The 115343-nt window shown below is 42.6% G+C and carries 88 protein-coding genes and 2 pseudogenes (2 of these 90 running past the window's edge); 42 read left to right on the top strand and 48 right to left on the bottom strand.

The features are described from left to right. Positions 1–1084, top strand: partial view of a ribonuclease E gene (gene rne, locus ACSLBF_RS06665; RefSeq protein ID WP_440055825.1) — the 3' portion only. It extends 2270 nt beyond the left edge of the window; 1084 of the gene's 3354 nt are visible here — the last part of the coding sequence; its start codon lies beyond the left edge, outside the window; the stop codon is at positions 1082–1084. A gap of 310 nt (positions 1085–1394) precedes the next feature. Then, positions 1395–3053, top strand: a complete 1659-nt coding sequence (locus tag ACSLBF_RS06660) for a SulP family inorganic anion transporter (RefSeq protein ID WP_440055824.1) — start codon at positions 1395–1397, stop codon at positions 3051–3053. Here the strand turns inward: ACSLBF_RS06660 and ACSLBF_RS06655 are convergent. Then, entirely contained in the window at positions 3050–3931 is an 882-nt protein-coding gene (locus ACSLBF_RS06655; RefSeq protein ID WP_440055823.1) for a LysR family transcriptional regulator, read from the bottom strand. The genes ACSLBF_RS06660 and ACSLBF_RS06655 overlap by 4 nt on opposite strands. Positions 3932–4043: 112 nt before the next feature. Between ACSLBF_RS06655 and ACSLBF_RS06650 the strand changes: the two genes are divergently transcribed. From ACSLBF_RS06650 to ACSLBF_RS06640, 3 genes and pseudogenes are all read left to right on the top strand, one after another. Beyond that, complete coding sequence (locus ACSLBF_RS06650) at positions 4044–5165, top strand: S-(hydroxymethyl)glutathione dehydrogenase/class III alcohol dehydrogenase (protein WP_440055822.1); 1122 nt, start codon at positions 4044–4046, stop codon at positions 5163–5165. Positions 5166–5216: 51 nt separating this feature from the next. Beyond that, positions 5217–6059 (top strand): S-formylglutathione hydrolase, encoded by an 843-nt coding sequence (fghA, locus tag ACSLBF_RS06645; RefSeq protein ID WP_440055821.1) that lies wholly within the window; start codon positions 5217–5219, stop codon positions 6057–6059. Between the two features lie 128 nt (positions 6060–6187). Continuing rightward, positions 6188–7221, top strand: a pseudogene (locus ACSLBF_RS06640) (IS630 family transposase). 360 nt (positions 7222–7581) lie between these two features. Here ACSLBF_RS06640 and ACSLBF_RS06635 read toward each other — a convergent pair. Continuing rightward, positions 7582–9480: a beta-ketoacyl synthase gene (locus ACSLBF_RS06635; RefSeq protein ID WP_440055820.1), complete on the bottom strand. Its 1899-nt coding sequence runs from the start codon at positions 9478–9480 to the stop codon at positions 7582–7584. 118 nt (positions 9481–9598) lie between these two features. Here ACSLBF_RS06635 and ACSLBF_RS06630 point away from each other — a divergent pair, with 118 nt between their 5' ends. Then, positions 9599–10591 carry a GlxA family transcriptional regulator gene (locus ACSLBF_RS06630; RefSeq protein ID WP_440055819.1) on the top strand — a complete coding sequence of 331 codons (993 nt, stop codon included), beginning with the start codon at positions 9599–9601 and terminating at the stop codon, positions 10589–10591. A 2-nt stretch (positions 10592–10593) separates the two neighbouring features. Here the strand turns inward: ACSLBF_RS06630 and ACSLBF_RS06625 are convergent, their stop codons facing one another. Together ACSLBF_RS06625 and ACSLBF_RS06620 are read right to left on the bottom strand one after the other, a co-directional pair. Then, positions 10594–11070, bottom strand: a complete 477-nt coding sequence (locus ACSLBF_RS06625) for a transcription elongation factor GreAB (RefSeq protein WP_440055818.1) — start codon at positions 11068–11070, stop codon at positions 10594–10596. Further along, complete coding sequence (locus tag ACSLBF_RS06620) at positions 11063–11500, bottom strand: hypothetical protein (RefSeq protein WP_440055817.1); 438 nt, start codon at positions 11498–11500, stop codon at positions 11063–11065. The genes ACSLBF_RS06625 and ACSLBF_RS06620 overlap by 8 nt, the downstream gene beginning before the upstream one ends. A gap of 306 nt (positions 11501–11806) precedes the next feature. Between ACSLBF_RS06620 and ccoN the strand changes: the two genes are divergently transcribed. The 10 genes from ccoN (at position 11807) to uspE (ending at position 21039) form a co-directional block, all read left to right on the top strand. After that, positions 11807–13240, top strand: a complete 1434-nt coding sequence (gene ccoN, locus ACSLBF_RS06615) for a cytochrome-c oxidase, cbb3-type subunit I (protein ID WP_440055816.1) — start codon at positions 11807–11809, stop codon at positions 13238–13240. A 12-nt stretch (positions 13241–13252) separates the two neighbouring features. Beyond that, on the top strand, positions 13253–13927 hold the full coding sequence (gene ccoO, locus ACSLBF_RS06610; RefSeq protein WP_440055815.1) for a cytochrome-c oxidase, cbb3-type subunit II: 675 nt from the start codon (positions 13253–13255) through the stop codon (positions 13925–13927). Between the two features lie 5 nt (positions 13928–13932). After that, entirely contained in the window at positions 13933–14118 is a 186-nt protein-coding gene (locus ACSLBF_RS06605; protein WP_440055814.1) for a cbb3-type cytochrome oxidase subunit 3, read from the top strand. After that, positions 14115–15149, top strand: coding sequence for a cytochrome-c oxidase, cbb3-type subunit III (gene ccoP / locus ACSLBF_RS06600; RefSeq protein WP_440055813.1), 1035 nt, complete (start codon positions 14115–14117; stop codon positions 15147–15149). Before ACSLBF_RS06605 ends, ccoP begins: the two co-directional genes overlap by 4 nt. A 117-nt stretch (positions 15150–15266) precedes the next feature. After that, entirely contained in the window at positions 15267–15758 is a 492-nt protein-coding gene (locus ACSLBF_RS06595) for a FixH family protein (RefSeq protein ID WP_440055812.1), read from the top strand. Positions 15759–15767: 9 nt separating this feature from the next. After that, the gene (locus tag ACSLBF_RS06590) at positions 15768–18143 is read left to right on the top strand and encodes a heavy metal translocating P-type ATPase (RefSeq protein ID WP_440055811.1); all 2376 of its coding nucleotides are present in this window, start codon (positions 15768–15770) and stop codon (positions 18141–18143) included. Continuing rightward, positions 18140–18313, top strand: a complete 174-nt coding sequence (gene ccoS / locus ACSLBF_RS06585) for a cbb3-type cytochrome oxidase assembly protein CcoS (protein WP_440055810.1) — start codon at positions 18140–18142, stop codon at positions 18311–18313. The genes ACSLBF_RS06590 and ccoS overlap by 4 nt, the downstream gene beginning before the upstream one ends. Beyond that, positions 18300–18971 carry a sulfite exporter TauE/SafE family protein gene (locus ACSLBF_RS06580; protein ID WP_440055809.1) on the top strand — a complete coding sequence of 224 codons (672 nt, stop codon included), beginning with the start codon at positions 18300–18302 and terminating at the stop codon, positions 18969–18971. Before ccoS ends, ACSLBF_RS06580 begins: the two co-directional genes overlap by 14 nt. A 154-nt stretch (positions 18972–19125) precedes the next feature. Then, on the top strand, positions 19126–19860 hold the full coding sequence (locus ACSLBF_RS06575; protein WP_440055808.1) for an FNR family transcription factor: 735 nt from the start codon (positions 19126–19128) through the stop codon (positions 19858–19860). A gap of 255 nt (positions 19861–20115) precedes the next feature. Continuing rightward, positions 20116–21039, top strand: a complete 924-nt coding sequence (uspE, locus tag ACSLBF_RS06570; RefSeq protein WP_440055807.1) for a universal stress protein UspE — start codon at positions 20116–20118, stop codon at positions 21037–21039. A 135-nt stretch (positions 21040–21174) separates the two neighbouring features. Here the strand turns inward: uspE and ttcA are convergent, their stop codons facing one another. The 4 genes from ttcA to ACSLBF_RS06550 form a co-directional block, all read right to left on the bottom strand. Continuing rightward, a complete protein-coding gene (gene ttcA, locus ACSLBF_RS06565) occupies positions 21175–22068 on the bottom strand; it encodes a tRNA 2-thiocytidine(32) synthetase TtcA (protein WP_440055806.1) in 894 nt (297 codons plus the stop codon). 159 nt (positions 22069–22227) lie between these two features. After that, entirely contained in the window at positions 22228–23364 is a 1137-nt protein-coding gene (locus ACSLBF_RS06560; RefSeq protein ID WP_440055805.1) for an ABC transporter permease, read from the bottom strand. Beyond that, positions 23361–24095 (bottom strand): ABC transporter ATP-binding protein, encoded by a 735-nt coding sequence (locus ACSLBF_RS06555; RefSeq protein ID WP_440055804.1) that lies wholly within the window; start codon positions 24093–24095, stop codon positions 23361–23363. The genes ACSLBF_RS06560 and ACSLBF_RS06555 overlap by 4 nt, the downstream gene beginning before the upstream one ends. Positions 24096–24099: 4 nt before the next feature. Continuing rightward, positions 24100–25578, bottom strand: coding sequence for an alpha/beta hydrolase (locus ACSLBF_RS06550; RefSeq protein ID WP_440055803.1), 1479 nt, complete (start codon positions 25576–25578; stop codon positions 24100–24102). Positions 25579–25667: 89 nt separating this feature from the next. Between ACSLBF_RS06550 and ACSLBF_RS06545 the strand changes: the two genes are divergently transcribed. The 4 genes from ACSLBF_RS06545 (at position 25668) to ACSLBF_RS06530 (ending at position 28723) form a co-directional block, all read left to right on the top strand. Further along, the gene (locus ACSLBF_RS06545; RefSeq protein ID WP_440055802.1) at positions 25668–26039 is read left to right on the top strand and encodes a GntR family transcriptional regulator; all 372 of its coding nucleotides are present in this window, start codon (positions 25668–25670) and stop codon (positions 26037–26039) included. Further along, a complete protein-coding gene (locus tag ACSLBF_RS06540) occupies positions 26039–26872 on the top strand; it encodes an ABC transporter ATP-binding protein (RefSeq protein ID WP_440056200.1) in 834 nt (277 codons plus the stop codon). The genes ACSLBF_RS06545 and ACSLBF_RS06540 overlap by 1 nt, the downstream gene beginning before the upstream one ends. Beyond that, positions 26869–28137, top strand: a complete 1269-nt coding sequence (locus ACSLBF_RS06535; protein WP_440055801.1) for a hypothetical protein — start codon at positions 26869–26871, stop codon at positions 28135–28137. Before ACSLBF_RS06540 ends, ACSLBF_RS06535 begins: the two co-directional genes overlap by 4 nt. A gap of 340 nt (positions 28138–28477) precedes the next feature. Continuing rightward, on the top strand, positions 28478–28723 hold the full coding sequence (locus ACSLBF_RS06530) for a hypothetical protein (protein WP_440055800.1): 246 nt from the start codon (positions 28478–28480) through the stop codon (positions 28721–28723). A 77-nt stretch (positions 28724–28800) separates the two neighbouring features. On the opposite strand, the gene topA is transcribed toward ACSLBF_RS06530, so the two are convergent. Both topA and ACSLBF_RS06520 read right to left on the bottom strand, forming a co-directional pair. Continuing rightward, positions 28801–31443 (bottom strand): type I DNA topoisomerase, encoded by a 2643-nt coding sequence (gene topA / locus ACSLBF_RS06525; protein ID WP_440055799.1) that lies wholly within the window; start codon positions 31441–31443, stop codon positions 28801–28803. Between the two features lie 251 nt (positions 31444–31694). Continuing rightward, on the bottom strand, positions 31695–34316 hold the full coding sequence (locus ACSLBF_RS06520) for a hypothetical protein (RefSeq protein ID WP_440055798.1): 2622 nt from the start codon (positions 34314–34316) through the stop codon (positions 31695–31697). A gap of 169 nt (positions 34317–34485) precedes the next feature. Here ACSLBF_RS06520 and ACSLBF_RS06515 point away from each other — a divergent pair. After that, a pseudogene (locus tag ACSLBF_RS06515) lies at positions 34486–35814 on the top strand (dicarboxylate/amino acid:cation symporter). A gap of 66 nt (positions 35815–35880) precedes the next feature. Here the strand turns inward: ACSLBF_RS06515 and ACSLBF_RS06510 are convergent. The 3 genes from ACSLBF_RS06510 to ACSLBF_RS06500 form a co-directional block, all read right to left on the bottom strand. Next, on the bottom strand, positions 35881–38547 hold the full coding sequence (locus ACSLBF_RS06510; RefSeq protein WP_440055797.1) for a TonB-dependent receptor plug domain-containing protein: 2667 nt from the start codon (positions 38545–38547) through the stop codon (positions 35881–35883). Between the two features lie 528 nt (positions 38548–39075). Then, positions 39076–39729: a DUF2987 domain-containing protein gene (locus ACSLBF_RS06505; protein ID WP_440055796.1), complete on the bottom strand. Its 654-nt coding sequence runs from the start codon at positions 39727–39729 to the stop codon at positions 39076–39078. Next, positions 39719–40540 (bottom strand): glucosaminidase domain-containing protein, encoded by an 822-nt coding sequence (locus ACSLBF_RS06500; RefSeq protein ID WP_440055795.1) that lies wholly within the window; start codon positions 40538–40540, stop codon positions 39719–39721. The genes ACSLBF_RS06505 and ACSLBF_RS06500 overlap by 11 nt, the downstream gene beginning before the upstream one ends. Positions 40541–40918: 378 nt before the next feature. On the opposite strand from ACSLBF_RS06500, the gene ACSLBF_RS06495 reads away from it, so the two are divergent. Then, positions 40919–42214: an anti-phage deoxyguanosine triphosphatase gene (locus ACSLBF_RS06495; protein ID WP_440055794.1), complete on the top strand. Its 1296-nt coding sequence runs from the start codon at positions 40919–40921 to the stop codon at positions 42212–42214. 282 nt (positions 42215–42496) lie between these two features. Then, a complete protein-coding gene (locus ACSLBF_RS06490; RefSeq protein WP_440055793.1) occupies positions 42497–43825 on the top strand; it encodes a hemolysin family protein in 1329 nt (442 codons plus the stop codon). Between the two features lie 126 nt (positions 43826–43951). Here the strand turns inward: ACSLBF_RS06490 and ACSLBF_RS06485 are convergent, their stop codons facing one another. Together ACSLBF_RS06485 and ACSLBF_RS06480 are read right to left on the bottom strand one after the other, a co-directional pair. Next, on the bottom strand, positions 43952–44455 hold the full coding sequence (locus ACSLBF_RS06485) for a DUF2938 domain-containing protein (RefSeq protein ID WP_440055792.1): 504 nt from the start codon (positions 44453–44455) through the stop codon (positions 43952–43954). Continuing rightward, entirely contained in the window at positions 44448–44960 is a 513-nt protein-coding gene (locus ACSLBF_RS06480; RefSeq protein WP_440055791.1) for a cupin domain-containing protein, read from the bottom strand. The genes ACSLBF_RS06485 and ACSLBF_RS06480 overlap by 8 nt, the downstream gene beginning before the upstream one ends. Positions 44961–45066: 106 nt before the next feature. Here ACSLBF_RS06480 and ACSLBF_RS06475 point away from each other — a divergent pair, with 106 nt between their 5' ends. After that, on the top strand, positions 45067–45468 hold the full coding sequence (locus tag ACSLBF_RS06475) for a helix-turn-helix domain-containing protein (RefSeq protein WP_440055790.1): 402 nt from the start codon (positions 45067–45069) through the stop codon (positions 45466–45468). Between the two features lie 120 nt (positions 45469–45588). On the opposite strand, the gene ACSLBF_RS06470 is transcribed toward ACSLBF_RS06475, so the two are convergent. From ACSLBF_RS06470 to ACSLBF_RS06455, 4 genes are all read right to left on the bottom strand, one after another. Continuing rightward, on the bottom strand, positions 45589–46806 hold the full coding sequence (locus ACSLBF_RS06470) for an Nramp family divalent metal transporter (protein WP_440055789.1): 1218 nt from the start codon (positions 46804–46806) through the stop codon (positions 45589–45591). Positions 46807–46864: 58 nt separating this feature from the next. After that, positions 46865–48529: a methyl-accepting chemotaxis protein gene (locus ACSLBF_RS06465; protein ID WP_440055788.1), complete on the bottom strand. Its 1665-nt coding sequence runs from the start codon at positions 48527–48529 to the stop codon at positions 46865–46867. A gap of 36 nt (positions 48530–48565) precedes the next feature. After that, entirely contained in the window at positions 48566–49393 is an 828-nt protein-coding gene (locus tag ACSLBF_RS06460) for a substrate-binding periplasmic protein (RefSeq protein WP_440055787.1), read from the bottom strand. Positions 49394–49471: 78 nt separating this feature from the next. Beyond that, positions 49472–52096, bottom strand: a complete 2625-nt coding sequence (locus ACSLBF_RS06455) for a TonB-dependent receptor domain-containing protein (RefSeq protein ID WP_440055786.1) — start codon at positions 52094–52096, stop codon at positions 49472–49474. A gap of 243 nt (positions 52097–52339) precedes the next feature. Here ACSLBF_RS06455 and ACSLBF_RS06450 point away from each other — a divergent pair, with 243 nt between their 5' ends. Next, positions 52340–53365, top strand: coding sequence for a tetratricopeptide repeat protein (locus tag ACSLBF_RS06450; RefSeq protein WP_440055785.1), 1026 nt, complete (start codon positions 52340–52342; stop codon positions 53363–53365). Between the two features lie 159 nt (positions 53366–53524). On the opposite strand, the gene grpE is transcribed toward ACSLBF_RS06450, so the two are convergent. Both grpE and ACSLBF_RS06440 read right to left on the bottom strand, forming a co-directional pair. After that, on the bottom strand, positions 53525–54124 hold the full coding sequence (gene grpE / locus ACSLBF_RS06445; RefSeq protein ID WP_440055784.1) for a nucleotide exchange factor GrpE: 600 nt from the start codon (positions 54122–54124) through the stop codon (positions 53525–53527). Positions 54125–54190: 66 nt separating this feature from the next. Beyond that, entirely contained in the window at positions 54191–55129 is a 939-nt protein-coding gene (locus ACSLBF_RS06440) for an HrcA family transcriptional regulator (protein WP_440055783.1), read from the bottom strand. An 88-nt stretch (positions 55130–55217) separates the two neighbouring features. Between ACSLBF_RS06440 and nadK the strand changes: the two genes are divergently transcribed. From nadK to ACSLBF_RS06420, 4 genes are all read left to right on the top strand, one after another. After that, positions 55218–56102 carry an NAD(+) kinase gene (gene nadK / locus ACSLBF_RS06435; RefSeq protein ID WP_440055782.1) on the top strand — a complete coding sequence of 295 codons (885 nt, stop codon included), beginning with the start codon at positions 55218–55220 and terminating at the stop codon, positions 56100–56102. 60 nt (positions 56103–56162) lie between these two features. Then, entirely contained in the window at positions 56163–56741 is a 579-nt protein-coding gene (locus tag ACSLBF_RS06430; protein WP_440055781.1) for a hypothetical protein, read from the top strand. A gap of 168 nt (positions 56742–56909) precedes the next feature. Continuing rightward, positions 56910–58586: a DNA repair protein RecN gene (gene recN, locus ACSLBF_RS06425; protein ID WP_440055780.1), complete on the top strand. Its 1677-nt coding sequence runs from the start codon at positions 56910–56912 to the stop codon at positions 58584–58586. Between the two features lie 424 nt (positions 58587–59010). Continuing rightward, positions 59011–59982 carry an aspartyl/asparaginyl beta-hydroxylase domain-containing protein gene (locus tag ACSLBF_RS06420; RefSeq protein WP_440055779.1) on the top strand — a complete coding sequence of 324 codons (972 nt, stop codon included), beginning with the start codon at positions 59011–59013 and terminating at the stop codon, positions 59980–59982. A gap of 398 nt (positions 59983–60380) precedes the next feature. On the opposite strand, the gene ACSLBF_RS06415 is transcribed toward ACSLBF_RS06420, so the two are convergent. After that, complete coding sequence (locus ACSLBF_RS06415; RefSeq protein WP_440055778.1) at positions 60381–60668, bottom strand: YciI family protein; 288 nt, start codon at positions 60666–60668, stop codon at positions 60381–60383. 50 nt (positions 60669–60718) lie between these two features. Next, complete coding sequence (locus ACSLBF_RS06410) at positions 60719–61327, bottom strand: glutathione S-transferase family protein (protein ID WP_440055777.1); 609 nt, start codon at positions 61325–61327, stop codon at positions 60719–60721. A 107-nt stretch (positions 61328–61434) separates the two neighbouring features. Between ACSLBF_RS06410 and ACSLBF_RS06405 the strand changes: the two genes are divergently transcribed. Together ACSLBF_RS06405 and ACSLBF_RS06400 are read left to right on the top strand one after the other, a co-directional pair. Further along, a complete protein-coding gene (locus ACSLBF_RS06405) occupies positions 61435–62334 on the top strand; it encodes a LysR family transcriptional regulator (RefSeq protein ID WP_440055776.1) in 900 nt (299 codons plus the stop codon). 199 nt (positions 62335–62533) lie between these two features. Further along, the gene (locus tag ACSLBF_RS06400) at positions 62534–64561 is read left to right on the top strand and encodes a TonB-dependent receptor plug domain-containing protein (protein ID WP_440055775.1); all 2028 of its coding nucleotides are present in this window, start codon (positions 62534–62536) and stop codon (positions 64559–64561) included. 253 nt (positions 64562–64814) lie between these two features. Here the strand turns inward: ACSLBF_RS06400 and ACSLBF_RS06395 are convergent, their stop codons facing one another. From ACSLBF_RS06395 to ACSLBF_RS06385, 3 genes are all read right to left on the bottom strand, one after another. Further along, positions 64815–66230, bottom strand: coding sequence for an FAD-dependent oxidoreductase (locus tag ACSLBF_RS06395; protein WP_440055774.1), 1416 nt, complete (start codon positions 66228–66230; stop codon positions 64815–64817). 9 nt (positions 66231–66239) lie between these two features. Next, on the bottom strand, positions 66240–70697 hold the full coding sequence (gltB, locus tag ACSLBF_RS06390; RefSeq protein WP_440055773.1) for a glutamate synthase large subunit: 4458 nt from the start codon (positions 70695–70697) through the stop codon (positions 66240–66242). A 597-nt stretch (positions 70698–71294) separates the two neighbouring features. Further along, entirely contained in the window at positions 71295–71642 is a 348-nt protein-coding gene (locus tag ACSLBF_RS06385) for a Grx4 family monothiol glutaredoxin (RefSeq protein ID WP_440055772.1), read from the bottom strand. A gap of 223 nt (positions 71643–71865) precedes the next feature. Here ACSLBF_RS06385 and ACSLBF_RS06380 point away from each other — a divergent pair, with 223 nt between their 5' ends. From ACSLBF_RS06380 to ACSLBF_RS06365, 4 genes are all read left to right on the top strand, one after another. Then, positions 71866–72447 (top strand): Fe-Mn family superoxide dismutase, encoded by a 582-nt coding sequence (locus ACSLBF_RS06380; protein ID WP_440055770.1) that lies wholly within the window; start codon positions 71866–71868, stop codon positions 72445–72447. A 187-nt stretch (positions 72448–72634) separates the two neighbouring features. Then, on the top strand, positions 72635–74557 hold the full coding sequence (locus ACSLBF_RS06375; RefSeq protein ID WP_440055769.1) for a PrkA family serine protein kinase: 1923 nt from the start codon (positions 72635–72637) through the stop codon (positions 74555–74557). A 25-nt stretch (positions 74558–74582) separates the two neighbouring features. Beyond that, complete coding sequence (locus tag ACSLBF_RS06370; protein ID WP_440055768.1) at positions 74583–75869, top strand: YeaH/YhbH family protein; 1287 nt, start codon at positions 74583–74585, stop codon at positions 75867–75869. A gap of 18 nt (positions 75870–75887) precedes the next feature. Then, positions 75888–77390 carry a SpoVR family protein gene (locus ACSLBF_RS06365; RefSeq protein ID WP_440055767.1) on the top strand — a complete coding sequence of 501 codons (1503 nt, stop codon included), beginning with the start codon at positions 75888–75890 and terminating at the stop codon, positions 77388–77390. Positions 77391–77475: 85 nt separating this feature from the next. On the opposite strand, the gene ACSLBF_RS06360 is transcribed toward ACSLBF_RS06365, so the two are convergent. The 6 genes from ACSLBF_RS06360 to dapB form a co-directional block, all read right to left on the bottom strand. Further along, positions 77476–77763, bottom strand: coding sequence for a hypothetical protein (locus ACSLBF_RS06360; protein WP_440055766.1), 288 nt, complete (start codon positions 77761–77763; stop codon positions 77476–77478). A 110-nt stretch (positions 77764–77873) separates the two neighbouring features. Next, positions 77874–78437 (bottom strand): hypothetical protein, encoded by a 564-nt coding sequence (locus ACSLBF_RS06355; RefSeq protein WP_440055765.1) that lies wholly within the window; start codon positions 78435–78437, stop codon positions 77874–77876. 178 nt (positions 78438–78615) lie between these two features. Next, the gene (gene greA / locus ACSLBF_RS06350) at positions 78616–79092 is read right to left on the bottom strand and encodes a transcription elongation factor GreA (RefSeq protein ID WP_440055764.1); all 477 of its coding nucleotides are present in this window, start codon (positions 79090–79092) and stop codon (positions 78616–78618) included. Positions 79093–79138: 46 nt separating this feature from the next. Continuing rightward, positions 79139–82357 carry a carbamoyl-phosphate synthase large subunit gene (gene carB, locus ACSLBF_RS06345; RefSeq protein WP_440055763.1) on the bottom strand — a complete coding sequence of 1073 codons (3219 nt, stop codon included), beginning with the start codon at positions 82355–82357 and terminating at the stop codon, positions 79139–79141. A gap of 16 nt (positions 82358–82373) precedes the next feature. Then, complete coding sequence (gene carA, locus ACSLBF_RS06340) at positions 82374–83510, bottom strand: glutamine-hydrolyzing carbamoyl-phosphate synthase small subunit (RefSeq protein ID WP_440055762.1); 1137 nt, start codon at positions 83508–83510, stop codon at positions 82374–82376. 210 nt (positions 83511–83720) lie between these two features. Continuing rightward, complete coding sequence (gene dapB, locus ACSLBF_RS06335; protein ID WP_440055761.1) at positions 83721–84521, bottom strand: 4-hydroxy-tetrahydrodipicolinate reductase; 801 nt, start codon at positions 84519–84521, stop codon at positions 83721–83723. 290 nt (positions 84522–84811) lie between these two features. Between dapB and ACSLBF_RS06330 the strand changes: the two genes are divergently transcribed. Both ACSLBF_RS06330 and ACSLBF_RS06325 read left to right on the top strand, forming a co-directional pair. Further along, positions 84812–86125, top strand: a complete 1314-nt coding sequence (locus tag ACSLBF_RS06330; RefSeq protein WP_440055760.1) for a Na+/H+ antiporter NhaC family protein — start codon at positions 84812–84814, stop codon at positions 86123–86125. 310 nt (positions 86126–86435) lie between these two features. Next, positions 86436–87215 (top strand): nucleoside-binding protein, encoded by a 780-nt coding sequence (locus tag ACSLBF_RS06325; RefSeq protein WP_440055759.1) that lies wholly within the window; start codon positions 86436–86438, stop codon positions 87213–87215. A 5-nt stretch (positions 87216–87220) separates the two neighbouring features. Here ACSLBF_RS06325 and ACSLBF_RS06320 read toward each other — a convergent pair whose 3' ends face one another. Continuing rightward, on the bottom strand, positions 87221–88237 hold the full coding sequence (locus ACSLBF_RS06320) for a tetratricopeptide repeat protein (RefSeq protein ID WP_440055758.1): 1017 nt from the start codon (positions 88235–88237) through the stop codon (positions 87221–87223). Positions 88238–88767: 530 nt separating this feature from the next. Between ACSLBF_RS06320 and ACSLBF_RS06315 the strand changes: the two genes are divergently transcribed. After that, on the top strand, positions 88768–90558 hold the full coding sequence (locus ACSLBF_RS06315; protein ID WP_440055757.1) for a winged helix-turn-helix domain-containing protein: 1791 nt from the start codon (positions 88768–88770) through the stop codon (positions 90556–90558). Between the two features lie 77 nt (positions 90559–90635). On the opposite strand, the gene ACSLBF_RS06310 is transcribed toward ACSLBF_RS06315, so the two are convergent. Continuing rightward, positions 90636–91148, bottom strand: a complete 513-nt coding sequence (locus ACSLBF_RS06310; protein ID WP_440055756.1) for a phosphoribosyl-AMP cyclohydrolase — start codon at positions 91146–91148, stop codon at positions 90636–90638. Positions 91149–91369: 221 nt separating this feature from the next. On the opposite strand from ACSLBF_RS06310, the gene ACSLBF_RS06305 reads away from it, so the two are divergent. The 3 genes from ACSLBF_RS06305 to ACSLBF_RS06295 all read left to right on the top strand — a co-directional run bounded on the left by ACSLBF_RS06305 (position 91370) and on the right by ACSLBF_RS06295 (position 96457). After that, entirely contained in the window at positions 91370–92176 is an 807-nt protein-coding gene (locus ACSLBF_RS06305; RefSeq protein ID WP_440055755.1) for an alpha/beta fold hydrolase, read from the top strand. A gap of 474 nt (positions 92177–92650) precedes the next feature. Continuing rightward, the gene (locus ACSLBF_RS06300) at positions 92651–94609 is read left to right on the top strand and encodes an FAD-dependent L-amino acid oxidase (RefSeq protein ID WP_440055754.1); all 1959 of its coding nucleotides are present in this window, start codon (positions 92651–92653) and stop codon (positions 94607–94609) included. A gap of 54 nt (positions 94610–94663) precedes the next feature. Beyond that, positions 94664–96457, top strand: a complete 1794-nt coding sequence (locus ACSLBF_RS06295) for an alpha-keto acid decarboxylase family protein (protein ID WP_440055753.1) — start codon at positions 94664–94666, stop codon at positions 96455–96457. A gap of 50 nt (positions 96458–96507) precedes the next feature. Here ACSLBF_RS06295 and ACSLBF_RS06290 read toward each other — a convergent pair whose 3' ends face one another. Further along, on the bottom strand, positions 96508–98481 hold the full coding sequence (locus ACSLBF_RS06290) for a monovalent cation:proton antiporter-2 (CPA2) family protein (RefSeq protein WP_440055752.1): 1974 nt from the start codon (positions 98479–98481) through the stop codon (positions 96508–96510). 155 nt (positions 98482–98636) lie between these two features. On the opposite strand from ACSLBF_RS06290, the gene ACSLBF_RS06285 reads away from it, so the two are divergent. Next, positions 98637–99533 (top strand): GGDEF domain-containing protein, encoded by an 897-nt coding sequence (locus ACSLBF_RS06285; protein WP_440055751.1) that lies wholly within the window; start codon positions 98637–98639, stop codon positions 99531–99533. A gap of 42 nt (positions 99534–99575) precedes the next feature. On the opposite strand, the gene ACSLBF_RS06280 is transcribed toward ACSLBF_RS06285, so the two are convergent. The 13 genes from ACSLBF_RS06280 to ispC all read right to left on the bottom strand — a co-directional run. Continuing rightward, positions 99576–99920 (bottom strand): hypothetical protein, encoded by a 345-nt coding sequence (locus ACSLBF_RS06280; protein WP_440055750.1) that lies wholly within the window; start codon positions 99918–99920, stop codon positions 99576–99578. Continuing rightward, entirely contained in the window at positions 99913–101217 is a 1305-nt protein-coding gene (gene tilS, locus ACSLBF_RS06275) for a tRNA lysidine(34) synthetase TilS (RefSeq protein WP_440055749.1), read from the bottom strand. The genes ACSLBF_RS06280 and tilS overlap by 8 nt, the downstream gene beginning before the upstream one ends. Before the next feature lie 161 nt (positions 101218–101378). Beyond that, complete coding sequence (accA, locus tag ACSLBF_RS06270; protein ID WP_440055748.1) at positions 101379–102335, bottom strand: acetyl-CoA carboxylase carboxyl transferase subunit alpha; 957 nt, start codon at positions 102333–102335, stop codon at positions 101379–101381. Positions 102336–102351: 16 nt separating this feature from the next. Continuing rightward, positions 102352–105843, bottom strand: a complete 3492-nt coding sequence (gene dnaE, locus ACSLBF_RS06265) for a DNA polymerase III subunit alpha (protein ID WP_440055747.1) — start codon at positions 105841–105843, stop codon at positions 102352–102354. A 3-nt stretch (positions 105844–105846) separates the two neighbouring features. After that, positions 105847–106443: a ribonuclease HII gene (gene rnhB, locus ACSLBF_RS06260; RefSeq protein ID WP_440055746.1), complete on the bottom strand. Its 597-nt coding sequence runs from the start codon at positions 106441–106443 to the stop codon at positions 105847–105849. Beyond that, a complete protein-coding gene (lpxB, locus tag ACSLBF_RS06255; RefSeq protein ID WP_440055745.1) occupies positions 106433–107587 on the bottom strand; it encodes a lipid-A-disaccharide synthase in 1155 nt (384 codons plus the stop codon). The genes rnhB and lpxB overlap by 11 nt, the downstream gene beginning before the upstream one ends. Positions 107588–107670: 83 nt before the next feature. Next, positions 107671–108444 carry an acyl-ACP--UDP-N-acetylglucosamine O-acyltransferase gene (gene lpxA, locus ACSLBF_RS06250; protein WP_440055744.1) on the bottom strand — a complete coding sequence of 258 codons (774 nt, stop codon included), beginning with the start codon at positions 108442–108444 and terminating at the stop codon, positions 107671–107673. Then, positions 108444–108896, bottom strand: coding sequence for a 3-hydroxyacyl-ACP dehydratase FabZ (gene fabZ / locus ACSLBF_RS06245; RefSeq protein WP_440055743.1), 453 nt, complete (start codon positions 108894–108896; stop codon positions 108444–108446). The genes lpxA and fabZ overlap by 1 nt, the downstream gene beginning before the upstream one ends. A 13-nt stretch (positions 108897–108909) precedes the next feature. Beyond that, complete coding sequence (gene lpxD / locus ACSLBF_RS06240; protein WP_440055742.1) at positions 108910–109950, bottom strand: UDP-3-O-(3-hydroxymyristoyl)glucosamine N-acyltransferase; 1041 nt, start codon at positions 109948–109950, stop codon at positions 108910–108912. Next, entirely contained in the window at positions 109950–110468 is a 519-nt protein-coding gene (locus tag ACSLBF_RS06235) for an OmpH family outer membrane protein (protein ID WP_440055741.1), read from the bottom strand. The genes lpxD and ACSLBF_RS06235 overlap by 1 nt, the downstream gene beginning before the upstream one ends. A 10-nt stretch (positions 110469–110478) precedes the next feature. After that, positions 110479–112941, bottom strand: coding sequence for an outer membrane protein assembly factor BamA (bamA, locus tag ACSLBF_RS06230; protein WP_440055740.1), 2463 nt, complete (start codon positions 112939–112941; stop codon positions 110479–110481). 135 nt (positions 112942–113076) lie between these two features. Next, positions 113077–114429 carry a sigma E protease regulator RseP gene (gene rseP, locus ACSLBF_RS06225; protein ID WP_440055739.1) on the bottom strand — a complete coding sequence of 451 codons (1353 nt, stop codon included), beginning with the start codon at positions 114427–114429 and terminating at the stop codon, positions 113077–113079. A gap of 3 nt (positions 114430–114432) precedes the next feature. Next, positions 114433–115343, bottom strand: the 3' portion of a protein-coding gene (gene ispC / locus ACSLBF_RS06220; RefSeq protein WP_440055738.1) for a 1-deoxy-D-xylulose-5-phosphate reductoisomerase. 280 nt of this gene lie beyond the right edge of the window; 911 of the gene's 1191 nt are visible here — the last part of the coding sequence; its start codon lies beyond the right edge, outside the window; the stop codon is at positions 114433–114435.

Below are 115343 nucleotides of genomic sequence, written 5' to 3'. Positions count from 1 at the left end.
AGAGCAAAACGCGCCTGTTGAGGTTACTAAAGCAGTAGACAGCGAAAGTTCTGATAACAGTGATGAAAATACCGATGATCGTCAAGAGCAACGGACAAGAACCAGACGTTCGCCTCGTCACTTAAGAGCTGCTGGTCAACGTCGTCGACGTCAAGATAATACGGATAAAAATGAAGCTCCAGCATTTATTCCAGTGGCAGATCAAGCTGCAGCTGAGTATGAAGCTGAGCTAAAAGGCACTGGTGCGACTCAGCAAATGGATGAGTCTGGCGATGATAGTGTTGAAGTAAACACTGCTTCTGTCCCGTCATCAGAGCAAAGTGAGGTCACTACGCAAGTCGTCGAAACAAAAGAGGACCATGCTGAAGCTCCTCTGGTTAGCACTGACGCTTTGGAAGTCGAAGTGAAAGACGCTCACAGCGAAACTTCTCAACCAGAAGATACTGTTGCTGAACTGGAAGTAGACACCAGCGAAAGTATAACTTCGGAAGTAGAGACGAGCGCTCAAGCAGTAACTAGCGACGCCAACGAACAGACCGAAGAAACCAGTCAGAGCGAAGTTCATGCTGCTGTTATAGAGCACCCTGTTGACAATGAAAAGTCATCGGTAAAATCTCAGGATACGACTACTACTGCAACTGAGGCACCTCAAGTTGCCTCAGATGATCTTCCAGAAAGTGGCACTGTCGATAATCAAGCAACTGACATCGAAGAAACTGTAAATGTAGAAGCTTACGAAGAGACTAACGAAGAAACTACCGTGCCGGTAGAGGCTGTTCAGGATGATAATAAATCGTCTGCAGATCAGATTGATTCTGTTGCACCAGCAACTGACAAAGAAGTCGGTTCAAGCAATAGCAAGTTGTCTGAAATTCAGCTAGAAACTCGTACTCGTTATACTAACACTGCTAACGCGCCAATGACCAAAGCACAAAGCGTCGTTGAGTCTGAGTCAATGGAAACCCCATCTGCTATGCCTCATGAACAGCGTGATCCAGTGGTAAATAGTGGATTAGCAGTAGGTTCAAAATCTCCTGCAGGTCGTGCAAGTGCCGCTATGGCATCACCTTCACAACCAGAGTAAATCAGAAAAGCCAGTCAAATGACTGGCTTTTTCTTGTCTAAGTACTGAATCGTTAGAACCATACTAGGTACACACATTATTATATTAAAACGCAGAGAATCACATCTTAGCGACGCTAATTCGATACAATTTCATGGTTTTAGATGAAATAATTGCGTTCAGATATACAGCTGTACTCGCTTTACGTATTAAAACCAATTTCAAACTGGCTTCAATACTGTAAACAAATGGTAATACCAGTGACGCATAGCACTTAGGGTATGTTCTCGGGTAAAATAACTTTAATTCATTGATCTATTAGTAGAATAGTATGATCGCATTTGAAAGATTTAAACACGTGTCGCCTAAAGGCGACCTATTTGGTGGTGTTACTACTGCCATTATCTCACTGCCGTTAGCACTGGCTTTTGGCGTTGCTTCTGGAGCTGGCGCAGAAGCCGGCATGTGGGGGGCCATTCTAGTAGGTCTATTCGCCTCAATTTTTGGCGGTTCTAGCACGCTTATTTCAGAGCCAACAGGGCCGATGACGGTTATTATGACCGCTATTTTTACGAGTATGATGTCCTCTTACCCTGAGCATGGATTAGCAATGGGATTTACCGTCGTCATGATGGCCGGCGCTTTTCAAATCCTATTGGGTACGCTAAAGCTAGGAAAATATGTCACATTAATGCCTTATAGCGTAATCTCCGGCTTTATGTCAGGAATTGGGGTGATTCTGATCATCTTACAGCTCTCCCCTTTACTTGGTCATCAAGCCCCACCCGGCGGTGTCATTGGTACACTTAGTGCAGTCCCCGAACTACTGTCAACTCTAGATTTCGCCGAATTATTACTTGGCATTACTACTTTAGCTATTCTATTCAAGCTACCTCAGAGTTGGCGCCAATATGTTCCTGCGCAATTGGTCGCATTGGTCGCAGTTACGCTTGTTTCTATCATTTTGTTTGATAGTGAAAGTATACGTCGTATTGGCGAGATCCCCAGCGGCCTGCCTTCATTAGTCATGCCGGTCTTAACACCTGAATTACTAATGAAGATGGTCATTGATGCACTGGTTTTAGGTACTTTGGGATGTATCGACACATTACTTACCGCGGTTATAGGCGACAGTTTGACAAGAACCGAACATAACTCAGACAAAGAGTTACAAGGTCAAGGGATCGCAAACATGGTTGCTGGACTTTTTGGTGCGCTTCCAGGCGCAGGCGCAACCATGGGCACGGTAGTGAACGTCCAGGTTGGAGCTAGGTCGCCGCTTGCAGGCATTATCCGTGCATTAATTTTAATGGCCGTAGTGTTTGTCGCTGGTAGCTTAACCGAGCCAATTCCCATGGCTGTACTGGCCGGAATCGCTGTATATGTGGGCTTTAATATTCTGGATTGGAGCTTTATTCAACGCGCACACAAATTAAGTGTCAGTCAAATGGCTATTATGTACGGTGTTATGCTCTTAACCGTATTCGTAGATCTGATTGTTGCTGTTGGATTGGGAGTATTTATTTCAAATATTATGGTGATAGAACGGCTAAGTAGAGTACAAGCCAACCATGTTAAGGCAATAAGCGACAGTGATAGTGATGAAGATGTACCACTAACTGATACAGAGCGTACATTATTGGACCAAGCCGACGGAAAACTGTTGTTTTTCTATTTATCTGGACCAATGATTTTCAGTGTTTCAAAAGCGATTGCGCGCCAACACAGAAAGATCTCAGAATACAAGGCCATGGTGTTGGATTTGAGTGATGTTGCGATGCTCGATGTAACCGTAGGGTTGGCCATCGAAAACGCGATTAGTGATGCGATCGACGCGAACTGTGAAGTGTTGATTTATTCTCCAAATAACGAAACTACCGAAAAACTATGCCGTTTAGAGATCCATAATCAACTCGGTAGCAATGCATTTTGTAATTCTCGCGAAGAAGCGTTAAAAGCCGCATTAGAAGCGATGTCTAGGGCGCACTAAATGTGCGCTTTACTAAAGTAATCTGCTAAGAAGTCTAAAAGTAGCCGTAAGCTGGTTGGCATAAATTGTCTGGGGGGAAACACCGCCCAGACGCCTTCTTCTTCTGGTCTAAAAGCAGCTAACACTTCGATTAATTCTCCCCTAGCAAGTGCTGTGTGCAAATAATAATGTGGCAATTGCACCAGACCAAGACCCGCTTTGGCAGCATCTACTAACGCCCATCCACTATTACAAATCAACGGTCCTGATACACGTATATAAGTATCTTTCTTACCAGTGTTAAAACGCCAATCTGGATTATTACCGATCAAGCATTGATGGTGCGGTAACTCTGATAAACTATTCGGTTGACCAAATTGACTAAAATAACGTTCGGAACCACAGACTAAGGTTCTTCTATTCGTTAAACGCTTAGCCCGCAAAGACGAATCTCGAAGGTGTCCAAGTCGAATAGCTAAATCGATCCCCTGTTCCACTAAATCAACCTGAAAGTTTGTTAATACCATTTCTACTTCAACTTTTGGATAGCGCAGCATAAATTGGTGTACTGCTGGCATCACATAACGTTCTCCATACATGATTGGTGCCGTCAATTTAAGCTTGCCAGTCGGTTGCGTGTCTCTTTGCCTTAATGCTGATGTTGCCTCCTCAAATCCTTGTTGAAGCTGTTTTGCGTGAGATAAAAAAACACTACCTTCGGGTGTCAGAGCGAGTTTTCGAGTCGTTCGAGTTAGTAGCTGCACATTTAATTTTTGCTCCAGTCCTTTTACCCTGCGACTCACTTGTGCCACGGATGTATTAAGTTGTCTTGCGGCTTCGCTAAATGATTGATTTACAGCTACCGCAACAAATTCGTCTATACCTACCCAACGGTCCATTTCAACTTGCCTATTATTACAAATTAGTAAAAGTCTTTATTAAAAATAAAGATTATCAAATTTTTAATAACTTCTATACTAAGCCGAAATAAAAGTATGAAAGGAAAAACAAATGTCAGAGTTTATCAAGTCTAGAGCTGCTATTGCATGGGGTCCCGGAAAGCCGTTAAGCATTGAAGAAGTCGATGTTATGATGCCAAAAAAAGGCGAAGTGCTAGTCAAAATAATAGCAACAGGCATTTGCCACACTGATGCATTTACACTGTCTGGTGATGATCCAGAAGGCGTATTTCCGGCTATTTTAGGCCATGAGGGTGCAGGGGTCGTGGAAGCTGTTGGCGAAGGAGTCACCAGCGTTTCAATTGGTGATCACGTGATCCCGTTATACACCCCAGAATGTGGTGAATGTAAATTCTGTACCTCAGGGAAAACCAACCTCTGCCAAAAAATCAGAGAAACCCAAGGTAAGGGCTTAATGCCAGATGGTACTACTCGCTTCTACAAAGACGGTCAACCAATCTACCATTACATGGGCACATCTACATTTTCTGAATATACCGTTCTTCCTGAAATTTCACTCGCCAAGGTTAATAAAGACGCACCATTGGAAGAAGTTTGTTTATTAGGCTGCGGCGTTACGACAGGAATGGGAGCTGTGATGAATACAGCTAAAGTTCAAAAAGGTGACACAGTCGCAATCTTTGGACTCGGTGGCATAGGTTTGTCTGCGGTGATAGGCGCAACCATGGCCGGTGCAAGTAGAATTATCGGAATAGATATTAATGAAGATAAATTTGCATTGGCGGAAAAACTCGGTGCCACGGATGTCATTAATCCAAAACACTACGATAAACCTATTCAGGAGGTAATTGTAGAGATGACCGATGGTGGTGTTGACTTCTCATTTGAATGTATTGGCAATGTTGATGTAATGCGCAGCGCACTGGAATGTTGTCACAAAGGCTGGGGAGAGTCTGTGATCATCGGTGTTGCTGGTGCAGGTCAAGAAATCTCAACTCGTCCATTTCAGCTAGTAACGGGCCGCGTTTGGCGCGGCAGTGCATTTGGTGGCGTGAAAGGACGCACTGAGCTTCCTGAAATAGTCGAACGCTATATGGCTGGTGAATTTAAATTAAGTGATTTCATTACTCATACCATGTCTCTTGAGGAAATTAACGAAGCATTTGATTTGATGCATCAAGGTAAGAGCATTCGTTCAGTGGTTCACTATTAACCTCCATAATATTTGGCGTACTCTCGGTACGCCTGACAACAAGGATAACTGATGGAACTGATTTCAAGTAATAAAGTGTGTGGTGGTTGGCATAAACGCTACACCCACAAAAGTACTAGCACCAAATGTGATATGACGTTTGCGATATTTCTACCCGAATCTGTTAATCAGGGCCAAAATGTCCCCGTGCTTTACTGGCTGTCTGGCCTTACATGCACAGATGAAAATTTTATGCAAAAGGCAGGAGCGTTTAAAAAGGCAAACGAGCTGGGTATCGCTATTGTCGCGCCGGATACTAGCCCAAGGGGTGAAGATGTACCTGATGATGAAAATGGCGATTATGACTTTGGCATAGGCGCGGGATTCTATGTCAACGCGACGCAACCGCCCTATTCAACACATTACCAAATGTACAGCTACATCACCAATGAGCTACCTACACTTATCGCACAGTATTTTCCCGTGACAAACCGCAAGTCTATAAGTGGCCATTCTATGGGCGGACATGGTGCATTAGTTATTGGATTGCGCAACCCTGAAGAATATCAAAGTATTTCTGCATTTAGTCCGATTGTAAATCCCAGTAATTGTCCTTGGGGGAAAAAGGCATTATCTCGGTATTTAAGTAATGACTCATCTGCATGGAATGAATATGACGCTACAGCACTTATTAACAGTTATGAGCAAGTGATAAAACGGCCACTTCGTATCGATCAAGGAAGCAGTGACCAATTCCTTGATGAACAACTACAGCCTTGGGTTTTTGAACAAGCTGCAGCAGAGAATGGATATCCAATACAATTGAGTATGCGTGAAGGTTACGATCACAGCTACTTTTTCATTGCTAGCTTTATCGATGAACATTTGGAGTTCCATGCCAGCTATTTGTCTTAAAGAATTGTAAAGGCGGATACCCGCCTTAAATCAAGGTTTTGGACACAGACCAAAACCCGAGTAATACCAAATTGATTAAATTTATGATCTAATGTCAAAATCCAATTTCCATCGAAGTGATAGTGATTTTGCAGCGCTCTGAATTTATTAAGCTCTCCAAACAGACTAAAGATCCAAGAAAGAAAGTGCGCATGCTCGCACTAGCTCATTTCTTTGAAGGTAAATCTCGCTATCAGATTGCTGAATACTTAAAGGTCAGCCGTACTAGCGTGAATAAATGGGTGAAAGACTGACTATCTCGACTATGGGTTAGAAGGCTTGGAGGAATTACCTCGCTCGGGCCGCCCTTGCAAACTTGATAATTCACAGCTGAAGCAGCTTAAAGCATTTGTACTCGACTCTATAAACCGCACGGAAGGTGGTCGGCTAACATTAGAAGATATTCAGCAGTATATATCTGAGTCTTTTCACATAAAATACGAGTTGTCGGCCGTTCACAGGCTATTGAAAAGGCAAAACTTCTCATGGATTAGCAGTCGGTCAATCCACCCCAAAGGAGATCAAGCTCGCCAGAAAGCTTTTAAAAAACTTTGAGCTGGAAACGATCCTTCACATCCCGGGACACCTTCTCCCTGAACGCATTGATGTGTGGTTTCAGGATGAAGCACGATTTGGTCAGCAAACTTCGACTACAAAAGTTTGGGCTGAAAAAGGCTCACGTCCAAGAGTCGTAAAGCAGCAACAATTCGAATATGCCTATCTATTTGGCGCAGTGTGTCCGACGACTGGTGAAACAGAAGCACTCATCTCACCTTTAGTGAATAAAGAAGCCATGTATTGTCACCTGGAACAAATATCACAAAAGACTCAACCAGGAAGAATGGCTGTGGTCGTGATGGATCGCGCAGCCTGGCACTTCAAAGATGGTTTGGTAAAAGGCTTGGAGAATGTAGTGATCATCAGGCTGCCGCCTTATTCCCCAGAGTTAAACCCCATAGAACAAGTGTGGAGTTGGCTCAGACAACATAAGCTGTCAAACAGAACGTTTGCAAACTACGATGACATTTTGGAGCAGGTAAGTGATGCATGGAATGCGTTTATCTCATGTGCTGACAGGGTGAAATCATTGTGCTTTAGGGACTGGATAAATCTGACCAGTTAATTATTCAAAATGGTATGACATAGTAAAACCGCGACATCGCGGAGCACACAGCATACGCAAACTATTCTATTAAGTTAATAAACCAAAAATTCATATGACTCTGCACCAGTAAATATAAGTTTACTGGAATTACGATCGCAAAAACGCTAACAATGAAGAACAAAATCAATTTTTAATCAATACTTTACATTTAATATCAATTGAAAATTCTAAAAAAAAGAATAAATAAAAATCAAACATTCCCATTTGCTTTATTAAAATCGTGGCTGTCTTTTTTATAAGTGTTCCTTGGTTATTCAATAGAAAATAGAAACAAAAAAGGCGTACTCCCTGTACGCCTTGCTTTGCTTAACATTCTGTTTATTTTAAATCTTCGTAGGGATTATAAGAACACAGCGATATGGGCTGACTAAAACCAGGAACAGTCAGTGAATGCTCGTTGATTTCCAACGCAGATTCATCGATCATCCCTTCTCCGAAACGATAGATTAGTTTGAATTGACCACGGTTTGCAGCTTCACGGTATTTTTGTTGTTCAACCAGGGTATTTTCGAGACGCTGTTGATACTGTGAAACTTCATGCTCATCATATCTCTTATTGAGCAATTTCAACGTCATGTTTGGCGAAAAAACGGTGGCTGTCGCATTGTTACCACCAAAGCCTTTGGAGTTAATAAAGGCAATATCCATAGGTTCACATTGATAATGTTCAGTACGGATATCTAAATGCTCAGCATGAACGTCTGACGCAACCTCTTTTATTGTGGTAATCCCTGGCATAATGTTGTGCTCAAATACACCCAATGCAATCGCTAACTGATCACCTGATGCCGGCGCAATAGTGTGTCCAACATAGGCTTTTGGTGCTGCGACTTTCCATCCATCAATCTTAAAAGTTTCGGCTATCTTGTGATAAATCAATGATTCTGTCACTCGGTTCTGTGGCGTGCTTGAACCATGAGCAAGGATGAAGCTTCGCTGTTGCAATGAGTCGCGACCGGCGATTTGATCAGCCAAAGCAACTGATTTCGCCATCGTAATATAGTTTCCCGGACCTGGAGCCGTAATTGACTTTTTCACACCGTCAGCATTGGTGTATACATCGGCAACTGAGCCCATTACTTTTGCACCCAACTCAAGTGTTAACTTGTCGTCCATCAAAATTACGACTTGGGCACCTTCGCCGATCGTAAAGCCGCAATTTTCGCCGAATGGTCGACTCGTTCTGCGGTAGTCAACTTGCTCACTATCATCCAACTTCTTAAGGCCTTCTTCGTTAGCCAGTGCCCCCATCGTACCAAAGCCATCTAAAATTTCCGGCGTAATAGCACATTCGACACTTGCTACGATAGCAACTCGCGTTCTTCCAGCCTGGATGTCATTGACAGCCGCTTTTAAATTATACAAAAACGTCGCACAGGCACCTGTGGAAGTAAAAGTCGTACCGACGCTTCCCGTTACATACGCGTTAATAAAATCTGTAGACATGGTGTTTAAGCCTAGTGCCAATTGCTTAGTACTCACCCGCTCGCCTTTAAGTCGGCTACGCACCAAGCCTCCCAGACCTTCGTCGTCCATTTGCCCTGCAATAGAAGCTGAGTAAGTGCCAATTTGATCAGGACGAACACTATTCATTACACGTTGCCAATCCAAGCCTGTAGAAAAGATCGCGTCACTAGCAGCAAATATAGTTGCTTGTAATCCACGAGGTTGATATCGACTGTTGTACATTACACTGGGATCAAAACCAGTTGGAAACTGCCCTGCTGCTTTAATTGCACTTTCCCGATAACTGTCATGTTTCACATCAATAAAACCGTCAATTTCAACCTGTACGGTTTTTTTATCTAACTCGGTAATAGTCCAAGTGCTTGGCACAGGCTCTGGTAGATCACGCTTTTTACAACTAAAACTAATACGATCATCATTCAGAGGTTGCATTTTAAGCTTCTGTTGCCAGTGCATCGCATCTACATCTAAATGATTTTTTTCTATCTTACGAATTAATGTGCCAGTTAGAATTTGCTCACCAAATTGAGATTCAATTTCTTCAGGATGAACCAAGTTGCCTGCCTTATCCAACAGTTTTTCGCCGTCGTATTTCACGATGTTCATTAACGTCGCCAAGCCTAAAAAGGTTTCTTGCCTTTGTTCCGCCGACAATTTATTCAACACAATGCGCTTGTATCCTTGGTGAAATGAAGTACGCCCCGCCGCGTTAATTCCACCCATCCCAACAATTATTGGAAGTGCAGTCATGATCTACCTAACTAATATTAACTCTTAATGTCATGATTTTAGTTGCATTGAAATATTAATTTTCTCAAAATACGCCATGTAATTTACATTTTTCGCCACAACAAGGTGGTCAGAGCAGATGAATAAATCTACAAATATAGCGATTACGCTTTACAAACAAATGCTTCTAACTAGCGTAACTTTACCAATAGAAATGCTGAAAGCAGGTTATGCATTTGCCAAAGTACATAGTAAAAACAAGCCAAAACCGCTAACAATTCATTTGTGCAGTACTGGGGGAGAGGCTGTGAGGAGTAGTGAATACATTATGCTAGACGCCCAGTGTGACTTTAGTTCTCTACCAATTTACGACATTATTATTGTTCCGAGTATTTGGCGAAATCCACGTCCGGTAGTCAATCACAATACGCATCTCAGTACAGCACTCGCTGATGCATGGGAAGCTGGTTCGACGCTTCTTGGGGTGGGCACTGGTGTCTGCTTTTTAGCAGAGTCTGGATTACTCAATGGCCATTCTGCAACAACACACTGGCATTTCGCAAGACAATTCAGAGAGTTGTACCCTAGAGTCGAATTAAAACCGGATTACTTTATTACCCAGTCAGAACGCATATACACCGTCGCCAGTCTCAATGCATTAGCCGATGTTATTGTCCATCTTATCGAGTTACTCTACGGTAAATCAGCAGCTCACCATGTACAGCAGAACTTTTCTCATGAGATCCGTAAACCGTATGAAGAACAACGCTATCTAGAAGGCGCCGTAGACAGGCATACCGACGAACAAATCGCTGCAATACAATTTTGGCTCAAAACAAACGCCGCTTCAGACATTGCAATGCCCAGTGTTGCTGAGCAGTTTGATTTAAGTTATCGCACCTTTAATCGACGCTTCAAACAGGCGACCGGACAAACTGCGGTTGCCTATTTGCAATATGCGAGAGTTGAAATGAGTAAAGAGTTACTCGCCAGTAGTAATCTTTCTATACAAGATATCGCCTTGTCATGTGGATTTAATTCACAGGGGCAATTTCATCGAGCATTTAAATCACAACTCGGAAAGTCGCCAAGCCAGTATCGCAACATTGTTAGACGCAAGTTGTTTTCTTAACGCTACTTTACTTGGTTGATCAGTAGATGCTGTTGTTTGCCATTGAATAGAAACTCAATTTCCTCACCCGCGGCTAGGCCTTTTAATCTAGATCCTAATGGTGCATCGAAGGTTAGTAGTTGCACATTGCGGCCCCTGCAATCCACCTTTAGACCGCCTTCGACTGGTGAGCAATAGAACCAGTACGCGCTGTCTTGCTCATCTAAAACCTCAACAAGAGCATTATGTTGAATAGTATCTGAAACCGGATTTGCATATAACTTTGTTAATACCCCTATGGCTCTGTGAATTGTATCAACCCGCTCACTTTGTCCCTCAGCAAGATAGCCATACTCTATGCTTAACGAGTCATATTGGGTTTCTGCAGCACTTTGTTCGTGTGTCGCATCTGCTCTTGCGTTATTGGCAGCTTCCATCGTTTCAATCAGCTTTTGTTCCAACGTAAACTTCAGACATTCAATAAAAACAACTTTATCCATGATACGTCACACTTATCGGCTGAGAAATTGTGATCAGCTTGCCCTCAAGCACGACTTCAGCTTTAAATAACCAACGCATTGATTTATCAGTACAGACCCCGACCATAGCGTCGGCCTGCAGAGTTTGTGGATCGAATAACAATGGAATTTTCCCCATGTTCATGGTTTCTCCCTCAAGCCAAGCTGATTTTACTTCGACTTGTTTCGCACTTTGCAAATAAATCACGAACGGTGTTTCAGGTTCTACTGATTCACTACTAAGATAAATTGAGATACCTTCGCTGACGCTACAGGGTGAATTTTCGATACACACATTTCTTGTTACTGAACTTTCACTTTTTTCTGAACTTTCATGTATAATGGCGCCGGGGTCTGAACAGGCCACAAGGAAAATGCTAATTAAAGCAGAGGTAAGTAGCTTATCAATCATGGATGTTTGTTGAGCTTTACTAAAATCTCGCGGCAGTTTACGCAAGTTTATGCACAATTGCCAGTTGTTCGAGAAACGTGCAAAAAGCGCATGAAAACTTGATTGATGTCATAATTTTAAGTGTTTTAGGTATCTTTTGATGAACAAAAAAATTATCATTTCCTTGCAAAAATAAAGGTTTCTCGGGCTGGTTAAGTTTTACTCCACTTGTTGTATTAAAACTAAACGGGCTTGATGAAATATAACTAGGGCCTGTAATTCAGGTAATTCATTTCTAATCGCATAAATTGCAGCGGAATCCAGAAAATGAGCCAAACAGTAGCATCACAAACTGAGTACAATTATAAGGTTGTACGCCAATTCGCTATCATGACAGTGATTTGGGGCATTGTTGGCATGGGTGTAGGTGTATTTATCGCAGCGCAACTTGCTTGGCCTGCGTTAAACTTCGATATTCCATGGCTAACTTACTCTCGACTTCGTCCGTTACACACGAACGCAGTAATCTTTGCATTTGGTACAAGTGCACTATTTGCAACTTCATATTATGTAGTGCAGCGCACGTGTCAAACGCGTCTGTTCTCTGACAAACTTGCCGCATTCACCTTCTGGGGCTGGCAAGCAATTATCGTTGCAGCAGCAATCACGCTTCCTCTAGGTATCACGACTTCTAAAGAGTATGCTGAACTAGAATGGCCAATTGACATTGCTATTGCCGTGGTATGGGTAACCTACGCAGTGGTGTTCTTCGGCACACTAATCAAGCGTAAAGTTTCCCATATCTATGTTGCAAACTGGTTCTATGCTGGCTTCATTATTACCGTTGCTATTTTACACATCGTAAACAGCATGGCGGTGCCTGTGTCACTGACTAAATCATATTCTATCTACGCGGGTGCAGTAGATGCCATGGTACAGTGGTGGTACGGTCACAACGCAGTAGGTTTCCTACTTACAGCTGGTTTCCTTGGTATGATGTACTACTTCGTACCTAAGCAAGCTGGCCGCCCGGTTTATTCTTACCGTCTCTCAGTTGTTCACTTCTGGGCACTAGTTTCACTATACATTTGGGCTGGTCCTCACCACTTACATTACACAGCGCTACCTGACTGGACTCAGTCACTAGGTATGGTGATGTCTGTGATCCTATTCGTTCCTTCATGGGGTGGTATGATCAACGGTATCATGACGCTGTCTGGTGCATGGCACAAGCTACGTACTGATCCAGTACTTCGTTTCTTAGTTGTTTCATTGTCTTTCTACGGTATGTCTACGTTCGAAGGCCCAATGATGGCTATTAAGTCTGTGAACGCACTATCGCATTACACGGACTGGACAGTGGGCCACGTACACTCAGGTGCGTTAGGTTGGGTTGCGATGATTTCAATCGGTGCAATTTATCACCTTATCCCTGCACTATTTGGTCACGCCAACATGTATAGCGTTAAGTTAGTTAACACACATTTCTGGTTACACACCGTGGGGGTTGTTCTATATATCGTAGCGATGTGGATTTCAGGTGTTATGCAAGGCCTAATGTGGCGTGCAGTGAATACTGACGGTACGTTAATGTACAGCTTTGTACAATCTCTAGAAGCTTCTAAGCCTTTCTATATCATGCGATTCCTAGGCGGCGTATTCATCGTAATAGGTATGCTTGTTATGGCTTATAACGTATTCCGTACGGTTTCAGCAAAAAGTGGCGAACTAGCTACTGATGCTAACCCACAAGTAGCTTAAGGGGTGTCGAGTATGAGCAACAATAACTCTACAAACAAACATGAAATCGTCGAAAAGAACGTAGGCCTGATGGCTATCCTTACCGTTTTCGCGATTAGCTTTGGTGCACTGGTTGAAATTACACCACTGATGTTCCAAAAAGACACCACGCAACCAGTGGAAGGCTTACGCCCACTGACTGCGCTTGAGTTTGAAGGTCGTGATATCTACATTCGTGAAGGCTGTTATAACTGCCACTCACAAATGATCCGTCCTTTCCGCGACGAAGTAGAGCGCTACGGCCACTACTCAGTTGCAGGTGAATCAGTGTGGGATCATCCGTTCCAGTGGGGTTCTAAGCGTACAGGTCCAGATCTAGCACGTGTTGGTCAACGTTATTCTGACGACTGGCATTACGCGCATTTAATGGACCCTCGCTCAGTAGTACCTGAGTCGAACATGCCAGGCTACCCTTGGCTAGATACGACAACGGTGGATACCACAGATACGCTGAAAAAATTACAAGTGTTCCGTGATGCTTTCGGCATTGATAAGTCATCTGACCGCTACAATGGCCGCGGTTACGGTGACGATGCTGAATTGCAAGCCCAAATTGATGAAGTCCGAGCGATGAATGGCGGTAAGGGTGCTACAGAAATGCAAGCACTGATTGCCTACCTTCAGCAACTTGGCACTCATTTGAAGTAATTGTTATGGATTACGGCACATACAGAGGCATTTTGACTCTGGTAATTTTGGTACTTTTTATAGTGATTGTTGTTTGGGCATATAGTAAGCGCTCTAAACGCCGTTTTGATGATGCTGCTAATGCAATTTTTGAAGATGAAAAAACACACAACAAGACTATCTCAAACGAGGAAAAGGAGTCTGAAAAATGACTAGCTTTTGGAGTATATGGGTTATTGTATTAACCCTAGCGTGTCTAGCTATAATCTTCGGCTTGTTGCTTTGGAACCTGAAAAACTACACAGGTGTTAAAGAAGGCGAGAGCTGTGGACATGAGTTCGACGGTATTGAAGAGCTGAATAATCCGCTACCTAAGTGGTGGACATACATGTTCTTCGCAACTTTTGTTTGGTCTGTATATTATCTGGCTGCTTATCCAGGTTTAGGTAACTGGGAAGGTTTAGCAAAGTGGACCAGTTCTAACCAAGGTGTTACTTCTCTTGCTGAGTCAAAAGCAGCAACAGAGCAAGCCCTAGCTGAAGGCAAAGCAGTACAGCTTGATGCAGAGTACCGCGCTGCGGAAGAGCGTTTTGGCCCAATCTTCAACGAACTTGCACAAATCCCAGTTGAAGACTTACTCGCATCTAAGATTGCCGGTGATAAAGCTCAAGAAACTGCGATTGCAAATGGTGAAGACCACGAGCAGACGCAAGGTCAAATGGCGATGGAAATCGGTCAACGTCTATTTGCTCAAAACTGTGCGCAATGCCACGGTTCTGATGCGCGTGGTGGCACTGGCTTCCCTAACCTAACTGACAACGATTGGTTGTATGGTGGTTCACCAGACAAGATCAAAGAGACCCTTCTGCATGGCCGCGTTGCTGCAATGCCAGGATGGAAAGATGCTTTGGGTGAACAGGGCATTAAAGAAATGACCGCTTACGTATTAAGCTTGTCTGGACGTACCGTAAACCAAAAAGACGCTGAGGCAGGTAAAGCGAAATTCGCAATGTGTGCAGCGTGTCACGGTATGGACGGCAAAGGTTCGGTAGCGCATAACTTGCCATTTGGTGCTCCTAACCTGACTGACAATATCTGGTTGTACGGTGGCTCTCAACGTGCAGTTGAAGAAACTCTGAATAACGGTCGTGCAGGTGTAATGCCAGCATGGAAAGATATTTTAGGTGAAGACAAAGTTCACCTTCTGACTGCCTATGTTTACAGCTTGTCAAAAGAGCAATAAGTAGCTAGTTAGAACTTTATTTGAGATCAAAAAAGCCTCCGTTTGGAGGCTTTTTTTTAGGTATTTACTGTAACTTACGGTAGAATACTGGCAAGTTTTGTAGCCTTGTGAGCAACTATGAACCCTACCCCTTGGTATAAAAACTTCTGGCCATGGTTTTTAATTTTCTTCCCTCTTGTCACCATTATTGCCTGCGTTTTGCTGGTCACCCTTGCCGTTGGTAATGGACCTGATATGGTCGTGGATGATTACTATAAAAAAGGCAAAGCGATCAACCTCGAACTGAGTAAGTTTAATAAAGCAAAAGCCCTTTATTTACACGGTGATCTTACTGTTGCTGAGCAAAGAGTCGCTTTCAAATTTAGTAAAGGTGATTATTCTAAAGTGCATGCGCTAAAAGTATCCTTTTATCATCGCACTATTGAGAAGTATGATTTTTCTGTCACCCTAACGAAAAATGCCAATGAAGAATTCACCGGGCTTTTAGATGAACCGCATCAGGGTGCGTTTACCGTGTTTATCGAACCGATGGATGGCAGCTGGAAAATGAAAGAAAAAATCCAACTACCTCTTCAAGGTGTCGTTCCGATTAGTCCTGAATATAAGTAGTACTCTGTTATGGCTAGTAGCTGTTTTCACTGTTTAGAGCCGATTCCAAGAGGCTTCGATGGTCATGTTGTACTCTCAGGAGAAGACCAGCCTGTTTGTTGTATCGGTTGTAAAGCGGTCGCTGAAACAATCATTGCGCAAGGCATGAGCGATTATTACACCTATCGTACCGAGAGTGCCGGAAAAGTAACTGAACTGGTACCTGAACAACTGAAGATGCTACTCAGCTACGACAATGAGGAAATTCAAGAAGATTTTGTTGAAGCACAAGGTGACTTGAAAGAAGTGCTGTTAAGTGTTGAGGGGATCAGCTGCGCGGCATGCGCTTGGTTGATCGAAAAACAACTACTTGCACTGGCAGGAGTAAGGCGTGTCGACGTTAATACGTCCACACATCGCGCGATGATTTTATGGCAACCGGAACACGTTAAACTCAGTGAAATAATTAAAGCATTGCTTGAAATTGGCTACAAAGCCTATCCGTTTCAAGCTGATGAAGAAGCCGCACAAAAACAAGCAACAGCCAAGGCTTATATCCGTCGCTTAGGTGTTGCGGGCCTGATGACCATGCAGGTGATGATGTTTGCCTTTGCCATGTACTTTGGCATGTTTTCAGGCATGGAAGAAGACTTTGAACAATACTTCCGCTGGATTAGTTTGGTACTTGCCTCCCCGGTTATTCTTTATTCCGCAATGCCGTTTTTAACCAACGCCATCAAAGGCCTTGCGGCAAAACAACTGAATATGGATTTACCGGTATCACTGGCTATATTCGGTGCGTTTGCGGCAAGTACCTACGCGACCTTTATGGAAGTCGGTGAAGTATATTTTGAGTCGATCTGTATGTTTACCTTTTTACTGCTGCTGGGTAAATATTTAGAATTCAGAGCCAGACTCAAAGCCAGTGAGTTTACTGCTAACCTACAAAAACTATTGCCTTTAACCGCCAGATTATTCGATAACTCTAGCGAAGAACGGATGATTGCCGCGAAGAAGCTGAAACTTGACGATAAAATATTAGTAAAAGCTGGAGAAACGATTCCCGCTGACGGTATTGTGTTCGAGGGCCACACCACCGTCGATGAATCGATGATGACAGGTGAACACCTACCGGTGAAGAAATATCAAGGTCATCAAGTTTATGCTGGTACATTAAATCATGATGGTGTGATTGCCTTACAAATCAACAAAGTCGGCCAAAATACCTTACTAAATCAAATTATAAAGTTGCAACACAACGCGTTAACCAAACGACCAAAGTTAGTCGAAATCACTGATAAAGTAGCGCAGTGGTTTGTTGCCTGTTTACTTATTTTTGCCAGCTTAACCGCGTTTGGCTGGTACCAAACTTCACCAGAGCAGGCATTTTGGGTGACTATTTCGGTATTGGTCGCAACCTGTCCATGCGCTTTGAGTTTAGCCATTCCAACAGCTCTAACCTGTGCGGTAGCCTCTCTAACTAAAAAAGGGATCCTAATCAAAGAATCCCATGTACTAGAAACAGCAACCAAGTTAACCCGCGTTGCTTTTGATAAAACAGGCACTTTGACCGAAGGTCAATTTTCAATTAAACACATCGAACTGCTAGATAGCCAATATAGCGAGCAGCAAGTACTAGAGCTGGCGGCTGCATTAGAACGTTACTCAGAGCATCCAATTGCACGAGCCTTTTCGGACATTACTCCAGCCGACAATCTAGTTTCCGAGATCAGCGTTGTCGCAGGTTCAGGACTAACCGCCAAGTTTAATAACCAGCCCATTGCTATAGGTAAATCTAACTGGTTTGGCAAACATGCCTCATTTGCCCAAGCCACCCTGTTTATTAAACAACAACCAATAGCGGACTTTTACTTTGACGATAAGGTGCGCGGTAACGCGGAACGCGTAATCGAAGAGTTGCAACAAGATGGTTTAACTTGCCACATGTTAACGGGAGATAGTTCCAATGCAGGTAAAGCACTAGCCACTCAACTCGCATTAGATAGTTATGAGACCGCTTGTAGCCCTGAGAATAAACAACTACACGTTGAACAATGGTCGCAACAGCATGAAGTCGTAGCTATGGTTGGTGATGGGATCAATGACAGCCCCGTATTTAATAGCGCGCATCTATCGATTGCGATGGAAACCGGTGCAGATATTTCGAAAAACACCGCGGATGTTGTGCTGCTAAATAGTGATTTAAACGCCATTACTGCATTACGAAACGTGGCTAAACAAACAAGACGAATTGTAAAGCAAAACCTAGCTATGTCGCTGCTTTACAACGCTTCAATCTTGCCACTTGCTGCGCTTGGTATGGTGCCACCTTGGGTAGCGGTCATTGGTATGTCGGCCAGTTCTATTTTAGTAATTGGCAACTCGCTAAGGTTATTAAAACTATGAGTATCATCTATATTCTCATCCCGATCGCCATTTTATTTGTGATTATTGCCATTGGGGTGTTCTTTTGGGCCGTCAAAAGTGAGCAGTTTTCGGATTTGAATAAGCAAGGGCATAGTATTTTATTCGACGACGACAAAGAGCAGCACGACAAGAGTAATGAACGAGATTAGTCTGCTAAGCGCTTTGGTCATGGGACTCGCGGGCAGTGGTCACTGCCTCGTGATGTGTGGTGGTATTGCGAGTTCCTTACAACTAGCCAGTAATAAGCTCTCAGCTCTGCTAGTCGCTGTATTATATAGCCTTGGTCGTATTACAAGCTATGCCATCGCGGGCGCAGTTGTCGCTGCAATGGGTATTAGTTTTGCTAAGCAAAATACTCTCATCGCAAACATGTTACAGTTGTTTAGTGGTGTGTTCATGTTGTTAGTCGGTGTGTATGTCATGCGTTTAGCCAGTACCCTAAAATGGCTAGAGAGCGCAGCAAAAAGCCTAATTTGGAACCATATTGTTAAGCTAAATCAATTTATTGTTCCTGTGGATACTCGGCTAAAAGCGTATTGTTACGGCATGTTGTGGGGGTGGTTACCGTGTGGCTTAGTCTATTCAGCATTAACTTGGACACTGCAGGCCCGCTCTCCGCTGGAAGGGGCATTAATTATGCTGGCTTTTGGCTTAGGCACCTTTCCTGCTTTATTTGTCGCTGGACAATCGGCTCTGAAACTACAAAAGCTTGTCAATCACTTAGTAACTCGCATCACGATGGGAAATTTGTTTATTTGGTATGGCATTTATTTAATTATTATTGCAACCGATAAGCTAGTACATTAACCTAGCCATATCGGGTGTAATCTCATGAATTAGTTTGAATCTACAAGACGTTGAGAGTAGGAACTTCCAAGTCTTCTTCAATTCAAATTGGTAGCTCTTGCACAAAGCTAACGAGGTTGCATCGTAGCGTGCGTCATAGATTTTTGGAATTATTATGGACTTAAATAATCAGAACCGCTCAAAGAGCCAATGCACCATTAGCTGCAATAACTGTAGTATCAGCCAACTGTGTTTGCCCTACTCACTCAATGGCAGTGAAATGGATAAGCTTGATGAAATTATTGAGCGCAAAAAACCGCTTCACAAAGGTGATTTTCTGTTTGAATCTGGCAGCGCGTTAAACTCTATTTTTGCAGTGCGTTCTGGCTCGTTCAAAAGCTATACTCTATCTGAACAAGGTGACGAGCAAATCACGGGGTTTCATTTAGCCGGTGATTTGGTTGGTTTTGACGCAATTAATAAAATGCAGCACCAGAGCTTTGCTCAAGCGCTGGAAACTTCTATGGTCTGTGAGATCCCCTTCGATACGCTAGACGAACTGGCTGGCAAATTACCTAAACTTCGCCAACAAATTATGCGACTAATGAGCAGCGAAATTAATTATGATCAAGAGATGCTGTTACTGCTGAACAAGAAAACTGCGGAAGAGCGCCTGGCAACCTTTATATTTAACTTATCTAACCGCTTTGGTGAACGTGGCTTTTCGCGCAAAGAGTTTCGTTTTACCATGACTCGCGGCGAAATCGGTAACTATCTTGGGCTCACCGTTGAGACCATTAGCCGATTGCTCAGTCGTTTTCAAAAAGCCAATATCATAAAAGTAGAAGGTAAGTTTATTACTATTCTTGACACCCCTGCGCTTGCCCAGACTGCGGCAATTGCACTTTGATTTAAAACAAAGAATTTTGTACTAACGCTTTCACCCTTTGCGAGATAGGTTACACTGAATATAGAGATCAGTTGATCTAGGGTTCAATCATAGCCGTTATTAATAACGGTTGTGATTGGCAAAATCGTTCCATCGACATACTACAGACAACTCAGATTTTTTTCGCCTAGGCTCTCAAATAACAACAAATAGAGGCTAGATGATTATCAGCGTGTGTAACTGGAGATGGCTTTACTTGCACAAAAGGAGATCGTCGTGGACAAAATTAAACGTATTCTCACTGTCATTGATCCAACGAAAGAACGCCAAAACAGTCTAGAGCGGTCGATTCATTTAGCTGAACGGACCGGCGCTGAAATTACCGCGTTTATGTCTATCTACGATTTTTCGTATGAAATGACAACGATGCTCTCAAAAGAAGAACGAGAAGCAATGAGAAACGCGGTGGTTAAGGATAGGGAAGCTTGGTTAAATGAGCTACTAACCCCATACGCAGATATTAAAGTGACTCCTAAAGTAGTGTGGCATAACAGGCCATATGAAGCCATTATCAACACCGTACTAGAAAGTCAGTACGACTTGGTGGTCAAAGCCACTCACCAACACGACACCTTAAAATCTGTCATTTTTACACCCACTGACTGGCATTTGATCCGCAAGTGTCCCGCACCTGTTTTATTGGTCAAAGACCATGAATGGCCAGAAAATGGCAATATACTTGCCGCGGTAAATTCAGTCAGTGATAACGAGCAACATTTAGAACTTAATAACCGAATCATCAAAGATGCTCAATTCTTATGTGATTTAGCAAAGGCAAAACTAACACTAGTTAATACCTATCCTGCAACACCGGTCAATATTGCTATCGAAATCCCTGAGTTTAACCCTTCTCAGTACAATGAGGCGGTTAAAAAACATCATGAAGATGAAACATTGAAACTTGCTGAGCGGTTTGCAATTGATAAACAAGACTGTGTGATCAAAGAAGGTTTACCGGAAGATGTTATTCCCTATATCGCAAAGCAAAAAGACGCTGAGTTAGTGGTTATTGGTACCGTGGGTAGAACTGGATTGAGCGCAGCGTTGATTGGTAACACCGCAGAACATGTAATTGATAGCCTCGATTGTGATGTACTGGCTTTAAAACCGGATGGCTATAAATCCCCGCTTGCAGATTAGTGATATAACGTTTTTTTAGTGGTTTTACAAAAAAGTGCGACTTTTATGAAGTCGCACTTTAGTTTTGAAAAATATAATTGAACGTTGAATACTAACCATGTGATTAGCACTCAACTCAATCTTAGCTTTCAACCATTATATGTTTGTGACATCAATAAACAAAGATTCGTCGATATTGGTAGAAGACACCACTGCCTCGTTAAAATCGTAAGCTTGGCGTTCACCTTCTCTGTCTAGCGGTAACGTTTCAAAGTCAAACAACTCATTATCCGCTAATTGGCTTGGGCTGACATTTTGAATCGACTTAAAAATATTCTCTACACGGCCCGGCGTTTTCTTGTCCCACTCTACTAGCATTGCTTTGATTGCTTGGCGCTGCAAGTTTTCCTGAGAGCCACATAAGTTACATGGTATGATCGGAAAGTTTTTATGCTCAGCATACTTGATCAAGTCTTTTTCGCGGGCATAAGTTAACGGTCGAATCACGATATTTCGGCCATCATCTGAACGTAATTTGGGTGGCATGGCTTTTAAGCGCGCACCATGGAACATATTCAAAAATAGCGTTTCTACGATGTCATCAAGGTGATGACCCAACGCAATTTTTGTCGCGCCAATCTTCTCCGCAAACGAATACAAGGTACCACGACGCAGTCGAGAACACAGTCCACAGGTGGTTTTTCCCTCAGGGACTTTTTCTTTCACGACGGAGTACGTATCTTTATCGACAATATAATACGGTATATCCAAACTTTCGAAGTACTCTGGCAAAATATGCTCAGGAAAACCCGGCTGCTTTTGGTCCAAATTAACCGCGATAACGTCAAAGTTAATCGGTGCGGCCTTTTGTAGACTGAGTAAGATATCTAACATCGCAAACGAGTCTTTACCACCGCTGATACACGCCATCACCACATCACCTTCTTCGATCATGTTGTAATCTTTAATGGCGTTACCAACGTTACGACGTAGGCGCTTTTGTAGCTTATTAAACTCTAAAACTTCTTTGCGATTATCTTGCTCTGTCATGTACTTCGTGCCGTCATTTTACGCGCGATAAACAAGTTATTTGATAACTTACCCGCTCGCATTTGCGTGAATAATATGGGGCGCAGATTATACGTGATTTTATTTCTAGGTGAAATAAAAAAGGCGCCACTCGGCGCCTAGGTTGAGAACTAATTCAGTTTACAGTCCAAATACTACCTTTTCACTTTTCAGCATTTTGCTGGTCAAGTAGGTCAATATCCCAAAAATACCTAATGTAATAGAACTGGCTAGCAACACCGGTACTAACGGGATCTCATTGCCTTTCAACACTTCGATCATAGCATTTTGCTGTGCAGCAATTGGCAACCACTGCATCACTTCAGGCGCGATGTCATACGTTGTTGCCATGCTCAGCATAACAGGCAAAAACAAAGCCATTGCAACATAGGACTGTGCTTCTTTAAAAGACTTTGCCAAAAACGAAATGAATACCAATAAACTTGCTGACATTAACGCGATAGGCAACCCAATCAATACCGCAAAAATGATAAACTTTGGACCAATAGTTACCGTAAACCCGACCATTTCCCACGGCACCATATCATATGAAAACATTGATACGATGACTGTTAACACTAAGCCAAATATTGAAAAGCCTGCTATCGCACCAACTTTGGCCAAAACAATATGGGAAGTACTGATTGGATGGCTAAGCAACAACGACAGAGAGTTACGTTCACGCTCACCAGCACTAGTATCGATTGCGAGGTTCATTGCTGCGTAAAACAGCGCAATGATAATAGACAGTGTCGCTATACCTAAAGCAAATCCACCCTTTGATGTTGGTGTCGCTTGATCGTGAACTTGTAAGTCAATTGCTTGAGTTAAGCTTGGATCTATTCCTCGCGTTACTAAACGAAGCGCTGCTACTTCACTATTATACTGGCGCAGTGCTCCTTCAAGCCTCTCGATGGAAATACGTAACTTTTGCTCAGATTTATCGGCAATAAGAGTAATAGTCGCACTGCGCCCTTCAGCCATGTTCTTCTGATAATCTTCAGATATTAGAAGCTCAATGTCTTTGGTTTCGTCACTATTACCGTGCTTAATGTCTTTAACATTTAAGAACTTTACCAAATTTGGCGCGTTATCGGCATTAGTGATTGTGATTTCTAATGAATCTGGAGATGCCATTTGCTTAAACATCACAGTAAATAACAAACACATTAATATAGGTGCACCGATACAGTAGTACAGACCTGCCATCACAGAGCGTTTGTCTCTGCTTGCATCAAGCACTTCTTTTTTAAACAAAACCAAAATTGAATTGATCATGCTGCTATCCCCTCATCCGTTCCTATTAATGTAATAAATGCTTCTTCTAAAGAAGACTTTCCTGTTTGCTGACATAGCGCATCAGGCGAACCTTGAGCAACTACTTTGCCTTTTGCCATCACCACAACTTGGTCACACAGTGCTGCAACTTCTTGCATAACATGGCTTGAAAACAACACGCAATGTCCATGTTGTTTAAGCATCAAAAGGAGGTCACGCAAAATACGCGTACTCATTACATCTAAGCCTCGCGTTGGTTCATCAAGAATAATGTTGGTCGGCTTATGTACAATCGCTTGAGCAAGTGCCGTTTTCATTCTTTGACCTTGAGAAAACCCTTTACATCGACGGTCTGCAATATCTAGCATTTGTAATTTCTCTAGCACATCTTGCGTGGCAGCTTTTGCATCTGGCGCTGACATGCCACTTAGTTCCGCGTAAAACTGAGTGTATTCTCTTGGCGTCAAGCGTTCATATAAGCCACATGGATCAGGAAATAACCCTAGCTTTTGTTTTGCTTCAATGGGGGTTTTCGCCACATCTAAATCATCAATTTTAGCGATACCTGAGTCTGGCTTAAGTAAGCCAAATACCGTTCTTAGACAGGTTGTTTTACCTGCACCGTTTGGCCCTAAAAGCCCGGTGATTTGACCATCTTGTGCTGTGAATGACAGGCCATCCAAAGCATTTACTTCACCAATTTTTTTGTATAGTTCTTGTACTTGGATCATCTTCTTATTCCTCGCTTTGGCTTAATGCTGGACCGTTTATATTTAGGAAAAACTGCTTTCTTCTGTCTTCTTCTAAACAGCTGGTATCAAAACCTTCAACCGTTTGTTCATCATAAAAATGTGCGACGAGTTTGTTTGCACAGGTTTGGCTAGCGACAATATGCGTCGCGTATGGTGCGACTAAATGCGTCGAGTTAGACAGTTTTTGTTTTGCAACCTCAGCCCATGCAGCTGGTGTCGCTGGATCTAAACCACCTGATAACAATAATGTTGGAATGTCTGATTCCACTGGCTGATAATAAGACTTGTCCACTGGCTTTACATTCCATACTGGGCACGCTGCATCAAGGCCTTCAAGCATCATATTCCCAACATAGGTTTTGCCATATTCTGCGCGCTGAGCTTGCGTTAGTGACGGCCAGTCTTCACCACACACAATCGCACTGTGCATTCCCATCGCTATACCCAAGCCGCTTTCATTTCCAGACATAAGTCCAACAAACGTGTCAAAGTTATTCTGTGCCGCCTGTGATATAGCCAGAGGGACCAAAGCTCTTGATACGTGGGAGTAAAGGGCGAAACGAACTGTGCTATATAGTTTTTGCTCCGTCATCACCAAATCGATATTTTGGTTTGTTCTGGGGTGGCGAACGTTGACTTTAACCGGGTTAGCCGCAATATTGGCAAGCACTTGTTGCCACTGCGTCTTAAGATTTGGATAGACCGTTGAGCATTGTTCTTCTTGCTCGCAACGTTCAAACAATGCGTTTAATGAATCTTCAATTGCACCACCGATAGCAACTAGGTTTTGGTTACTTGGTGCTGCACCATCAAGAACCGCTGTCGCGACGCTTTGTGGAAACTGGCGCATATATTCAAGCGCAATGCGAGTACCGTACGAACCGCCATATAAATGCAACTTTTTATAGCCTAATGCTTCTCTTACCGCATCGAAGTCTTTTGCTGCGGCAACAGTCGTATAATTGGATAAGTCTTGATCCAGCTTTTGCTGACATTCTTTGGCATCTTCAACACCCAACTGAGTCGCACCCACGCTATCATCTAGTGCAAATTGACTCGCTAAGTCGTCCAATTCACACTGTAGTAAATTAGATTTGCCCGTTCCTCTTTGATCTACAAGGATGATATCCCTATTCTCTCTTGCACCTGCTAGAAACCGTTCAAAGTTCGCAGCGATTTCCACCGCTGATTGACCCGGCCCACCTGCAAAAGCGATAACGGCTTCTTCTTTGTAAAGCGGTTTAATCGCCGGAATAACCATAAAGTGGATATCGATTTTTTGATCTGGCTGTTGAGAATTAAGCGGCTGAGAAACTACGCCGCACTGAGCGCGGTCATCAAGGCCTTTGGCATAGCAAGGCGTTAATGATACACCTGTTGATTGGTTTGCATGTAGGCTTTGCACACCAGATAACGCAAATAATGCAGAGACTAATACGCTCTTTTTGAACATTTTTTTCATAGTTATTTCCTTGTTGACTCACACTCATTGTGATACTTTTAAATGAGTGTATCGGTGTATTATTGTATTAATACAGTAAGGTCAGGTTAATGCTAGAACTCATTCATGTCAACCCCAATAGTGCAGATCCTATTTATAAACAGCTGCACGATCAGATTGTGCGGTTGATTGCAGGTGGAAAAGTCCAAGAAGGTGAAGAGCTTCCGTCAGTGAGGAAACTGGCTGAGCACTTCGCAGTGAACCCAATGACAGTTTCGAGAGCAATTGGACAACTGGTAGATCAAGGCTGGCTGGAAAGGCGTCGTGGCCAACCGACTCGCGTCGCAGCTAGGCAGACTCCAGCAGAAACAGATGATTTGCTGACCAAAAGTTTACAAAGCTTGATTCATGATGCCAAACAGCTTGGTGTCACTAAGTCAAAACTGTTAAAGTTAGTCGAACAACGCTGGGAACAAGAATAATCAAAATGGCACTGTTAGAATTTAATCAAGTCTTTAAAAATTTCGATAGCAAACAAGTCCTTTCCAATATTGATCTTAAGGTCGAGCCGGGCATGGTACTGGGTCTTTTGGGTCGAAATGGGGCGGGCAAAACGACGTTGTTACGAATTGCTCTAGGCCTAGTTGAGCAAGATTACGGCACCGTAACCTGCTTAGATAGCAACAACTCATCTCTTAGTCCCCAGTGTAAATCTCAAATTGGCTATGTTCCGCAACAACCTAGCGGTTATCAAGGCTTTAAAGTTGCGGATGCGTTAGCGTTGCACCGTAGCTTTTATCCAAAGTGGGATATGGATCTTGAAAACGATTGGCTAGAAAGATTTCAACTAGACAGAAAAGCCACTGTCAGTAACCTCTCAATTGGTCAACAACAAAGTCTTTCTCTTATTTTTGCTATGGCATATCGTCCAAAGTTACTAGTGCTTGATGAGCCTGTATCAAGCCTTGACCCCATTGCTCGCCGTGAATTTATGTCTGATCTGTTTGAATTGGCTTTAGAGTCTGAATCTGGTGTGATTTTTTCTTCTCATATCACCTCAGATGTTGAGAGGGTTGCCAGTCATATTGCGCTCATAAAAGAGGGGAAGGTTGTTGTTTCTGGCGAACTAGACTTACTTAAAGAGCAGATAAGGCTATTACCTTGCAATCATGATATCGACCTACCTGACGGACAGATATTACATCAATCAGAAAATTATCTGGTCTACCAAGCACTGAATGGCACTACGTGGCCTAACAATCCAGCTATCAATAGCTTGAATTTAGAACGCTTATTCGTGGAGCTGCACGGATGATAGCAAAATCTACTCGCCCTTGGTGGCAAGGGTATATGGGACATTGGTTAAAAGAGTGTGGTGCTTCTAATTATGCGCTTCCAGGTTTATTTCTTGCCTTGTTGACCCCATTTACATCAATGCTAGAGGATGATTTATCACCGTTTATTCTCACTGCAACCGTTAGCTTGTCTTGTTTATGGATAGCGTTTTGTTGGCAGTTGGTAAAATTACAGGCGCAAGAGTGGACGGTACTACTTCCTGAGTATAAAAAGCATATTTACCTGCAAGGTAGTGCAACACTTACTTTTGGCTATCTGATGCTGCTGATTTCAGCAATAAATATCCCACTCATCGATGTATTCTTGATGGCTTTTTTTACCATTGCAATCGGTGCTGCGTTTTTTGTTAGCTGTATGCACTCTAGTCGTGTGTTTAAATACCATACTTATGCTTTTATGCTGCTTCTCACTATCCCAATATTGTTGAAAACAACGCCGTTGGAGTTGGCAACATTTATTGGTATTCCTTCGTTTGTTTTTACAGTGTGGACAGTTGCAACAAAAGAGCTTAAGAATGCTTGGCACCCAGACGCACGTCTAACGTATCTGAACAATATAAAATCGGGTTGGCTGCCAACTAGTATCCAAATACCAGAAGCGATAGGTAATCGTTTTCGGCTATGGTTTATGCCGTTGAGCTACTTTGCTGGCAATATCGTGCTGCAAATGGTTGCGATATATTTGCTGCTCTCAGCTGCCTGTATCATTGCAATCTATTTGGGGCTGCTTGCGTCTGCCGACTTTCTTGTTGGATTAACCGACATGATGGTGTTGATGGTTGCTATTCTCGTTAACTGGGTGAGATTACAATCAAAAATGAACTGGGAAATACTCTATATGCTGCCAATATATTCCAGTATCAACTCGATAAAACGTGGCTTTTTGGTCGCAGCAATAAAGTTAGGACTGCTTCTTTGTCTCTCTCAACTGCTGATCTTAATCATTGCTGGGGTTGCTTCTGAGCCTTTTAGCTTAACAGATCTTACCCTGATTTTTGTCGCGTCTTTAAGTTATTTTTTAATCGCTATAAGCTTAGGTGGGATGATCTCTAGTTCAGCGGTCTTTAGCATTTTTTGCCTTATATATCTGTTTGGAATGGGGGTCTTGAAAGGAATTTTCATGGTCGCCAAAGATCCCATGATTTTGATTAGTTATACAATAGTATTAGCGGCGCTTACCTGCATATCTTTATACATCTGCTATAAAAAAATCAGAACTAACTAGCATCTTGAATGATAGGGCTTGGTTTAAAGCCCTATCAAAAAATCATGCTCACAAGCACTTATCCTAAAGTGATCTATTTTAAGGTGTGTGAAACTGTACTGATAGCAGAAAGAGGTTTCGTCACTCAACATAATAAAGCCTTAGTTTATACTCATATAACCTACTGATATATAAATATATCTATACCTACTCTGAGCAGTGCCCGTTTTTTCAATCTACGTTCTAAAAACATATTCATTTTCAGTAGTTTTTCTACTCTTTAGGAGAAAATTAATTCATTTTCCTAATCACGATTTTTGGATTAAAACATATTCGAACTTTCAACTAACAGGTAATAACAATGAAAACCTTTAAGTCATCTTTAATCGCATTAACCTTGCTGGGTAGTGTTTCTGTTTTAGCTGACGACTCTCTGCCGGTAGCTCCAGCTGAACTTGTTGAAGACTTAACAGAAATGTGCGTAAGCTGGGCAAAAGATGATGGCATTGAGCAAGCAGAGCTTAAAAACTATGTGCTTAATTGCGTTAATGAAGAGCTTGAAGCCAACGGCTATCAAAAGGTAACGACGGTAGAGATTAAGCAGTAATAGCTTCATTCTAGAGTATAGAAGTTACGTAAATAGCAAAAGGCCGCTGTCGCGGCCTTTTATGTTTTTATGAAAAGCTAAGCTTTTTTCTTACTCGCCTTTTCTTCTTCAACCCACTTACCATTTTGGTAAGTTGCCTTCCAACCCGTCGCTTTTCCATCAACTTCGGTCATGACGTACTGAGTTTTCGTTTTACGAGAATATCTAACAATCGCTGGATTACCATCTGAATCTTGTTCTGGGGCATCCGCCAAGTAATAAAACTTAGGCGATATCCTATCTCTAAACTGCTTTAACTCAGCAACCTTTGGCGCTCTGGTTTCCCGCGACTTAGGGAAGGTATGAGCGGCTAAGAATATACCTGAAGCGCCATCGCGTAATACAAAGTAAGCGTCGGATTTCTCACACTCTAACTCTGGCAACGGAACAGGATCTTCTTTTGGCGGAGCTGCTTCGCCATTTTTTAGCAGTTTACGTGTATTTTTACACGACTCGCTGGTACAGCCGAAATACTTACCAAAACGACCTGACTTGAGCTGCATATCAGCGCCACATTTGTCGCACTCGATCACAGGGCCATCATAGCCTTTAATCTTGAAAGTCCCCTGCTCTACTACATACCCTTTACAGGCTGGGTTGTTACCACAGACATGCAACTTGCGCGTCTCGTCTATGAGATAAGAATCCATCGCAGTTTCACAAATTGGGCAACGCTTCATTTGGCGCAGTGATTCTGTCTCGGCTTCATCATCTGCATCAGCGGCTACAGCCTCATCACCAGAAACTAAGTTAATTGTCGTGGTGCAACGTTCTTTAGGCGGTAAATTGTAACCTGTACAACCTAAAAACACCCCGGTAGATGCAGTACGAATACCCATTTTTCTGCCACAGGTTGGACAATCTATATCTGTCTCAACCATGACATTTTGGCGCATGCCACCTTCTGCTTCATCACCTGCTGCAATGTTTAGTTTTGCCGAGAAGCCTTCATAAAACTTATCTAGCACCTGCGTCCAAACTCGCTCGCCTTCAGCAATATCGTCTAAACGGTCTTCCATTTTTGCGGTGAAGTCAAAGTCCATTAAATCGTCGAAGTTTTCAACCAACCTATCAGTGACAATTTCACCCATTTTTTCCGCATAGAAACGGCGGTTTTCAACTCGAACATAGCCTCTATCTTGGATTGTAGAGATAATTGATGCATAAGTTGAAGGACGGCCAATACCACGTTTTTCAAGCTCTTTAACCAAACTCGCTTCGCTGAAACGCGCTGGCGGCTTAGTGAAGTGCTGTTTTGGATCCAGAGCGATTAGAGCTAACTTGTCGCCAACGGCAACCGAAGGTAAAGCCTGTTCTTCTTCGTTCTTTTTACGAACCGAAGGCTGTACACGTGTCCAACCGTCGAACTTTAACACTCGCCCTTTGGCTTTTAGGGTGTAGTCACCAACGCCAACGGTTAAGGTCGTTAAATCATATTCTGCTGGGGTCATCTGGCAAGCAACAAACTGACGCCAAATCAGCTCATATAGCTTCTTAGCATCCGCATCAACACCTTCTACATGGCCAGATAGCACTTTTACATCTGAAGGACGAATAGCTTCGTGAGCTTCTTGAGCATTGCCTTTTGCTGAGTAACGAATTGGAGCATCTGGTAAGTATTTGTCGCCAAACTCACTACCAATATAATCGCGACACATTTCAACCGCGTCATTTGATAAGTTGGTTGAGTCAGTACGCATATACGTGATGTAACCCGCTTCATACAAACGCTGTGCCAGCATCATGGTTTTCTTCACCCCATAGCCCAAACGGGTACTCGCCGCTTGTTGCATGGTAGAAGTAATAAACGGTGCACTAGGTTTGCTTTTACTTGGCTTTTCTTCAACTTTGACAACGTTATAGTCACTGTGCTGAAGTGCATTTACCGCTTCATCTGCCTGCGCTTTATTTAACGGTTTAAATGCTTCGCCTTTAAACTTTGTCACAGCGAGGCGAATATCTTCTGACTTCGCTTTTACATCAGCATGAATATCCCAAAACTCTTCTGGAATAAACGCTTTAATTTCTCGCTCACGTTCAACTAGCAGCCTAACCGCAACGGACTGAACGCGGCCTGCTGATAGGCCTCTGGCTACTTTTGCCCATAGCAATGGTGATACCATAAAACCAACCACACGATCTAAGAAGCGACGTGCTTGCTGGGCATAGACCATGTCGGTATTTAGATCACCCGGTGATTCAAACGCTTGTTTTATCGCGTTTTTGGTGATCTCGTTAAACACCACTCGCTTATATTTGCTTTCGTCACCACCAATGATCTGTTCAAGGTGCCATGCAATGGCTTCCCCTTCTCTATCCAAATCGGTTGCGAGATAGATTTGGTCGGCTTCTTCAGCGAGTTTTTGTAATTCCTGCACCACTTTTTCTTTGCCCGGCAGGATTTCATAATGTGGTTCCCAGCCTTTTTCAGGGTCGATACCCATCCGTGCAACAAGGTTAGCGTAGTCTTTTTCACGTCTATACTGCGCTTTTTCCTCGGGTGACATTTTGCGAACTTCTGCCGGAGACTTGGTCGCAACCCCTTTGGTTTTACCAGCACCTGATGTTGGTAGATCGCGGATATGACCGACACTGGATTTTACAATGTAGTCTTTTCCAAGATATTTGTTGATTGTTTTAGCCTTTGCGGGAGACTCTACAATTACTAGCGATTTGCCCATAGCTGCCTATTTTTGACCGATTCTGTCTTCTCTGTTAGCCCTTACTTGGGCGCGAAATTATTTATAGGTATATCTACAATCACCTATTGTTACAAGCTAAATATATAAACTTTTCCTTGTTGAGTGATTTATTATGCAACTTTAGTATGCATTTTGACCAAAACAAGGGCTCTTGGTTATATATAAGGTTAAGGCTCGGGAATATAAAGGAATCACAATAAAAAAGCCAACTCGAAAGTTGGCTTTTTCTGTTATCCGGCGTCATTTATATTTAGTGGTATTGACTGCACTTTGCCATCTCCCTCACCAAAAGAAGGATAAGTGAAACTGATCGTGAGTGCGCCAGAATTGCTGTTATTAGGTTCCACTTCACCCTTTATTCGCACAGCGTAGATATGCGGTTTATCCGAATTTGTACTTTCAACGATACTTGACACTGCGCCATCTGGTAACTCTCCGTTTGAGGTACTTATCGCAACTTCCGTACCCGCTGGTAAAGGGTTGCCGTTTATATCTGAAACATAAATTTGTAGCGGAATTTCTGCATCTTTATTCATCAAATGAACTGAACCGACATCGCAATAACCCGCGGTGTCTGATGCTTCTAACCCAAGAATAGTTCGAACTACTGTCTGCGATTGTCCGCCATCTTCGGTTATTGTGACACTATGTGTTACATTTGAACAACTCTGTATTGCCGCTTTTTGTGCAGATGTTAAAGAGCCATCAACTGTGCCTGTTAGATTGCTAGCTAATGCGGCTACCTTATTAATCGCAAAACGAACATGTGCAGTATCGTCAGACATAATGATTTCAAACTGCTTGTAAACATTAATCAATTCTCGGGTACATTCACCTGCATTTAATGCAGCTTGTGAGCAAAGTAAACCGTTATATCTACCATCAGCTTTATCAAAAAAACCATTGTTGTTAGCATCCATCCACCAATCATCATGACCGCCATTTTCCGTTCCTGATGGAGAACATGGACCCGTTAACTCGCTAACATCACAATCGACTTTATCAAATTTTTGGTTTTCGTTGGTGTCTAAAAACGCTTCTGACAGGTCGAACTCTTGTCTAAACTCACCTATGTCAAACAAACCATTTCGTCGCGTTACTCCATTACTTGATTGCTCATCTCTAAAGGTCTCTTGGCCTTTCACAAAGGCTAACACACTGACTCGACCACCCATTACAACAGAATTAGGCAAGCCATTTTTTTTCCTGCGTATACCGTTGATACAAGGTGCAGGCTTACCGAAATAAAGATCGCAGTTAGGGGAGGTCTGACCATCTGGGGTGCTATTTAATTGATTTTTCCATTTTGACGCAGGAAAAGGTCTTTCCCCTTGGCTTCGCCAAACCACCGTACAAGTGGCCTTTTCGGTTTTACAGTCATAGGTATTTTCAGAATCCAGACTGCCTATCACCCCGGCTTCTGCTATAACCGTCGCAGAAACACCATTAGCATTGAAGTGATTAAACTGATCGCCAAAGTATACGGTGATGTTATTGGTCACCCCATTGTAGCTATAGGCGTTAATATTGGTGGTTTCAGGTGAAGCATCAAAAGTATCCTGATCTGTGACACCAGAACTCAGTACTAACTGTGAAGAAACGCTGAATATTTGTTCGTGCAGTGGGATCAATTGCATAACGCCTGTGGGACAACGCTCGTCATCAGATCCCGCATTACACTGTTGAGCTAGTTCAGTCCAACAGGTTAAACCGTCTCCTTGGGGCAAAGCTTGCAGCTGCTCTTCTGGAATGTAACAGGCAGAAACCACTAGCGGCCCCGGAACAACACCACTTTTAACTGTGGTTCTAACTATGCCTTCAGCGTTGGTATTAGCACTTGATTGTGTTAGTACCGCCGAGCCTTGATCGTCAGACAATTTAAAGTCTACTCTTGCCCGAGCCACTGCTAGGTTATCTTCATCCACTAATTTAAAGCTCACTACAGATTGTGTTGGTAAACCACCTTCCCCGGGAGGTAACGCGATGAATTCTCTAAAGCCATCCGCTTCAGGCAAAAACTGTAACGCTTGCGCTTGAGCGCTATCAACAAAAATAGTGGTTTCAGCATTGAGTAACTGACTGCCATTTTGGATCGTAACGGTAATGCGGTCTTCACCTTGACAACCTTTGGCGCGGTAAGTTGATTTTGCGATACCGTTGCTACTATTTACGGTCGCATCGAGTTCGGCAAGTTCTTCTGCAGCACAGTTGGAGCTAAATCCCACCTCCAGCGCGCTGTTTATCCGCTGCCCTTGTTGATCCGTTAACGTCACCGTGATAACCGTGCTGCCACCAGCGGCCAGTGATTGCTGTGTTCCAGCGGCATCGACTAAACCGTTATCGATAGTGGCATTAACTTGGGCCACACCAACAGCAAAGCTAACCGACTCACTCACTCCTGTTAAATTGGGCGCAGTTACTGTAATTGAACCTGCACCGCCTTGGTTCCCCGGCTGCAATTTTAGCAATGCGATACCAAATGCATCTGTGATCGCTGTACCAGAGGAAGGTAAGATAGTTCCAAGCGTGGTTTGAGCATTAACGAGTGTGTTATCAATAGCGTCACCCGTTTTTGCTTTGCTTAACTTAATGAAAACATCAGCGATTGTATTAGATGAGAGTGATGAAACTTCTTTGCAACCAGCTAAGATAGGATCTATTTCGACTTGATCACGGTTTGCATCCCATTCTGCCGGGCAATCCGTAACCAGCATTAGTTCCATTTTATCTATCGAGTCACTTCCTGAGTCGCCGTTATTTGAATCCGAACTATTATCGATACTTCCACCACCACCACAGCCAGCTAGCGAAATAGCGACGAGTAGAATGCCTAAAAACCGCCTGTTTAGCATCCCATTGCTCCCTTAACTTTATTGTCTATATTCTGTCAATGTTAACCCAATTTAGTGTAAAAAATCACAATTTTTTATTAGTTTTAAGAGATTTTATATCTCGAAATACTGTTCATATTTTTCAAGCCTGTTAGGCTATACGCACTTTGAGAAACATAGTGTTAGGACAATGTCTGAAAATAAAAAAATGGGCCTAACGGCACGTATCATGGTTGGTATGATTCTAGGCGTCGCACTAGGGTTTATTCTACAAGCCGCGCTAGGCGATCAAAAGGAATTATTAATTCCACTTGGTCTTTTTGATTTACCTTTAATAGGGTTTTTCGTTGATGGTTTATTCCACATCGGAGGGCAAATATTCATTGCTAGCTTAAAAATGTTGGTCGTACCACTAGTTTTTATTTCTTTAGTGTGCGGAACATGTAGTTTAAGCGATCCGAAGAAACTTTGACGTCTTGGCGGAAAATCTATTTTACTCTATTTAACTACCACCGCTATCGCTATTACTGTAGCCATTACATTGGCTTTAATCGTTGCTCCTGGCGGCGGAGTAGAGATCCCCACCAATGCGGCTTTTGATGCTAAACAAGCCCCGACTTTGGTTGAAGTAATCATTGGCATGTTCCCAACCAATCCTATTGATGCAATGGCCAACGGAAACATGCTACAAATCATTGTTTTTGCGTTACTATTTGGTATTGCAATGGCTTTAAGTGGAGAAGCTGGTAAACGTGCCGCAAAGGTTTTTGAGGACCTAAACACGGTGGTACTTAAGCTAGTCACCTTATTGATGAACATTGCACCATACGGTGTTTTCTGCCTAATGGCGAAGTTGTTTACCACCATTGAGATGGACCTTATCGTCGAATTAGGAAAATACTTCTTAGTCGTTGTTGGCGCGCTGCTGTTCCACGCCTTTATCAACTACTCTATTTTACTTAAATTACTGACTGGTTTAAGTCCTATCACTTTCTTGAAGAAAATGAAGGACGCTTGTATGTTCGCATTCAGCACCTCGAGTTCAAGTGCAACGATGCCTGTAACATTAGAAACAGCAACCAAAAAGTTGGGCGCGCATAACTCAGTTGCATCTTTTACAATTCCTTTGGGCGCTACCATTAACATGGATGGAACCGCTATCATGCAAGGGGTTGCCACGGTATTTATCGCTCAGGTTTTTGCGGTCGACCTAACGATCAGTGATTACCTTATGGTTATTCTAACCGCAACGCTTGCTTCTGTGGGGACTGCTGGTGTTCCTGGCGTAGGTTTGATCATGCTGGCAATGGTATTGAATCAAGTTGGACTTCCTGTTGAAGGTATTGCATTGATTATCGGAGTGGACCGACTGCTTGATATGACTCGAACTGCAGTTAACGTCACAGGCGACTGCATGGTGACTTGTATTGTTGCCAAGTCAGAGAAAGAATTTGATCCTTTTGTTTTCAATAACCCTAATGCAGCTAAAGAGTTAGAAGAATTTTCTATAAAACGATAACGATTCTTCTAGCCCAAAAAAACCGCGCAAATCGGCGCGGTTTTTTGTTGTTAAATTCGGCCTAAGTTAAAATTTGTAATCGAATTTCACATAGGCTTGACGACCTAAAATGCTGTGTGTCTTGTTATCAAGACCCATTGCATCAGATGGCAGTAACGGCGCCTCTTCATTAAATAAGTTTGCCGCACCTAATGTTACGGTCAGATCTTTATAACCAATATAACTGAAGCTCGCATCAACGCTCGTCCAAGAGTCCACTTCAAACTTATTACCGTCACTATCAGCTAGATCATTGTATGAGTCGATATAGTTAATTGTAGCATTTGCTAACCAATCCCCTTTTGACCAATCAATACTCGTAGTCCAACGGTATTGTGGATGCTCGTACTCACCATTGAGATCTTCAGTCACAGTACTGGTGTTACCATCTGCATCGCTTGATAATGAGCTTTCATCGAAGTTGAGTGCGTAAGTCAGGTTGTAATTAAACTTAAACTCACCCATATCTTGAGTGTTCAAAGCGTAAACAATATTGAAATCGATTCCGTCGGTATCACGTCCACCAACATTGACGAAGGTATCGTAAATGGTTTGAATACGACCAATAGTACTGCCCTGACTCGGCCCACGTACTACAAAGTTTGGATCTGAACCACAACAATCGACTAACTGTTGAGCACCAATCTTCTTGATTAGATCTGTTTGCTCGTAGTTCCAGTAATCAACAGCGATACTTAATGAGTCAGTCGCTTCCCAAACTACACCTAAGTTATAGTTTTCAGACTCTTCCGGTTGTAGATTCTTGTTACCTGCGACAATCGCCGTATATTCGTATGGGCTACAATCGTCATCTTCGCCTGTTTGTTTACAGCGCTCTTTATCGATAACCGATGGTGATTCATCAGTACGGCCCAAATGTAGCTGGACAAGTGAAGGAGCGCGGAATGCCGTTCCCCAAGAACCACGAACAACCAGTTCATCAGCTGGCGACCAACGGAACGCAAGTTTAGGATCGGTAGTGGTCCCAAAATCACTATAATCTTCGTGACGAACCGCTAACTGAAGTTCAAGAGTTTCGGTAACAGGAACGTTAAATTCGGCGAATATTGCGGTGTTGTCTCTATCACCATTTGCTTGCGTTGCTTCCGTACCGAATATTTCACCTCGTAAGTATTGGCTGTCTGGATTATCTTCAATCTTCTCATATCGATGTTCGAAACCAAACGCAGCAGCAACATAGCCCGCTCCAAACTCAAACAATTCACCTGAAATAGTACCGTCCACTGATTGCATTGTTGACGAACCATAACGTGTGGTAGTGGTTTCAAAGTAAGCTAACCCTTGTGCGGTATTCGTGCTTGGTTCAAACGGATTCCATAATCCTTTATCAATTGCTTCTTGTGCTCTGATCTTATTAGGGAAACCATCAAAGCCTCTTTCCGTTGCACTAGAGCGGATAGCTGAATAAGCTAATTCCCAGTCCCATTCTTTCCATACTCCTCGGGCACCTAAAACAGTACGATAATATTCAGAGTCGACATCTTTTTTACGGTTACCAATATCAACGGTACGGCGTCGCATTGAAATATCGACCCCATGTAGGAAATGATCTGGGTCATTAAACAAAGGATGATTTGGGTTATCACCATCCATGTTTAACTCGGTAAAGCTTGGACTTCCCGCACCTTGAATAAAGGTAGAAGCGTGTTGAGCCGAAAACTCGATAAAGCCTTCAACTCCATCAACGATTTCTTGCACACCGTTATAGTTAAAGCTGATCCGTTCAGTTGACGGAACCGCACTCATATGAGGCGCGTAGTCATAGCGACAAATGTTGCCAATGATTAACTCAGGCGAGCAAGTATCATTACCCCAAATATCTGGAAAGATGGTTTGACGTACTGGTGTGCCATCATCTTCAACTCTAAGAACAGGCAAACGATTCCACTGTTCTTCAGTTAGCATACTACGAACGACTTCAACACTGCCTGGGACACCAGAAGAACTGAACGAATTATTACCGCCTCTGAAAGTCTGATCAGCCGTCGCCGTATAGTCTCTGTCACCGTAGAATAAATCATCACGCTTAAAGTAATCTAGAGAGAAATTGTGATGACCTTTGTCTGTCGAGGCACCCCATAACAGCGTGAGGTTTTGTTCGTCCGCACCACCATCGGCAGTGTTGGATAGTTTTCCTGATACTTCAAAACCGTCTATATCGTTACGTAAGATAATGTTAATTACACCTGCAACCGCATCGGAACCGTACGTTGCTGACGCACCATCTTTAAGAATATCAATACGTTTAACGGCTGAAACGGGGATGGTGTTAAGGTCAACGAAAGAGGTTTCAATATCTTTCGCGAATGGGCTTACCGCGACACGGCGACCATTGATTAACACTAAAGTAGAGGATGCTCCAAGGCCACGTAACGCAACACTTGAACCACCATTGGCTGTGTCATCGCTAGAGTTACCCTGAGTACTAAAAGTACCTGCACCTGCAACCGGAAGTTTCTGTAACGCACCGATCAAATCGGTGGAACCTGTTGCTGCAAGATCGTCAGCTGATAGGCTACGAACTGGAGATGGTCCTTCAAGGTCATTTCTTTTAATGTGAGAGCCTGTAACTTCAATACGTTCTATTGATTGTTGCTCTTCAGCCATAACTTGGTGCGAAGTTGCAGCAAGCACCGCCACAGAGAGTGCGCTAAGCTTTTTAGAATATTTCATCCTGTATTCCCTTAAGTTGATAATTACACTGTAGTTTTTTATAGTAATTCCACTCATTATTAACACACATAACGCAATTGTACAACGCGTTAAGTTAACAATAAGTTTAACTCCCAGCTATTCTAGACCAAGTTAGAAAACAATCCACACACAGAAGGCACAAGGTTGTTACAAATGATTATCCTTAAAATGTCATCAAACAAAGAACTCGCAATTTGACTTTCTATACAGTCATTGCAAACAGAAATGGCTTCCCTGTTTTTATATTGATATAAAAACTGAAAATTTATTTCACTAAGCACAACAGGATACAAACCATCTCACTATTGATAACATTAGTTGATATGTGTCCTTTTAGGACCGATTAATGAAACAATTAATTTTTAAGAAACACCAGTTTCGGGTTATACAAACCGGCGGTTTTGGAGATGGGACGAAAGAGGTATCGGCAAGATACCTACATTTTGAAGTTCGTTTTCATTTGCTTAATAAACAATAGCATTCGGGCAGGAGCTACTAATGAAGTGACTAGTTGATGATCCGCGGAAAAATAGCCTCAACGTCAAAGGGCAAATTCAACTTGCTGTCATCGTTTTGCCATTGCGGCTTTACACTAACATGACATGTGCCATTTTGGCACCGAAAGTGCTCATTTAACCAGTTTGTTTGACTCGACACCCGCACCGTGAGACCGTCTAATTCTGGAACCAAAAACGGCATAAATACCTTAATAAACACGCCGGAAAGGTCGGCCATAAGTTGTTGAAATTCACTATGGATCAGATACAACTCCGCTTTGCTAAGTATTAGCTCTTCGATGTATTGCGCTTCGATCTGCATCTTTAATTGGCATTCTTGCGCCTCATCCACAGTATCTATAACCATCTGAGCCTTATCCGCATCAAGTGATTTATCGAAGGGCAACAACAATTTACTATCGCGAGTATAGCTAAGTGGTAACGTCAGTTTCTCTGTAACAATTTTACCGGACTTAACCACGCACTTTTTATTTGTATCTTCGCTGTCTATCAAATAAAAGCCTACGCTCGCGTATTGATAATTACCTTTGCTTTGCGCTTTCAAGCGGTCATAAAAGCCACCATACTCCAAAGTCAGGGTTTTACTGTGGCAGTGAAAACTGAACAACAAAAAAGTAGCAAAAACAATCCAGCTATTCTTCATTAAAGTAAGCCCTGTTGTGTCTGATCATATCATTTAGCTCTTCAATGTAGTCTTCACCACGTTCTGAATAACTCATAAGACCCGCGGTCAGTTTTGTTGCGGCAATCGGTTCTTTCTGCGCTCTCAGCTGAGCCCTAACATTGCGAAGCTCTAGGTAAGCATTGTGTGTGTTGATATTTCTAAAGTAAGATTTTACAGCGGCTCTGACACTTTTAAATGCTTTTACCTCATGAGCGGCTTCGTCATCTCTCAGCCTAGGAACCATGCCGCAGCCTTTGGTATAGCACCACTGACCAAAGAAATTTAAGCCTATTCGTGCGAACCGAGATGTGCCCCATGCCGACTCATTGGCGGCTTGCATCAGTGCTAGCTCTTTCGGAATAATGTCCACTCTATGCAATGCGGCTTTTAACGACATTTCATCAATATCGGTTGTTGGCATATTGTACGATTCGAAGATATCACTAATTTTCTCTAGTTGTGCCAAACTCAAAGATTCATTGTATTGTAACATCATGAGCGCAATTTCCAGCGTCGCCCGCTGCTCTAGAATGAGTTTATTCTCAGCTTCAACATGAGGTTTAATGAAATCGAAAAACATCGACTTTTTCTTTTTTACATCCGTTATTGCACCGAAATCAGGTAAATCAACATTATGTAGTGGCTTTTCTTTAATCTTCGGCAGCTTCTTAGCTGGTAACTTGTTAGATTTCGTTTCTGCTTGCGTCTGATCTTCACTTTGCATAAATGGATACAATAAGGCGATAACAGTCACCGCAAGCACAACCACTTTAAAAATTTTTGAAAACATAACTATTCTCCCAATGTGTGATCGTCGAACGTGACTCCCTAACACGCACAGCAAAACCGCTTAGATCTGAACACATTTTATCCGTAAAAATTGCTATTTAGGCATACTAACCAGCAACACTATTGCTACTAGCAACTTAAGTCGTATGCAAAAAGACGCGGCATACTAGCAAAAAAACCTTTCTATAGCGAATCAAAGAACATAAATTAATCAACACCCTAGATCATCTTGTGTCATTAACCTTACAATCATTATTATAGGTAAATGTGATAAAGTGCCAACAACGCATGGGGTAAATTCAAGTATGAGTAATGCATGACGGACGGGACAAAGGCCGCTAGACTAGTCTCATTAAAGCGTTGAAGGAAATGTAGGTTCATGAGCAGTAACGAGTGGCAAGCACGCCTATTACAACAAAACAAAAATCGCCCAAATGACAACCGTTCTCCTTGGCAAATTGACCGTTCAAGAATTATTCACGCGGCCGCCTTTCGCCGCCTACAAGCTAAAACACAAATCATGGCTATTGGCGTAAATGACTTTTACCGAACTCGGTTAACGCACTCTTTGGAAGTTTCACAAATTGGCAGTGGTTTATTACGACATTTACGAAGTCAAAATCCTGATTTTGATCACTTTCCTTCCAGCAGTTTGATTGAAACAATTTGTCTAGCTCATGATATCGGCCACCCGCCTTTTGGACATGGTGGTGAAATAGCGCTGAACTACCTAATGCGAGATCATGGTGGCTTTGAAGGCAATGCGCAAACACTCAGGATTGTTACCAAGCTTGAACCCTACAGCCAAGGGTTCGGTATGAACTTGACGAGAAGAACTTTATTAGGATTCGTAAAGTATCCAGCCATAATCGATACTCTTTGGCTACAGCAACCCGCCGTCGACAACAGTAAAAAGCATATTCTTTCTAGCGACTGGCTGCCGGCTAAAGGTATTTACCATTGTGACAAGTCTGTCTTTGACTGGATCATTGCTCCATTTTCGGAACAAGATCAGCTCATGTTGCAAACCACAGAAATCAAAGACGACTTTCGACAGCGCACAAAGTTTAAGTCGCTGGATTGTGCAATCATGGAATTTGCAGACGATATTGCTTACGCCGTACACGATCTAGAAGATGCGATAGCCACAGGTACTTTAGATCGTTCAGATTGGCAAAATTTTGCTATACCCGAGCTAGAGCAACTGGACTCTCCTTGGTTAAAACAACATTTATCTCGTATCAATCAGTCATTATTTTGCAATGATGAAGCGACCAGAAAAGACGCTATCGGCGAACTTGTTAACTTGTTTATAGTCCATTGCGAATTAAGCTGCCAAGACAAAGACTTTGAGTCTCCACTACTACACTTCAGTGTGTCTATGAAACCTGAATTTCAAGAAATCCTGCAAGTATTAAAAATGTTTGTCTATCGCCGCTTAATCCGAGAGCCAAAAATGCAGCAAATCGAATTCAGCGGCCAGAATCTACTCATTGATTTATTTGATGTATTTGCTAGTGATCCGATGCGACTGCTGCCATACACAACACAGGCTCAGTATTTAGAAGCGACAGATACCAGTCAACGAATGCGTGTCTTAGCGGATTATTTGGGCGGAATGTCTGACGAATATGCCCGCCGTACTCACGCTCGACTTTTCTCAGGTGAGTTTTAATTGATGTTTCGGCTCCTTTCCTGACTGTTTAAAATATTTCTTCTTTGCTTGCAGGTTGAGTTAGACAGTTAAATTTTGACCGGTAACAATTCAGTTTGCAAAGGACCTTTTATTACTTGATAAAACTCAGCCTAAATAAAACGCATAAAACATTGATAATAAAGAATTTAAATATTTAAAATAATGATTGCTTAAGTCACCGATTTCGAGAATAATTGCTCACTTTTTAGTTAAATTGGCTGGTAAAATAAACCGGTCAGTTGTTACTGTTATAGGACTTAAATGAGCGATCTACTCGCTATCTGTATCTTGATTTTGTTTGGCGCTTTGTTTGCTATGTCAGAAATATCTATCGCTGCCGCTCGGAAAATAAAATTACGCGTCATGGTTGATGAGGGCAGCAAAAATGCTCAATCAGTGCTTGCATTACAAGAACAGCCCGGACGTTTTTTTGCGATGATACAAATTGCTTTAAATGCGATTGCTATTCTTGGCGGTATTATTGGCGAACAAGCCCTAACGCCCTATGCATCACAACTTATCACACTGATTTATTCAGGCCCCATGCTAGATCAAATCAGCTTTTTATTGTCGTTTTTTATTATCACCTCGCTATTCATCTTATTCGCGGATCTATTACCAAAGCGCATCGCCATGATTATGCCTGAAGCGGTCGCAATACGTGTTGTAGACTTGATGAACATGGTGACTCGAGCACTGACACCACTGGTCCTAATGTTTAGCGGACTGAGTAATCTGATGCTACGCATTTTTAAGTTTCCGACTGAGCGAGAAGAAATCGTCACCACAGAAGATATTGTCGCTGTCATGGAAGCGGGTGCTCAAGATGGCACATTGCAACAACAAGAGTATCACTTAATTGGTAGTGTGTTTGAACTTGATAGTTTGACCATACCCAGCGTGATGACAACGCGTGAATCTATTATTTGTTTTGACTTGAATGATAACAGCGATGCCATCAGCGCGGGGATTTTAGCGCACCCTCACAATCAGTTTCTGGTATGTGATGGCAGTTTAGATAAGCTTAAAGGTTATGTTGAATCTAAAGATATATTGCGATTACTGCTAAATGGTGAAAATGCACAAATAAAACCAGAGATAGTAAAGACAGACATACTTTACTTGCCAGAAACTCTGACATTATCAGAAGCATTGAATGCCTTTAAAACGGCTAATCAGACGTTCGCTGTGATTGTAAATGAATATGCGCTAGTGGTTGGTTTAGTAACCATGAAAGATTTAATCGGTAGCTTTATGGGAGACTTAGTCACATTTAACTACGAAGAACAGATTATCCAGCGCGATGCTAATTCTTGGTTAGTCGCAGGAACAACTCCCATCATTGACGTCATTAAACAGCTGGATATCTCTCAGTTTCCAGACATGGACCAGTATGAAACTATCGCTGGCTTTTTGATTTACGTCATGAAACGTATTCCAAAACGAACCGACAGCTACATCCATGAAGGTTATAAGTTTGAAGCGATCGATGTGGAAGGCGTGCGCGTTGAGCAACTGCTTATTTCTCGCTTGGGAGATAGCAGTGTGGCAAACCACACTGCTGAAGAACTAAAAAAACCAAACCGATAAGCTTTCATGTAGACTTTTAAGAATGGCCACACAGCTTACCTTAGTTTGTTAGAGTATGAGTTAATTAATCTCAGCTTCGGATAACTAAATTTGCCAATAAAGCTATTTTATACACTTTAACAGGTCCTAGAAGGCGTAAACCAACCCACTCACATATAGCCCGACCCCAAAAGCGATGTGTGCTATTAGGCTTTTTGCTCGCACAATATTAGGAGTTGGCGTTTTATTTGCTGCTATGCCAAGGCCAAAACAAGGCTGCAATATAAAAAGAGGTGCAGCTAAGGTTACAAACCCCATTGCCAATGCTGGAAGTAAACTAGGTTCAAGCAACCATTGACAACCAACTAGCCAAACAAATATTCCCGCAAAAGCAGTGCCAATAAGATAATGCGCAAACCACCCCCAAATGACTTCTCCACGTATCATCTTGCTTTGAGCTATGTGATTGTGCATTACAGTTCCTTTAAACAAATGCCCGAGCCAACGCCCAACAAATGCACAGTTTAAACCAGTCATATTAAAAGCATATTTGAGCAATGCCCCCCACAGATCCATTACAAAAGTGGCGCTTAATCCAAACAATATTGAGAGTTTTATAAGTTCAGGTAATGACTTTATAGATTCACTCATTACCACTCCTAGGCTGGTACTGGGAAAGCGCGGTCTGAAATTGCGTCACGCCGTATTGTTCAGCTAACGCTGGACACTCTGAATTTTTATCTAACTGCAACATCGAAGCCTGCGTTCCAGGTTGAACTTCTTGCCCGTCAAGTACTGTCATCTGTTCAATTCCGGCGGAACTGTAAAATATAAGCATTCTCGCAATCGATTTAGTGTTGTTTTTAAACCCACGTACCTGGTTTGGACCAAATGAAATAAATCCCTCTTTTTGCACTGTGAAACATGTCTCATCAGTGTAAAATGAGACCTCTCCTTCTAGAACAAAAAATGCTTCGTCTTCATTGCTGTGAATATGTAGGGGTGCACCTTGATTAGGATCTAATATAGATTCCATTAGTGAGAAACGACCTGCTGTTTCACTTCCTTTTGCAATAATGCGGTACAAATTCCCAGCTGAAATCACATGTATTCCCTCTCCTGCATGTCTCAAAATCACCGACTTTGTTTCATTCATAATTTTTTCCTTGCTTGCTATTGGTGTAAATCAGCATACAAGTTAAAGTCGACTTTAAGTCAACAGTAAAATCGCGCTTAATTTAGGTTGAAGGAAATTGATACACATGGACATCTCTGAAGTTTCCAAAAAGTCTGGGCTACCGGCATCCACAATTCGTTACTACGAAGAAAAAGGCCTTATTCGTTCTGTTGGCCGACAAGGGTTAAAAAGAACCTTTACTAACTCCGTACTAGAGCGTTTGGCTCTAATCACGCTTGGCAGAAATGCAGGATTTAGTTTAGAAGAACTTGCATCTATGCATACCGAAAACCGGCCAACTTTGATTGACCGCCAGCGACTAATCGATAAAGCAAAAGAGTTAGATGAGTCAATACGACAAATGACAATCACCAGGGATGGATTATTAAAAGCAGCGGTATGCCCTGAGGAAAGTCACTTACAATGTAGAAAGTTTCAAACATTATTAGCCAAAAAAGGAAAAGTAAGGCCAAAGAAAGTGCTATGAAGTGCAGTGCTATATCATTACCTTGGCTTCAGGTAAGGATTCTGGTAGCACGCACTTTCACACAGCCTCGTTTACACTTTCCTAGATTAATTGTGTGTCTATGGAACTTAGAAGTTCAGGTCAATAAAGCCCTAGAGACTTCGCAATCAGCCTTAGCCCCAAAAAAGCAGTAAATAGTACTACCGCAACCCCCAAAAAATTGGACAATTTCGAATTTGCATAATCACCTAGCATCGCTTTATTGTTCATGGCATAAAGTAGGAAACCTGCGATGATAGGTAATAGCAAACCATTGGCAAATTGCGCCAGTAAAATTATCTCTATGGGCTTGACATCTGCCATAGACAGCAAAGCCCCAATCATAATAATACTCACACTTATCAGTCTGAAAGGCCGAGAATTTACGTCAGCATTGAGCTGGAGTAGCTCAGATATCACGTAGCTTGTTGCAAGCGGTGCGGTAATAACACTGCTCAATCCTGCGGCAAATAATCCAATACCCAAGAGGTATTTAGACAAACTACCGAATATAGGCTCAAATACAATCGCCATATCCACCGCGTTATTAACACTAAGACCGAGTGTAAAAATACTCGCTGCCGCAGTGGATGTTACCAATATAGCAATCAGACCACCCAAGCCAATCGACACAATGGTGTCTGAACGTGCATCAGGAATATCTTCAGGATTTGACCAATGTGACTTAGCCGTTGAAGCATGTAAAAACAGGTTATAAGGAACAACCGTGGTACCAATTAGGGCAATAACAGTTAACAAACTTCCATCAGGAATTGATGGAGACACTAGCCCTGTAAACAACTGACCCAAATCCGGTTTAACCAAAAAAAAGGTAATAACAAATGCCAATGCCATGATAGATACAAGTGCAATCAAGATACGTTCAATTTGTTTATAAGTTCCTTGCATCAAAATAGCTGCCCCGATCGCGGTCAAAGCGATGATCGAACCTCTAAAAATCCATTTCCCAGGGTTGGTAATTGCTTCGATACCAAGCGCAGCGCCAACAAGATTCCCTGCTTCATAGGCTGCATTACCTATACAAATAGCGACAATAATCAGGGCAAATAAAGGCCATTTCCAAAACGAATGATGTAAAGACTGGTTAATAACTTCTCCCAAACCTTTTTGCGTCACTATGCCCACTCGCGCTGACATTTCTTGAAGGATAATGGTTGCTACAGTTGCAAACACCAATGCCCAAAGCAGCGCATAGCCAAATTGCGCACCCGCCATCGTACAGGCAGTAATAGTACCTGGGCCAATGAACGCAGCGGTGACAATGACACCGGGGCCAAAATTTTTAAGTCGACTAAGCATGATCACTATCCTGTATTGCAAAGAGTGTTAAATTAACGGTCTGCTTTGATTAGCGACGCTAAATTTTAAAGCGATTCACTATCGCAGCCAGTTCACCGGCCTTTTCACTTAAGGTTGAGCTGATTTCTAGGTTTCTATCCCCAATCGAAGCTGATTTTTTACTTTGCTCAGAAATCGACTCTGTTCTTTCACTAATTTCTTTATCTACGATATTTTGCTCTTTTGTCGCTCCAGCAATATGTTCATTTACGTTAAGAATCTCGTGAATAAATTGAACTATATTGTTTAACGAGTCCGACGCAGAGGCCGCTTTTTCTACCGTTAACGAGCTATAGCTTTTACTCGATTCCATTGCCTGAACGGCATCTTTTGAACCGTCAGTTAGAGTATTAATCACCCCAAGTATTTGTGCTGCACTCTTCTGGGTTCGGGTAGCAAGCTCTCTCACTTCATCTGCGACCACAGCGAAACCACGCCCTTGCTCACCGGCTCTGGCAGCTTCTATTGCAGCATTTAACGCCAGTAAATTAGTTTGTTCAGCGATTTCTTGAATAATTGAGAGTGAACCTGAGATATTACGCACATCCCCTTCCAGTTTTGCAATCACACCGCTGGCTTCATCCAACTTTTGCGCCAATGTGCTTACTGACTCTGTTGCTTCATCAACGGAGTCTTGCGTTTCTTTGGCACTCTGATTAGCGTTTTGGGCGGAATTGGCAGCTTCATTGGCATTACGAGAAATTTCCTCTGCAGAAGCGGTTAACTGAGTCATTGCTGTGGCAATCAACTCTGTTTCTGATTGTTGACGGGATAAAATTGAGTTTATTTCCGATGATGCTGATGCAATTTGTTTCGTTTCATCAACAACTTCGTTGGTCAGCTTCGCGACTTTGATAATTAGCTCATGAAGTTGACCCAAGAAAATATTGAAATTACGGCTCAGACTATCAAATTCGGGCAAGGTGAAATCAGGGATTCTAGCGGTTAAATCAGCATCTCTCGCTGCAAAAATATGAATAGTATCTTCAAATTTGGACAGTGGCACCGTAATGCTTTTACTGATCATGAGACCTACAATAGCAACGACGATGGAAATAAAAAATGTAAAAATAAGAATATCTCTGATACTTTCCAAAACCTGCTTGTCATTTTTTTCACGCATTGATTTGAGCAGCGCATCAACGTCTTCCGTATAAAAACCCGTTCCGACAATCAAATCCCAAGTGGGTAGATAAATACTGTAAGCCAGCTTTGGAATCGGCTCTTTTTGTTCAGGTTTAGGAAAATAATAAACTGAGTGGCCATCGCCACTTTTGGCCGACTCAATAATATCTTTAACTAAGTAGTTTCCTCTTTTGTCCTGTAAATCAATAAAATTTTGGCCTATTCCTTGGTCGCTATTGCCTTGCATAACGCGGGTGCCATCGGGTTTAAATGCGAATAGATAGCCCGACTCGCCAAATTCAATGTTTCTAAGTAGAGCAATCACTTCAGATTCAGGTTTATTAGCATTACGAAGCGGCGTTATCACGCTGTTAGCAATTTGCAGGTAAGCTTTCAGCTCATCTCGCTTCATCCGCATCATTTCTTTACGACTTAATTCCTCTTGTGCTTCGCTTAATTTTTTGGCCTCGACGTAAGTAAGTGTAACAACCACTGAAGAAATAATTATCACCGGGATTAAAGAGAGTAATATCAGTCTTGATTTAATTTTAAGCTTCATTATTTAATTCCTCTCAACCTAAACAATGCGGAAAAACTAAGTCCGCTCTTCCACTTTCTTGCCCGGTAGCGGCGAAGTGTCGTAAATTGATTTTTCATTGTTGTAGTGTTTTAGATATTCAAGAATGATTTTTTCATACGTTCCATCTTCCTTCATTTGGCGCAACGCAGCATCTACCTGTTGTTTTAGGTTATGGGACGGCCGTTGTTTTGAAAACGCGATGTAACTTGGAATGTCATACGCGTATGACGGTACTCGGTAGACTTCATTCTCAATACCCAATTGCTTGATAATCTCCATGCCCCCTAAACGATTACTCAGCACAATATCAACTCTGTCCGCCAACAGCAGTTTAAAGCTATTCATGCCACTGTCTGTAGTCACGATGTTTTCAAACAGTCCGGTATTGATCGCTTCATCTAATTCAGCGCCATAGCTCACTTTTCTCACCACACCAATTCGATAGGATGATAAGGATTCAACTCTGCCACCAAATTCAATTTGATTAGATTTCCTAGCAAATATGGATATGGATTGCTGGATCAGCACTTCATCAGAAAACACCATGAATTCCTCGCGAGAGGGAGTTCTATAAATGGTGAAGATCCCATCTACTCGGCCAGTTTTTATCTCCCGAATGGCCCTACCCCACGGCATAAATTGAATAGTGAACGGTTGTTCAATTCTGTTGAACGCTTCTCTTACCAGCTCAACCGCTATTCCGCTAGCGTCTTGAGCACCCTGAAATTCATAGGGTGGATACTCCAATGTGACCAGCTTTACAACACGTCCATAAGTCAAAGATGAATACACTATAAATAGTAGAAAAAGTATTCGAGTCATTAACTTATCTGTTATTGCCATAAGGTACCTACACTTGGAGCTGTTTGTGGGAGCTACCGGTACGACTCCCACAAACTGCTTCAGCAGTCACTGTCCATGTTAAAAATTGAACTGAAATTTAACGTATGCACGTCTTCCTCGCGGATCCCCCGTACGAGGGTCGTAACTTCCGGCTATTGCAACGTATGGAGGATCTTCATCTGTTGCATTCACCACTCCAACAATTAGCTTGGTTTCAGAGTCTTCTTTAACTACATCGCCAACGTTTACACTATATTGCAGATCCACGGTATTAAAGGAACTAATTGAGTCACCGTTAATGTCATTGGTATAACTGGCCACGTGTCTGAAATAGATATTCGCACTATGCATGCCATTGCTCCAATTCAAACCAAGGCTACCTCTTAAACGCGGTGATGGATTACCTACCGTATTTAGGTTTAGCTTACCTTTACCGTCTGTTGTCACGCCATTGGCATCCATCAAATCATAGCTGAGTAAATAAGTGGCTTTCAGCTGCGGTGAAAAGTCACCATAATCTGTTCGATAGATTGTTGATGCACTTAAATCAATACCAGATGTATCAATCGCTTCTGCATTAATAAACTTGGTATTTACAATTGAAATAGTCCCTGCGGACGTACGGATAACCCGATCGGGATCGTTGGGGTTAGCGTTAACAACGGCTTGGTGACTCTCTCGGGTTAACACGTCTTCAAAAGAAAAATCCCAATAATCAACATCCAGGATGTATTCATCCACTGCATAGGAAAACCCTAGATTTAATGCTTCAGATGTTTCTGGTACTAAATTTGGATCGCCAATGGTTCTGTTACCACCAAATGTCGTCGAGCCATCTTCAGGATCGGTGATATTGGCGAAATTGGTCTGAACACCTTGTAACTGATGCACTGAAGGTGCACGAAATGAAGTGCTGAATGTGCCTCTAAATGACAATTCTTCTGTTGCTAACCAAAGAAATGAAAATTTGGGATTAGTGGTGTCGCCACCAAACTCGCCATAGTCTTCATACCTTACGGCTGCGCCTAACTCTAAATCTTCCGTCAACGGAACTAAAACTTCTGCAAACAAGGCTTTAACATCACGTTCGCCTTTAAAGTTTTGATTGCCTATTAAAAAGGCGAAGCTATCCTGCTGAGTAAATGAATCGTAGATGTTGTTTATCGATTCATCACGATACTGTAGGCCGATAGCAAACCCAACATCTCCTCCCTCAACTTCAAATAACGACTCTCCGGTAATTACAGCTTCGAATACTCTCATTTCAGACTCAGCATCACCGATATAATCACCTATGATGTAATCTCTTAACCGTTCATTGTCGGGATCTTGTGGGTCAAAAGGATTGAAATAGTAACATTCTCCAACGCCAGCATCCGCGAGATTAGTACTGCGGCATTTATTACCACCAAGACCATGCAGTGCTGCTTGAAAATTATCGGTGATGACATCTCTGGGGTTTAAGATGGCATCATTTGCCGCTGCCACAAATGATGCTTGCCAGTAGATCCCTTGAGTTACTTCTCCGTCTGCACCAATCGCAAAACGAGAAGTGGTATGATCATAATAGTTAATTTCAGTAGGCTTACCTTCCCCGTAAGGTCTGCCTCTAAAAAACACATCTTCGCCATACGGATTATCAGGATGACTCGCCAACACACTTGGTGCGTTTAGTACTGGAAAGCTTGGTGAGACTTCTCGGGTAATTTTGTTACGCGCATAACCAAACTCAGCCCAAACTCGAGTAGTATCATTCCAGTCCCAATTAGCTCTGGCGTAAGCCTGAAGTCGGTCTTCATTAGGTACTGCTGTTATCTGTGGACCAAAGTCAAACAAACAAAACGTATTACCATTGGCTCCATTTGAAACACTGCCACCGTTAGCAACACAGTTGGGGTCAGCAAGTGTTAGACCACTGGGATTGTTTTCATCTGCCAAAGAAGGGATAACAAAACTACCAGGATTGCCAAAACTGCTCGTGGCTGGCTTTAACCAATCAACTTCGTCAAGTAATAAGCTCGAACGCTCCAAAAAGCTGACCGCCAGTAACATGTGTCCGGTGTCGCCAACATAACCTCCATAAGCAAAGTCAACTTTCGTATCTTCTTGATCCCCATCGCTCCAACGGGTTCTGTACTCATATTGGACCTCACCACCTTCAAGGTCATCGCGGGTTATAAAGTTCACCACCCCTGCGACAGCGTCAGAACCATAGATAGCCGAAGCGCCATCTTTGAGTATTTCTACTCGTTTTATCGCAAGCGTAGGGACTAACGAGGCGGTATCAACAAAACTGGCACCCTGATCTGTGACAACTGCCGAAGTTACCTGACGAATACCATTGAGTAGCACTAAGGTTGAAGACACCCCCAAACCTCTTAAATTAACGTTGGAAGTGCCTGCAGTAAAGTTTTGCGACAGATTGTCTGAATTGTTCTGTGAACCAGCATTGAAGGGAAGTACTTCAATTAAATCACGTATATTGTTTGCACCAATATCGGTTAAGTCGCTAAGTTCTGTACTAGATATAGGTGATGAGCTTTCCGCTTGCACCGAACGTCTAATTCGGGATCCTGTAACTACTATCGTTTCAATTGCGCTTTCTGCTTTTACTTCATCAGTTTCAGCAAGTGCAGTAACTGGAATTGCCAACATGCAGTAGCATGGTAGTAATTTCAGTTTAAAGATACCTAAGTTGCTCATAGTGTGCCCCTCGTTCAATGTGAGCGTTTAGCCGAATAATCGACCGTGTTCGATGCAAAGAGTCAGTACAACTTTGATCAAGCATAGATCGTTAATAGCGAATTACATATTTCGTAATAAATAAATTGAACAAATGACATGAATTTTGGTCGTCGCCGAAAATACCAGCTCCTCTGAGAACTTTTGAATTAACTTGATGACACACCTATAGTTTAGGTAAGTAGTTATTTTTAAGGCTGGTCGGTGTATATAAAAGTTGTGACTATGGTTATTGGCACCTTGATGTTGAGCTTTTCTGGACACGCCTCAGAAACCGAAACGCTTGATGAGGCAGAGGCTTATATTCAAGTAAACCCCGCCAAAACCTTAGAGATTTTACGTACTCAACTATCTCCTGATAAGCTTGGTGACTCGGAGTTTATTCGGTGGCATCTATTAAATACTCGAGCCACATTACAAACCAATCAAATAGAGAGAATGTACGTTTCGTTAGAAGCCTTATTTACTAAAGATAACGTTCCTTACTTTAAAACAAAGCTCACCTCTATAATGAGCGCATTGGGTATCTGGCTGCGCCGAGAAAACTATTTAGAAGAGGCATTGATCAGCCTGAATTGCTCTTATAAGTACACCACATCGGAAAGACAGAGACTAACTCTCATGAATAGCATGGCATTGGTATACCGACAGTTAAACGACTACTCAACTGCCAGAGCAAGTTATGACAAAGCAAAAGAAATTGCCAATAAGCTCAATCAAGAATCCATAGTCGCAATGATTGAAAACAATTTAGGGCTGATGGACTTAGATGAAGGTAATGTGAGATCTGCTGAGCAGCATTTTCGCTTGGCGCTTGCCAGCTACCAATCAACCGACAAACGCTCAGGGCAAATATCCGCAGGCATAAACTTGTTGTTCACCTTTTTGATCCAAAATGAACTACTGAACTATCAACGTTTATATCAGCCAACTGCGACACTGACTGAGGCTTTTCCTAACATAGCAAAGCAGCATCTATTACTGTGGCTAAATAGTTATTTTGAACATTTACAGGGCAAAGTTTTAAGCGATGATCTACGCCATCAACTCATCTCGATCTACCCTGACTTGGAGAGTGATAAAATCCGCAGGTTAGTGAACAATCATCTCTCACACGGACTACATATCTCTTTACCTGAACCTGAAGAAAAGCAAAGGAAGCCATTTACACAACCTTGGTTTGACAAGGTTCGAAAATGCCAGTGGCGGGTAGATAATTCACTTTTTTGAAAAGAAGTAGGCACAAAGCAGTGTGAAGAATATGTTGGATAGAACTCTACCAACGAACTAATTTGTATGGCAGCTCACATTAATGACGCTGTGTGTTGAGTACTTAAATTGACGTTTAAAAAAAGCCGCAATGCGGCTTTTTCAATCTGTATAAGCTTATTACTCGGCTGCTTTAGACACCATCACCATTGCTGGACGTAATAACCGTCCATTGAGTGTATAGCCCTTTTGCATCACAGCAAGTACGGTATTTGGTGAGACGTCGTTACTTGGCTGTAACGACATTGCTTGATGTAGCTCAGGATTAAAAGACTCACCCTGAGGGTTCACCGCTTCAACACCAAATTTAGCCAATGCATCTGCAAAGCTTTTCAGCGTCATTTCAATACCCTCAAGCACAGGTTTCAAAGTTTCGTTTTCTTTATCCGAAAACTCAATTGCACGCTCTAGGTTATCAAGGACAGGAAGCAATTCATTTGAGAATTTCTCTAATGCAAACTTATGTGCTTTTTCAACATCTTGTGCAGCGCGACGACGGACATTTTCCACCTCTGCTGCAGCTCGCACTACGCTGTCTTTTTGCGATTCAATGGTTTGTTTTGCTGATTCAAGTTCAGCATATAAACCTGCAATTTCTTCTTCTGGACTTAACTCAGCCGCCGCCTGAGCTGCTTCTTCTTGAGTTTGCTCTTCAACAGCTGTCTCTACGATTTCTGCTTGCTCTTGTTCGTGTTCTGTCGCTTTTGTCTGCTCCGACATGAGGTAATCTCTCCAATACTTTACAACTGCGGTAATTATGGGGATTGATAAATCAGATTCAACCCCTTAAATTGGCAATTTTTTAAATTCTGCGATGATTTCTGCAATTTTCGAGTCTGCTGGGCAAATAACACAAAAACGACTTTGGTATTCATCTTTTGAGGAAAAGTAAGGAACACTCAAGACCACGACTCTTTCTAATCCCAACATACTGATCTCTTCGCCCAACAATACAGATACGCCTTCCTTGAAGGCCAATTTATGTTCTATCTGTTCAAGTAAACCGACTCCTAAGTTCACTTCTTTTTCCAGTTGCAATCGGTTATATAAGTAGCGTTCACCAACCACGATAGCATTGTCCGTACCTAACTGTTGACTGAGCTGTTTGGTCCACTGCGCTAATATAGAATGGCAACTTGGTGGAGCACTGTGTGCCATAGCGCGCATGCGATGTAACCCTTCCACCAATGTTTGCTGACTAAACACCGTATTCATCCAACCAGCAAATTGATAGCGCAACGCATCGGAGTTATCTATTGGCTTATCGATGCAAATGTTGTGGGATTGCCCAGCTCTATCAATAAGTAAAACAAGCCAATTTTTACGGTCAAAGTCTAATACTTCAACTCGGAACATTTGCCTTGAGCTCACTTGTGGTAACCCAACACAACAACACACTTGAAAGTTTTGGCTAAGTAAATGAGCAAAAGATACTATCGAGTTTTGCTCCGGCTGCCAGTGCACGCCAATATCTCGTAGCGAAAAGTACTCCTGTAGCCAAAATTTCAGACCTTTATCTGTTGGCACTCGGCCGGCCGAAGTGTGGGGAGAATACAATAGACCTTGATTTTCTAGCCGAGCCATGGCGTTACGGACTGTAGCGGAGCAAACCGCTAAACCATCTTGTTTGGCTATTTTGCTTGAGGCAACAGGTTGCCCTTCACCGTTGCAATAGTGACGCATAACAGCACACAGTATTTGTTCATCTCTGCTAGTGAGTTTCATATTTATTTTTATAAGGGTGCATTTGCCAGTTTCAAGCGCTAAATTTTTAATATAACCTTGCACTAAAATACTAGGGACAAATGACTGAATGACAACACCGTTTAAAACCATAGGTTTAATCGGCAAACCCAACCATGAAGGCGCGGGGTTGACGATACAACGACTCTACACATTTTTGCAAGCACTAGGCTACGATGTGCTGGTAGAAAACAATGTTGCTGACCAAATATCGAAACTAACAGCGGAAGCTAGCGTCGATTTAGTCGAGCTTGGTAAACGAAGTGACCTTGCCATCGTTGTTGGTGGTGATGGAAATATGCTCGGTGCAGCGAGAGTATTGGCACGTTTTGATGTTGCAGTGATCGGAGTCAACCGAGGTAACCTAGGTTTTTTAACTGACCTCAATCCGGATGGATTTGAAGCCCAACTTGAGGCAGTTCTAAGTGGTCAGTTTATCGAGGAAGCGCGTTTCCTATTAGAAGTCGAGGTATTTCGCCACGACCAGCTTAAAAGTGCCAATTTGGCTATGAACGAAGCGGTACTGCATGCCGATAAAGTGGCCCACATGATAGAATTTGAGGCGTTTATAGACGACGCTTTTGTGTTTTCACAACGCTCAGACGGACTCATCGTATCAACACCCACAGGGTCCACTGCCTACTCACTTTCTGGAGGTGGTCCAATCTTAACACCTGAGCTCAATGCCTTGGCGTTAGTTCCTATGTTTCCCCATACCTTATCCAGCCGGCCATTAGTGGTAGACGCAGATAAAGTCGTTAAGCTCAAGCTAAGCGCTGAAAATACAGACAGCTTGCAAGTTAGCTGTGATAGTCACGTGGTGTTAGCCGTGTTGCCGGGAGACGAAGTTTTAATTAGAAAAGCAGATAAAAAGCTAAGACTTATTCACCCAAAATGTTACTCTTACTATAATGTTCTTAGGCAAAAATTGAATTGGGGTAGTAGGCTTTACTAACAAGTAAAAGTTGAGCAAAATACTCCTGTAAATTTTCTCTTTTAGGTAATTATCGTCATCATGGGTTATGTAGTTTTTTTCACATTGGCGCTACTCATTACATTACTTGCGGTCTACCTTGTGATTGAAAGTAATAGAAGAAAAGCGATTGAAGCAGAAAAAAAAGCCTTCAACAAAAGGCTTAAAGAAATCACTTCGCATTTTAAAGTAAAAGTGGCAGAGTTCGTTGATGCTAAGATTCTTCGCCCTAAATATGCACCACAAATTAATGCTATTGTCAGTAATTTTTTTGTTGTACAAGCACACAATCAAGAGAACCTAGATCAACTTGAAAGAGTGAGTGAGCAGTTTTTACATAAAGTGAGCGCTGAACTAAACAAATGTCGGGCCTTAAAGACCACAGACTTGCTTGCAGAGCAATTACAATATTTTGTGGCTGAGCTGCCTAGCTCTGGGATTGCATACAATCGTGATTTCTATCGTGAAATTTTACCTGCGCTAATTGCTCGAATTCAAACACCGGATCTCGAGCTTCCAGTTGAAGACGAAATAGAGAGTGAAGATGAAGACAATCCAAAGCGTAAACCCGCATCTCCGTCATCTGGTAGCAACATGAAATTACAAGCAGCAGAACAATAACACATAAAAAGAGGAGCCCAGATGCTCCTCTTTTTATGCTTGCCGTACCTTCATTAATTACCCTAAACGTCCATCTATCATCTTCACCTGCATTAAATTAACTTTTAGGTTGCGAAATCAAAAAATACTGTATAAATTAACAGTTATATGGGTTAGGGTTTTGAAGCTATGTTAATTGCACTTAATGTTAAAAATTTTGCTATTGTCAGCACCTTAAATATTGATTGGCGTTCAGGAATGACCGCAATAACCGGAGAAACCGGTGCCGGAAAATCGATTGCAATTGATGCTTTATCACTATGTTTGGGTGAGCGTGCGGATGCACAAGCAATTAGACCGGGTGCAGACAAGGCCGATATCACTGCGCATTTTGATGTTACCAATCTGCCTGCAGCTAAAAGGTTCCTTGCTGAACATATGCTAGAGAACGATGATAACGACTGTATATTACGCCGGGTTATCAGCAAAAGTGGCCGCAGTAAAAGCTATATAAATGGCGCTTCTGTTACAGCAAGTCAACTTAAAGAGCTAGGCCAATTTTTAATTGCGATACACGGTCAACATGCCCATCAACTGTTATTAAAACCGGATTATCAGCTTCACATCCTCGACGCCTACGCGGGCCATCATAATTTGTTATATGCCGTCAAAGACCAGCATCGACACTTTCATAAACTGCAAAAAGAGTATGCTGAGCTACAGCGTCAACAACAACACCAAGAGGCTCGTAAACAGCTTTTAGAATATCAAGTCGCCGAGTTAGATGAATTTGCATTACAACCGGGTGAATTTGCTGAAATTGAAGCCGAACATGCAAGGCTGAGTCACGCTCAAACCATACTACATCAGTGTCATGGTGAGCTGAGCAGGTTGTATGATAATGATGAACAGACTGTACTTTCTCACCTGCAACATAGTGCACAGGTCTTTGCAGAATTAACAGGCTATGACAAAGGGCTGGAAAATATTGCACAAATGTTGGAAGACGCGGCTGTTCAAGTGGAAGAAGCAAGTCGTGAAATAAGGCAATATGTAGATTCTGTAGAACAAGATCCCGAGCGTCTGCAAGAGCTCGAAAGCCGCTTATCCAAAACGATGGAGTTAAGCCGAAAACACCATGTTCAGCCAGAGCATCTGCATGAGCATCATCAGTCTCTACATGATGAGCTAGCTAGTATTTGCTCTGATTATGCACGTATGGATAACCTTGAAGAAGAGATAGCAGAGTCTGTAAACGCCTACAATCAAAGTGCTCAGGCCCTAAGTCAGAGCCGTCAAGCAGCAAGCCTCGAGTTAAACGAAAAGATATCCTCTAGTATGGCTGAACTTGCCATGGCTGATGGACAGTTTTTAATTAAGCTGACCAGCATAGCAAATGGAAAACCGTCTGCATACGGTAACGATCAGGTAGAGTTTCAGGTTTCGACGAACCCTGGACAACCGTTACAGGCAATGGGCAAAGTGGCCTCAGGAGGTGAATTATCAAGGATCAGCCTTGCAATTCAGGTTATCATTGCAGCCAAAGTCACTACCCCAACATTAATTTTTGATGAAGTCGACGTTGGAATTTCTGGCCCTACTGCTGCAACAGTTGGCAAACTGCTGCGTCAACTAGGAGAATCAACACAGGTAATTTGTGTTACGCACCTGCCGCAAGTCGCATGTAGCGGACACAATCAGTTTTTTGTTGCCAAGCAAGTTGAAAATGGGGAGACTTTCACATCAATGATACCCTTGTGTGAACAACAACGGATTGACGAAGTCGCTCGATTAATTGGCGGAGATAAAATAAGCGACACCACAAGAGCCAGTGCTAAGGAGCTGCTGCTGGTACAAAGTGCTTAAACTCCCCGCGCAGCCTATTAATTTTCCAGCTGAGCCATTTATACATGATTGTCAGTTATAGTGGCTCCTAGACTTTAATTTCGCGGCGACGTTTTATCAAAAGGCACTTAAATACACCAATTTAGCAGAGCATATTTGTCGCTAATAAAACTGTTGCCTGAATACCAAAGTTTTTCCACAAACTGCACTTTCAATTAGCATGATTGGTATTAAAAGAACCTTTGCTCACAGCATTTATGGATATATATCTTCCAAATAACTAATCTATATTTCTGCAACACAATACTAGTTACTGCTCATGTAAACTTATTACTGCAAGCCCATCGCTGCCCCCATAACAGTAACAAAACTGACACCTCAAACACATAATATTGACATTTAGTTACGTATAATTAGGGTTTTGCATTGATTGGCTTTTACCCTGATGTTTAGTGAATTGTTTACTTTATCGTTTTTAATATTTTGCTTCCTGTCTGTTTTGTACGTATACAAATTTCGTGGTCAATCAAGATTTTCTAACGGTGTTGAATACTTAAGAAAAGGCTGGCCTATTTTTGCTCCCCTTAACGTACTTTTGTACCTGTCAACCAAGCCATGGGCAAGAAAGCCATTTGTCCAAGTATCTGCATTCAATAAATTAGAAATATTAGAAGAAAACTGGCAAGTAATTGCTGAAGAAGCCATTGGACTTTATAAAGCGGGTTACTTCAATGAAACAACTAATCGCGCTAATAAAAGTTATTATGATGTTGGCTTTAGGACATTTTATAAATACGGGTGGAGCAAGTTTTACTGCACTTGGTATGGCACAACCCTCAATTCAGCCTTAGCGCACTGCCCTAAAACAGTCGCATTGCTAGAGCAAATACCCAGTGTAAACGGCGCCATGTTCACCTTGTTGCCAGCAAATTCAAAACTCACTAGACACCTAGATCCGGTAGCGTGTTCACTTCGGTATCATTTGGGCCTTGCCACACCAAATAGTGACCAATGCTATATCAATATCGATGGTCAAAGTAAAACTTGGTATGACGGGAAAGCATTCGTATTTGATGAAACCTATTTGCATTTTGTCGAAAACCACACTAGTGAAATGCGGTTGATTCTTATGTGTGATCTTGAAAGGCCAATGGGTTTTTCAGGTAAAGTCGTTAACTGGTTCTACAAAAAACTTGTAAGAATGATGCAGGTGCCGAATTTGCCCGGTGACCAAGCTGGGCCAATAAATGCTATTTTTGGCCAAGTAACGCCTTTTTTGAACAAGGCTAAACAATTAAAACAAACTAAACCATCTGTATATTATCCATTGAAATGGACTTTTAACACTGGCTTACTGATCGGGCTATTTTCGGTATTTTACTTTTTACTCTCGTTAATGGCTTTGCTAACTGTTTAGTGAATACGACGGTATACATGAGTTGTGACCCCCTGTGTACAGAAATACCACTACCGATTCAGGACATACCGCGAAATAGAACCTAAAAAGCTATTTGGCATAGTTTTAGATTCTATTTAACCTGAACTCAGGATAATGGACATGACAGAGTCAATTAAATCAATATATTGCCTGGTTGAATTATACCGTGCTGCTATTTTTATGTAGTTCAAGGCGAGTTCGCGTATGTGATAGCGAGCTATTGCTCGCGAGCTCAACGCTGAAATACGTAAAAGCGTCGCGCTGTAGCATGCCGCTTATCCCGAGTTCAGGTTAGCTAAGCTATACGTAGGATTGAGGTAGTATTACCTGAATCCTACATTTTTGCTTAAGTCGTTCTGATAGCATTTGCTTGCTTATTAACTAACCAAAAACATCTGCTGTACCTGAGCGAGACTAACAGCCACGGCAACAAAGTCGAACGTCACAACGTTCTCGATCACAAAGGGATCTTCGTGTAAACGTTTAAGTAACTCACTTTCAGTAATATTGTGAGTAACAATACAACCTCCACTGCCATCCAAAAGACCGCCTGCGAGCAAAAAAGCATTGTCATTGATCCCAGACTTAATCCAGTCTAGGTGACTTTGCATAAACTGAGGTGCCATGTGCTTGTTGTTCGTGAATCTCAAAAAGACGATAAACATTGATACTTCCTTATAATTTGTAACTAACTACTGAATGTTCGAGTCTTGAGTCAAAGAACTCTCAGAGATTCTGAGCCTGGACAGGCCGATTTTAAACGTGTTTTAAACTGCATAAATATTGGGTAGCGACTAAACAAGTCAAAGCTCAACATCTTACTCCACCCTAACATTACTACGAAGTAATAGTCCGCTAACGTAGGAACGTTACCAGCTAAAAAATCACTGTTTTTCAGCTGCTCTTCGATTTGATTTAACTGTTTTATGATTGCATCTTCAGCATTGGCTTTGACAATATTTATATCATTCGCAATACGCTCTGGGTGAATAACTTTATCAAAGTTTCCGTGCAGACTAGTGGCAACAAAGTCAAGCCATTTCAGTGCTGCCATTCCCTCTTTGGACGCTAAATCCGGCATTAAAGCCGACTTCGGAAACTTTTGTGATAGATGAATTAAAATAGCAGTTCCTTGCGTCATAATTTGGCTTCCAGTGACTAGAACTGGCACCTTTCCAGTCGGATTAAGTGCTAAGAATTCTGGCTGATATTGTTCCCCTTTAAGTAAATCGACAATGACAACCTGATGTTCAACATTGACAATCTCTAGCACGATTTTTACGGCATTAGAGCAACTAATTGGAAAGTGATATAGAGTGTACATTTATGCTCCTTATTTTGTGTCTTGGTCTGTGGTAAATGTACAGAATATCGTTACAGAAAAAATTAGTGATGTTTGCAGTGTAACTGTGCAATAATGCACAGATGAGCATGGAAGATGACTATCAATACATATTGGCATTAAGTGAGACAGGGAGCTTGTCTGCCGCCGCTCGCTTGTTAAACGTCAACCACACGACTGTAGCTCGACGCATTCAAGCTTTTGAAACACACTTCAACGTTAGGCTTTTCGAGCGTATACCCAAAGGTTACCAACTGACATCGGCTGGTATTAGTATCTTACCCGATATTCGCTCATTGAGAGAACAGCAGCTTAACATTGAACGTAAACTGGTTGGCCAAGACAAATTGCTCAGCGGTGAGGTGAATTTGACGCTGACCCCTGAATTAGCAAATGATTATGTGGTCCCAGCACTCAGTGATTTTTATCTACGCTATCCCAACATCCAACTTAACTTGATTATTGGCTCTCACCATAAAGATCTTTATGCAAGAGAAGCGGATATCGCACTGCGATTTACGCCCGAGCCTACCCAAGGTGAGCTCATTGGCAAAAAACTATTTGCTTCTGATTGGGGAGTGTATGCCAGTGTAGACTATCTGGAGCAGCTACCAAAAAAACACCGTTTACTATTGTGGCAATTGGAATTTGATCCTAACTGGTATTTAGAACAGCTTCCTGCCGCAAGAATTGTCGCCAAGTTTGACCAATTAGGTCCTTTAATTACAGCAACAAAAAATGGCTTAGGTATCGCCAAATTGCCATGCGGACTGATTGATAACGATAAAACGTCCAGACTTTACCGCATAGATATGACGCTCAAACCCTCTATATGGAATTTATGGTTACTCTATCACTCAGATATGAAGTCAGCTGCAAAAGTTACTGCTGTTAAAGACTTTTTGATTATGCATTTGACTAAATATTCCAATGTCTTTTCTGGAACATCCTCCATGTATTGGCAAGGTCAGATTGAAGCTAACCGCTAACTTCCTCAGCCTTGCTCATTACACCTTTTGAGATAGAAGGAGTGATTTACCGTATGCTGCCTTAGTTGAGAAGGAAAGACCAATTTGTATAAAAACGCTTTCGACTAGAAAACTCCCTTCATTATGTTTTTGAATTGTTAACAACTTAAAAGCGTCTACACTAATAGAATTAGCGATCTCCAATAGCGCAATAAGGACAATGAAGAAACAACTACTGCTGTTTACGTTGCTCACATCAAACACCCTGCTCACCGAAGTAAGCGCAAGCGGTGACAACCCGTTATATTCTCTAGAAATAGAACAACTAATGTCGGTTCCGGTGCAAATCGCAACCAAAACAGATACACCATTAAAGTACACGCCTTCAACGGTATCTTACTTTACTATGCAAGATTTAAAACAACTTGGGGTGAAAAATCTCGTGGAGCTGTTTACCCATATTCCCGGTTTTTACTCTATGTACAACTCTGTAGAAGGCAACCAGTCTTATTTAATCGCCAGAGGTCATCCCCAAAAATATGCAAATACGTTACTGGTGTTACTTAATGGACAACGTTTAAATGACGATTACACTGGGGGTGTTAACTACATCACTCGGTTTTTAAGTTTACATAATGTCGAACGCATCGAAGTTAACAGAGGTCCGGGTTCAGCCTTGTATGGTTCAAACGCTTTCAATGGCGTGATCAACATCATTACTAAACTCGATAACACGATTTCTGCTGCGATTGGCGATATTGGCCAACGAGAACTGAACTTGGGTGTTACTACTGATATAGATGGCTTTACGCTTGGTGCGGGCTTTCATTATTATCAAGATGATGGAGATACTCTTAAACCGATTTTTGATAGATTTGCATTGCAAAACTCAACGTCAGATCCACATAGTGCCACTCAGCTAGAGCTAAACCTGCAATACGACAAGATTATATGGCGTAACCGTTATCACCGGTCACAAAGAGACAAACACTATCTTTTCCGTCGTGTAAGAGACAGCGTAAATACTATTAAAACCGAAAACTGGCTGTCTAGATTAGAATACCAAACCGGTAACGAGAATCGCTGGCAACTCTCAACTGCCTTGGAGTACAACAAAGCCAAGCGAGTGTCACTTGGCACATTAGAAGTCGAGGGAACAGGACCATTTACCAACGCTGATTTTCTATTTGGCGAAAACTTTAACTACGAATCATATCGGGCAAGTGTGGACTATAACTATAAAATATCAGCGGTTCATAGTTTAACTTCTGGCTTGGAGTTTGTATCAAGCTCAGTGCCTGGGGGGTTTTTACGGAGTAATTACGATATTTTTTCGGACCTAAGCTATCTCGCTCAAGTGCAAAATTTTACCCGTACAGAGCAGCGTGTTATTGACGACACGAAAAGACGTATCAGCATGGGCTATATGCAACTAGAATCTCAGTGGAATGAAAATTGGAGGTCAACCATAGGCGTCAGACGGGACAACTACAATGATGTCAGTGATAAAACTAATCCAAGATTGAGCTTAATATACGAGCTAAATGAATACCACCTCTTCAAACTTATTTACGGTCAAGCCTACCGGGTTCCATCATTAGGTGATTTGTATGATGATGAGAGCGGCTTAACTCTAGGAAACCAAACACTTAAGCCCACCACAATAACGTCATATGAGGCCGTTTATCAATATACTGGGGAACAGCTGTTCCTTGTCACTAGCCTTTATAATAACAGCATCAGTGATCTGATAGACTTTGGCACCGATGGAGAGAATGTCTTTTTAGATAATGTTGCACATAATGATACGACTGGTATTGAGCTGGAGTGGAACTACAAACTCGCATCTTGGTTAAATATCAAAGGCCATTTAACACATTTACTTAAAAATGATACTACCGTTGAACCACAACAAGCAGCAACAGCTTCAGCTCAGCTTGTTCCAAAAACCTATGGAACATTAGCACTACAAGGTTCTATAAGTGATGCTTGGTCTGCCGCTTTGGTCATGAATAGTCGAAGCAACGTGCCTGTTCTAACCCAGCAAGGCTCGCTGAATACTTTTAACTCAACGATAACTTACGCTTTTGATAGTGTCACAACCGCAACATTTAGCATTCGTAATTTATTAAACAAGCGCTATGCAACCGCTGCCGTCATACCACTCGGACAGCTAAACGATAAACTCTTTGGTGAATACCCTGCTCGGGGACGTACTTTGCAACTTTCCGTCGAGTATAGGTTTTAATTCACTAGAGTATCTCATTGAGATGCGCCCTGAAACATAGCAAGGCGCTTAATTAACCTCAGCTGCGTATAAGGGTATTGGTAATCCAAAACTAAGATGCCGCTTAGTTTTTAACATCCAATGATGATATTTTGCTCAATATCAAGGCGTTTTCACTCGTAATAGCCGGCTATTACGAGTGAAAACAACGAAGAGAGTGTGGCAAAATAGCTTTATTGGGCAAATTCGCTTATGCGCTAGCTGAGGTTAATTACTAAACGCCTAGATACTCCATTATCCCTTCAGCTGCATTTCGACCTTCAAAAATGGCGGTGACAACCAGATCAGATCCCCTAACAGCATCTCCCCCAGCAAAGATCTTAGGATTACTCGTTTGATGAGTGTACGCTCCTTTCTCTGGCGCAACGATACCACCCCAGTGATTGATATCAACATCATAGTCGCTTAACCACTGTAAGTTATGTGGCTTAAAACCAAACGCCATGATCACTGCATCCGCTTCTAATGTATGCTCAGAACCAGCGACAATTTGCGCTTGGCGTCGACCGTTTTTGTCGGGTTCACCCAACTCCGTTTTAACCATCTTGACACCAGTTACTCGCCCATCACCGTTAACTTCGATGCCAACTGGTTGCAAATTAAATCGAAACTCCACGCCTTCTTCTTTGGCATTTTTTACTTCTCGCACCGAGCCAGGCATATTTTCTTCGTCTCGACGATAAGCACAGATCACCGATTGAGCCTGCTGACGAACCGATGTACGAACACAGTCCATCGCTGTATCACCACCGCCCAGTACAACAACTTTTTTGCCTGCCATGTCAACAAAAGGAAATTCAGTTTCATCGTATGACATCACGCGATTGGTATTACCGATCAAAAATGGCAGAGCTTCATACACACCGTCAGCATCTTCGTTCTCTAAATTACCACGCATACTTTGATAGGTTCCTACACCAACAAACACTGCATCGTAACCCGCTAATAGTTCATCCATGGAAATATCTTTTCCGACCTCGGTATTAAGTTTAAATTCAACACCCATCTCGGTGAATATCTGACGACGATTTTCCATCACCGACTTTTCCAACTTAAAGGACGGGATGCCAAAGGTCAGCAAACCGCCTATTTCTGGATTGCGGTCAAATACCACTGGCTTAACACCGTTGCGCACCAAAATATCAGCACAACCCAATCCAGCAGGACCTGCACCGATGATTGCAACTTTTTTATCGGTCCAGCTGACATAAGACAGATCGGGTTTCCATCCCTGCGCAAAAGCCGTATCGGTAATATATTTTTCAATATTTCCTATGGTTACCGCGCCAAACTCGTCATTCAACGTACAAGCGCCTTCACAAAGTCGGTCTTGCGGGCATACCCGCCCACACACTTCTGGCAAGCTATTTGTGCGATGCGAAAGTTCTGCGGCTTCAATAATTCGCCCGGTGCGAATTAACTTTAGCCACTGAGGTATGTAGTTGTGAACTGGACATTTCCACTCACAGTAAGGGTTGCCACAATCAAGGCAGCGATCCGATTGCGAATTCACTTGCTGTTCAGAAAACGGCTCATAAATCTCTACAAAGGATTGTTTGCGAGTAGAGATTGGTTTTTTACGCGGATCTACACGCTGCACATCAATAAACTGATAAACATTTTCACTCATAATTCTTCCCTACTGCGCTTGAATTCTAAGTTCTGCACTACTACGTGCGCGGTGACCGAGCAAACTGGCTACATCACTCGACTTTGGCTTTACCAGCCTGAACATTGGTAGGTATAATTCAAAGTTCGCCAATATTTGTTCAGCTCTACCTGATCCCGTTGCATCTAAATGATCAGCAACTAATCCACGTAAATGCTCTTGATGAGATGGCAAAGATTCAAGCGTTAACAGTTCAACCAATTCAGCGTTAATGCGCTTGTCAAAATCCCCCTCTTCGTCCAGCACGTAGGCAAAACCGCCGGTCATGCCGGCACCAAAGTTAACCCCTACTTGTCCAAGTACACAAACCACACCACCGGTCATGTACTCGCAGCCATTGTCACCTAGCCCTTCGACCACGGCCTGAGTACCAGAGTTACGCACTGCAAAACGCTCCCCAGCTCGACCCGCAGCAAATAGCTTCCCACCAGTGGCGCCATACAAGCAGGTATTACCAATTATTGAAGCTTGATGTGAAGCGAAACTAGAACCAATCGGTGGACAAATGACTAACTTGCCTCCAGCCATGCCCTTACCAACATAATCATTGGCGTCTCCTACCAACGTCATCTCAAGGCCACCCGCATTCCAGACACCAAACGATTGACCAGCAGTTCCATGTAGCTCAATAGACACAGGATCAGCTGCCATTCCTTGATTACCATGTTTACTGGCGATGTAACCAGAAATCATTGCACCAATAGAGCGATCGGTATTCGCAATACGATTTACTAAAGAGATACCCGTTTTATTATCAATTGCCGCTTTCGCTTTATCCAACAATAATTCATTTAACTCCCCCGTATAATGAGATGGGTTGGTAGCGGTACAGAACAACGCTTCGTTAGAAGGGTTGCTAGGTTTTGCTAATATTGGGCTTAAGTCTAACTTTTTCTGCTTTGCCGTATTACCTTCAATGACCTCCAAGAGCTCAGTTCGGCCAATCAAGTCGGTTAGTTTAGTCACCCCTAACTGAGCCATAATTTCTCTGGCTTCTTGAGCAATAAACTTAAAGTAATTCATCGCCATTTCTGGTAAGCCATGGTAGTGCTTTTGGCGTAACGTATCGTCTTGTGTCGCAACGCCGGTAGCACAGTTATTTAAATGGCAAATACGTAGATATTTACAACCCAGTGCGACCATCGGGCCAGTACCAAAACCAAAGCTTTCAGCACCCAAAATCGCTGCTTTTATGATATCCAGTCCGGTTTTTAATCCACCATCGGTTTGCAATCTGATGCGGTGACGAAGGCCATTTTCGACCAATGCCTGCTGAGTTTCCGCAAGACCTAGCTCCCACGGGCAGCCAGCATATTTGACCGAACTCAGTGGGCTTGCACCAGTACCACCGTCATAACCTGCGATAGTGATTAAATCTGCGTAGGCTTTTGCAACACCCGTAGCAATCGTACCGACACCTGGTTCAGAAACTAATTTCACTGAGATCATAGCCTCAGGATTAACCTGTTTAAGGTCAAAAATAAGCTGTGCTAAATCTTCAATTGAATAAATGTCATGATGTGGAGGAGGAGAAATCAGCGTTACTCCCGGCACCGAATAGCGGAGCTTGGCGATATATGGCGTGACCTTTTCACCGGGTAACTGCCCGCCTTCTCCTGGTTTTGCGCCCTGCGCCACTTTAATTTGAATAACATCTGCACTTCTTAAATAGTGCGGTGTGACACCAAAACGACCTGAAGCAACTTGCTTTATGCGGGAGTTTTTCTCAGTGCCAAAACGCAGCTTGTCCTCACCACCTTCACCTGAGTTGGAACATCCTCCCAAGCGATTCATCGCTATAGCCAACGCTTCATGGGCTTCTGGAGATAACGCACCGATACTCATCGCAGCTGAATCAAAGCGTTTGTACAACTCAGTTGCGGGCTCTACTTCGTCAACCGAAATACTCTGCGAGGCTTCCTTGAGCTTCATCATGTCACGCAAGTTAGTGACTGGTCGATTGTTAACCAACGCTGCATATTTTAAGTAATCTTGGTAGTTACCTGAGCGCACAGCAACTTGTAATGATTGCACAACATCAGGGTTATAGGCGTGATATTCTCCACCATGCACATATTTTAGTAGGCCACCGTGAGATAGTAATTTGCGTTTGCTATAAGCCAGTTTATTTAATAGCTGTTGCTCTTGCTCGAAGTCCTCGAAGCAAGCGCCTTTGATACGACTCACTACACCTTTAAAGCATAAGTCGACAATAGGTTCAGACAAACCCACAGCTTCAAATAACATAGAGCAGCGGTATGAGGCCACGGTACTAATGCCCATTTTTGACATTATTTTATAAAGGCCTTTGTTGATTGCGCCGCGATAAGCAAGGGTTACTTCTCGATAAGTTTTCCTTATTATCTTCTTGTCACTCATGGCAACTAAGGTTTCGTATGCCAAGAATGGATATATCGCCGTCGCTCCAAACCCTAGTAACACAGCAAATTGGTGAGGATCTCTGGCTGAGCCGGTTTCGACGATGATGTTTGCGTCACAACGAAGGTTATCGTTAACTAATCGCTGCTGTACTGCTCCGACGGCCATTGCGGCGGGAATAACGCCTTTGTTCTGTTCTATTTCACGGTCGCTTAACACCAACATCACACATCCAGCTTTTGCTTTTGCTACTGCCTCATCAGCGACTCTTAAAATAGCCGTTTGTAAGTCTTCATCGGCATCGTAAATAAGAGAGATTTTACAAGCGCTGTAATGCGCATCGTCAGCGTTAAGCAACTGCTGCATATCAGAAAACGTCAATATTGGCGACTCGAATTGCAAACGCTTAGCATGTCCGGTCGTTTCATTAAAGACATTTTGTTCTCTACCAATACAAGTCGCCAATGACATAACGTGATTTTCACGCAGCGGATCAATGGGTGGATTGGTAACTTGAGCAAATTTTTGACGGAAATAGTCGTAGATTGAACGATGCCCCTCGGACAACACCGCAAATGGAGTATCATCTCCCATAGAGCCTGTTGCTTCTTGACCATTTTGACCCATTACGCGGATAACTTGGTCTAACTCTTCATTGGTATAGCCAAACTGTTTTTGATAAACCAGTAAAGCTTCATCGCTCAGATCTCGTTGCCCTGCGGCTTTTTCATCTAATGCTTCAAATGGTGTTAATCGTTTAACATTTTGTTCCAGCCATGTTTTATAAGGATGGCGAGATTTTAGATCTTGGTCGATTTCGTCAGACTGCCAAATTTTACCATGCAAAGTGTCTACGACTAGCAGTTCTCCCGGACCCACACGACCTTTTTCAATGACCTCATCGGCTTCATAATCCCAAATACCAACCTCAGACGCGAGCGTAATAAAGCCGTCTTGGGTGATGACATAACGCGCAGGACGCAGCCCATTACGATCCAAGTTACACGCTGCAAAGCGCCCATCGGACATGACAATCCCAGCTGGACCATCCCACGGTTCCATATGCATGGAATTGAAGTCATAGAATGCGCGAAGATCTTCGTCCATCGCTCTATTTTTTTGCCATGCTGGTGGTACAAGCATTCTCATGGCTCTAAATAAGTCCATGCCACCAGCTAAAAACAACTCTAAAATATTATCTAGGCTTGATGAGTCAGAGCCTTGCTCATTAACAAAAGGTGCCGCTGTTTGTAGATCTGGTAATAGCGGTGAAGCAAATTTGTATGCTCTAGCCCTTGCCCATTGCCGATTACCTTGAATCGTGTTTATTTCCCCATTATGCGCCAAATATCTAAACGGCTGCGCTAACGGCCAACGTGGCTGAGTATTGGTAGAAAACCGTTGATGGAATACACAAATTGCACTGGTCATACGAATGTCAGCCAAGTCTTTAAAAAATGTTGGCAGATCCGCAGGCATCATCAAGCCTTTGTAAACGGTAACTAACCCTGACAGACTACAAACGTAAAATTGCTCGTCTTGCTCTAAGCGTTTTTCAATTCTTCTTCGTGCAATATATAATCTACGCTCTAAATCTTTTGGCCGCCAACCTTCGGGAGCGCCGACAAAAATTTGTTTGAAAATAGGCAATTGTGCTTTGGCGATTGGGCCAAGCATCGAGGGATCAGTTGGTACTTCTCGCCAACCAATAGATGTCAGTGTTTCTTTTTCTAATTCTTCACTTATCACCTGCATGGCGCTTTTCGCAAGCTCCGCTTCAGGATTCAGAAAAATCATTCCTACAGCGTAATTTTTGCCAATATGCCAACCGTTTTCAGCTGCTACCGCGCGAAAAAAGCTATCCGGCTTTTGTAGAAGTAATCCACATCCATCACCAGTCTTACCGTCAGCTGAAATACCGCCTCGATGTTGCATCCGATCAAGGCCAGTTATCGCAGTACGTATTAATTTATGGCTCGCTTGGCCACTGATATGTGCTATCAGACCAAACCCGCAGTTATCTTTTTCTAATTTTGAGTCGTATAACATGGACTCCTCCCCTTGCTACAACTACCAGATTGTAATAGTCACGGACAGACTGCTGGCAGATATTCAAAATTAGCTCCCTTTAGATTCTGAGTCAACACAAAAATGAATAGCTATTCACGCTCTTGAATATTTCTCAATACTCATAAAAACACTTCCTTTATAACTAAACATCATTTTTATGAAAATTTTTTGTCAAAAAAACCGATTGATACCGGTGTCAACAGCGATCAATTCTAAAAACCACAGGTGTAACGTTAACGTAAGCGTAAAATCCAAATCGGAAAATATGAATAATTATTCACAGATTGCATCTATTAATCGCCGGCGTCAGTTCTGTAAATGCAAAAAGTGAATAAACATGAACTTTGATCAGCGCAAGAGGATAACCACGAGCGTGTTGAAGTTTACGCCCACGTAAACATAGGAATAGGTTGGTTTTGATTAAGTCCATATCGGCAAAGCGATACATAGAATTGTGCCATTGACTAGGCAGGAAAGTTACTACTCTGCTGCACTAAATGAGAAATTTGACAATCGTACGGATGGAAAGTGTTGAAATGAAAAAATGCAGCAACCTAACGTTGCTGCAACATAGCGTTATTCAGCTGTTTGCTCTTCAGCTTTTTTGTACTTTGCCGCTGTTTCAGTAATCAGCGGTTGCAACTCACCACGCTGGAACATTTCAATAATAATGTCACAGCCACCGATTAGCTCTCCTTCAACCCATAGTTGAGGAAAAGTCGGCCAATTTGCATAGTGAGGTAACTCAGCACGAATATCAGGGTTCAATAAAATGTCTACGTAAGCAAATTGCTCACCACATGACATAAGTGCTTGTGAAGCTTGAGCTGAAAATCCACAATTTGGAAGTTTTGGAGACCCCTTCATATAAAGCAGGATCGGGTTTTCGGCTATCTGTTGTTTAATCTTGTCAATCGTTTCCATTAATTACCTCTCAATGACGATAGCAGTCAAAATCTTTAAGTTCATATTGAACACGCAATTAACACCAATAAGTTACTGGCATCCATTGCTGTTTGCTAAAACTTGAGTAAAATAGTCGGGAATTATAGTATCACTATATCAGCACAACGTATAGAAAAGTATCCTCTGATAGGCTACCTTTCGGTGCGTTGAGTGCAAACTAACCTAAAAAATGGAGATTAACATGGCATTTGAACTACCGTCACTACCATACGCAATTGATGCTCTAGAGCCACACATCTCAAAAGAGACACTAGAATTCCACCATGGCAAGCATCACAACACTTACGTAGTTAAGCTTAATGGCCTAATCGAAGGTACTGACTTTGCAGGTAAGTCATTGGAAGAGATCGTATGTAGCTCTGAAGGTGGCGTTTTCAACAATGCTGCACAAATTTGGAACCACACTTTCTATTGGCACAGCCTGTCACCAAATGGTGGCGGTGAACCTACTGGTAAAGTAGCAGAACTAATCAATGCTAAATGGGGTTCTTTTGCAGCATTTAAAGAAGCGTTTAATGACAAAGCTGTTAACAACTTTGGCTCTAGCTGGACTTGGTTAGTGCAATTAGCTGATGGATCTTTAGACATCGTTAATACTTCAAATGCAGCCACTCCGCTTACAGAAGAAGGCGTTACACCTCTTATGACTGTGGACCTTTGGGAACACGCATACTACATTGATTACCGTAACGTTCGTCCAGACTACCTAAATGGCTTCTGGGCACTAGTAAACTGGGATTTTGCTAACAGCAATGTAGCATAAGTCAGACTATCTGCATCAATGCAATAATGGGGCGCAACAGCGCCCTTTTTTGTGCCTCACATTTATCATTAATCTATAAATTATCTAGTTTTTTTTGGGAAATATTCGATATCGCTACTAAGCTTTAAATAACCCTTTCTTTTCCGGTGATCCGCTGTCCAAGCACTTAAGCTTATTGGAGGTCGTTATGACGATATTTGAACATTATCAGGCCAGATATGAAGCCGCACAAGAAGAAGAATACACCATTGCGGAATTCCTAGAGATTTGTAAAGAAGACAAATCTGCCTACGCCAGTGCTCCCGAAAGGCTGTTGATGGCAATTGGTGAACCAGAAATGGTAGATACTTCTAAAGATGCAAGATTAAGTCGAATTTTCTCAAATAGAGTAATTGCTCGATACCCTGCATTCAACGACTTCTATGGTATGGAAGATGCGATTGAGCAAATCGTTTCTTATCTTAAACATGCAGCGCAAGGACTCGAAGAATGCAAACAAGTACTCTATTTATTGGGTCCTGTTGGTGGTGGTAAGTCATCCATTGCCGAAAAGCTAAAATACTTAATGCAAAAAGTACCCATCTATTCCATTAAAGGCTCACCTGTAAACGATCACCCGCTAAGTCTATTTAATCAACAGGAAGATGGGGATTTATTAGAAAAAGAATACGGCATTCCGAAACGTTATCTAAAAACCATTGTTTCTCCCTGGGTAACCAAACGGCTTCATGAATATAACGGAGACATCACCAAGTTCACTGTTGTAAAGCGTTACCCATCAATACTCGATCAAGTCGCTATTGCCAAAACAGAGCCTGGCGATGAGAATAACCAAGATATCTCAGCATTAGTCGGTAAGGTAGACATCAGAAAGCTGGAACACTTTGCTCAAAATGATCCAGATGCGTATGCTTATTCTGGCGCACTTTGCCTTGCAAATCAGGGCTTAATGGAATTTGTCGAGATGTTTAAAGCACCAATAAAGGTGTTGCACCCTCTGCTCACTGCAACCCAAGAAGGTAATTACAACGGAACTGAAGGGATTTCTGCGTTGCCATTTAGTGGGATTATTTTAGCGCACTCAAATGAATCAGAGTGGCAAACGTTCAAAAACAACAAAAATAACGAAGCTTTCTTGGACCGAGTTTATATCGTTAAAGTACCATACTGTTTGAGGGTCTCTGAAGAAGTCAGAATATACAATAAGTTAATTCAAAACAGTGAGTTAAGAGATGCACCTTGTGCACCTGGTACGTTAGAAACTCTTGCTAAGTTCACTACCCTTTCTCGAATTAAAGAGCCTGAAAATTCAAGTATTTATTCGAAGATGCGAGTGTACAACGGTGAAAGCCTCAAAGACACAGATCCCAAAGCAAAATCGTACCAAGAATATCGAGATTATGCAGGTGTAGACGAAGGGATGAACGGGCTTTCTACTCGTTTTGCCTTCAAAATATTGTCTCGTGTATTTAACTTCGATCACAGTGAAGTAGCCGCAAACCCAGTACACCTGTTCTATGTGCTTGAACAACAAATTGAACGTGAACAATTCAACGCCGAAGTACAAGAACGCTATTTAAGTCATTTGAAAGGCTATTTGATACCACAGTACGTCGAGTTTATCGGTAAAGAGCTACAAACTGCATATCTTGAGTCTTACTCCGAATATGGACAAAATATTTTTGATCGCTATGTAACTTACGCAGATTTTTGGATTCAAGACCAAGAGTATCGCGACCCAGATACTGGCCAACTATTCGATAGATCAGCTCTTAATGCAGAGCTAGAAAAAATTGAAAAACCGGCGGGTATCTCGAACCCCAAAGATTTCCGTAATGAGATTGTTAACTTTGTACTAAGAGCGAGAGCACACCACAACGGCGACAACCCAGTTTGGACTAGCTATGAAAAGCTGAGAACCGTAATCGAGAAAAAAATGTTCTCCAACACAGAAGACCTTCTGCCAGTGATTTCATTTAATGCAAAAACTTCTGCTGAAGACCAGAAAAAACACGAAGACTTTGTCAATCGCATGGTTGAGAAAGGTTATACCCAGAAACAAGTTCGCCTACTCTCTGAATGGTATCTAAGGGTAAGAAAGTCGCAGTAAAGGTTGGCATTTAGAGGGGTGATGTATGGCGCATTTCATTGATCGACGCCTCAATGGCAAAAATAAGAGTACCTTGAACAGGCAGCGTTTTATTAGACGTTATAAAAAACAGATAAAAAAAGCTGTCTCCGAGGCCATCAATAAAAGAAGCGTAACTGATGTTTCAAGTGGCGAAAGTATTTCTATCCCGCAAAGAGATATAACCGAGCCTAATTTTAGACAAGGTAAAGGGGGCAACAGAGAAACCGTTCATCCAGGCAATGATCAGTTTACTACTGGGGATAAAATTCAAAGACCACCTTCTGGACAAGGCGGTGGAGGTTCTGGTGAAGGCGAAGCCAGTAATCAGGGTGAGGGCCAAGATGACTTCGTATTCTCGATATCTAAGGACGAGTATCTTGACTTGCTGTTCGAGGACCTTGAACTACCAAATTTACAGCAAAGTCAGCTAGATAAATTGGTACAAATGAAATCACATCGTGCGGGTTTTTGTAACGATGGTATGCCAAGTAACCTTGATATTGTTCGTTCACTAAAGGGCTCGATGGCCAGAAGGATAGCAATGACGTCGAGTAAACGCAGAGAACTTCGAGAGCTTGAAGCTGAGTTAGCCATGTTACTCGCTGAGCCGGTTCCTCCTCAACAAAAAATCAATGACATAGAGCAACGCATCGAATTGCTCAAGCAACAAATATCAGCAGTTCCGTTTATTGATAACTATGATTTACGGTTCAGAAATTATGAAAAGCGGCCCCACCCTACAAGTAAAGCAGTCATGTTCTGCTTGATGGACGTGTCCGGTTCCATGGATCAGGCAACCAAAGATATGGCTAAACGCTTCTATATCTTGCTTTATCAATTCTTAACAAGAACCTACAAGGATATAGAAGTAGTATACATTCGTCATCACACTCAGGCTAAAGAAGTGGATGAGCAAGAATTCTTCTATTCCCAAGAGACTGGCGGCACCATTGTTTCCAGTGCACTCAAACTAATGGATGAGATCATCCAAGATAGATATGCCCAAGGCGATTGGAACATTTATGCAGCCCAAGCGTCTGACGGTGACAACTGGGCAGACGACTCGCCACAATGTACGCAAATTTTATCGTCTAAGTTACTTAATATTGTTCGCTATTATGCCTACATAGAAATAACAACTCGTGCCCACCAAAGCTTGTGGAGAGAATATCAATCACTTGCAGATAACTATGATAATTTCGCCATGCAACACATAAGAGGCGTGGAAGACATTTATCCAATATTCCGTGAACTCTTTAAGAAAAACAAAGACAAGCAAAATGCGGCATAACTTTTGGGAGGTTGCGCTATGACATATCAACCTATCGATGATGGTCCTGATTGGACATTTGACCTACTAGATACTTACCATCAAGAGATTGCTCGAGTTGCTGAGATCTATAAGCTGGATACCTATCCAAATCAAATTGAAGTGATCACGGCAGAACAAATGATGGATGCGTACTCCAGTGTGGGTATGCCTATTGGTTATGCGCACTGGTCATTTGGAAAAAAGTTTATCCAGACGGAACAGACATACAAACGCGGTCAAATGGGTCTGGCTTACGAGATTGTTATCAACTCCAATCCATGCATCGCTTATTTAATGGAAGAAAACACATTACCGATGCAAGCGTTGGTTATGGCCCATGCTTGTTATGGTCATAACTCGTTTTTTAAAGGAAACTATTTATTTAAAACTTGGACCGATGCTTCTTCCATTATTGATTACCTGGTTTTTGCCAAAAATTATGTTGCACAATGCGAAGAAAAATACGGCATCGATGAGGTAGAAAACCTTATTGATTCATGCCATGCGTTGATGAATTACGGTGTTGACCGTTATAAGCGTCCTCAGCGTATTTCTATGTTTGAAGAACAAAAAAGACAAAAAGAACGGGAAGATTACTTACAATCTCAAGTTAATGAACTTTGGAAAACCATTCCCAAAAGCGAAGACGAAAAGCTCTTTAAACACAAGCGGTTCCCTTCTGAGCCACAAGAAAATATTCTGTATTTTATCGAAAAAAATGCGCCTCTTCTGGAGTCATGGCAGCGTGAAATAATTAGGATAGTCAGAAAAGTATCACAATATTTCTATCCTCAGCGTCAGACGCAAGTTATGAATGAGGGTTGGGCTACATTTTGGCATTACACTATTTTGAACCACCTATATGATGAGGGGAAAATCAGTGATTCCTTTATGCTAGAGTTCTTGCAAAGTCACACCAACGTGGTGTACCAGCCGCCATACAACAGCAAATTTTATTCCGGTATAAATCCCTATGCGCTTGGTTTTAACATGATGGTGGATATACGCCGCATATGTGAAAACCCAACGGATGAAGATAAAAAGTGGTTCCCCGAATTTGCCGGTAGTGATTGGCTAGAAACGCTGCATTTCGCTATGGAAAATTTTAAAGATGAAAGCTTTATCAGTCAGTTTTTATCACCAAAAATGATGCGTGACTTTAAGCTTTTTACAATTATTGACCATGAAAGAAACCCTCACCTTGAAGTCGGCCCCATACACGATGATTTTGGTTACCAGCAGCTCCGCTCCTCTTTGTCAGCTCAATATAACTTGAGTAATCATGAACCAAATATACAAGTATATGATGTTGACGTTCGGGGAGATCGTTCGCTCACTTTACGTTATGTTCCACAAAGTGGTATTCCTCTTGCGGATTCTAAGTCTGAGGTACTTAAACATTTGTATCGGCTATGGGGATTTACAGTCAAACTTGAGCAAGTAGACGAACAAGGGGAAGTCGAAGTGATTGCTCAATGTCCTGAAAAAGAGACTGAGTAAATTAACATGCCTAGACACTTTATAAATTCAAATTATTAGTGTCTAGGCATGAGGTGACTGAAACAGCTTGATTTTAAAAAGTTGACTAAGCTATTTTATCCAAGTGTACGATAGCGCCATTTTGAATACGGACACGGACTCTACAGTTATCTATGTTCACAGAATATACACCGTCAGAAGGTTTACTTGCCAATATATGCTGTAATGAGAGAAGTAGTTCATCTGCCGAGTTGATAGCTTGAGAATCGGCTTCTTTGCGCGACTCCAAATAGGCTTTTCCATGTTGCACCGCTTTCTCAATCACAACATTTGCAGCTTGCTTCGTTGCATTATTTTTCAGCGATTTAATTACTAAGGTTTTAATAAGACTCATGGTATTTCCCTCTTATTCCATTGTTGCAAAATATTAGCAGTCCTGTCCCTATAAGGTAAGCATTCAATCGTTTCAAAATGTGGCAAGTATTACATTGAGCGTAGGTTACATTAGGTTGTGCAACGATACAAAAGCTTCAAAAACCCACGCTGAGCTATCAGTTGCTGCTCAGAAAACAGGGTTGGAACAGATTCAAGTTTAGTCAACTTTTCGCCACTTTGATGGTTTAACTCACCTATAGCGCGTTGGTTGAAGCAAACATGGTTACTATCATCTGAGAGTAGAACGACTTTCTGCTCTATGTTAAGAGAGTTTAATAACTCCGAATTGAGTATTTGACTAGCTCGACTGTCTGGATCCGTAAATAGTTCTGGTGGGATGTTAAAACCGAAAATTAAATCGTTTGGCCTGAATAGCTTATGGACGTACAACAAAGAAGTTAATATCAAAAAAACATCGTATCTAACAATGCTAGTCTGTTGAAAAATTGGACTCTTGCGACCTAAGTCTACGCAAAATGTTGACATCATATCAGTCCATTTAAGGTCGCGAGCAGCCTCTATATCATCCACTTCAAGCTGTTCTATCCATCGGTCAATAAGTACGTTAGACAAACTGATAGGTTGTTCTTCTCCGCGTGGGATGTTTGTTACTAAATAAGAATCGTCAATCATTATGCTAAGCCTGCTTTATTTTCAGCAGTATTAAGAAACTCTGCATAACTTTAGAACAGATTTGCCGAAGAGATATTACAGCATATTACAGCAATAACAGTTGATGCCTTTATGCGCTATTCCACAATAAAAAAGCCCACATTATTGTGGGCTTTTAAAATACTATACAGAGTGGTGATTACTTATATTCAACTGCTATGATTTCGTACTCTACCATTCCATTTGGAGTTTGGATGCTCACTGTATCATCAAGCTCTTTACCAATTAAGCCACGTGCAATGGGCGAGTTAACAGAGATAAGGTTACTCTTAATATCTGCTTCATCATCACCAACAATGCGATACGTCACTTCAGCATCGGTATCAACATTCAAAATCGTCACAGTGCTACCAAAAATAACTTTGCCGTTATTCTGCATCTTAGTTACATCAATAACTTGTGCAGTTGATAACTTAGCTTCGATTTCTTGAATACGTCCTTCACAAAAGCCTTGTTGCTCTCTCGCTGCGTGATATTCGGCGTTTTCTTTCAAATCACCATGTTCACGAGCTTCAGCAATATCAGCCACGATTTTTGGACGAACAACTTTTTTAAGATGATTCAGTTCTTCACGAAGCAATTCTTCGCCTCGTACAGTCATCGGAATTGATTGCATAAGTTTCTCACTCAACGCCAAGGCGTTGAGCCTTGGCATAGATTTCTTAGTTCAAACGCTGGTGTAATTCCTGAACAGAGTTTACTGAGTTTCTGTCATCCGCTTCATAGGCAGTACAGTTCGCAAACGCTGCATTTAGCGTAGTGGTGTAGTTAGTCTTATGCTGCAATGCACCACGACGTAACACCTTCGAGTCTTCAATAGCTTGGCGACCTTCAGTGGTATTTACGATATAGCTGTACTCACCATTTTTGATTCGGTCAAGAATGTGAGGACGGCCTTCGAATACTTTATTTACACGGCGTACTTCAATACCTGCTTCTTCAAGCGCTTTTGCAGTACCGTTAGTAGCGTCTAGCTCGAAGCCTATCTGCTTCATAGTTTTAGCCAGTTCTACAACTCGTGCCTTGTCACCGTTACGCACAGATAGTAACGCGCGACCACCTCTTGGTAAAGCGTTTGCTGCACCTAATTGGGCTTTTGCAAACGCTTCGGCGAAGTTTTCACCAACACCCATTACTTCACCCGTTGAGCGCATTTCAGGACCTCGCATTGGGTCTACACCTGGGAACTTAGCGAATGGCAGTACGACTTCTTTTACACTGTAATAAGGAGGGATCACTTCTTTAGTCACACCTTGACTCGCCAAAGATTGACCAACCATACAACGCGCAGCCACTTTAGCTAAGGCAACACCTGTTGCTTTAGAAACAAATGGAACTGTACGCGCTGCACGCGGGTTAACTTCAATTAAGTAAACTTCTCCATCTTTCACAGCAAACTGGGTATTCATTAGACCAACAACACCTAGTTCAAGCGCCATATCACGCACTTGCTTACGCATTACGTCTTGGATTTCTTGAGAAAGTGTGTGAGCTGGTAGCGAACATGCTGAGTCACCAGAGTGAACACCCGCTTGCTCGATGTGTTCCATAATACCACCGATAATCACATCTTCACCGTCGCAAATTGCGTCAACGTCAACTTCGATTGCGTCATCCAAGAATCTATCTAGTAGTACTGGCGCTTCATTTGAAACTGAAACCGCTTCTGTCATATAACGACGAAGATCATCTTCATCGTACACAATTTCCATTGCGCGGCCACCAAGTACATATGATGGACGAACAACAAGCGGGAAGCCTATTTCTTGTGATCTTGCTACTGCTTCTTCTAAAGAAGTTACCGTCGCATTTTCAGGTTGTAATAGGTTCAGTCTCTCAACAAGCTGCTGGAAACGTTCACGGTCTTCAGCTCGGTCGATTGCATCTGGAGACGTACCAATAACAGGAACACCATTAGCTTCCAAATCACGTGCTAGTTTCAACGGTGTTTGACCACCATACTGAACAATCACACCCTTTGGTTTTTCAACACGAACAATCTCCAGAACATCCTCAAGCGTGATTGGCTCAAAGAACAATCTGTCTGATGTATCATAGTCGGTTGAAACGGTCTCTGGGTTACAGTTAACCATGATTGTTTCATAGCCATCTTCACGCATTGCAAGTGCCGCGTGAACACAACAATAATCAAATTCGATACCTTGACCGATACGGTTAGGGCCACCGCCGATAACCATAATTTTATCTTTGTCAGAAGGCTGCGCTTCACACTCTTCATCGTAAGTTGAATACATGTAAGCTGTGTCTGAGCTGAATTCTGCTGCACAGGTATCAACACGCTTATAGACTGGTAAAATTTGTAGCTGATGACGCTTCTTACGGATTTCTTTTTCTGATACACCGGCAATTTCTGCAATACGTGCATCAGAGAACCCCTTACGCTTCAAGCTGCGTAAGAATGCCTTATTCAAACCTGCCATACCGACTTCAGCAATTTTCGCTTCGTCTTTGATGATGTCTTCAATTTGCACCAAATACCAACGGTCGACTTTAGTCAGTTCATAAACATCGTCCACGCTCATACCATGGCGCATTGCATCTGCGATGTACCAGATACGCTCTGCACCAGGTTCACGCAGTTCGCGAATAATGGTTTCTTTGGCTTTTGGTGCATCTAACGCGATGATTGGATTAAAACCTGTTGCCCCTACTTCCAAACCACGAAGCGCTTTTTGCAATGACTCTTGCTGGTTACGACCAATTGCCATTACTTCACCGACAGACTTCATCTGAGTAGTAAGACGGTCGTTAGAACCAGCAAATTTTTCGAAGTTAAAGCGTGGGATCTTAGTGACTACATAGTCAATTGACGGCTCAAACGATGCTGGTGTCGCGCCGCCTGTAATATCATTTTGAAGCTCATCAAGCGTGTAACCCACGGCTAGCTTTGCAGCAATTTTGGCAATTGGGAAGCCAGTCGCTTTTGATGCAAGCGCTGATGAACGTGATACACGCGGGTTCATTTCTATAATAACCATACGGCCATCATGTGGGTTTACACCAAACTGTACGTTTGAGCCACCTGTTTCAACCCCAATTTCACGAAGTACCGCCATCGATGCATTACGCATGATTTGGTATTCTTTGTCTGTTAGCGTTTGTGCAGGAGCTACAGTGATAGAGTCACCAGTATGCACACCCATCGGGTCAAAGTTTTCGATAGAGCACACGATAATACAGTTGTCGTTTTTATCACGAACCACTTCCATCTCATACTCTTTCCAACCTAACAGGCTCTCATCGATAAGTAGCTCTTTGGTTGGTGAAAGGTCTAGACCTCGCTCACAGATCTCTTCAAACTCTTCCATGTTGTATGCAACACCACCACCGGTGCCGCCCATGGTAAATGAAGGACGAATAATACATGGAAAGCCAATGCGAGAAAGCACGTCATGTGCTTCTTCCATTGAATGTGCTATTTCTGCACGTGGACACTCAAGGCCGATATTTTTCATCGCTGCATCAAAGCGTTCACGGTTTTCTGCTTTGTCTATAGCATCTGCAGTTGCGCCGATTAGCTCTACATTATGCTTAGCAAGTACGCCGTGTTTGTCTAAATCCAGCGCACAATTCAATGCAGTTTGACCACCCATTGTTGGTAACACTGCATCTGGCTTTTCTTTCTCAATAATTTTTTCAACCACTTCCCAGTGAATAGGCTCGATATATGTCGCATCAGCCATTTCTGGGTCGGTCATAATAGTTGCAGGATTTGAGTTAACTAGAATAACTCTATAACCCTCTTCTCTTAGCGCTTTACAGGCCTGAGCACCAGAGTAATCGAATTCGCACGCTTGGCCGATAACGATTGGGCCCGCGCCCAAAATCAGAATGCTTTTTATGTCGGTACGTTTTGGCATTGTTACTCCGGTCTAGTTAAGCTTTACGAGATTGCATTAATTCAATGAAATGATCGAACAGTGGCGCTGCATCATGAGGTCCTGGGCTCGCCTCTGGGTGGCCTTGGAAGCTAAACGCTGGTTTATCTGTACGGTGAATACCTTGCAACGTACCATCAAACAACGATTTGTGTGTTGCGCGTAAGTTGTCAGGTAAACTGGCTTCATCTGCAGCAAAACCATGGTTTTGAGCGGTGATCATCACCACATCGCGATCCAGATCTTTAACGGGGTGGTTACCACCGTGGTGGCCGAACTTCATTTTTACCGTTTTTGCACCTGATGCCAGAGCAAGTAGCTGATGACCAAGGCAAATACCAAAAATTGGTGTATCCGTCTCTAGGAAAGTCTTAATTGCTTCGATAGCGTAAGTACAAGGCTCTGGATCACCAGGGCCATTTGACAAGAAGATGCCATCCGGATTCAAGGCTAGTACTTCAGCAGCGGAGGTTTCTGCTGGTACCACAGTCAGTTTACATCCTCTGTCCACTAACATGCGTAAAATATTTTTCTTCACACCAAAATCGTAGGCTACAACATGGAACTTTTCTTCTTCTGTTGCCAATGTCTTAAAGCCTTGGCCTAGAGTCCAGCTTGATTCACGCCATTCAAACTGAGTTTCGGTGGTTACAACTTTTGCTAAATCCATCCCTTTCAAGCCAGGGAACGCTTGCGCTGCTGCAAGTGCTTTTTGCTCGTCTACTTCATCACCCGCAATAATACAACCGTTCTGCGCACCTTTATCACGTAAAATGCGAGTTAGTTTACGAGTATCAATATCTGCGATCCCTAAGATATTGCGTTGTTTTAAGTATTCACTTAATGATTGCTCATTACGGAAATTACTTGCAAGCAGTGGTAAGTCACGGATCACTAGGCCTTTTGCCCAGATCTTGTCCGCTTCCTCATCTTCGCTGTTAGTACCGGTATTACCGATATGTGGGTACGTAAGAGTAACGATTTGTTCCGCATAAGATGGATCAGTCAGAATTTCCTGATATCCAGTCATTGACGTATTGAATACTACTTCACCTACTGACATACCGTCAGCACCAATAGCAGTACCGCGAAACACCGTGCCGTCTTCAAGGACTAACAGAGCGGATTTAGTCAATTTAACCTCCTAGATAGTAAAAAACGGGCGAAAGCAAAACGCTCAACATCCCGTCTACAAAGCGCTTGGTAACACGCAGTTATTAAAATTTTGGCAAATTCGTTATAGTCTACAGCAAGAACTTATTTTCGTCTAATACATTTAGTGAAAAATTGAAAAACAAGGGGTTTAATTGATTTTCCTCTTTAAACCCCTAAAAACTCATAATAACTACTTCAAATTCAACACATCTTGCATATCATAAAAGCCTTCAGGCTTATCTTTTAACCATTCTGCAGCCCTTACAGCTCCTGCTGCAAAGGTAAGTCTTGATGCAGATCTATGTGTTAATTCCAGCCTTTCGCCCATAGTTGCAAAGTAAGCTGTGTGTTCACCAACTATATCGCCCGCTCTAAGGACTGAATAGCCAATCTCATTTTGAGATTTAGCATGGTGGTGCTGACTACGGTCATAAACTGCAACATCATCATGTTGCCACCCTTTTGCCGAAGCAATGGCTTCACCGATAGCTAAAGCGGTGCCTGAAGGTGCATCGATTTTATTTCGGTGATGCGATTCGAAAATCTCTATGTCCATTTCGTCTGCAAGCTTAGTTGCAGCCACTTGCACTAAGTTTAATAGCAAGTTTATACCAACACTGTAATTGCGAGAAAAAACAATCGGAATATGTTTAGCGGCTTCATACAAGCGCTGCATCTCTTCTGCGTTTAGGCCCGTTGTACCTATCACCATCGCCTTCTTTTGCTCAATGGCTTTTGCTAAATGTGCTTGCATTCCCTCTGGTAAGGTGAAGTCAATCCAGACATCAACGCTATCACGCGGCAACGATTCAGAGCTAAAACTGATATCAGAATTTGCAACGGGTTGAACCAACTTCACGGGCTGGTCCAAAAGTGCCGAAGTGCTTCTTACGCAAGCTTGCTCAAGTTCAGCGCCTTTCGCTTGGGCACACGCCTCAATAAGTGCTAATCCCATTCTACCGTTTGCGCCATATATACCAACTCGAGTCATTGTTGTTTTCCTTTTTTGTTATTTAGAGGAATTGGGGTTATCACCAAGTGCGTAGCAAGACCAGTTTTATGCCTACCGCAAGTTACACCACACTCGAATGATACTCGATAAAAGTCACCGCTAGAGTTTAACGCATCTCTATGTCATAGTCAGTCAGGTTCAATGATAACAAAAAAATAGACTTTAGACGTCTAAACACATAAACTTCCGCGCTCGCCGATTTTATTATTGCGGGCGACAGAAGTACAACAGCTAATAATATTCGGCTGTGATCAATTTTGGGGAGTGCTATGCAGCCACATTTCGACCAACTTAAAGCAAAGTTATCTTTGCTTCCTTTGCTAACCTTTGTAGCTTTATTCTTAGGTACAGGCTTGTACCTGCAATCTCAAGGTGTGGATTACGCCTTTTACCAGCTTCCAGCGCCAGTAGCGATACTGCCGGCCATTGTCGTGGCTTTTATAGTCAACAAGGCTACCATTAATCAGAGCGTTGCTACTTTTATCCAGGGCGCTGGACACAGTAATATCATCACTATGTGCCTAATCTATTTACTTGCAGGTGCATTTTCCGCCGTTGCAAGTGCAACAGGTGGTGTAGATGCAGTTGTCAACGCTGGTTTGTCGCTTATTCCTCCTGCTTTTTTACTGCCCGGATTGTTTTTAATTGCAGCCGTTGTTTCTACAGCAATGGGGACTTCGATGGGTACCATCGGCGCCATCGCCCCAATAGCGGTTGCCGTAGCAAGCAAAACTGGTATAGACCCTGCACTAATGGCCGGAACAATTGTTTCTGGTGCTATGTTTGGTGATAACTTATCGATTATTTCTGACACAACTATCGCTGCAACGCGTACGCAAGGTTGTGAAATGAAAGACAAATTCAAAGAAAACTTAAAAATTGCCCTGCCAGCGGCGGTTTTGACGGTATTACTTTTGGTGTTTCTGACCCCAGAGCCTGAAGTCGTTGAAACTAAAACCTTCGATTGGTTACTTGTTTTACCTTATGCATTTATTTTAGTGCTAGCGGTCATAGGTATTAACGTATTTGTAGTGTTATTCAGTGGCATTATTTTTGCCGCGTTAATGGGCTTTACCGGTGATTATCAGGGCGCTGCTTTTGTTAAGGATGTCTATAAGGGCTTTAGTGATATGCAAGAAATTTTCTTGCTCTCTATGTTTATCGGTGGTTTGTCAGAGTTTATCCGTTTAAACGGTGGTTTAGACTTTTTGGCGCACAAAATCCAAAAGCTCACAGCGATTATTGCTAAATGGCACCGCAAAGTGGCAGATCAGCTTGGTATTGCTGCGTTAGTGTTAACCAGTAACCTGTGTATCGCCAATAACACCGTAAGTATCATCGTGGCTGGGCCAGTTGCCAAAAAATTAGCAGAAGATGGGAGCATTTCTGCAAAACGTTCAGCCAGCTTGTTGGATATTTTTGCTTGCGTTATGCAAGGCTCTTTACCCTATGGAGCTCAAGCACTCCTGCTTGGGGCAACGTTTAAAATCAGTCCTTGGGATGTCTCAACCTCATCTTTCTACTGTTTTATTCTTGCATTTACGGCTGTTGCTGTCATTTGCCTGAAAAGAAACGAAGCCTAGTGCCTGTTGAACTTTGCGGTTTGATTTTTGTGCCCCTCAGTGGGTTTTGAGCGCGGCGCTTGATTGGCGTTTCTACTGGGTTACCCCACATGGAAGTGGGGTAAGGTGACGTTGCAGGAGCACAAATCCTTTAGCATCTGACTCACATAGAATAATTAAGCTACGTACGCTCTGCCTTGTATAAATGCCAATCCAACGGCTGCAAAAATAAACTCAAAAGATCAACAGACCCTAATAGCATTACGCTATTTAGCACTCAACTCTGAGCGCCTTTGTTATACTGAGGTTTTTAGCCTTTGAATAACACACGATGAAACTACCTTACCTACTTCTTTTTCTTTGCTTCATGCTCTCTTGCTCTGCCTCCGCTGCAACGTGGAGCAATACCCAGCTCCATATTAATCACGGTCGGTTCGAGAATCCATTTTCACAGCAACAAGCAAGCACGACCGTTTACTCGCTACAGCACGCTTCAGGCTACCAATATGGTGATAATTTCTTTTTTGTTGATTACAGCAAAGATAATGTACATGACGGCTATCAAGATGGAGACTTTTATGCTGAGTGGTATTCCAGCTTTTCATTAGCAAAAATCGCAAAGTATCAATCTTCTTATGCTGGTTTGAGCGATATCAGCTTGGTGTTTGGTATTAATGCGGCTGGCGATGCCAAGGTAGTTAAATATTTACCTGGTGTGAAATTCAACTGGAACATAACAGGGTTCGATTTTTTCTCATCAACATTCACCCTTTATCAGGATGACAGCCAAGGTTTTAATAACGGCGGAGCACCAAAGCAGAGCAACAGTTGGATGTTAGACTTCGCTTGGGGTTATCCGTTTGTGTTGGGAGATCAGAAGTTTTATTTAACGGGACATGTCGAATACATCGCTGACAGAAAAAATGAATTCAATGCGCAAGTTAATAACTGGATTTTAGCGCAACCAATATTGCAGTGGGACTTAGGCCGAAACCTATCCATGCCCGATGGCCAATTGATGTTGGGAATTGAATGGCAATATTGGCGTCATAAACTAGGTACCAAAAATAGCGAATCGGTTCTTCAGCTGCACCTCGCATGGCGTTTTTAAACTTCCTAATCGCACCATATTTGCACATCGATTTCAGGTAACTCCTCTGCCGTAACTTGCTCTGCAGCCTGCTCCAATTGTTGCAACTCAATGAGCACGCGACTTTGGAGCTGTTTGTCTGCCAGTAGCGCAGCATAAGGTGAGATATTCGTTTTAAATTCACTTTGCAGTACAGCCGGCAAGGAGCCGATAAGTAGCTGCCGCTGTTTATCTGACAAAGCTTGCTGCTTAGCCGAGCTTTCATAGGTCACCACCTGCCACCTAAGTACGTCTAGAGCCAATTCGTCTTCCACAGCTTTAAGTTGAGCTTTGACTGTAATTAAGTACCGCTCAAATTCAGACCACTGTTTTGCCATAATTGTCACATGCAATAAATTCAAGCCCACATATGCGGCTTCCCAGTCATTTCCCACTTGCTGGTAATGACTAAACGCTTGACGATAAAAAGTCAGCGCTTTGTCATAACTTTGTTGGTCAGAGTACACATTAGCGAGATTGTTTGCTAACGCAGCGATGACCTCTGGACGTGATTCTTGCTCAATAGTCTCACTTAACAAGTGCTCTGCCTTGGCAAGCTGCCCTGATACTCGATAAACCACTGCAATGTTATTTTGTAGGCTAGATTTCGACTTGTCCTTGGCATACCCCAAAGCGCATTGATATAAGTCTAGCGCTTTATCAAAATGAGCATTTCTTCTGTTATAAATTGCAACATAGCTAACCAACAAAGCCTTTTCATGATTCAGGTATGTATTCCAATCGGGGGCAGAATAGAACAATGTCGCGATATCTCTAATCATTGCAACATCGCTGGCTCTCACAGCAGCTTCCAAACCTGCACGATGGATCTCAAACACCCCTTTTGAAGGCTCAGTGGGTATATCCGGGCGGATGGTTTTGTATAATTCAAGGGCTTGTCTTGGATGCTCAGCACTCAACTGCTGTAAATTTTGTAAATTCTTATAAAGTTCGGCGGGCGACATGGTTGCAGCGACAATGAGTAAATAGGCAAGCAGGTTCACTTTATCTCTCTTTTCGGTTCAGCGGCTGTACTTTATACCACCCTCATTAATTATTAATCATTTCGAGGAACTAAACCTGACGTTAGCCGCGTTAAAAATTTTTATTTAAAACAACTAAATAGCAAAATTTTTCCCTTGCCTACACGGATGTAGGTACCTTAGCGATAGCAGGACGCGATAGCGGTGCCTACACGGATGTAGGTACCTTAGCGGTAGCAGGACGCGATAGCGGTGCCTACTCGGATGTAGGTACCTTAGCGGTAGCAGGACACGAGAGCGGTGCTATCGACAACCTTTTCTTTCCTCAAAATGGCTCACTTCATTAAATGAATTGGTATTAGTCCCTCATGACATAAAATGCCAAAAGATGTATTAATAGCAATAATATAGTCGATTATACTCAAACAGCACGATTCTGAATGCACTAACAGCACTTTTTACACTCACTAACCCAAGAAGTCTTTTCGAGTCTATTACTTAGTGTTAGTCTTTTCCTGCCTGTATCCGTTTAAAAATGTCGAACAACAATAATGATACTCAGTTTTAAGACTTTTCGATTTGATACCAACCAACAGTTGTTAACCGAAGCGGGCGAAGCAGTGGCGTTAAATGATAAAGCGACTCAACTCCTTAGCTTTTTTTTGCAAAATGCCGGAAGTATTGTTTCTAAAAACGACATTCTTGACAAGGTATGGTCAGAGCGTGTTGTATCCGATCAGGTGGTATTTCAAAACATCAGTCTGTTGCGCTCGTTGTTTGGGGCTGATGCTATCAAAACTTTTCCCAAAAAAGGTTATCTTTGGCAGTTAAAAATTACCCCATTACCGCTAGAAGAAAGTACCATACAAAGTGATGCGTCCTTACACCTTCAAAAACTTAAACCAGCTATCGTAACTGAGAACAAAAGTCCGCTATTTAAACCGATATATATCACACTTTTAGCCTGTATGATTTGCGTTGTTGGCACCCTAATATTGCTTAATCAAAGATCGCTCCTCGAAGAAAACAGTGTCTCGACCACACACTTTCAGCAGATTTATCTTTTCAATCCAAAAAGCTCTGAAATCACTTTGCTAAACGGTCTTAATTCAGACCAAAAGCTTCAATCCACAACTGATGTGAAGCAATACCTAAATCTGAATCCATCACAATGGTTTGTGGCCAGCCAAGCTTATCCAGTCAATGGAGGTATGGCGCTGAGGTTTTCTATTTCTACTACTAAGCGCGACTGGAATGACTATATATTTTCAAAAGACACTTCGGGAGCACAATCACAATTAGCCGCATTACTTAAACTGCTTGCAAGGTCGGGTTATTTTGAAGTGGCAACCGATGCTCAGGCGTTGGCTATTCTTAAGGTGCTCAATGGACCCAAACACCTTCAAGCCGTAATTTTACAACAACAAGCGCTACTGCAATTTAGGTTTCATGAGTTTGATATGGCGGATGCTTTGTTGGCTCAACAGCTTAAAGCTAAAAATAGCTTGTTGCGAACTGGACTATTGTCCTTATTAAAAACTGACGTCAATCAATGGAATCAGCAATGGGAAAGTGCCAAGCTTGATGCAGAACGCGCTATCTCGGCTTTTCAACAACTATCACTTGAGCACCTTGAAGCCAAAGCGTTAATACAATCCTCTTGGCTTTATCTTGTAGAACAGGATTTTCGTCAAGCGATACTCGTTTTAAATCGGGCAATCGCAAAAGCCAGAAGCAGCGGTGACTCATTGTTAGAAGTCACAGCCCATGTTACTCAATCTTTTATGGCCTCTAAATCTGGTCAAACCGAATTGATGTACGCGCAAATCGACCTTGCTACTGAGCTTTTACAACTCCACCAGCTAGACCCAATTCACCATATATTGATATACAAAACTCTTGGCTGGATAGCAAATTCCCCCTTGGAGGCACAACCCCACTACGAAAAAATTTTAGCGCTTCCTTATTCACCACTTTACATGCATGAGTTTTATCATGCTGCCGCTCAGCTCAGAGATATAGCCCTGCTGCAACAAGACTGGTCACTAGCCATCACTACCATAAAAGACTGGCAAAGGCCCTCGTTCCAAGCATTAGCTAAAGCTCAAATAGCGTTAGCTCAAAATCAATGGCAACAGAGTAAACGTCACGCAACAGAAGCATTTCAGCTTGCGCAGATTAATCAAAATAAAGTGGATGCGCTGGACGCTGCACTACTATTAATCCAATTGAGTGATCATACCCAAGCGCCACACGACAAACAAACCTACCAACGCTTCATAGATCAAAATGCAACTAGGCGATGGATAAGCCAAAACAGGAAATCACTAAGGCAGCAATAAAAGCAATGTGGTCACATGATTATTTAAAACACCAAACCTTTTCATGTGACCAAGCGCATTTTAGTTAACGTTAAGCGCTATTGACGACTGAATGGCAAAGATGAATGGTGTAAATTAATCTTCAAATCACCCGCTTGGTTTTTTATGTAGCCAAAAGAATATTCGACTTTAATTTCCTCTCCATCTTTCTTAGTAAAAAAATAATTACCCATTGCCAACGCTGAGTTGCCCAAAGTGATGATCCCCTCGTTTTCCCAACGCACTTTTATATAGGGAGCCAATGCGAAACCCTTATCTTCGGCTAAGCCTTGTCCAACAAAATATGACAAGGCTTCTTTTTTGGTACCGCGGAATTGATCGACCGAAGCTAACGTAGGTTTAAATAGCACCGGACCGTCATCAAAAGCGTAGAAAGTCTCAATATGCTCTATTGCTGCCTTTGTCGGATTTTCGGCTTGTCCAATATGTACTATTCCTTGCCCCCAACTTCGCTGAGCGGCTTCAACTTCGGCTTTAGAAATAACCTTTGCATGTGTGTTGAAGGTGATAAGTACCGCCAACACAACAAGATATGGCATGGCTTTTTTCATGATTTCTCCTTAAGTGATTAAAAGCACATGGTCATACGAATAAAATGTAGGGTTAGTTCAAACCTCACTTTCATATGTTTGGATGTTTTCGCCCAAGTTGATATTGAATTTGCGGGCTAACTCGGGGGTTTGGAAATGAGCAACAAGTTGTTAAAATTGGAGAAGTTTCTCATCGACTGAGCAACTGCACAGATTGATTCACGGTTAATAGGGAGAAGTGCTTGAAATTATTTTGGTTGCTAATTGGGATCTGTTTAACGGGTAGCGCTCACGCAGCGTCTACATTTATTAAAATTAAAAACTATCGCGTAGAGTATCAAATTGCAGGAAGTGGGAAACACACTATTTTGCTTGAAGCCGGAGGCTCCGCCGGTTTATCTGATTGGGACCCCATCTTTGACAGCTTGCTAAAACATGCCCGAGTTATCCGTTACTCGCGCATTGGCAACGGCAATTCAGCGCCAATCAAGAAAAACTACAGTTCTGAAGAATACGCTGAAGAAGCAAACATGCTGCTTGACCTATTGCACATCGTAAAGCCTGTCGTTTATATCGCCCATTCCTATGGGGCAAATATTGCCAGGCATTTTGCAGCCAACTACCCAGAGAAAGTGTCCGCTTTGATGCTTATTGAGCCTGCTTCGGAGCATGATGTCGAGATTATGCGTCAAATTGATTTAGCCAAAGCCGAAGCAGAAATTGCGCGAATAAAGCTGGATGATCTTGCCAACGGCATGTCAAATCAATATCTGGATTTTTGGTCTAAGCGCCCTCTGCCTGATTACCCTCAAATCGCCGATATTCCTGTCACCGTTATTGCGTCCGTTAAGCAATATAGCAATCCACCGGTGCTGTTTTTTACTGATCAAGGCAGAGCCCTGTGGGGAGAGCTGCACACTAAATGGGCTGAGTCGTTTCCACAAGGAAAAGTGGTACTGACCAAACAAAGCTATCATTTCCCACAACGAGATGAACCTGAAATGGTGGTCAAGGAAATTATCGCTCTATTGAACAGAACTAAAGGTTAGGTAATTCTGACTTCAAACAAGCGAACTTGCCGTTTAAAAACGCTTAGCAAAACCAACGCTAAGCGTTTGCATCTATGTGTATTACTGGCTCAAATACTACCATAACAAATTCATGCTTTATGCTAAGCATTATAAAGTTCCTAACATCGTAATCTTGACCAACCTTTCAATCTCTCAACAAAAAAATCGTTTAACTTCCAAAAACATAACTACAGTAAACCGTTACTGTAAAGGCAAATTCACAGAGGCATCATCTCTAACGAACACTAGCTTTACATAAACTTAACAATATGTACTACAGTTGGAGAGGCGCCGCTTTGGGCGTACTTAGTCAAAACAGCAGACTGTCGTCATCGTCAACACAGTTTTTCTGTTACAACCAAATTTAAAATAACTATCACGCTAATTCTCACACTTGATTTAGGAAGTAGAAGCGGTCTATTGCATATGTGAGCAAAGGAAAAAGGAAGCGATATGACTCATTATAAACTCGGAAAAGACATTCAATGTTCACAAGTACCCAATGTCGTTAAGGTCGCCATCGTCGGGGCGGGTATGTCAGGCCTTTATAGCGCTTGGCGTCTCCAAAACGAAAAAGACATTTCAGACATCGCTATTTTAGAACGCAGCGATCGTACCGGTGGTCGACTGGATTCTGATTTAATTCACTTCAAGCCTCAAGCAAATGACCCGTCCAACCAACCGATTACGGTAAAAGAAGAACAAGGTGGTATGCGTTTTTTGTTTGACGGTATGGACGACTTGATGGCGCTATTTTTAGATTTGGGGTTACAAGATGAAATCGTCCCCTTCCCCATGAATAGCGGTGGTAACAACCGGTTGTATTTCCGTGGCACCAGTTTTTCAGTCGATGAAGCACAGCAAGATAACTATGCAATTTGGTCAGCGCTATACAACTTAGACCCTAGTGAGCAAGGGATCAACCCTAAGGACATCATTAATGTGGTGTTCAACCGTATTTTACAAGCCAACCCCCAATTTGACTCAAGACCTGAGGTCAGAGGCCCAGAGTTTTGGCAAGGATTCAGGTTAGACTGCCAATGGCAAGGTGTTCCACTGTATAAATGGTCACTGTGGGATTTACTGTCTGAAATGGGTTATAGCCAAGAATGTATCACTATGCTCTATCGCGTATTAGGCTTTAATGGAACATTTTTATCAAAAATGAACGCGGGTGTGGCTTATCAGCTGCTTGAAGATTTCCCTGCCGATGTGCAATTTAAAACCTTTAAAGACGGCTTCAGCACGCTGCCAAACGCTCTGGTTGATCAAATTGGTAAAGACAAAATTTTCTTACAAACATCAGTAGACAGCATCGATATCAAAAACGGCCATTATATTCTTAATTACACACAAACTTCCCTTGATGGCAAGGTCACGCAAAACACCGTCGAAGCAGAAAAAGTGATTCTTGGCTTACCACGCCTTGCGCTTGAAAAACTATTTGTTCGCTCTAATGCCATCAATAGTCTTCCTAAATTAGAAGCGGATAGACTATGGAATACCTTGCAAAGTACCAGTAACCAACCACTGTTAAAAATTAACCTCTATTATGAAGATGCATGGTGGGGTAATGGCATCTCTGGCAGACCTTCTGTCTCTTTTGGCCCTAACTTTGCTGACCTACCAACAGGTTCTGTTTATCCATTCTATGCGGTGGACGACGAGCTCGCAGCAGCCTTAATGTATCAAGAGCGTGACACTAAGCCTGATGAAGAAATACAAGCGAAAGTTGATAAGATTGATGAACAAAAATATACCAAACCAGCAGCGCTAACTATTTACTGCGATTACTTAAACATCAACTTTTGGAGTGCTCTGCAAAACAAGGGTGAGCTCTACCACAACCCCAGACAATCAGATGTTATCGAGTCCGTACCTAGTGATGTTTTCCCAGCGTCTGAGGCAGTGGTTCATCAAGCCACACAGTTCTTTAAAGATATTTTCGACACACACTATGTGCCTGCGCCAATTCTTACCAGCGCCCGCATTTGGGAAGGTAATGTGTTAACAGACGTACAGCCAGCCCAACAGTTTGGTTTTGGTGTTCACCAGTGGGCATTAGATGCCGACGATAGAGAAGTGATGCGTGAGTTAATCGAACCTTTACCAAATCTATTCACCTGCGGTGAAGCATTCTCTGACTACCAAGGTTGGGTTGAAGGTGCACTACGCTCTACCGATTTAGCTTTAGAAAAAGGTTTTGGTCTGCAAGCCCTTAGCGACGTTTACGAGCAAAATAACCATATCTCTCCTTCAGTCGCTATCAAGGCTGTGTATAACGAAAACTCGGCGAAGTATATTCAGGAATACATTGACCCTAATTTCTCCTCTGGCAGCGCAGCTATCCGCGCTACTTATGATCCTCACGGTGTTCTTGGCGTGAATCTGACTTACTTTGATAAAAAATAATTAAAGGAGGCGCAAGCCTCCTTGTCATAGATCTAGATTTTAAGGAGAAAATAAATGTTAGATAATCAACCGACCTGCACTGTCGCCGAATATCTCAAACTAAGACTGGAAGAACTCAAAGTACAACAGATGTTTGGCGTCGCTGGTAACTATACTGCTGCATTACTGGATACCATATTAGCCGATCCAAGCACACCAATTAAAATTTCAGGTAATGCCAATGAAATTTGTGCAGGATTTGCTGCTGATGCGTATGCAAGACTAAATGGCCCATGCGCACTTTATGTCACCTACAGTGTTGGCGCATTTACGATGCTAAATACCATTGCGGGGTCATACGTTGAGCAAGTGCCGGTGATCTTAGTTAATGGTGCACCGACAAATAAAGAAGACCAGACATCAAAACATGCCGGACTACTTTACTCACATACAACTGGCTATGAGTTTGTAGATATCCATATGTTCAAACCCATTACCGTCGCTTCTGAGCGGATCACTAATGCAACTCAAGCACCTTATCAAATCGACTCGGTATTAACTGCAATGCTCACAGAACAACGTCCTGTTTATCTTGAAGTCACCGAGGATGTATGGAGAAGTCACTGTGCTGTGCCATCACGCGCATTGGCCAGCGGAAAAGGCGCAAACTTGACAGTGAGTGAAGCCCAAAGTGCCGCTAAAGCGACCGTAAAATTAATGCTTGAGAGACCAAAAAGTATATTTTGGGCTGGGGTTGAGCTACAACGCTTTGGTTTACAAGAGCAATTTTTGTCTTTGCTTGAAGAGATAAACTCACACCACATTTTACCCGATAAACACGTGAATTTTGTGACCTCAGCCATGAGTAAGTCAGTGATCAGTGAAGAACATAAATGGTTTAAAGGCTGTTTTACTATGTCACCGTCAGAGATCGACAGCCTAATCGGTGAGGACGGGGTGCTTGTTGGAATGGGTACCTGGACCACAGGCAAAGACACCAGCAACCAAGATATTAAAAGTGATCGCACTATTATCGCTGCACAAAATGGCGTTTATGTCGGTGCCTATTTTTATCCATCTGTCACGCTTGATGATTACATACAATGTCTGGCTGACGAATTTTCAAAAATCAGAGACAAAGGCCACCGCTTACAGGGCTTAGTTCCTTATCTGCCAAGTTTGAAAAACACGGTCGCCCAGTCAGCTAGTAATCTAGGTTATGATAGTTTCTATCACACACTTGAGCAGTTTATTACCGAGGACGATGTAGTTATTGTCGACGCTGGCTTTCCACTAATTGGCGCCCAGAGCATGAAGGTGCCAGCTCAAAACGGCTTTGTTGCTCAAGCATCATGGCTATCCATCGGCTACTCAGTCCCTGCCGCTTTAGGAGTCAAATGTGCATTTCCAGACAAAAGAGCCATGGTTGTAGTTGGCGACGGTGCATTTCACGAAACCTGTCAAGCTGTCGCGGATCAACATGCATACGGCCACAATACGGTGGTCTTTGTGATCGCCAATGGTATTTATGGGATCGAACAATATTTGGTTAACCCAAATCCATTCAGAGATCCCAAAGTGGACTACGAAGATCCTTTATTGGACAACGTTTACGCTTATAACGATTTACCCAGTTGGAACATTTCGAAAATTACTGAAGCATTTGGTGGTGAAGGTAGAAAGGTGTCCAACATTCACGAGTTGCTAGCCGTTATGGAAGAAATTCGTTCACAGGAGCAAACTAACTTTGTTGTTGAAGTTTGTATTCCTAAAACTGACACCCCAAGAACGATTACACTTGAAGCAGACACAGCCGTAGGTGAAGATGAAATAGAAAACCCTAATTGGCCACCAGCTAACAAATTTTAAAGCGTATCGCTTCAATTAAACAGTGCTTACAATACGTAAGCACTCCTTCGTTATGGTAGTCCATCCAGTAAATACTGTTCTGCGCGCTCCACTCTGCGAGGCTTACCACGTAACAGCAACACATCGTTTGCTCTTAATATGATGCTCTCATCAGGCTGAGAGATCTCTTCTCCATCTCGACGTAATGCAGTGACATCAACACGCTTTCCCAATAAAGCCAGATCCGAAATAGACTTATCGACAGCATACGCATTCTCAGGCAATGCGATGGCATGTAAATATTCTAGTCGCTCACCTGAATGATCTTGATATTCACCACTGTCTCCGGCAAAAAATCCATGCAAATAAGGATAGCGATTTTCTCGCTCTTTACTGACCCGTTTAAATATTCTCCGCATCGGAACACCAGACATATAAAGAACATGTGACACCAACATAAGACTGGCTTCTAGAGACTCTGGTACCACTTCCGTAACACCCATAGCTTTGAGTTGTTCCATATGGCTATCATCCTGCATTCTCACCAAAATCTTCACCTCTGGCGCCCTTCTTCTAACCGCATCGACGACTGCTTGAGTCTGTTCAAAATCATCAAAGGTAATTATCACCAATCGTGATTTTCTAAGCCGAGCCGTTTTTAGTAGGGCCTTTTGTGCAGCTAAGCCAAAAATAACCGGTTCTCCAGCCAGTTGAGCTTCTTGCACTATCTGCGGATTACGTTCAATGGCAATATAAGGGATCGCTTCGGGTTTCAAAAAACGTGCAATGGTTTGACCAATTCGTGCATAGCCAAAAATAACAACATGATCCTTCAAATCACTACTTCCTAGCCCGGAACTAAAATCATCGGCCTGCTTGCTTTTATCTATGCCCAGTAGATTTAAAATGTTGCTGGTTTGCGTAATTAAATAAGGTGTCAGTGCCATAGACAAAACCCCCAGGGCAATAAGAAATGACGCTGTATTTTGGTCTAACAAATTGTGTTTGCTCGCCAATGCCACCAAGACGAAGCCAAACTCACCCATTTGCCAAACCAAAATTCCTGCCCCAACAGCATCTTTGCTTCGTTCACCAATTAACTGCGCCATCGAAGCGATAATCAGCACTTTAAAGACTAACACCGTGGCGAGCGCCAAAACGATATTAAAAAACTGGCTAGTCACATAAGGTAAATTGAGCTGCATGCCGACCGTGACAAAAAACAGTCCCATTAAGATATCTCTAAAAGGCCTTATTTCAGCTTCAAGTTGATGACGATATTGGCTTTCTCCTAACATCATGCCGGCCAAAAATGCACCCAATGCCATCGACAGGCCAAAAGCATAAGTTAGCGAAGCTGCACACAGTGCAACAACCAAGGTTGATAACACAAATAATTCATCTGTTCGAACTGACGCTATTTCGTTAAATACTCGGGGCAATAACCACTTGCCAATTGCCCACAACAATATACAAATCAATGCTCCTTTAGCAAAAGCATATAACAATGCACTGGCGAGCTCATGGTTACTTGCGGTTGAAATAAGTGGAAATGCTATAAGTAGTGGTACCACTGCAATATCTTGGAAAAGCAACATGCCAATTGCCAATTGTCCTTGTCTGCTATTTAGCATTCCCCATTCTTTTAATAATTTTACTACAACAGCAGTGGAAGAAAGTGCAACAAGACTGGCGATTAAGAATGCCTCAACCCAACCATACTGCATCAATCTCAGTATCAACATCCCGATAAGAGTTGTCACAGTAACTTGCAAGCTTCCCAAACCGAAAACCACATTGCGCATTGCCATTAGCTTTGGAACCGAGAACTCGAGACCCAAACTGAATAACAAAAATACAATTCCTAGCTCGGCCATAAAGTGGATTTCATAGCTATCGCTCATCCACCCCACGCCGTGACTACCAGCAATGATCCCAGTTAATAAGTAAGCCAAGATTGGTGGCAAGCCAATCCGCTTAAAGGACCAGACGGATATCACAGCACAGAGTAAAAGGGCAAAAACTTGCACGAATATACTTTGCAATCGGCCTCCTAGGGGCAATAAAGTGACGCTTGTGGGAGTTCAACGAATTTTTGTTTCATTTAAATATAGCAACCGACTGTTTTTAAGCCAGTTTAAAATACTGGCACACATTTCGCTTTCTTAGTTACGAATTGTTGTATTTAGGGGGATTAAGAATGGAAAATGTCCATATCTTGACGCAAAACTTACCAACCAGAGGCGATTTTTTGCCGTTCAGTGCTAACAGCTATCAAATAAATGGGCACGAGGCATTTATTCGTTTGGCTGAAAAACTCCAAACCACACTTGAAGTAGAAAAGATCCTGACAATATTTGCCGAGCATGTGGCTCGTATTATCAAGTTTTCAGGACTCGAGCTGCACTCAAGTCTTGGCGTGCATGAGATGAGCAGTAGCGATAATCAGCATACTGCACATCGTTTTGACCTCGAAATTGACAACGAACATCTCGGGCAATTAGTGTATTTTAGTGATTATCCGTTTTGTGACACTATAAAACGCAAGTTAGAAAAGTCTCATAGCTGTTTGATTTACCCACTTCGCAATGCATTAATGTATAGTCGAGTATTGAAACTCGCTACCCGAGATTCTTTGACTGGACTGTATAATCGTAGCCAGTTCAATCAAAGTATTGAAGAAAGAATCGAGTCTTGTCGCAGACAACAGCGCAGATTCAGCCTGATGCTATTAGATTTAGATAACTTTAAACAAGTCAATGACGTGCACGGGCACAAGTCGGGCGATGATGTATTGAGAGAGTTTGCCAATATTTTGCAATCGTCAACGCGTACTACTGATGGCGTTTTCCGCTTCGGAGGGGATGAGTTTGCAGTGCTAATCGATGATCCAGCTTTTACCACCAACAAAGTGATCGCCGAGCGCATTATGGTTCTGGTCAGAAATTCACCCATGCTCACTCAATACCATGTTACAACGAGTATTGGTTTTACCCTCGCATCGAGCAACGACAACATTGATAACTTGTTTGCTCGTGCTGATGGCGGCTTATATCGTGCTAAAGCCGCTGGTCGAAACTGTGCTAGAGCGGTTTAATCTATTTTAATGAGTTTGATAACCAAAGTCAGCCTGCGTCCCCTAACGCTGTGCTGACTTTTGATATATTTGATGCACGATTAACACGATACAAAAGCCCAAGAAAAACCCGCTAATTACCCACCCCAAAGAAACAAAAGTTGGTAATTCCGAGTACATCACCGCAAGTAAAGGCGCTAATAAGCCCAAAATAAAGTACACACCACCTCTACCATGCCAATACAGAAGCAGCAACACAGACGATGCAATGCCGGAAACACAGGCTAAGCCTAAATTTTCAATACTAATTGGCTCAAACACCGACAACACAATAGATAAGGCTAATATTGCGATTAATCCAAACGGCGCTTTTTGCGCCAAAGAAACACCTATATTTTTCTCAGTCATTAACTTCTACAACCCAGTTAATACCACAATCAGCTGAAAAATCTGCATCTACCGTTATACCAACGATTTGTACAGGTTTGTCATCATAATATACTACGGGGATCCGATCACGCGCCCAGCTAGGGATCCCCGCATCTTTTAACCAGTGTTTAATCGTATTAGAACCCGGTTTATGCAGTGGACGGATCTTGTCATTCAAACAATTAAAACGGATCGTGACATGTTCATGTGGCAACGGCAATCGACATCCTTTACCGCTAATAACAGCGACGGGTTTGGTCATCGTGTTCAACGCAGAAAAATCTGTCACGGTAATATTTTCAAGAATGGGCTGCGGAATCACCCAATATAACAAGTCCTGAAATTGTCGAATTTGACCGCCTGAAAAGGACACTTTAATTTGTTTATCGGCTCTATTGGATTGCAGTTGGCAAATCAGATCGGCAAGCTGCTTTTGACTAGGTGAATAGTGTGTTTTTTCTGCCAACCAAGCGCGCAATACATTGTCCCGACGCGATTCAGACAAACCTAACAGACGTTCGATTGAAAGCTCTTTTCCCTGCTGACAGACGGCTAAATCTTCTGCTGTAAATTCATCAATAAGCGCCTGTTGAGCCTGTAAAATACTGATAGTTCTGAGCACGCTCGGTACAAAACCACTAAATCGACTCTTTAATAACGGGATCACTTGATTACGAAGAAAGTTGCGATCAAATCGGTCATTTTGATTTGATTCATCTTCAATATGGCGCAAATTATATTCATCGCGATAAGCTTCTATTTGCTCACGACCAACCGTCAGCAGCGGCCGTAAACAGCGTCTGCCGGACTTTAACTTTCTACTCGCTTTCATTGCCCCGAGACCAGCTAAACCAGAACCTCGTTTCAGTCGCAATAAAAACGTTTCTATTTGATCGTCACCATGCTGGCCCAGCAGCAATGAGAATCCAGGGTGAGCATGACTATCCAAAGCTTGGTAGCGCGCTTCTCGCGCCTGAGCCTCAAGACTCGTTCTAGGCTTATGTTCGATAGTAACGCAGATTGCCTGAAAATCGATTTGCATTTGATCACATAATTGCTGGCAAAATGCCTGCCACTGGAGCGCATTTTTAGACAATCCATGATTAACATATATCGCTTGCAAAGGTAGCCGCTGTTGATGACAAAACTGTCGGCATAGGTGCAGCAAAACAACAGAATCAACACCACCTGACAATGCCACACAAAGCCCCTGCTCCGACTTAAGCAAGCCAGACATAGTCGTTGCAAAGTGTTTATAAAGAGAATGTTGTTGCATTATTTAATCTGAGATCGAGATAATGGACATGATAAAACCAACGTAAGTAAAACCTTAGCTGAAATAAGCTATACAGCCTGTGCCAGTTAGCTTATCCCAAGCTCAGGTTATTTACATGAAAAAAGCCGCGTTATGCGGCTTTTTACTCTGAATCGAGTTGATTAGCAATAGCCAAACGACATTAGGCGTTTGTAGCGTTGATCTAACATCTCTTCGGTAGATAAGGCTTCTAACTCTGCTAAGTCTTTCTTCAGCTGGTTCTTGAGGTTTTTCGCCATTACATCATAGTTCCGATGTGCACCGCCTAGCGGTTCTTCAATGATGCTGTTGATAAGATCGAGTTCCTTCACTCGTGACGCTGAAACCCCCATTGCTTCTGCCGCGACGGAGGCTTTTTCAGCACTCTTCCACAAGATAGAAGCACAGCCTTCAGGAGATATCACCGAGTAAGTACTGTATTGCAACATGTTAACACGGTCGCCGACACCAATCGCCAACGCACCACCTGAACCACCTTCACCAATAACGGTGCAAATTGTTGGCACTTTAAGCGCAGCCATAACTTTCAGGTTACGTGCAATGGCTTCACTTTGACCACGTTCCTCTGCACCAACACCTGGATAAGCTCCTGGTGTATCGATGAAAGTGACAATCGGCATTTTAAAGCGTTCTGCCATTTCCATCAGGCGCAAGGCTTTACGGTAGCCTTCAGGCTTTGGCATACCGAAATTACGTTTGATTTTTTCGGCGGTATCACGTCCCTTTTGCTGCCCAATAACCATGACAGGCTTGCCATCTAAGCGTGCAACACCACCTAAAATCGCAGGGTCATTCGCAAAGGTACGGTCACCAGCAAACTCATCAAATTCGGTAAAAATACGCTCGATGTAATCACGAGTATAAGGACGAAGCGGATGGCGAGCGAGCTGAGATACTTGCCACGCGCCTAAATCGCCAAAGATTTTCTTAGTTAGTTCAACGTTCTTGTCTTTGAGTCGACTAATTTCTTCTTCTAAACTCAAGTCCAAGTCACCAGAACGACTTACGCTTTGTAATTCTTTGATTTTTGCTTCTAGCTCAGCTATTGGAAGCTCAAATTCAAGATAATTGAGGCTCATGCTCTAAACTACCTGTTCAGTTAAATTCTAGTTCTAATTCCTGCGCCGCCATTTGCGATAATCGGGTCAACAAATCATCACTTGGCGTCACACACCATTGCGTACCTAATGTTAACTCTGCCAAAGCATCAGGACGCTGATATTTAATCTTTATCGGGCAAGTACCAAACTTATATGGTTCCAACACTTTTTTGAAAGTATCAAAGAAGTTCGCGTCAATTTGAGCCATATTTAATGTCATTTTTATTGCACTTATACGCTTTTCTCTAGCTTGTGCAATGGTACATACTTCTCTGGCGGTCATTGTAATGCCCCCCGAGAAGTTATCAAAGCTGACCTGTCCAGTTATAACCAATATTTGGTTAATTTGCAGCAATTCCTGATACATTTCGTACTGTTCAGGGAATAAGCGCACATCAATCCTAGCGCTTTTGTCATCTAACGTGATTAAACCCCAGCGCGCCCCTTTTTTGTTGATTAAGGTTCGTGCATTAATCACCAGACCTGCTGCGGTAGATACCGTATCACGATTACCCGGTTGTAAGTCAACTAAACGTCCCGATGTATAATATTTTAATTCTTTTCGATACTGATTGATGGGATGTCCAGTGAGATAGAGACCCAAAGTCTCTCTCTCGCCGTGCAACCATTCCTTATCACTCAGTGGCGTTGCTTTGATAAATGCCTGTTCAACTTCATCAGGCTCCACAGCCAGCAACCCAAAAAGATCACTTTGCCCTAACGACTCGGCTTTATGATGTTGCTCTGCGGATTTCATCGCATCTTGCAAACTTGCTAATAAAGTTGCGCGACCGGGTTGATCCCTTTCAGGACCAAGCTTATCTAAAGCACCTGCATAAATTAACTTTTCAATGACTCTACGATTAAGTCGTTTCAAGTCAACTCGTGCACAAAAGTCGAATAAGTCCTTGAAAACACCACCTTGTTGCCTTGCTTCAAGGATAGCTTCTACAGGGCCTTCACCAACGCCTTTGATGGCTCCAAGGCCGTAAACAATCGCGCCTTGTTCATCGACTGCAAATTTATACGACCCGGCGTTAACGTCGGGTGGAAGAAGTGTCAATTTCATGTTTTCACATTCATCGACCAGCGTTACTATCTTATCCGTATTATCCATATCCGCTGACATTACTGCGGCCATGAATTCAGCTGGATAATGCGTCTTCATCCAAAGCGTTTGGTATGACACCAATGCGTATGCTGCTGAGTGCGACTTGTTAAAACCATAACCGGCGAACTTCTCTACCAAGTCGAAGATTTTCATCGCAAGTTCGCCGTCAACCCCGTTTTTCTCCGAGCCTTCTTCAAAGATTGCTCGCTGCTTTGCCATTTCTTCGGGCTTTTTCTTACCCATGGCTCGACGGAGCAAGTCAGCGCCACCCAGGCTATAACCCGCTAACACCTGAGCTATCTGCATGACTTGTTCTTGGTAAAGTATGATCCCGTAGGTAGGTTCTAGTATTGGTTGTAAACTTTCATGCTGATATTGTGCGTCAGGATAAGAAATTTCTTCTCGACCATGCTTACGGTCGATGAAGTTATCTACCATCCCTGATTGCAATGGACCAGGCCGGAATAACGCAACCAGTGCGATCATATCTTCAAAACAGTCCGGCTTCAGGCGACGAATAAGGTCTTTCATACCTCGCGATTCAAGCTGGAACACTGCGGTGGTTTGTGCCGCCAATAACACCTTGAAGCTTGCTGGGTCATCAAGTGGAATAGCATTGATGTCAACCGGCTCTCGCCCTACTTTTGCAAGTTTGGCGTTGGCCATATCTAATGCCCACTGCAAGATAGTAAGCGTTCTTAAGCCTAGAAAGTCGAACTTAACCAGTCCCGCGGTTTCAACATCATTTTTATCGAACTGGGTGACCGGGAACTTACCTTCTTCGTCACAATAAAGTGCGGCAAAGTCCGTAATGCTGGTAGGAGAAATAACAACACCACCAGCGTGTTTACCGGCATTTCGTGTACATCCTTCAAGAATACGACACTTATCGATCAGCTCTTTAACTTCTTCATCGCCATCATAAGCTTCGGGAAGTCTAGGCTCGACATCAAATGCTTTCGCCAAGGTCATTCCTGGATCACCAGGTACTAGCTTGGAAATTCTATCAACAAAACCGTAAGGGTGCCCTAGTACTCGTCCTACATCTCGGATAACCGCTTTGGCCGCCATGGTACCGAAAGTAATGATCTGAGATACTGCATTTCGGCCATACAGCTTGGCAACGTGATCAATAACTTCATCACGTCTATCCATACAGAAGTCAACGTCGAAGTCCGGCATCGAAACCCGCTCTGGATTAAGAAAACGTTCGAAAAGTAAATCAAACTCTAACGGGTCAAGATCCGTGATTTTCAAAGCATAAGCGACCAATGAACCCGCACCAGAGCCTCGCCCTGGACCCACTGGAATATTATTATCTTTACTCCACTGAATGAACTCCATTACGATTAAGAAGTATCCAGGGAATCCCATTTGGTTGATTACGTCGAGTTCTATTTGCAAGCGCTCATCGTATTCTTTGCGCTTTTCTTGCCTGTCTTGCTCGTCGGGAAACAAAAACTGCAAACGCTCTTCTAAGCCATCTTTGGAAACCTTGACCAAGAAGTCTTCAATGGCTAAATCACCTGTAGGATAATCCGGTAAGAAGTAGGTGCCCAGCTGTACCGTGACGTTACAGCGCTTGGCTATTTCAACGGAGTTTGCTAATGCTTCTGGAATATCGCTGAACAGCTCATGCATCTGTTCTTCGGTCTTCAAATACTGTTCACTTGAAAAACGCTTGGGGCGGTTTTTATCTTCTAACGTATAGCCGTCATGTATCGCCACACGGATTTCATGTGCGTCAAAATCTTGCTGATGTAAAAACACCACTTCATTCGTTGCTACAACAGGTAAGTCTAGTTCTGCGGCCAATTGGACAGCTGCATGCAAATACTCTTCTTCTTGTGGACGCATGGTTCGTTGTAATTCAAGATAGAAGTGATCAGCAAAGTGCTGCTGATAGAAACTAACCGTTTCTTCGATGAGCTTAGGATTGCCTTTAAGCAGTGCCTTACCGACGTCACCATCTTTAGCACCAGAGAGAATGATCAACCCTTCTTTGTACTTAGCAAGCCATGCTTTATCTATTGTCGGACGATGAAATACATGTCCCCTTAAATAGGCATCAGAAATTAACAGTGTTAAGTTTTTATAACCTTGGTTATTTTTTGCCAGTACAACGATTCGACTCGGTTCGTCAGGGAATTGATCTGAGCGCATCCATAGATCGGCCCCGATTATCGGTTTTATTCCAGCGCCATGCGCTCCTCCATAAAACCGTACCAAACCACATAAGTTCATTTGATCGGTAATTGCCAATGCTGGCATTTGCAGCGCTTCAGCTCTGGCTACAATTGGCTTAGTTTTAGCCAAGCCATCAACCATAGAGAAATCACTATGTACTCGGAGGTGTACAAATCCCGGAGTTGGCATGCCTTACTTACCTCTTTGTGCCAAAATGCGTTGAACCGGTTTAAAGCTGGTACGATGGTGAGGTGTCACTCCCAGCTTTGCCAACGCCTCGAAATGGGCTTTGGTTGGATATCCTTTGTGTCCAGCAAATCCATATTGTGGATATTCCGCATCTAAGGCTAACATTTCTTCGTCACGCGTTACCTTAGCCAAGATTGACGCTGCACTGATCTCTGCAACTAAGCTATCGCCTTTAACGACTGCGGTCGCAGGCATTTCTAACTTAGGTAAGCGATTACCATCAACAAATACGTGTTGCGGTTTAATCGCCAGTCCTTCTACAGCTCGGCTCATCGCTAACATCGTCGCATGCAGTATGTTTAAACTGTCAATCTCAGCAACGTTTGCTCTGGCGATAAAGTAACATAGCGCCTTTTCTTTAATTTCCACGGCCAGTAAGTTACGCTTTTTTTCACTGAGTTTCTTCGAGTCGGTTAAGCCCAAAATAGGCTTAGCGGGATCTAAAATTACGGCGGCTGTCACCACATCTCCGACTAATGGTCCGCGACCAACTTCATCTACGCCTGCAATATACTGCACATCAGGACGTTCAACTTGCATTAATCAACTCCACAACTGCTAATGCAGCTTGTTTACTTGCGTCTAACCTAATACCTTCATGGATCTCGTGAAAGCGTTTTATAAGTGTTTTGTTGTCACCTTTTAGCAGTGGGAAAAGTGCATCACTCAAAGCATCAGGATTACACTCTGCTTGCAAAAATTCAGGCACCAATGGTGCGTCTGCAAGTAAGTTTGGCAAGGAAAAATATTTAACATTGAAAGTGAAAAAGTTTTTGAAGATCCAATAACTGGTCGCGTTAAATTTATAGCCAACAACCATCGGCTTTTTATACAACATAGCTTCTAGAGTTGCTGTTCCTGAAGTCAATAATATTGCGTCAGCGGCTTGCATCACTAATGCCGACTGACCGTCTAACAGAATTGGGTTTAGTTCCGGGGCAACTTCTTCGAGCGCTTGAGTGAATTGCGCCCTGCGTTTTTCGTTTACCAAGGGAACAACTATTTTCAATCCTGGGATTTTATCCACTAACTTTTTTGCGGTGGTCAAATAAGTATGACTCAGCAAACCAACTTCAGAACCTCGACTCCCCGGCAATAACGCGAGCACTTTATCATCTGGTTTTAGGTTTAACTGCTGACGTGCTGCGTGAGTGTCAATTTCTAACGGGATTTCATCCGCAAGCGTGTGTCCAACAAATTTACAAGGTACTTCATGTTTGTCATAGAAGGCTTTTTCAAATGGTAGTAATGACAAGACGAGATTGGTTGCTTCCGCTATTTTAAAAATACGTTTCTGGCGCCATGCCCAAACACTGGGGCTAACATATTGAACCGTTTTAATTCCAGCGGCTTTCAACGGTTTTTCGACCCGCAAATTAAAGTCAGGAGCGTCGATGCCAATAAACACATCTGGCGGATTATCAATAAAGTAATTCACGATGTGTTTTTTTATTTTTAGCAGCTTTGGCAGTCGCCCCAACACTTCGACGAGACCCATAACAGCCAGTTCATCCATATCAAACAAAGTTTTACACCCAGCTTGCTGCATTTTAGGGCCAGCAATGCCAACAAACTCTGCATTGGGATAATGTTGCTTTAAGGCTTTAATTAGGCCAGCTCCAAGAATATCGCCCGAGAGCTCACCCGCTACCATGCCAATTGTAATTTTTTTATCGTTAGCCATCTTTATGATTCAGAAATAAAAAACGCCATACGAGGGCGTACCCAGAAGTATGGCGTAAGTATAACGGTAATTGACTCTCAAGTTTAGCGGATCAAACCGCGGTTAGAGGTATCAATAAAGTCTATCATCTGTTGAACAGCAGCGAAATTTGCTGCATCTTCTCGCAAAGCTTCAACCGCATCTTCTAGACGTAAGCCTTTTCGAAATAGAGTTTTGTACGCTCTGCGCGTTGCCATTATTTCTTCCGACTCGAAGCCTCGACGCTTCAATCCTTCAGAATTAATTGCGACAGGCCTAGCTGGCGTGCCAGTTGTTGTAACAAATGGAGGCACATCTTGATTCACGCCAGAATACATACCTACAAAGGCATGAGCACCTACTTTACAGAACTGATGGACACCTGAATTCCCAGCGAGTATTACCCAGTCACCAATGTGTACATGACCAGCGACGCTAGCATTATTAGCAAAAATAACATTGTCACCAATAACTGCGTCATGCGCGACATGGGTGTAAGCCATAAATAAGTTATTACTACCGATTTTAGTGATCCCTTCATCCTGTATGGTGCCTCGATGTATCGTTGCGCACTCACGGATGACATTGTTGTCACCAATAATCAGTTTGGTTGGTTCATCCTTGTATTTTTTATCTTGGCAGGCTTCTCCGACAGAAGCGAATTGGAAAATATGATTCCCCGAGCCTATCTCTGATGGCCCTTTAATAACAACATGGGATTCTATTTTACAATTATCACCAATGACCACATCGTTTCCAATGTAGCTATATGGTCCGACAGAAACGTTCTCACCTAAACGCGCACCTGGCTCGATAATAGCAGTAGGATGAATTGACATTAGAACTCTCTTCTTGCACACATTAGCTCAGCGCTACAGACGATATTACCATCTACTTTTGCTTCGCCTTGGAATTTCCAGATGTTTCTGCGCTCTTTAACGAACTCAACATGCAAATGCATGGTGTCGCCGGGCATAACTGGCTGCTTAAATCTGGCATTGTCGATAGCTGCAAACAAGTATAGTTCATTGTCACTGCGATTTTCGACAGTCTTAAAACCTAACAACCCGGTGGCCTGTGCCAATGATTCTAAAATCAACACTCCGGGGAAAATAGGCTGTCCTGGAAAGTGTCCAGTAAAAATCGGTTCATTTGCTGTGACATTTTTAATCGCATGCAAGTATTCACCGGCTTTGTAATCAACAACCTTATCAACCAATAACATCGGATATCGATGAGGTAGTAATTTCAATATTTCTTGAATATCAAAGCTGTTTAATTCGTTGGCCAAAATAGCTTCCTTTTTATACGTCAGTATTTTTGAGCGACTGAGTTAAGTGTTCTAACGCTTTTATGCGAGCTTTCATATCTGACAAGCCACGCAGATTCGCAATAGCTTTGCGCCATTCTTTATTTGTTTGTTGCGGCATCCCCGAAGAATACACGCCCGGTTCGGTAATATTTTTGGTAACCATAGTGCGCCCTGTGAGCATGACTTTGTCACAAATCTCAATATGACCATTAATGGCAACCATACCACCAATTTGACAGTATTTACCAATAACTGTACTGCCTGCCACAATCGCCGAACCAGCCATTGCAGTCCCATAACCAACTTCTACATTGTGTGCAATCTGAACTTGGTTATCTAAAATCACGTTACTATGGATAACAGTATCACCTAGTGCACCACGATCTATCGTAGTATTGGCACCCACTTCAACTCTGTCACCAATTACAACAGAGCCAAGCTGAGGTATCTTCAGCCATTCACCTTGTTCGTTGGCATAACCAAAACCGTCACTACCAACCACAACGCCAGATTGGAAAAGGCAAGATTGTCCGATTTCAACATCGTGATAAACGGAAACATTTGCCCACAATTTTGTGCTTGCACCAATCGTTGTATTTTTACCAACAAAGCAGCCTGCGCCAATCTCAACGTTATCGCCAAGCACGACACCACTTTCGATCACTGCGTTTGCACCAATTTTAACATTTTGACCTAAAGTCGCAGTATCAGATATGACCGCCGTTGCATGGATAGAGTCTGCCGCACAAGGCGTACTATCTAACTTTTGAGCAAGCTTTGCATAGGCAACATAAGGGTCTTCAATGACGAGTTTGTTACCCGAGTAGCTGTCAGCATCTCGGGCCGAAAGTATCACTGCACCAGCCTTGGTAGACTCTAGCTGATTGCGATATTTGCTATTCGCAAGAAATGCTATTTGATCTTCATTGGCAGTTGCTAGTGTGGCGATATTTCGAATCTTTCGATTTTCGTCACCCTGCAACTGCGCACCTAAATACTCAGCAAGCTGAGCTAAGGAATAAAGTTTGGTCATTACTTTTTACTAACCACTTCAACAACTTTGTCTGAAAGGTCTGTTACTTTATCAGGATTGAAGTAGATTGTCGTATCTTTTACTTTAACTTCGTCAAAGTTACCTTTTTTAGCAACTGATTCGATAGCTTCGATAATCATACTTTGAACCTTTGCTAGTTCCTGATTTTGACGTAGTTTAATATCTTGCTCTAAAGGACGACCCTTTTCTGCAAGTGCTTTTTGCATATTTTGAATTTTACCGCGAAGTTCTTCTTTTTGCTCTTCACTCATCGTCGTGCTCTCACGCTTGAACTTTTCAGCTTCAAAGCGCAAATCACCTTGCAGCTTTTCAACTTCTTGACGACGTTCTGCAAATTCAGCTTGAAGTGTTTGTTCAATTTTAGCCATTTGTGGTAACTGCTTATAGATTGCTTGCATATCTACAATGCCAACTTTATGTGCTAGGGCGTTACCTGATGCACCCATCATTAGTGCTGCGGTCATCGCTAAAGCCGATGATTTAAACAATTTTTTCAAAATAAACTCCTTAGAATGTATTACTAATATTGAAGGTGATCGCTTTTGTCTGATCATTTTCTTCTTTTTTCAACGGATGCGAGAAACTAATCAACATTGGTCCCATTGGTGAGATCCATTGAATCGATAACCCAGTAGAAACTCTAAAACGTGTTGGATCAGAGAAGTCTGACAACAAGTTATAATCACTTTCTGACAAGTTAGTGTAACGATCAACGTCAAACTCTGTATCCCAGACATTTGCCGCATCAATAAAGAAACTAGTACGGACTGAACTGGTGTTTTCATCATCCAAAAATGGCGTTGGAACAATGAGTTCAATACCAGCAGTGGCTTTGGCATTACCACCAATGCGACGTCCAGCACCCAATGTATCAAACTCTGAGTCCGAAGCAATTGGAGCGCCTGTCGTTCCGTCAGGATTCAGCGACGGCGGGAGCTCACTGTTTCTTCTGCTAATAGCCAACGGCAGAATCGTATTACGTTCGAAGCCTCTCAGATCTTGCTCACTAATACGGAAATATTCTTGGAACGGTAACACTTGTTCAAAGCCGTTGGTTTCACCATAACCGTTTCCATAACCTAGAGAAGCTCGAGCTGAGAAGACCCAACGGTGATCATTGCTGATTGGCCAGTAAAAACGTGAATCATAATTAACTTTAAAGTAGTTTAGATCCGAATTTGGTGTAGTCATGCTCAATGAAGCATTCTGTCTGGAACCATCCGTTGGGAACATACCTCGGTTCACCGTCACTCTCGACCAACCTAAACTTAACTCATACTTTGTGAAGTCATAGTTACCTTCACGATCTTTGAAACTTAACAGCATCACACGTGTTTGTTCAAAGTCTTGAATCTGAGAGAGACTTTCTTCTATCCAACGAACACCAAAGTTCACTCGGTTAATCGCGTTAATAGGGAAACCAATGTTAGTGCCTAGACCATAAGTCGTTGAATTATAATCAACGATACCAAAATCACGGCCATCAAATTTGCTGTAGAATAAACTACTACCTTGAGAAACCCCATCTGGCGTAAAGTACGGATCAGTATAAGAAACACTGTATCGCTCAGAACCTTTTGAAGTATTGATGTTAAAGGCTAGCTGATTACCCGTCCCCAAGAAATTAGACTCACTTACCCCAGCGTTAAACTGTAAACCAGCCCATTCACCATAAGCGATACCAAACTGAAAAGTACCTGCAGGTTGCTCTTTTACCGAAAAATCAACATCCACTTGATCTTCAATACCCGCTACAGGCTTAACTTCAAATTCAACCGATTCCATATAAGGTAAACGTTGGATCTGCAGTTTTGAGCGTTCAAGGCTTTGGTTCGACAACCAAGCACCTTCCAATTGCGTCATTTCACGTCTTACAACTTCATCTGATGTTGTTTGGTTACCATTAACCATAATACGTCGTACATAAACGCGTTTTCCTGGGTTTACCGAAAGGGTAAGTTGAACCTCTTTGGTTTCGTCGTCAATCTCTGGAATGGTTCTTACTTCAGCATTGGCGTAGCCAAATCGGGCAAGGTAGCTTTTGATGAAATCTTCCGTTGCTGTAACCAATGAACCGTTATACAACTCGCCGGTTCTCAATGGCACAATACTGCGGATAAGCTCCTCACGACCTAATAAGTCACCGATGAAATCAAAGCCTTTGACATTGTACTGCTCACCTTCAGTTAGGTTAGCGGTTACATAAACTGAATCACGTTCAGGACTGACTGAAACTTGGGTAGACTCAATGTTAAAGCGCAGGTAGCCTCTATCTAGATAAAAACTACGGATTTTCTCCAAATCACCTTCAATAGTTTGCTTTTGGTAGCGGTCGTTAGACATAAACCTCCACCACGGCAAATCTTGCTTTGATTCAACTAGCTTTAATAGCTCTTCATCAGAAAACAACTCATTACCGACTAAGTTGATTTGTCGAACCGAAGCCGCATCACCTTCATCAAACTCAAACTTTAGCTGCACTCGGTTACGAGGTAACTCAATAACTGAGATGTCTATTTTAGCGTTGTATTTACCAATGCTATGGAAAAACTCTATGAGTCCTTTTTCGACACTATCAATAACGGTTTTATCTAAAGGCTCACCCTGACGAATGTTTTGCTGCTCTAAGCTTTCTGTCAGCTGTTCATCTTTGATATCTTTATTGCCTTCAAAATTGATAGCACTGATAGTCGGCCGCTCTTTCACTTTAAAGATGACCTGGTTGCCATCTTTAAATACAGAAATGTCATCGAAATGACCAGACTTGTACAAGGCTTTAATCGTTCGAGAAATCGTATATTGATCGATATTGTCGCCTACATTAATTGGAATGTGAGTTAACGCTGCACCCAACGCAACTCGCTGTAGTCCCTCGACTTTAAGGTCCTCAACGATAAAGGAGTTTTGCCCCAAGGCTGCAAAACTAGCGCCCAGTAAACTAGTTACTGCTATCTGTTTTTTTATAGGCATTTTATTATCTTTATCCCTTACAACAATTGGCGCGATATATTACAGGCAAGCTCTCGGATAACGTCAGTATTGCAGGATACTGATTTTTCATTGAAGTTATCTGATTCCAACGAGCCTAAAACACACCGCAAGGCTTTATAGCCTAGAAACATCATTAAATAATGCAAAAAACGTTAGACCAAGTAGCAACATGGCGCCCACTTTAAATCCTAACTCTTGCGTCTTTTCAGAGACCGGTTTTCTGCGAATTAGTTCAATTAAGTAATACATTAAATGCCCGCCATCCAAGACCGGCAGAGGTAATAAATTAAAAACCCCTAAATTCACACTTATTAGTGCTAAAAAGCCCAAAAACGCGACTAAGCCATAGCTAACACTATTTCCTGCACTGACCGCAATACCTACCGGTCCGCTCAAGTTTTTGACCGATACCTGACCTGTCAGCAAGTTACCAATCATGTCAAAACTCAGCGTGATCAGGTCATAGGTTTTATTAATGCCCAGCACCATACTACCTAGCAAGCCATATTGTCTAGTTTCTATGTATCCGTTCGGCCACTTTTCCATCAATGGAACGACCCCAAGGTAGCCTTTAACTAAGCCATTTTCTTGAGTTTTTGCTTGAGGTATTACCTGTAACGATAGGCGCTGTTGATCGCGCTCGACTTCAATTGTGAGTTGTTGATTGGCAGATTTCTGTATTTGCGCTACGAATTGTGACCAAGACTCTAGAGGCTGGCCATTTAAGGAAATGAGCAAATCGCCTTGTTGCAAACCAGCCTGTTCGGCGGCAGCCCCAGGCTCAAGATATCCCAGTTGCAAAGTTAGTGGAGGACGATAAGGCGTAATACCGATAGACGTCAGTGGTGCCTCGTCTTGCTTATCTAAACGCCATTGACTTAAAGCTAGTGTTCTGTAAGTTATTCGGCCATCACTGTCAGTGACCTTCGCGGTTAACGAGGGCTCGCCCAAGTGCGCCATTAAAGCAAAAGTAACGTCTTGCCATGAATGTACGACTTCTTCATCTAACGACAAAATAGTGTCGTCAGGTTGAAACCCCGCTTCAGCGGCAATACTCTGTGGTGTAACCTGTCCAATTACCGGTTTAACACTCTGAACGCCAACCATATACATGACCGCTAATGCAAACACCGCAAAAATAAAGTTTGCCATTGGTCCAGCAAGTACGATTGCAATACGTGCTAAAACCGACTTATTATTGAAGGCGAGTGAGCGTTCACTTGCAGGGACGTCATCAACACGCTCGTCGAGCATTTTGACGTATCCACCCAAAGGGATGGCTGCAATGACATATTCAGTTTGATGCTTATCATGCCACTTTAACAGCGGCTTTCCAAAGCCAATTGAAAAACGAAGTACCTTAACCCCGGCTTTTCTGGCCACCCAAAAATGCCCATATTCGTGAACTGTAACCAAAATGCCAAGTGCGAGAATAAATGAGCCTAAGTGCCAGAAAAATTCGAACATTCGCTACCTCATTGAAGCAATTATTTGCTCAGCGACTCGCCTTGCACGGCGGTCTGTTTCCATTATTGATTCAATGGATTTTAATACGGAGAGCTCACTCAGCTCAAGCGTTTGCGCATTTACTCGATAAATATCACAAAACCCAATTTGCTTATTTAAAAACGCTGCTACGGCGACTTCATTGGCAGCATTTAACGTTGTCGTTGCAGCCTGCCCCGCAGAACATGCATCGATTGCGAGCTGCAAATTTGGATAACGAGCATAGTCCGGTTTGGTAAAAGTGAAGTCTACAATACTTGCGAAATCTAAAGGCTCAACTCCAGCGTCGATGCGCTCTGGGTAAGCCAGACCATAAGCAATTGGCGTACGCATATCTGGCTGTCCCATTTGGGCAATCACTGAGCCATCACGATATTGCACCATAGAGTGGATCATACTCTGTGGATGAATAACAACTTCGATGTCATCAGCTTGGCAATTGAATAACCATTTCGCTTCAATGAATTCCAAACCTTTATTCATCATTGTCGCAGAGTCAACTGAGATTTTTTGCCCCATCGACCAGTTGGGATGGGCGACAGCTTCTTCTACGGTAACCGATTCGAGAGACTTGATATCACGGTGCAAAAATGGACCACCTGAGCCCGTTAGTAATATTTTACTGATCCCACATTTGTGAATCGAGTCTACACTTCCGTTTTGTGCCTGTTGTGGTAAACATTGATAAATTGCATTGTGCTCACTATCAATCGGTAACAATGTTGCGCCATGCTGCTTAACTTTGTCCATAAACAGCTGGCCGCTCATCACTAAAGATTCTTTATTCGCCAATAAAACTTTCTTACCGGCTTCGACTGCTGAAAGCGTAGGAAGTAAACCTGCGGCCCCAACAATAGCAGACATCACTATATCAA

The sequence above is a fragment of the Pseudoalteromonas sp. T1lg65 genome (assembly GCF_051930985.1).
Lineage (GTDB): Bacteria > Pseudomonadota > Gammaproteobacteria > Enterobacterales > Alteromonadaceae > Pseudoalteromonas.
The sequence above is the reverse complement of the archived record's forward strand: the minus strand, read 5'-3'. Positions and strand labels throughout refer to the sequence as shown.

Coding starts and splice junctions, on each gene's coding strand:
- ccoN (WP_440055816.1), top strand. CDS start 11,807: ATGAGCCAAACAGTAGCATCACAAACTGAGTACAATTATAAGGTTGTA.
- ACSLBF_RS06630 (WP_440055819.1), top strand. CDS start 9,599: ATGAATAAATCTACAAATATAGCGATTACGCTTTACAAACAAATGCTT.
- ACSLBF_RS06405 (WP_440055776.1), top strand. CDS start 61,435: ATGGAAGATGACTATCAATACATATTGGCATTAAGTGAGACAGGGAGC.
- dnaE (WP_440055747.1), bottom strand. CDS start 105,843: ATGCCAACTCCGGGATTTGTACACCTCCGAGTACATAGTGATTTCTCT.
- rnhB (WP_440055746.1), bottom strand. CDS start 106,443: ATGCAAGTTGAACGTCCTGATGTGCAGTATATTGCAGGCGTAGATGAA.
- ACSLBF_RS06650 (WP_440055822.1), top strand. CDS start 4,044: ATGTCAGAGTTTATCAAGTCTAGAGCTGCTATTGCATGGGGTCCCGGA.
- ACSLBF_RS06635 (WP_440055820.1), bottom strand. CDS start 9,480: ATGACTGCACTTCCAATAATTGTTGGGATGGGTGGAATTAACGCGGCG.
- ACSLBF_RS06295 (WP_440055753.1), top strand. CDS start 94,664: ATGTTAGATAATCAACCGACCTGCACTGTCGCCGAATATCTCAAACTA.
- dapB (WP_440055761.1), bottom strand. CDS start 84,521: ATGACTCGAGTTGGTATATATGGCGCAAACGGTAGAATGGGATTAGCA.
- ACSLBF_RS06475 (WP_440055790.1), top strand. CDS start 45,067: ATGGACATCTCTGAAGTTTCCAAAAAGTCTGGGCTACCGGCATCCACA.
- ACSLBF_RS06310 (WP_440055756.1), bottom strand. CDS start 91,148: ATGAAAAAAGCCATGCCATATCTTGTTGTGTTGGCGGTACTTATCACC.
- ACSLBF_RS06625 (WP_440055818.1), bottom strand. CDS start 11,070: ATGGATAAAGTTGTTTTTATTGAATGTCTGAAGTTTACGTTGGAACAA.
- ACSLBF_RS06440 (WP_440055783.1), bottom strand. CDS start 55,129: ATGAAACTCACTAGCAGAGATGAACAAATACTGTGTGCTGTTATGCGT.
- ACSLBF_RS06465 (WP_440055788.1), bottom strand. CDS start 48,529: ATGAAGCTTAAAATTAAATCAAGACTGATATTACTCTCTTTAATCCCG.
- ACSLBF_RS06550 (WP_440055803.1), bottom strand. CDS start 25,578: ATGAAAAAAATGTTCAAAAAGAGCGTATTAGTCTCTGCATTATTTGCG.
- ACSLBF_RS06415 (WP_440055778.1), bottom strand. CDS start 60,668: ATGTTTATCGTCTTTTTGAGATTCACGAACAACAAGCACATGGCACCT.
- ACSLBF_RS06365 (WP_440055767.1), top strand. CDS start 75,888: ATGACATATCAACCTATCGATGATGGTCCTGATTGGACATTTGACCTA.
- bamA (WP_440055740.1), bottom strand. CDS start 112,941: ATGCCTATAAAAAAACAGATAGCAGTAACTAGTTTACTGGGCGCTAGT.
- fghA (WP_440055821.1), top strand. CDS start 5,217: ATGGAACTGATTTCAAGTAATAAAGTGTGTGGTGGTTGGCATAAACGC.
- rseP (WP_440055739.1), bottom strand. CDS start 114,429: ATGTTCGAATTTTTCTGGCACTTAGGCTCATTTATTCTCGCACTTGGC.
- grpE (WP_440055784.1), bottom strand. CDS start 54,124: ATGTCGGAGCAGACAAAAGCGACAGAACACGAACAAGAGCAAGCAGAA.
- ACSLBF_RS06590 (WP_440055811.1), top strand. CDS start 15,768: ATGGCTAGTAGCTGTTTTCACTGTTTAGAGCCGATTCCAAGAGGCTTC.
- ccoP (WP_440055813.1), top strand. CDS start 14,115: ATGACTAGCTTTTGGAGTATATGGGTTATTGTATTAACCCTAGCGTGT.
- ACSLBF_RS06530 (WP_440055800.1), top strand. CDS start 28,478: ATGAAAACCTTTAAGTCATCTTTAATCGCATTAACCTTGCTGGGTAGT.
- ACSLBF_RS06660 (WP_440055824.1), top strand. CDS start 1,395: ATGATCGCATTTGAAAGATTTAAACACGTGTCGCCTAAAGGCGACCTA.
- ACSLBF_RS06595 (WP_440055812.1), top strand. CDS start 15,267: ATGAACCCTACCCCTTGGTATAAAAACTTCTGGCCATGGTTTTTAATT.
- ACSLBF_RS06455 (WP_440055786.1), bottom strand. CDS start 52,096: ATGAGCAACTTAGGTATCTTTAAACTGAAATTACTACCATGCTACTGC.
- ACSLBF_RS06285 (WP_440055751.1), top strand. CDS start 98,637: ATGGAAAATGTCCATATCTTGACGCAAAACTTACCAACCAGAGGCGAT.
- ACSLBF_RS06460 (WP_440055787.1), bottom strand. CDS start 49,393: ATGGCAATAACAGATAAGTTAATGACTCGAATACTTTTTCTACTATTT.
- ACSLBF_RS06470 (WP_440055789.1), bottom strand. CDS start 46,806: ATGCTTAGTCGACTTAAAAATTTTGGCCCCGGTGTCATTGTCACCGCT.
- ACSLBF_RS06560 (WP_440055805.1), bottom strand. CDS start 23,364: ATGATCAATTCAATTTTGGTTTTGTTTAAAAAAGAAGTGCTTGATGCA.
- ACSLBF_RS06505 (WP_440055796.1), bottom strand. CDS start 39,729: ATGAAGAATAGCTGGATTGTTTTTGCTACTTTTTTGTTGTTCAGTTTT.
- lpxB (WP_440055745.1), bottom strand. CDS start 107,587: ATGGCTAACGATAAAAAAATTACAATTGGCATGGTAGCGGGTGAGCTC.
- accA (WP_440055748.1), bottom strand. CDS start 102,335: ATGAGCCTCAATTATCTTGAATTTGAGCTTCCAATAGCTGAGCTAGAA.
- lpxA (WP_440055744.1), bottom strand. CDS start 108,444: ATGTCAATTCATCCTACTGCTATTATCGAGCCAGGTGCGCGTTTAGGT.
- ACSLBF_RS06400 (WP_440055775.1), top strand. CDS start 62,534: ATGAAGAAACAACTACTGCTGTTTACGTTGCTCACATCAAACACCCTG.
- ACSLBF_RS06315 (WP_440055757.1), top strand. CDS start 88,768: ATGATACTCAGTTTTAAGACTTTTCGATTTGATACCAACCAACAGTTG.
- ttcA (WP_440055806.1), bottom strand. CDS start 22,068: ATGACAGAGCAAGATAATCGCAAAGAAGTTTTAGAGTTTAATAAGCTA.
- ACSLBF_RS06375 (WP_440055769.1), top strand. CDS start 72,635: ATGACGATATTTGAACATTATCAGGCCAGATATGAAGCCGCACAAGAA.
- ACSLBF_RS06500 (WP_440055795.1), bottom strand. CDS start 40,540: ATGTTTTCAAAAATTTTTAAAGTGGTTGTGCTTGCGGTGACTGTTATC.
- ACSLBF_RS06355 (WP_440055765.1), bottom strand. CDS start 78,437: ATGATTGACGATTCTTATTTAGTAACAAACATCCCACGCGGAGAAGAA.
- ACSLBF_RS06605 (WP_440055814.1), top strand. CDS start 13,933: ATGGATTACGGCACATACAGAGGCATTTTGACTCTGGTAATTTTGGTA.
- gltB (WP_440055773.1), bottom strand. CDS start 70,697: ATGTTATACGACTCAAAATTAGAAAAAGATAACTGCGGGTTTGGTCTG.
- ACSLBF_RS06655 (WP_440055823.1), bottom strand. CDS start 3,931: ATGGACCGTTGGGTAGGTATAGACGAATTTGTTGCGGTAGCTGTAAAT.
- recN (WP_440055780.1), top strand. CDS start 56,910: ATGTTAATTGCACTTAATGTTAAAAATTTTGCTATTGTCAGCACCTTA.
- tilS (WP_440055749.1), bottom strand. CDS start 101,217: ATGCAACAACATTCTCTTTATAAACACTTTGCAACGACTATGTCTGGC.
- greA (WP_440055764.1), bottom strand. CDS start 79,092: ATGCAATCAATTCCGATGACTGTACGAGGCGAAGAATTGCTTCGTGAA.
- ACSLBF_RS06385 (WP_440055772.1), bottom strand. CDS start 71,642: ATGGAAACGATTGACAAGATTAAACAACAGATAGCCGAAAACCCGATC.
- ACSLBF_RS06420 (WP_440055779.1), top strand. CDS start 59,011: ATGTTTAGTGAATTGTTTACTTTATCGTTTTTAATATTTTGCTTCCTG.
- ACSLBF_RS06480 (WP_440055791.1), bottom strand. CDS start 44,960: ATGAATGAAACAAAGTCGGTGATTTTGAGACATGCAGGAGAGGGAATA.
- ACSLBF_RS06280 (WP_440055750.1), bottom strand. CDS start 99,920: ATGACTGAGAAAAATATAGGTGTTTCTTTGGCGCAAAAAGCGCCGTTT.
- ACSLBF_RS06620 (WP_440055817.1), bottom strand. CDS start 11,500: ATGATTGATAAGCTACTTACCTCTGCTTTAATTAGCATTTTCCTTGTG.
- ACSLBF_RS06410 (WP_440055777.1), bottom strand. CDS start 61,327: ATGTACACTCTATATCACTTTCCAATTAGTTGCTCTAATGCCGTAAAA.
- ACSLBF_RS06370 (WP_440055768.1), top strand. CDS start 74,583: ATGGCGCATTTCATTGATCGACGCCTCAATGGCAAAAATAAGAGTACC.
- nadK (WP_440055782.1), top strand. CDS start 55,218: ATGACAACACCGTTTAAAACCATAGGTTTAATCGGCAAACCCAACCAT.
- ACSLBF_RS06330 (WP_440055760.1), top strand. CDS start 84,812: ATGCAGCCACATTTCGACCAACTTAAAGCAAAGTTATCTTTGCTTCCT.
- ACSLBF_RS06360 (WP_440055766.1), bottom strand. CDS start 77,763: ATGAGTCTTATTAAAACCTTAGTAATTAAATCGCTGAAAAATAATGCA.
- lpxD (WP_440055742.1), bottom strand. CDS start 109,950: ATGACCAAACTTTATTCCTTAGCTCAGCTTGCTGAGTATTTAGGTGCG.
- ACSLBF_RS06300 (WP_440055754.1), top strand. CDS start 92,651: ATGACTCATTATAAACTCGGAAAAGACATTCAATGTTCACAAGTACCC.
- ACSLBF_RS06520 (WP_440055798.1), bottom strand. CDS start 34,316: ATGCTAAACAGGCGGTTTTTAGGCATTCTACTCGTCGCTATTTCGCTA.
- ACSLBF_RS06545 (WP_440055802.1), top strand. CDS start 25,668: ATGCTAGAACTCATTCATGTCAACCCCAATAGTGCAGATCCTATTTAT.
- ACSLBF_RS06535 (WP_440055801.1), top strand. CDS start 26,869: ATGATAGCAAAATCTACTCGCCCTTGGTGGCAAGGGTATATGGGACAT.
- ACSLBF_RS06575 (WP_440055808.1), top strand. CDS start 19,126: ATGGACTTAAATAATCAGAACCGCTCAAAGAGCCAATGCACCATTAGC.
- ccoS (WP_440055810.1), top strand. CDS start 18,140: ATGAGTATCATCTATATTCTCATCCCGATCGCCATTTTATTTGTGATT.
- ACSLBF_RS06580 (WP_440055809.1), top strand. CDS start 18,300: ATGAACGAGATTAGTCTGCTAAGCGCTTTGGTCATGGGACTCGCGGGC.
- ACSLBF_RS06380 (WP_440055770.1), top strand. CDS start 71,866: ATGGCATTTGAACTACCGTCACTACCATACGCAATTGATGCTCTAGAG.
- ACSLBF_RS06395 (WP_440055774.1), bottom strand. CDS start 66,230: ATGAGTGAAAATGTTTATCAGTTTATTGATGTGCAGCGTGTAGATCCG.
- ACSLBF_RS06430 (WP_440055781.1), top strand. CDS start 56,163: ATGGGTTATGTAGTTTTTTTCACATTGGCGCTACTCATTACATTACTT.
- topA (WP_440055799.1), bottom strand. CDS start 31,443: ATGGGCAAATCGCTAGTAATTGTAGAGTCTCCCGCAAAGGCTAAAACA.
- ccoO (WP_440055815.1), top strand. CDS start 13,253: ATGAGCAACAATAACTCTACAAACAAACATGAAATCGTCGAAAAGAAC.
- ACSLBF_RS06490 (WP_440055793.1), top strand. CDS start 42,497: ATGAGCGATCTACTCGCTATCTGTATCTTGATTTTGTTTGGCGCTTTG.
- ACSLBF_RS06555 (WP_440055804.1), bottom strand. CDS start 24,095: ATGATCCAAGTACAAGAACTATACAAAAAAATTGGTGAAGTAAATGCT.
- carB (WP_440055763.1), bottom strand. CDS start 82,357: ATGCCAAAACGTACCGACATAAAAAGCATTCTGATTTTGGGCGCGGGC.
- ACSLBF_RS06495 (WP_440055794.1), top strand. CDS start 40,919: ATGAGCAGTAACGAGTGGCAAGCACGCCTATTACAACAAAACAAAAAT.
- ACSLBF_RS06485 (WP_440055792.1), bottom strand. CDS start 44,455: ATGAGTGAATCTATAAAGTCATTACCTGAACTTATAAAACTCTCAATA.
- ACSLBF_RS06325 (WP_440055759.1), top strand. CDS start 86,436: ATGAAACTACCTTACCTACTTCTTTTTCTTTGCTTCATGCTCTCTTGC.
- ACSLBF_RS06510 (WP_440055797.1), bottom strand. CDS start 38,547: ATGAAATATTCTAAAAAGCTTAGCGCACTCTCTGTGGCGGTGCTTGCT.